General features: G+C 62.3%; 86 protein-coding genes and 1 pseudogene (1 of these 87 running past the window's edge). 37 read left to right on the plus strand and 50 right to left on the minus strand.

From position 1 onward, the window contains the following. The 10 genes from PW947_RS15585 to PW947_RS15630 form a co-directional block, all read left to right on the plus strand. A protein-coding gene (locus tag PW947_RS15585) for an ABC transporter ATP-binding protein (RefSeq protein ID WP_299633227.1) crosses the window boundary here: on the plus strand, positions 1–119 show its 3' portion. The gene continues 1525 nt to the left of window position 1, outside the view; 119 of the gene's 1644 nt are visible here — the last part of the coding sequence; its start codon lies off the left edge, out of view; its stop codon occupies positions 117–119. A gap of 155 nt (positions 120–274) precedes the next feature. Beyond that, on the plus strand, positions 275–2629 hold the full coding sequence (locus PW947_RS15590) for a TonB-dependent receptor (RefSeq protein ID WP_299633228.1): 2355 nt from the start codon (positions 275–277) through the stop codon (positions 2627–2629). A 132-nt stretch (positions 2630–2761) separates the two neighbouring features. Then, entirely contained in the window at positions 2762–3247 is a 486-nt protein-coding gene (locus tag PW947_RS15595; RefSeq protein WP_299633229.1) for a RidA family protein, read from the plus strand. After that, positions 3240–4430, plus strand: a complete 1191-nt coding sequence (locus PW947_RS15600; protein WP_299633230.1) for an aminotransferase class V-fold PLP-dependent enzyme — start codon at positions 3240–3242, stop codon at positions 4428–4430. Before PW947_RS15595 ends, PW947_RS15600 begins: the two co-directional genes overlap by 8 nt. After that, positions 4427–5848: a hypothetical protein gene (locus PW947_RS15605; RefSeq protein WP_299633231.1), complete on the plus strand. Its 1422-nt coding sequence runs from the start codon at positions 4427–4429 to the stop codon at positions 5846–5848. Before PW947_RS15600 ends, PW947_RS15605 begins: the two co-directional genes overlap by 4 nt. Then, positions 5845–7311 carry a hypothetical protein gene (locus PW947_RS15610; RefSeq protein ID WP_299633232.1) on the plus strand — a complete coding sequence of 489 codons (1467 nt, stop codon included), beginning with the start codon at positions 5845–5847 and terminating at the stop codon, positions 7309–7311. Before PW947_RS15605 ends, PW947_RS15610 begins: the two co-directional genes overlap by 4 nt. A gap of 23 nt (positions 7312–7334) precedes the next feature. Continuing rightward, on the plus strand, positions 7335–9032 hold the full coding sequence (locus PW947_RS15615; RefSeq protein WP_299633233.1) for a hypothetical protein: 1698 nt from the start codon (positions 7335–7337) through the stop codon (positions 9030–9032). Continuing rightward, entirely contained in the window at positions 9029–10636 is a 1608-nt protein-coding gene (locus PW947_RS15620) for a hypothetical protein (protein ID WP_299633234.1), read from the plus strand. The genes PW947_RS15615 and PW947_RS15620 overlap by 4 nt, the downstream gene beginning before the upstream one ends. Before the next feature lie 17 nt (positions 10637–10653). Continuing rightward, positions 10654–12072, plus strand: a complete 1419-nt coding sequence (locus PW947_RS15625) for a CapA family protein (RefSeq protein ID WP_299633235.1) — start codon at positions 10654–10656, stop codon at positions 12070–12072. Between the two features lie 55 nt (positions 12073–12127). After that, the gene (locus PW947_RS15630; RefSeq protein WP_299633236.1) at positions 12128–13234 is read left to right on the plus strand and encodes a membrane dipeptidase; all 1107 of its coding nucleotides are present in this window, start codon (positions 12128–12130) and stop codon (positions 13232–13234) included. A gap of 136 nt (positions 13235–13370) precedes the next feature. Here the strand turns inward: PW947_RS15630 and PW947_RS15635 are convergent, their stop codons facing one another. Together PW947_RS15635 and PW947_RS15640 are read right to left on the minus strand one after the other, a co-directional pair. Beyond that, the gene (locus PW947_RS15635) at positions 13371–14063 is read right to left on the minus strand and encodes a type 1 glutamine amidotransferase domain-containing protein (RefSeq protein ID WP_299633237.1); all 693 of its coding nucleotides are present in this window, start codon (positions 14061–14063) and stop codon (positions 13371–13373) included. Between the two features lie 132 nt (positions 14064–14195). Continuing rightward, the gene (locus tag PW947_RS15640) at positions 14196–14804 is read right to left on the minus strand and encodes a TetR/AcrR family transcriptional regulator (protein ID WP_299633238.1); all 609 of its coding nucleotides are present in this window, start codon (positions 14802–14804) and stop codon (positions 14196–14198) included. A 218-nt stretch (positions 14805–15022) separates the two neighbouring features. On the opposite strand from PW947_RS15640, the gene PW947_RS15645 reads away from it, so the two are divergent. Together PW947_RS15645 and PW947_RS15650 are read left to right on the plus strand one after the other, a co-directional pair. Further along, positions 15023–15829 (plus strand): helix-turn-helix transcriptional regulator, encoded by an 807-nt coding sequence (locus tag PW947_RS15645; RefSeq protein WP_299633239.1) that lies wholly within the window; start codon positions 15023–15025, stop codon positions 15827–15829. Between the two features lie 94 nt (positions 15830–15923). Then, positions 15924–17327 carry an NAD-dependent succinate-semialdehyde dehydrogenase gene (locus PW947_RS15650; RefSeq protein WP_299633240.1) on the plus strand — a complete coding sequence of 468 codons (1404 nt, stop codon included), beginning with the start codon at positions 15924–15926 and terminating at the stop codon, positions 17325–17327. Positions 17328–17463: 136 nt separating this feature from the next. Here PW947_RS15650 and PW947_RS15655 read toward each other — a convergent pair whose 3' ends face one another. The 14 genes from PW947_RS15655 to PW947_RS15720 form a co-directional block, all read right to left on the minus strand. Then, positions 17464–18906, minus strand: a complete 1443-nt coding sequence (locus PW947_RS15655; RefSeq protein WP_299633241.1) for a cytochrome c — start codon at positions 18904–18906, stop codon at positions 17464–17466. Positions 18907–18908: 2 nt separating this feature from the next. After that, positions 18909–20507: a GMC family oxidoreductase gene (locus PW947_RS15660; RefSeq protein ID WP_299633242.1), complete on the minus strand. Its 1599-nt coding sequence runs from the start codon at positions 20505–20507 to the stop codon at positions 18909–18911. Next, positions 20500–21117, minus strand: coding sequence for a sugar dehydrogenase complex small subunit (locus tag PW947_RS15665; RefSeq protein WP_299633243.1), 618 nt, complete (start codon positions 21115–21117; stop codon positions 20500–20502). Before PW947_RS15665 ends, PW947_RS15660 begins: the two co-directional genes overlap by 8 nt. Positions 21118–21164: 47 nt before the next feature. Continuing rightward, on the minus strand, positions 21165–22355 hold the full coding sequence (locus PW947_RS15670; RefSeq protein ID WP_299633329.1) for a porin: 1191 nt from the start codon (positions 22353–22355) through the stop codon (positions 21165–21167). Between the two features lie 240 nt (positions 22356–22595). Then, complete coding sequence (locus PW947_RS15675; RefSeq protein WP_299633244.1) at positions 22596–22835, minus strand: hypothetical protein; 240 nt, start codon at positions 22833–22835, stop codon at positions 22596–22598. A 181-nt stretch (positions 22836–23016) separates the two neighbouring features. Then, a complete protein-coding gene (locus tag PW947_RS15680) occupies positions 23017–23739 on the minus strand; it encodes a GntR family transcriptional regulator (protein ID WP_299633245.1) in 723 nt (240 codons plus the stop codon). Positions 23740–23842: 103 nt separating this feature from the next. After that, complete coding sequence (locus tag PW947_RS15685) at positions 23843–24616, minus strand: Asp/Glu racemase (RefSeq protein WP_299633246.1); 774 nt, start codon at positions 24614–24616, stop codon at positions 23843–23845. After that, positions 24613–25857: a D-amino acid dehydrogenase gene (locus PW947_RS15690; RefSeq protein WP_299633247.1), complete on the minus strand. Its 1245-nt coding sequence runs from the start codon at positions 25855–25857 to the stop codon at positions 24613–24615. The genes PW947_RS15685 and PW947_RS15690 overlap by 4 nt, the downstream gene beginning before the upstream one ends. A gap of 9 nt (positions 25858–25866) precedes the next feature. Continuing rightward, positions 25867–26214, minus strand: coding sequence for a RidA family protein (locus PW947_RS15695; RefSeq protein WP_299633248.1), 348 nt, complete (start codon positions 26212–26214; stop codon positions 25867–25869). A 52-nt stretch (positions 26215–26266) separates the two neighbouring features. Beyond that, on the minus strand, positions 26267–26986 hold the full coding sequence (locus PW947_RS15700) for an ABC transporter ATP-binding protein (protein WP_299633330.1): 720 nt from the start codon (positions 26984–26986) through the stop codon (positions 26267–26269). Then, on the minus strand, positions 26986–27768 hold the full coding sequence (locus PW947_RS15705; protein ID WP_299633249.1) for an ABC transporter ATP-binding protein: 783 nt from the start codon (positions 27766–27768) through the stop codon (positions 26986–26988). Before PW947_RS15705 ends, PW947_RS15700 begins: the two co-directional genes overlap by 1 nt. Continuing rightward, positions 27765–28652: a branched-chain amino acid ABC transporter permease gene (locus tag PW947_RS15710; RefSeq protein ID WP_299633250.1), complete on the minus strand. Its 888-nt coding sequence runs from the start codon at positions 28650–28652 to the stop codon at positions 27765–27767. The genes PW947_RS15705 and PW947_RS15710 overlap by 4 nt, the downstream gene beginning before the upstream one ends. Further along, positions 28645–29538, minus strand: a complete 894-nt coding sequence (locus PW947_RS15715; RefSeq protein ID WP_299633251.1) for a branched-chain amino acid ABC transporter permease — start codon at positions 29536–29538, stop codon at positions 28645–28647. Before PW947_RS15715 ends, PW947_RS15710 begins: the two co-directional genes overlap by 8 nt. A gap of 23 nt (positions 29539–29561) precedes the next feature. Continuing rightward, the gene (locus PW947_RS15720) at positions 29562–30656 is read right to left on the minus strand and encodes an ABC transporter substrate-binding protein (RefSeq protein ID WP_299633252.1); all 1095 of its coding nucleotides are present in this window, start codon (positions 30654–30656) and stop codon (positions 29562–29564) included. A gap of 284 nt (positions 30657–30940) precedes the next feature. Here PW947_RS15720 and PW947_RS15725 point away from each other — a divergent pair, with 284 nt between their 5' ends. After that, positions 30941–32326: an MFS transporter gene (locus PW947_RS15725; RefSeq protein ID WP_299633253.1), complete on the plus strand. Its 1386-nt coding sequence runs from the start codon at positions 30941–30943 to the stop codon at positions 32324–32326. A 153-nt stretch (positions 32327–32479) separates the two neighbouring features. Beyond that, positions 32480–35008 carry an ATP-binding protein gene (locus PW947_RS15730; protein WP_299633254.1) on the plus strand — a complete coding sequence of 843 codons (2529 nt, stop codon included), beginning with the start codon at positions 32480–32482 and terminating at the stop codon, positions 35006–35008. Between the two features lie 63 nt (positions 35009–35071). Here the strand turns inward: PW947_RS15730 and PW947_RS15735 are convergent, their stop codons facing one another. The 3 genes from PW947_RS15735 to PW947_RS15745 all read right to left on the minus strand — a co-directional run bounded on the left by PW947_RS15735 (position 35072) and on the right by PW947_RS15745 (position 39434). Continuing rightward, entirely contained in the window at positions 35072–36157 is a 1086-nt protein-coding gene (locus PW947_RS15735) for a porin (RefSeq protein WP_299633255.1), read from the minus strand. Positions 36158–36401: 244 nt separating this feature from the next. Continuing rightward, positions 36402–37967 carry a carboxylesterase family protein gene (locus tag PW947_RS15740; protein ID WP_299633256.1) on the minus strand — a complete coding sequence of 522 codons (1566 nt, stop codon included), beginning with the start codon at positions 37965–37967 and terminating at the stop codon, positions 36402–36404. A 174-nt stretch (positions 37968–38141) separates the two neighbouring features. Beyond that, on the minus strand, positions 38142–39434 hold the full coding sequence (locus PW947_RS15745) for an MFS transporter (protein ID WP_299633257.1): 1293 nt from the start codon (positions 39432–39434) through the stop codon (positions 38142–38144). Between PW947_RS15745 and PW947_RS15750 the strand changes: the two genes are divergently transcribed. Then, positions 39419–40465 carry a TetR/AcrR family transcriptional regulator gene (locus PW947_RS15750; RefSeq protein WP_299633258.1) on the plus strand — a complete coding sequence of 349 codons (1047 nt, stop codon included), beginning with the start codon at positions 39419–39421 and terminating at the stop codon, positions 40463–40465. The two genes, PW947_RS15745 and PW947_RS15750, sit on opposite strands and share 16 nt — an antisense overlap. Before the next feature lie 85 nt (positions 40466–40550). On the opposite strand, the gene PW947_RS15755 is transcribed toward PW947_RS15750, so the two are convergent. From PW947_RS15755 to PW947_RS15765, 3 genes are all read right to left on the minus strand, one after another. Next, the gene (locus tag PW947_RS15755; RefSeq protein ID WP_299633259.1) at positions 40551–41693 is read right to left on the minus strand and encodes a hypothetical protein; all 1143 of its coding nucleotides are present in this window, start codon (positions 41691–41693) and stop codon (positions 40551–40553) included. A gap of 316 nt (positions 41694–42009) precedes the next feature. Further along, a complete protein-coding gene (locus PW947_RS15760; RefSeq protein ID WP_299633260.1) occupies positions 42010–43437 on the minus strand; it encodes an aldehyde dehydrogenase family protein in 1428 nt (475 codons plus the stop codon). Positions 43438–43608: 171 nt separating this feature from the next. Beyond that, a complete protein-coding gene (locus PW947_RS15765) occupies positions 43609–44745 on the minus strand; it encodes an AraC family transcriptional regulator (protein ID WP_299633261.1) in 1137 nt (378 codons plus the stop codon). Positions 44746–45046: 301 nt separating this feature from the next. Here PW947_RS15765 and PW947_RS15770 point away from each other — a divergent pair, with 301 nt between their 5' ends. Beyond that, entirely contained in the window at positions 45047–46390 is a 1344-nt protein-coding gene (locus PW947_RS15770) for a UbiD family decarboxylase (protein WP_299633262.1), read from the plus strand. Then, positions 46387–47004 (plus strand): UbiX family flavin prenyltransferase, encoded by a 618-nt coding sequence (locus PW947_RS15775; protein ID WP_299633263.1) that lies wholly within the window; start codon positions 46387–46389, stop codon positions 47002–47004. The genes PW947_RS15770 and PW947_RS15775 overlap by 4 nt, the downstream gene beginning before the upstream one ends. A 147-nt stretch (positions 47005–47151) precedes the next feature. Here the strand turns inward: PW947_RS15775 and PW947_RS15780 are convergent, their stop codons facing one another. The 6 genes from PW947_RS15780 to PW947_RS15805 all read right to left on the minus strand — a co-directional run bounded on the left by PW947_RS15780 (position 47152) and on the right by PW947_RS15805 (position 54640). Next, complete coding sequence (locus PW947_RS15780) at positions 47152–48066, minus strand: ABC transporter permease (RefSeq protein ID WP_299633264.1); 915 nt, start codon at positions 48064–48066, stop codon at positions 47152–47154. Then, positions 48063–48845: an ATP-binding cassette domain-containing protein gene (locus PW947_RS15785; RefSeq protein ID WP_299633331.1), complete on the minus strand. Its 783-nt coding sequence runs from the start codon at positions 48843–48845 to the stop codon at positions 48063–48065. The genes PW947_RS15780 and PW947_RS15785 overlap by 4 nt, the downstream gene beginning before the upstream one ends. Positions 48846–48895: 50 nt before the next feature. Beyond that, positions 48896–49966, minus strand: a complete 1071-nt coding sequence (locus PW947_RS15790; protein ID WP_299633265.1) for an ABC transporter substrate-binding protein — start codon at positions 49964–49966, stop codon at positions 48896–48898. Between the two features lie 119 nt (positions 49967–50085). Further along, positions 50086–51567, minus strand: coding sequence for an NAD(P)/FAD-dependent oxidoreductase (locus PW947_RS15795; RefSeq protein WP_299633266.1), 1482 nt, complete (start codon positions 51565–51567; stop codon positions 50086–50088). A gap of 52 nt (positions 51568–51619) precedes the next feature. Further along, positions 51620–53311: a thiamine pyrophosphate-dependent enzyme gene (locus tag PW947_RS15800; protein ID WP_299633267.1), complete on the minus strand. Its 1692-nt coding sequence runs from the start codon at positions 53309–53311 to the stop codon at positions 51620–51622. A gap of 177 nt (positions 53312–53488) precedes the next feature. After that, the gene (locus PW947_RS15805; protein ID WP_299633268.1) at positions 53489–54640 is read right to left on the minus strand and encodes a porin; all 1152 of its coding nucleotides are present in this window, start codon (positions 54638–54640) and stop codon (positions 53489–53491) included. Between the two features lie 353 nt (positions 54641–54993). Between PW947_RS15805 and PW947_RS15810 the strand changes: the two genes are divergently transcribed. The 3 genes from PW947_RS15810 (at position 54994) to PW947_RS15820 (ending at position 57146) form a co-directional block, all read left to right on the plus strand. Continuing rightward, complete coding sequence (locus PW947_RS15810; RefSeq protein ID WP_299633269.1) at positions 54994–56019, plus strand: ABC transporter substrate-binding protein; 1026 nt, start codon at positions 54994–54996, stop codon at positions 56017–56019. Then, on the plus strand, positions 55998–56780 hold the full coding sequence (locus tag PW947_RS15815; protein WP_299633270.1) for an aspartate/glutamate racemase family protein: 783 nt from the start codon (positions 55998–56000) through the stop codon (positions 56778–56780). The genes PW947_RS15810 and PW947_RS15815 overlap by 22 nt, the downstream gene beginning before the upstream one ends. A gap of 225 nt (positions 56781–57005) precedes the next feature. Then, positions 57006–57146, plus strand: coding sequence for a hypothetical protein (locus PW947_RS15820; protein WP_299633271.1), 141 nt, complete (start codon positions 57006–57008; stop codon positions 57144–57146). Positions 57147–57286: 140 nt separating this feature from the next. Here the strand turns inward: PW947_RS15820 and PW947_RS15825 are convergent, their stop codons facing one another. The 5 genes from PW947_RS15825 to PW947_RS15845 all read right to left on the minus strand — a co-directional run bounded on the left by PW947_RS15825 (position 57287) and on the right by PW947_RS15845 (position 61946). Continuing rightward, positions 57287–58507 (minus strand): porin, encoded by a 1221-nt coding sequence (locus tag PW947_RS15825; protein ID WP_299633272.1) that lies wholly within the window; start codon positions 58505–58507, stop codon positions 57287–57289. Between the two features lie 151 nt (positions 58508–58658). Further along, on the minus strand, positions 58659–59195 hold the full coding sequence (locus PW947_RS15830; RefSeq protein WP_299633273.1) for a hypothetical protein: 537 nt from the start codon (positions 59193–59195) through the stop codon (positions 58659–58661). Positions 59196–59277: 82 nt separating this feature from the next. After that, on the minus strand, positions 59278–60621 hold the full coding sequence (locus PW947_RS15835) for an MFS transporter (protein WP_299633274.1): 1344 nt from the start codon (positions 60619–60621) through the stop codon (positions 59278–59280). A 123-nt stretch (positions 60622–60744) separates the two neighbouring features. Beyond that, a complete protein-coding gene (locus PW947_RS15840) occupies positions 60745–61104 on the minus strand; it encodes a protocatechuate 3,4-dioxygenase (protein ID WP_299633275.1) in 360 nt (119 codons plus the stop codon). Beyond that, entirely contained in the window at positions 61101–61946 is an 846-nt protein-coding gene (locus PW947_RS15845; protein WP_299633276.1) for a gallate dioxygenase, read from the minus strand. Before PW947_RS15845 ends, PW947_RS15840 begins: the two co-directional genes overlap by 4 nt. 401 nt (positions 61947–62347) lie before the next feature. On the opposite strand from PW947_RS15845, the gene PW947_RS15850 reads away from it, so the two are divergent. The 4 genes from PW947_RS15850 to PW947_RS15865 all read left to right on the plus strand — a co-directional run bounded on the left by PW947_RS15850 (position 62348) and on the right by PW947_RS15865 (position 66953). Further along, positions 62348–63049, plus strand: a complete 702-nt coding sequence (locus PW947_RS15850) for a GntR family transcriptional regulator (protein WP_299633277.1) — start codon at positions 62348–62350, stop codon at positions 63047–63049. A gap of 112 nt (positions 63050–63161) precedes the next feature. Beyond that, complete coding sequence (locus PW947_RS15855; RefSeq protein ID WP_299633278.1) at positions 63162–64409, plus strand: LysR family transcriptional regulator; 1248 nt, start codon at positions 63162–63164, stop codon at positions 64407–64409. Between the two features lie 67 nt (positions 64410–64476). Next, positions 64477–65145, plus strand: coding sequence for an O-methyltransferase (locus PW947_RS15860; protein WP_299633279.1), 669 nt, complete (start codon positions 64477–64479; stop codon positions 65143–65145). A 161-nt stretch (positions 65146–65306) separates the two neighbouring features. Next, the gene (locus PW947_RS15865) at positions 65307–66953 is read left to right on the plus strand and encodes a tannase/feruloyl esterase family alpha/beta hydrolase (RefSeq protein ID WP_299633280.1); all 1647 of its coding nucleotides are present in this window, start codon (positions 65307–65309) and stop codon (positions 66951–66953) included. Between the two features lie 43 nt (positions 66954–66996). On the opposite strand, the gene PW947_RS15870 is transcribed toward PW947_RS15865, so the two are convergent. The 11 genes from PW947_RS15870 to PW947_RS15920 form a co-directional block, all read right to left on the minus strand. Continuing rightward, a complete protein-coding gene (locus PW947_RS15870; protein WP_299633281.1) occupies positions 66997–67827 on the minus strand; it encodes a heme ABC transporter ATP-binding protein in 831 nt (276 codons plus the stop codon). Positions 67828–67874: 47 nt separating this feature from the next. After that, positions 67875–69011, minus strand: coding sequence for an iron ABC transporter permease (locus PW947_RS15875; RefSeq protein WP_299633282.1), 1137 nt, complete (start codon positions 69009–69011; stop codon positions 67875–67877). Positions 69012–69035: 24 nt separating this feature from the next. Beyond that, entirely contained in the window at positions 69036–69950 is a 915-nt protein-coding gene (locus tag PW947_RS15880; RefSeq protein ID WP_299633283.1) for an ABC transporter substrate-binding protein, read from the minus strand. Continuing rightward, the gene (locus tag PW947_RS15885; protein WP_299633284.1) at positions 69947–71029 is read right to left on the minus strand and encodes a ChuX/HutX family heme-like substrate-binding protein; all 1083 of its coding nucleotides are present in this window, start codon (positions 71027–71029) and stop codon (positions 69947–69949) included. Before PW947_RS15885 ends, PW947_RS15880 begins: the two co-directional genes overlap by 4 nt. A 119-nt stretch (positions 71030–71148) precedes the next feature. Further along, the gene (locus tag PW947_RS15890) at positions 71149–73515 is read right to left on the minus strand and encodes a TonB-dependent hemoglobin/transferrin/lactoferrin family receptor (protein WP_299633285.1); all 2367 of its coding nucleotides are present in this window, start codon (positions 73513–73515) and stop codon (positions 71149–71151) included. 386 nt (positions 73516–73901) lie between these two features. After that, positions 73902–76211, minus strand: coding sequence for an outer membrane protein assembly factor BamA (gene bamA, locus PW947_RS15895; protein WP_299633286.1), 2310 nt, complete (start codon positions 76209–76211; stop codon positions 73902–73904). Positions 76212–76265: 54 nt separating this feature from the next. Continuing rightward, positions 76266–76664 (minus strand): hypothetical protein, encoded by a 399-nt coding sequence (locus tag PW947_RS15900; protein ID WP_299633287.1) that lies wholly within the window; start codon positions 76662–76664, stop codon positions 76266–76268. A gap of 349 nt (positions 76665–77013) precedes the next feature. Continuing rightward, complete coding sequence (locus PW947_RS15905; protein ID WP_299633288.1) at positions 77014–77247, minus strand: hypothetical protein; 234 nt, start codon at positions 77245–77247, stop codon at positions 77014–77016. A 50-nt stretch (positions 77248–77297) separates the two neighbouring features. Beyond that, positions 77298–78824 carry a DHA2 family efflux MFS transporter permease subunit gene (locus tag PW947_RS15910; RefSeq protein WP_299633332.1) on the minus strand — a complete coding sequence of 509 codons (1527 nt, stop codon included), beginning with the start codon at positions 78822–78824 and terminating at the stop codon, positions 77298–77300. Between the two features lie 55 nt (positions 78825–78879). Continuing rightward, positions 78880–80061, minus strand: a complete 1182-nt coding sequence (locus PW947_RS15915; protein ID WP_299633289.1) for an HlyD family secretion protein — start codon at positions 80059–80061, stop codon at positions 78880–78882. 18 nt (positions 80062–80079) lie between these two features. Next, complete coding sequence (locus PW947_RS15920; RefSeq protein WP_299633333.1) at positions 80080–81561, minus strand: efflux transporter outer membrane subunit; 1482 nt, start codon at positions 81559–81561, stop codon at positions 80080–80082. Positions 81562–81853: 292 nt separating this feature from the next. Between PW947_RS15920 and PW947_RS15925 the strand changes: the two genes are divergently transcribed. Beyond that, a complete protein-coding gene (locus tag PW947_RS15925) occupies positions 81854–82471 on the plus strand; it encodes a TetR/AcrR family transcriptional regulator (protein ID WP_299633290.1) in 618 nt (205 codons plus the stop codon). A gap of 221 nt (positions 82472–82692) precedes the next feature. Beyond that, positions 82693–83547 (plus strand): phytanoyl-CoA dioxygenase family protein, encoded by an 855-nt coding sequence (locus PW947_RS15930; protein ID WP_299633291.1) that lies wholly within the window; start codon positions 82693–82695, stop codon positions 83545–83547. A 45-nt stretch (positions 83548–83592) separates the two neighbouring features. Here the strand turns inward: PW947_RS15930 and PW947_RS15935 are convergent. Beyond that, positions 83593–83838, minus strand: a pseudogene (locus tag PW947_RS15935) (TonB-dependent receptor); the annotation flags it as partial. A gap of 329 nt (positions 83839–84167) precedes the next feature. On the opposite strand from PW947_RS15935, the gene PW947_RS15940 reads away from it, so the two are divergent. Together PW947_RS15940 and PW947_RS15945 are read left to right on the plus strand one after the other, a co-directional pair. Then, positions 84168–84992: an NAD(P)-dependent oxidoreductase gene (locus tag PW947_RS15940; RefSeq protein ID WP_299633292.1), complete on the plus strand. Its 825-nt coding sequence runs from the start codon at positions 84168–84170 to the stop codon at positions 84990–84992. Positions 84993–85074: 82 nt separating this feature from the next. After that, entirely contained in the window at positions 85075–86367 is a 1293-nt protein-coding gene (locus PW947_RS15945; protein ID WP_299633293.1) for an MFS transporter, read from the plus strand. 131 nt (positions 86368–86498) lie between these two features. Here PW947_RS15945 and PW947_RS15950 read toward each other — a convergent pair whose 3' ends face one another. Beyond that, complete coding sequence (locus PW947_RS15950; RefSeq protein WP_299633294.1) at positions 86499–87386, minus strand: LysR family transcriptional regulator; 888 nt, start codon at positions 87384–87386, stop codon at positions 86499–86501. A 97-nt stretch (positions 87387–87483) separates the two neighbouring features. On the opposite strand from PW947_RS15950, the gene PW947_RS15955 reads away from it, so the two are divergent. Further along, on the plus strand, positions 87484–88416 hold the full coding sequence (locus PW947_RS15955; RefSeq protein ID WP_299633295.1) for a DMT family transporter: 933 nt from the start codon (positions 87484–87486) through the stop codon (positions 88414–88416). A gap of 98 nt (positions 88417–88514) precedes the next feature. On the opposite strand, the gene PW947_RS15960 is transcribed toward PW947_RS15955, so the two are convergent. Further along, positions 88515–89657, minus strand: coding sequence for a porin (locus PW947_RS15960; RefSeq protein ID WP_299633296.1), 1143 nt, complete (start codon positions 89655–89657; stop codon positions 88515–88517). Between the two features lie 318 nt (positions 89658–89975). Here PW947_RS15960 and betI point away from each other — a divergent pair, with 318 nt between their 5' ends. From betI to PW947_RS15980, 4 genes are all read left to right on the plus strand, one after another. Then, complete coding sequence (gene betI / locus PW947_RS15965; protein WP_299633297.1) at positions 89976–90566, plus strand: transcriptional regulator BetI; 591 nt, start codon at positions 89976–89978, stop codon at positions 90564–90566. A 69-nt stretch (positions 90567–90635) separates the two neighbouring features. Further along, a complete protein-coding gene (gene betB, locus PW947_RS15970; RefSeq protein ID WP_299633298.1) occupies positions 90636–92105 on the plus strand; it encodes a betaine-aldehyde dehydrogenase in 1470 nt (489 codons plus the stop codon). A gap of 10 nt (positions 92106–92115) precedes the next feature. Beyond that, complete coding sequence (betA, locus tag PW947_RS15975; protein WP_299633299.1) at positions 92116–93801, plus strand: choline dehydrogenase; 1686 nt, start codon at positions 92116–92118, stop codon at positions 93799–93801. A 111-nt stretch (positions 93802–93912) separates the two neighbouring features. Continuing rightward, positions 93913–94848, plus strand: coding sequence for a choline ABC transporter substrate-binding protein (locus PW947_RS15980; RefSeq protein WP_299633300.1), 936 nt, complete (start codon positions 93913–93915; stop codon positions 94846–94848). 66 nt (positions 94849–94914) lie between these two features. Here the strand turns inward: PW947_RS15980 and PW947_RS15985 are convergent, their stop codons facing one another. Continuing rightward, positions 94915–95847, minus strand: a complete 933-nt coding sequence (locus tag PW947_RS15985; protein ID WP_299633301.1) for a 2-hydroxyacid dehydrogenase — start codon at positions 95845–95847, stop codon at positions 94915–94917. A 268-nt stretch (positions 95848–96115) separates the two neighbouring features. On the opposite strand from PW947_RS15985, the gene PW947_RS15990 reads away from it, so the two are divergent. Together PW947_RS15990 and PW947_RS15995 are read left to right on the plus strand one after the other, a co-directional pair. Further along, entirely contained in the window at positions 96116–97624 is a 1509-nt protein-coding gene (locus PW947_RS15990; RefSeq protein ID WP_299633302.1) for a sensor domain-containing diguanylate cyclase, read from the plus strand. A 62-nt stretch (positions 97625–97686) separates the two neighbouring features. Further along, entirely contained in the window at positions 97687–98082 is a 396-nt protein-coding gene (locus PW947_RS15995; protein WP_299633303.1) for a VOC family protein, read from the plus strand. A gap of 52 nt (positions 98083–98134) precedes the next feature. Here PW947_RS15995 and PW947_RS16000 read toward each other — a convergent pair whose 3' ends face one another. Then, positions 98135–99055, minus strand: coding sequence for an AraC family transcriptional regulator (locus tag PW947_RS16000; RefSeq protein ID WP_299633334.1), 921 nt, complete (start codon positions 99053–99055; stop codon positions 98135–98137). Between the two features lie 473 nt (positions 99056–99528). Between PW947_RS16000 and PW947_RS16005 the strand changes: the two genes are divergently transcribed. Both PW947_RS16005 and PW947_RS16010 read left to right on the plus strand, forming a co-directional pair. Beyond that, positions 99529–100581, plus strand: coding sequence for an NAD(P)-dependent alcohol dehydrogenase (locus tag PW947_RS16005; protein ID WP_299633304.1), 1053 nt, complete (start codon positions 99529–99531; stop codon positions 100579–100581). Between the two features lie 224 nt (positions 100582–100805). Next, positions 100806–101831 (plus strand): LysR family transcriptional regulator, encoded by a 1026-nt coding sequence (locus tag PW947_RS16010; protein ID WP_299633305.1) that lies wholly within the window; start codon positions 100806–100808, stop codon positions 101829–101831. Positions 101832–101868: 37 nt separating this feature from the next. On the opposite strand, the gene PW947_RS16015 is transcribed toward PW947_RS16010, so the two are convergent. Continuing rightward, positions 101869–103428 (minus strand): S8 family serine peptidase, encoded by a 1560-nt coding sequence (locus PW947_RS16015; protein ID WP_299633306.1) that lies wholly within the window; start codon positions 103426–103428, stop codon positions 101869–101871. Positions 103429–103590: the final 162 nt, after the last annotated feature.

Genomic DNA, 103590 nt, shown 5'->3' on the forward strand with positions numbered 1-103590 from the left:
CGCACGCGTACACGCGTGAGTTGCTGGCGGCGTCTTCGCTCGTGCCTTTCGCGGTCCCGGAGACGCCGGTGTCGCGGCAGGGCGCACGCGTCGAACGGTACGACGTGATGCGGCAATAGCGGCCGAAGCAGCAGCGCGCCGCGCACGCTTTCTTCTTCTCGCGATCATCACGCAGACAGGGTTAAACGACCGCGTTTAACGCCTGAGGGGGAGCGTTTGCCTGTGAGTTTCAAGCAGTTCACATAAATAAACGCAGTACGCTCGGGATCAAAAAATGAATCGTTATCATCAGAAGCCGTTGTCGATCGCCATCGGGGATGCTTTGAAGGCGATCGGCCTTGCCCACACGCGCCAGCGCTCTCGCGCGTATTTGCTGTCGGGCGGCCTGGCGATGGGCCTCGCGCTGGGCACGGGGCTCGCCCATGCCGCCGACGCGTCCACGCCGGCCGGAGCCGCTGCACCCGATGCCGCTTCCGGCGCCACGGCGAAAAGCGCCAAGACCGCCGCCGCGGCAACGCCGGCCACGGCCGGGTCGAACGTGACGCAGCTCGACACCGTGACGGTGACGGCCGACAAGCGCGTGGAGCGCTCGATCGACGTGCCGATGTCGGTATCGTCGGTGAGCGGCAAAACGCTGGTCGAGCAGCACAAGACCAAGCTGCTCGACTATCTGCAAGGTACGCCCGGCGTTCAGGTGCTGAGTTCCGGCAATACCAACGAGATCAGCATGCGCGGTATCACGACGGGCGGCTCGGGTAACCCGGTGGTCGGCGTGACGATCGACGACGTACCGGCCTCGTCGTCCACGTCGTCGGCAAACGGGGGCGAACTGGTGCCCGACCTCGATCCGTCGGACATCAAGGACATCGAGGTGCTGCTCGGGCCGCAAGGCACGCTGTATGGCGCAGCCAGCCTGGGCGGTCTGCTGAAGTACACGATGGTCGATCCGGATACGACGAAACTGTCGGGGCAGGCGCAGGTGGACGGGTCGTCGGTCGCGCACGGCGGTTCGGGCAATACCGAACGCGTGTCGCTCAACGTGCCAGTGGTGAAAGACACGTTCGCGTTCCGCATCAGCGCGTTCAATCGCGAAGACCCGGGCTATATCCAGAACGCGTCGGACGATGACTCGAAAGGCTCGACCCACGCGCAGGGCGGACGTCTGTCGGCGATCTGGTTCGTCAACGACAGGATCACCGTGCGCAGCTCCGCGCAATTCCAGCAGTCGAACACCTTCGGCACGCAAACGGAAGACGTCGACGCTGCCGGTCAGCCGCTGTACGGCAACTACACGCAGAGCCGGATTCCGGGCGCCGAACATTCGTCGTTCAACTACAGCATTTTCACCACCTCGATCACCGACGATCTCGGCTGGTCGAACCTGGTGTCGACCACCGGCTTCTCGAATTCACGGTATTCGCGTAGCACCGACATGAGCCCGGCATTCGGCTGGCTCGCGTCGCTAGTGGGTCTGAACGGCTACGGCGCGGAACTCGCCGATCACACGCAGACCCGCAAGTTCACCCAGGAACTGCGTCTCGAATCGCCGCAGGATGGGCGCAAGCTCGACTGGCGCATCGGCGCGTTCTATACGAACGAACAGAGCTCGGTGGATCAGGTCATCAACTTCGCCGACAGCAAGACCGGCGCGTGGCTGCCCGACGGCGAGATCGAGTCCGCGCTGCTCGACTCGCGATATCGTGAATACGCGGGCTTCGGCTCGGTCACCTATCACTTCACGCCGCGCTTCGATGTGCAGGCCGGCGTGCGCTACAGCCGCAACGACCAGTCGTATGCGGAAAGCGGCGACGCCGCGTATCAGGGCACGTCGAGCGACAGTTCGTTTTCGTACATGATTTCGCCGCGCTATCACCTGACCAACGACTGGATGGTCTACGCACGCGTGGCCAACGGCTATCGTCCGGGCGGTCCGAACGAAGTGCCGTCGAGCGCGTCGGAAGTGCCGAAGACCTACGGCCCCGACAAGACGATCGATTTCGAACTCGGCACCAAGGGGGAATTCCTCGACAAGCGGCTGGCGCTCGATCTGTCCGTGTATCACATCAAGTGGAGCAACATCCAGCTCCAGGCGGTCGATTCGGCATCGGCGTACTCGTACTACGTGAATAGCGGCGGCGCGAAGAGCGACGGTTTCGAAGCTGCGCTGACGGCCAGGCCGTGGCCCGGCATGACCGTGCACGCGGGTGTCGCGTACACCCGCGCGGTGCTGACCGCCGACGCGCCGGACGCGATCTACGGCCGAACCGGCGACAGCCTGCCGAACTCCGCTAAATGGACCGCGAACCTGAGCGCACGCCAGGCGTATTCGCTGGGTGACGGCTTCAAGGGCTTCAGCAGCGCCACGCTGACGTACCTCGGCGCCCGTCAGTTCGACTTCTCGCCGGACGCCAGCATCCAGCGTCTGCACGCGGGCGCGTTCGCGACGGTCGATCTCGCGACCGGCGTGTCGCGCAACAAGTGGTCGGTGGTCGCGTATATCCGCAACATCGGCGACCGTCGCGGCGTGGTCCAGATGGTCAACCTCGACCAGGTGAACTACAGCGGCCCGTACGGCGCAACCCTGATCACGCCGCGCACCTTCGGCGTCACGCTGACGACGGCGTTCTAACCGTCAGCCAGCGTTCAGGCGCATTACGTCGTAACCCAGCAATCGAACTACCTGTCATGCGCCCGCCTTGTGCGGGCGTCGCAAAGGCCATGAAACATGCATAACAACATAGCGAATCTCCGGGGAGCGTCCATGAACGACATCGACACGCGACTGGCCAACCGTGGACTCGTCTTGCCCGCACCGATCGTTGCGCCACCGGGCGTGGTGTTGCCGTTCAAGGCGGCGCAACTGCTCGACGGTCGTGTGCTGGTGTCGGGACACGGCCCGCTGAATGCCGACGGCAGCATCGCCGGACCGCTCGGCAAGGTCGGCGCCGACGTCACGCTCGACCAGGCCTACGCCGCAGCGCGACTCACCGCGCTCGCGATCCTCGCGAGCCTCAAAGCGGAGATCGGCGATCTCGACCGCGTGCGCGCGTGGCGACGCGTGTTCGGGATGGTCAATTCCGCACCCGGCTTCAACCGTCAGCCGGAAGTGATCAATGGCTTTTCCGATCTGATCCTCGAACTGTATGGGCCGGAGCGCGGCGCGCATACGCGCAGCGCAGTGGGGATGGCCGAACTGCCGTTCAACATTCCAGTGGAAATCGAATGCGAGGTCGATCTGTATGACTGAGCACCGTTCCGGCGCGGCACCGACGTTCCGTCGCGATGGAACGTTTCTCGACGCCGCTTACATGCATCCGGTCAGCATCGAATCGGGCGATGCGATGCGTGACTATCTGCGCTTTCGCGAAGGCGACCGCGCCGCCGCCGAATTGCTGATGACGCAATCGCGCAGCACGGCGGTGGCAGCGTTCGCGCGGCTGATGCGCTGCGATCCGGCATCGCTGGGATGGATTCCCAGCACGATGGTCGGCGAAAACCTCGTGGTCAACGGACTGGGCATCGCGCCCGGACGCGGGCGTGTCGTGACCGACGCGTATCACTTCAACGGCTCGCTGTTCATGTACGACCAGATGCGTCAGGCGGGCGCGGATGTGCAGGTGGTGATGCCACGCGGGCAGCGTATCGAGCTCGCCGATTTCGATGCGGCCATCACGCCGGGCACGACGCTGGTGGCCGTCTCCCTGGTCTCGGCGACGACGGGTTTCGTCCACGACCTGAAAGCGTTGTGCGATCTCGCGCATGCGCGCGGCGCGCTGGTATACGCCGATCTGATCCAGGCAGCGGGCGCGATGCCCGTGGACCTCACGGCGAGCGGCGTCGATTTCTGTGCGAGTTCGACCTACAAATGGCTGATGGGCGACTTCGGCGTCGGCTTTTTCTATGCGCGGGCGGAGAGCCTCGCGCGTCTCGCGAGAACGCAGACCGGCTACCGGCAGATGGCCGCCTATCAGACGCATTTCTTGCCGCACGATGCGGCGGGCGCGTGTGCGGTGTCGTCCGAACGCGGGACCAGCGTGGCCGCGCATGTCGAAGTCGGCACGCTCGGTAACGCTGCGATTGCGGGCCTCGCGTGTTCGCTGACGATGCTGGAGGCGACCGATCTCGCCGCGCTGCAGACGCGCCGCCGGCCGATGTTCGAGCGTCTCGCGGAGCGTTTGCCCGCGCTCGGTTTCGCGCCGATGACCGCGCCCGATACGCCGGGCCCGATCGTCGCCTACGCGTGCGAAAACGCGGGGCGGTTCCGCGAGGCGCTCGCGCAACGCACCATCCGCATCGGCCTGTATCAGAACCGGATTCGGATTTCGCCGTCGTTCTACAACACGATGGACGACATCGACGCGCTGATCGACGCGCTCGGCGCTGCATCCGGCGACGCTGCGGGTCACACGGCCAGCAAGGCACACTCATGAACGAAATCAATCTTTTCGGCGACGACCGGCGCGTGACGCGCGACGGCGTTTTTAACGGCAGACCCGTTCGATATCACGGCGAGATCGCCGCAACGCCGGTGAGCATTGTTTCCGACGACGACGTCGCGTCCGGCAGCGTGGTATCGACCGCGTATCTGGCCGTGTCGATCGACGGTGTCGCGGTCGATGCCCGCCGGCGTCCGGTCGTGTTCGTTTTCAACGGCGGACCGATCACGTCGTCGATCTATCTGCACATGCTGGCGTTCGGACCGAAGCGGCTCCACGTTCCCGTCGATCTCGACGCCGACCCGGCCAGCTTCGAGGTCGTCGACAACCCGTACACCGTGCTCGATGTCGCGGATATCGTCTGTTACGACCCGATCGGCACGGGCTACAGCACGACCGGCGAGGCCACGCCGGCCGATCGCTGGTTTTCGGTCGAATCCGATGCGGCGCAGTTGCGCGAATTCGTGCGCGCGTGGCTGGTCCGTCACGATCGCCTCGATTCGCCGGTGTTCCTGTTCGGCGAGAGCTACGGAACGGTGCGCGCGGCGGTCGCGGCCCGTCAGCTGACCGAAGGCGACGCGTCGATCCGGCTCGACGGCGTGTTTCTGATGGGGCAGGCGCTCAATATCGTCGAGACCGTGCAGCGTCGCGAAAACGTGATCAGCTACGTCGTGTCGCTGCCGACGCTGGCGGCGCTCGGTCGCTATCACGGTGTAGCGAAACCGGACGACACGCCCTTGCCGGCGTTTCTCGAATCGGTGATGGCGTACGCCGAAACCACGTATCTGAATGCGCTGGTCAAAGGCCAGCAGATTCCGCAGGCGGAGTTGCAGCAGGTCGCGCAACGGCTGTCCGAACTGACGGGCCTGCCTGCGCCGGTGTTCGTCGAGAACCGTTTGCGGGTGGGCAAGGTGCCGTACCGTCAATGGCTGTTCAAGGACGCCGGGAAGGTGCTCGGCGGTAACGACGGCCGCTATCTCGGCGATGCCGCGCCGGACGGCACGCCGGTCGATCCGTCGTCCGTCATCACGCCGGCCGTCGAGGCCGCGCATCGCGCGTGTCTCGGCGCGTTGTTCGCGCTTCCCGCCGAAGCAGGGTACCGCACCCGTTCGCCAGTGACCTCGCTCGATGCGTGGCGCTGGGGCGCAACGTCGCCGTTCGGCGACTGGCGTTACGGCGCATCGATTGCCGACGCGATGCACGCGCGGCCCGCGCTGCGCCTCGTGGTCGGTGTCGGGTATCACGACACGCTGACCACCTGGGGCGCGACGCGCTACGCCATCAGACAAAGCGACTGGCCGCTGGATCGGGTGACCTTCCGCGGCTATTTCGGCGGCCATCTTGCTTACACGGTGGAGTCTTCGCTGGCGGCGATGATGCAGGACGTGCGCGAATGGATCTGCACGCGATGACGACTTCAGCCAGTTCATCGACGGTCGCGCCTGTCACCGCCGCCAGCGCCCGCTTGCCGTTGCGTTCGCAACAGGTGACCGGGCCGTCGCACGTTGCCGAGTTTCTGGTGTACGGGCTCGATGGCGCGGACGACGGCGCAGCCGGTGTGTGGCGCGACGAGATCGGTGGCGATGATGTATCGCTATCGATGAGCGTGTACCGCCGGGCTCCGGCGGACGCGTCGGACGCTTCGGCGCGACCGGTTATTTTCTTCTTCAACGGCGGGCCGGGCGCGTCGTCCACGCCGCTCCATCTGAACGGTTTCGGACCGATGCTGCATGTGTCGTCCGATGGCGCGACGCACGTATTCGCCGACAACCCCGATACGTTGCTCGACGTTGCGGATCTGGTGTTTATCGATCCGGTCGGCACTGGTTTCAACAGCCTTCCGGACGACCACGCGCCCGGCGCGCAATGGCTTGGCGTCGACGGCGACGCGCAGGCCGCCGCGTCGGCGATTCGCGCCTGGTTGCAACGGGACGGCGACGGGCGGCGGCGGGTGTTGCTGTGCGGCCAGAGCTACGGCGCGTTTCGGGTGGGCACGATCCTGCCGTATCTGGACGGCGTGGCGCTGGCCGGTGTCGTGCTGATCTCGCCGATGCTCGACGCGAGTGCGCGTACGCCCGCGGCTGGCAACGACCTTCCGTACATCGCGACACTGCCGACGATGGCGGTCGCCGCGCGTCATCATCGCAAGACGGTCGCGCATGCAGATGATGCGCACGACGCGATGACGTTCTATGCCGCCGTGTCCCGCTTCGCGCGCACCGATTACGCTGCCGCGCTGCAATGGGGCAATCAGCTCGGCCAGGTCGATCCGCTTCTTTCCGCGCGCGTTGCGGCGGAACTCGCGCGCCTGCTCGGTATCCCGCAAGACGAGATCGAACGGCAGGCGCTGCGGATCGATGCCGACGCGTTCATGAACACGCTGCTGGCGGATTGCGCGCGCCGGATCGGCTCGCTCGACACGCGCGAGACCGGCAGTCTCGCGCCCGCCACCGACAAGCCGACGAATGATCCGTCGCTGGTGGTCGGGCGCACGCCAGGTCGCACGGAAGATTATTTCCGGCGCTTTCTGGGCGTCGATACCGGACGGCTCTACGTGGGCTTGTCGTTCGACGTCAACCGGCGCTGGCGCTGGATGTCGGCCGCCGCGCCGTCGTTCTACACGAGCGTGGCCGACCGGATCGGCGCTTTCCTGCGCGCGCGGCCCGATGCGCGACTGGTCGCGGCGTGCGGCATCTACGACATGTCCACCCCGGCGCTGGCCACGCGTTACGCGCTCGAACATGTTCCCGTCGCGCCCGAACGGATGCAGATCCTCGACTTTCCGGCGGGGCACACGATCTACGACAACACCGACAACCGCGCCGCGCTCGCCGATGCGATCCGCGGCATGGTGCGGTCTTTCGAACCACAGTGACAGGATTCGCAAGGGATAAATTCATGACTATCGACAGTCAAGCAGAACAGCATGGATCGACCGGGCTCGCGACGTTGAACATCGTGCTGAAGCCGGTCGGCGATGGGCGCTCGCCGGACCGGATCGACGTCACGATCCGCTTCTCGTCGCTCACGACGCGTGCGGGCGAACCGGCGCTGGCGTTGCCGATCCGCATCGCCAGCGTGCCGGGCTGCGATATCGCCGCCGATGCGCTGAGTGCCGACGACGCGCGCGGCCCGCTCGTCGTCAGCGCCATCGACGACGCCACCGATCCCACCGGCTTCGGCCACTCGCGCCGCTATGCGTTCGATCGCGCGACCGACGGCGAGGTGCGGTTGCGCTATACGGCGCGCGCCACGTCCGCGGATGCACCGCGTCGCTCGGGGCCGCCGTTCGATCTGATCTGGCAGGACGGCGGGATCAGCGGCGTGGGCGCGACGTTTCTGATTCTGCCGCCCGACGATGCACCGTGGCGCGCGCGGCTCGAATGGGACCTTTCCGCGTTGCCGGCGGGCGCGACATCGGTGTCGAGTCTCGGCGACGGCGCGATCGGCTTCGACGGGCCTCCCGATCGCGTCAAATACTGCTTCTACATGGCGGGCGAGCTTGCGCATGCGGGCTCGCAGTCGGGCGGCAACGACGGGCTCGAAGCGCACTGGCTCGGCACGCCGCACTTCGACGCCGCGTCGGTCATGGACTGGCTCGCGGATGTCTATACGAGGCTCGCCGCGATCTTGCCGCGCGCGGGCACGCAACCGTTTCGCGTGATGGGACGGCTCGGCTCGTTGCCGGTATGCGGTGGCGCGGCGATGCCCGACAGCTTCATGATCGGCTACGGACGGGCGCCGCAAAGCGAGTCGTCGGTGAAGTTCCTGCTGGCGCACGAGCTGGCGCATCCGCTGGCCGGCTCGATGAAAAGCGAGGTGAACGAATGCGCGTGGTACGCCGAAGGACTCGCGGAGTTCTACAAGCTGATGGTGCCGTTGCGCGCTGGCCTCGTCACCGCCGATGAATTCTTGCAGGAATTGGCGGAGAGCACGCGCGGTTATTACATGAACCCGAAGATCAGTCTCGCGAACGCCGATATCGACGCGCAGTTCTGGTCGGACAGCCAGGTGCGCAAACTGCCGTATCAGCGCGGCTTGCTGTATTTCCTCGAACTCGACTGGCGTTTGCGCCGTGCGTCGGACGGCGCGCTCACGCTCGAAACGCTCGTCAACCGGATGAACGACAACCATCGCGCTGGTCACGCCAGCGATCTCGCTTTCTGGCGGGAACTGATCGACACGTCGTTGGGCGAGCCGGGCTTGCGGGCGATCGACGATCTGCTGACGGGCGCGCGGCTCGTGCCGCCGCCGGAGATTCTCGGTGACGGGTTCGAGCGACGCGCGTTGCCGATGCAGCAATACGTGCTCGGATTTTCGGAGAAGTCGTTCGGCGTGGCGCGTGTCGAAGGGTTGCTGCCGGATAGCGCGGCCAGCAACGCGGGTGTGCGTAACGGCGATGCGATCGTATCGCACGACTATTCGAATCGCGATCGCGAACTTCAGCCGGCGCCGATCACCTTGTGTATCGAACGCAACGGTCAGCAGCAGGTAATCACGTTCGTGCCGCGTGGCGAGACGGTCGAAGGTTTCGAATGGTTTAAGGCGGGTGATGCCGTCAGGATGTCGGCGGTGACCGGCGGGGAGAGCGCATGAAGCGCATCGTGATGAAGCCGTTCAGTCAGTCGTCAGGTCAGGCGGCGCGACATGCGCGTCCCCGCGCATGGTTGCCGCTGGTGCTGTGCGCTTCTCTGGTAGGACCGGGCATGTCGATCGCACACTCGCAAGAGCAGGAACACGCCGCGACCCAACGCGCGGCGCAGCAGGCGCCGTACCGGCACGTCACCCACGGGCGCGTCGAGATCGGCGGACATGCGATCAGCTATGACGCGGTGACCGAACAAAGCTTTCTGGTCGATGCGCAAGGCAGGCAAACCGCCAGCCTCGTGTCGACGACCTACGTGCGTACCGGACCGGGCACCCAGCCGGACCGGCCGGTGGTGTTCGTCTTCAACGGCGGGCCGGGCTCGGCGTCGTTATGGCTGCATCTCGGGCTGGTCGGGCCGCGTCGCGTCGATCTGGACGGCGCGACCGGCGACGGCGTGAACCCGCCGACCACGCCGCCGTTCCGGATCGTCGACAACCCGGACAGCATTCTCGATGTCGCGGATCTGGTGATCTACGATCCGGTCGGCACGGGTTTCAGCCGGATGCTGCCCGACGGCAAACCCGACGCCTTCTACGGCGTCGAACAGGATGCGCAGGCGCTCGCGGATTTCATCCGTGACTGGACGCGTCGTCATGGTCGCGTGAACTCGCCGCGCTATCTGCTCGGCGAGAGCTACGGGTCGGTGCGCGCAGCCGTCACCGCGCGCCTGCTGGCCGGTGGACCGACGGTCGGCGATCGCTTCGATGCGATGCCGCTCAACGGCGTCATCCTGTTTGGACAATGCCTGAACATGACGACGCAACCGGCGGATCAGACCTCGCTCGAGGTGCTGCCATCGCTCGCTGCCGCGGCCTGGTATCACACGCCCGCCGCGCAACGGACCGATACGCTCGAACAGCGGGTCGAGGCCGCGCGCCGGTTCGCCGCGGACGACTATCTGCACGCGCTCTACGCGGGCAACGCATTGACCTCGCAGATGCGCGAGCAGATCGCCGAACGGCTGTCCGCGTTGACGGGCATCGCCGCCGCCGATCTGCTGGCGCGCGATCTGCGCCTGACCGCCGCGACGTTGAACCAGACGCGCTTCGCGCAGGCGGGCCGGTCGATCGGCATTTACGACAGCCGCTATACGCTCGCGCGTCCGGTCGGCGCGCCCGATCCGGTCGCGGACGATCCTGCAATGGGCCAGTACGCGCCCGGCTTTATCGCGGGCAACGAGACCTATCTGCGCAACGAACTCGGCGTGACGCTGCCACTCGATTACCGGGCGATCGTGTTTCGCAGCATCAACGCGCGCTGGGATTACGGGCTCGGGCCGGGTGTACAGAATCCGACCGATTACTCGCCCGATCTCGCCGCCGCGATGCGACGCAATCCGGCGATGCGGCTGTTCGTCGGAATCGGTTATTTCGATCTCGCGACGCCGCTCGGCAGCGCCGAGTACACGCTCCGTCATGCCGGGATCGATCCTTCGCGAGTGGGCTACCACTACTACACGTCCGGGCATATGACCTATCTGGGCCGCGACAACCGTCGCAAATCCGCCGACGATCTGCGCGCGTTTATCCGCGCAGCCGCGCCTGCTTCCTGACCGACCTGTTCGCTACCATGCCGAATCATTCCAATGACCCAGCGGTGTTCGATCCGCGCGATCCGCGCCGGCAGATTCCCGCCGTGCCGCTGCCTGCAACCGTGGCCGATGGCTTCACCTTTGCGGTGGCCGGCGATCTGATCGGGCCGGTCAGACCTGAAACGCCGCTGGGCGATCCGGGGCTTGCCGAAGCCACACGCGTGTTGCACGCGGCCGATGTCGCTTTCGCGAACCAGGAAGGGTCGATTTTCGATATCGATACGTTTCGCGGGTATCGCGCCGCCGAGCATGGCGGCGGCTATCCCGTCAGCGACGAGGCGATGGCGGCCGAAATACGCGCGCTGGGCATCGACGTGGTGTCGAAGGCCAACAATCACGCGACCGACTGGGGCACCGAAGGATTGCTCGAAACGCGTCGCGTGCTCGATGCAGCCGGCGTGCTGCACGCCGGTAGCGGTCCAGGAAAAGCCGCAGCACGCGCGCCCGCGATGCTCGAAATGCGCAAGGGACGTGTGGCGGTCATCGCTGCGGCTTCGACGTTTACGCCGATGTCGGAGGCGGGCAACGCCGATACGGAAATCGGGCCGCGCCCGGGCATCAGCGTCGTCAAGGTGACGCCCGTCACCCGCCTGAACGAAGCCGACATGACCGTCATCCGGCGCATCGCGGCGACGCAGGGCTGCGGCACCTCGATCGAAAGCCGGGCCTCGGGCAGGCACGAGCGAATTCGCCTGGGTAGCGAGGTATTCGCGCTGGCGGACCCGGGCGCGGCATCGACCGATGCGGGCGAGCCAACCCTGACGCACGACATCGATGGGTTCGACCACGTGGAAATTTTGCGCTCGGTGCGCGGTGCGAAACAGGTGTCGGATTTCGTCGCGTTTTCGCTGCATGCGCATGAAAACCGGTCGGGCGATGGTGTCGATCGGCGGCCCGCCGATTTCGTCACGCGGCTCGCGCACGATGCGATCGACGCCGGCGCCGATCTGTTCGTCACGACGGGTCCCCATCTGCTGCGCGGCATCGAAATCTATCGCGGCAAGCCGGTCTTTTACGGGATGGGCAGCCTGTACCTGCAATTCGACGGCGGCCGTGGCCCGACACTCGATGCGGCGCGCGCGATGAACATCGATCCGTTGCAGTTCACCAAGCCCGAATTCATGCGTGCGTGCTTCAGCTTGCCCGACGCCTGGTACGACGGCGCGATTGCAACCAGCACCTTCGTGAACGGCTGTGTCAGCGAAATTCGCATCACGCCGTTACGGCTGAACCGCAACGACAGCGGACGGATTCAGGGCTCGCCACGGGTCGCGCACGGCGACGACGCGCGACGCATTCTCGAACGCCTGCGTGCCGACTCGCTTGAATTCGGCACACAACTGGGCATCGACGGCGATCTCGGCATCGTGACGACGGCCGCTGTCCCGGCGAGTTGAGACGCGGCCTGGCCAACCCTTCTGCCTTGCAACCTAACTTTCTATGGAACCGGTCATGAACGCTGACACAGCCCGTGTGGACACCGAATTTTCGCTGGACGACAAGATCGTCATCAATGCGATGGGCGGTCTGAGCGACCCCAATCAACCGCCGAAACAGGAAGCGGACGGCGCGACCTCGGACGGCGGCCATCTCCCCGCCGATATTTCGCTGCGTGGCATCGCCGATGCGCGTCTCGGCGGCCTTACCACGACGCACATCACGGTCGGCCACGTGTTCGGCGGCACCGATCCGTATGGCACGACAGTCGCCGAAGTCGCGCAATGGACCGCGGAAATCGCCGCGCATCCCGACGCGTTGCTGCTGGTCCGGTCCGCTGCCGATATCCGTCGCGCGAAGGCCGAAAGCAAGATCGGCGTGATGCTCGGTTTTCAGAATCTGGAAATGCTCGGCGACGACGTGAGCCGCGTCGATCAGTTCGCCGAGGCGGGCGTCAGCGTGTTCCAGCTGACCTATAACGGTCCGAACGCGTTGGGCGGCGGTTCGTTGACGCCGGGTGATACCGGCTTGACGCGTTTCGGACGTGACGTGATCGAACGTCTGAACGCGCGCAAGGTGGTCGTGGATCTGTCGCATAGCGCCGAACAGACCTGCCTCGACGCGCTCGACGTCGCCACTGCGCCGATCGCGATCACGCACACCGGATGCCGTGCGTTGACCGATCTGCCGCGTAACAAGTCGGATGCCGAATTGCGACGCGTGGCCGAGCGCGGCGGCTTCGTCGGCATTTATTTCATGCCGTTTCTGGCGATTGGACGAAACGCGACCGGCGACGATATCGTCGCGCATATCGAACATGCGATCGACGTGTGCGGCGAAGATTGTGTGGGCATCGGCACGGATTCGTCGTTGACCGCGCTCGACGATATGGATGCGTTCAGGCGCAACTTCGCGCAGGAAATCGACGCGCGCCGCAAGGCGGGCATCTCCGCGGCCGGCGAGGAAGCCGACATCATGCCGTTCGCGATCGATATGACCGGCCCACGCCAATTGATCGATCTGGCCAACCGTCTCGCGCGGCGCGGACACTCCGAACGGCGTATCGACGGCATTCTGGGGCAGAACTTTTTGCGCTATGTAGGCGAAATCTGGGGGCGGTGATACGTAACCGCTCCTGCGCATGCGGGTTGCCGGGCGCCGTCGAACGCGCAAGCATATCGACGGCGACCCGGCAGCATGCGTCTAACGGCGGTCGCGCTGATAAGCGACGCCGGCACGACTTCCGCGATCAGGAATATCAGGAGTTCGCGGTCAGGGCAGGGTGCTTCAACAGCGCGGCGGCAGCCGGTCCCGACGAAGCGGGATTCTGGCCCGTGATGAGCAGACCGTCGGTGATCACGTACGGCGCCCAGTCGTCGGTCTTCGAGTAAATACCGCCCTTGGCCTTCAGTTCGTCTTCAACCAGGAAAGGCACGATTTGCGTCAGTCCGACGGCTTCTTCTTCGGTGTTGGTAAAGCCGGTGACTTGCTTGCCTTGAACCAGCGGCGTGCCGTCCGGCGTCACGACATGGCGAAGCACGCCCGGTGCATGGCAGACGAGCGCGACGGGTTTGCTCGCCGCGAGAAACGCCTGAATCAATTCGATCGAGTTGCGGTCTTCGGCGAGGTCCCATAGCGGACCGTGACCGCCCGGATAGAAGACCGTATCGAAGTCGGCCTGCGAGACGCTGTCGAGGCGCACGGTCGAAGCGAGTTGCGCGGTCGCTTGCGGATCGGCTTCGAAGCGACGCGTCAGATCGGTCTGGTTGGCGGGCTCGTTGCTCTTCGGATCGAGCGGCGGTTGACCGCCCTTCGGCGAGGCCAGCACGATTTCCGCACCGGCATCCTGAAACGCGTAATACGGTGCGGCCAGTTCTTCGAGCCAGAAGCCCGTCTTGCGGCCCGTGTTGCCGAGGGTGTCGTGCGAGGTCAGAACCATCAGTACTTTCATGGTGTTTCTCCGTCGATTGGTTAGGGTCATTCAGTGTAGGTCGGACATCCGCTCATAGTAGACCGGTCGTCTAGTATTTGAGCCTAAAAAATGGCACTTCGAAAGAAGTGCCGTCACCGCGCTGCTGTCACATCAAATCTCAAGCTGAAGCAGGTGTCGCGTCGTTGTCATGGCGGCCTCGAACGGCTGGCGGTTTCGCACGATCTTGACCATCAGGCTAGCGCCGAGCCAAAGCTGATAAAGACTTTCCGCCATGTCGCGAGCGTCGCCCTGGATTGCCAGCGAACCATCGGCCACACCGGCTTCGACAGCGCCGGCCAGCCGCTCGATAATGCCGGCCGTACCGCGATTGAGCGAAGCACGCATCACTTCCGACATGTCTGCGACTTCTGCGCCCAGTTTGACTGCCAGGCACTTGCCCTGACAGTCGAAAAACGACTGCGTTTCCTGCCAGATTTCCCAGTACTTCATCAGCCGCTGCGCCGAATCGAGTCCCGGCGTGGCGAGCGTTTCGTCGAGGTCGGCAAGGTAGCCTTCGAAATAGCTGTCGAGGATCGCTTCGCCGAAGCCGTCTTTCGAACCGAAGTAGTGATAGAACGAGCCCTTCGGAACGCCTGCCGCCGACAACACCTCGTTCAATCCCACGGCGGAAAAACCTTTAGCCGCGAAGATTCGCTGACCGACCGCGATGATGTTTTCGCGGACGTCGATCGGTTCGGTGGTGGTGGTTGCAGTAGCCATGAACGAACTTTAACGAAAAGTAGACCGGTCGTCTACTACTAATTCACATGGGCAAATCACGGCTTCCCGGTCACGCATCCGCAGACGCCCCGAACGTCCGCTCCGCCATATAATCCGGACGATGCGCAGCAGGATTTGCCGGCGCGGGCCCGCTGCGAGAAACGGAGACCGTGCCCGGTGAGCGCATTGAAAACCGCTAACTATCCCGTCGAGAAACTATGTCGAGAAGACCCTCTGCTGAACAACGACGCGAGCTGGGGACCTTCCTCTCAAGCCGCCGGGGTCGTCTGCAGCCTGCCGAATTCGGTCTGCCGGAAGGGCCGCGCCGCACGCCCGGCCTGCGGCGCGAGGAGATTGCCGTGCTCGCGGGCGTCAGCGTCAGCTGGTACACGTGGCTTGAACAGGGACGCGACATCCAGCCGTCCGCCGACGCGCTACGCAGGATTTCGCGCGTGCTCAAGCTCGACGCCGTGGAGTCGAGTCATCTGTTCGCGCTGTCTTCCCGTGAGGTTCCCCAGGTCACGACCGGGAACGGCGTCACCGAAGGACTCGAACTGCTCGTGCGTTCGATCAACGTACCGGCCTACGTCCGCAATACACGGCTCGACATCCTCGCGTGGAACGACGCGGTCGCCGATCTGTTCGTCGACTATGGATCGCTGGAACCGCACGAGCGCAACACGCTTCGTCTGCTGTTCCTCTACAAGCCCTATCGCACGCTGATACTGGACTGGGAACAGATGACGCGCGGCATGATCTCGAACTTCCGGGCCGCGCGGGCGCAGGCACAGGACAAGGCGCCATTCGACAGCCTGATCGACGAGTTGACGACGCTGAGTCCCGAATTCAGCGCATGGTGGCAAGACACCGAGGTCAAAGGCTTCGACGAGGGCGACAAACGGCTCCGTCATCCGGACGGCGGCCATATCGAATTCACCTACGTGGCGCTCACGCCCGTGGGCAGACCGGACCTGTCGCTCGTGACTTACATCCCCAGAGTGTCTGCCAGTTACCCCGAGTCATAGGATCACAACACGCCTTCCTGGCCCAATCTGATTTGCCTACAGTGACTCCCAGTGCAGCAACTTTCCCACTGTTCTGACCGTCACGGAGGCAATTATGTCGAACCTCGCTACCCCTTTCGCCATCGGCGCGACTTCCCGCAATCCTGCGACCGGCGAGTTCATCGCCCACTATGCATTCCAGACTTCCGACGAGGTCGAACGCATGCTCGACGACAACGCCGCAGCGTATCGACTCTGGCGCGCCACGCCGATGGCTGTCCGCGTGGCCACTTATCGCCGCCTGTCCGCGACGTTGCGCGACCGCGCCGAAGCGCTGTCCGCGCTGATCACCGCCGAAATGGGCAAGACGCTCGGCGCGGCACGGGCGGAAGTCGAAAAGTGCGCCGCCGCGATCGACTGGATCGCCGAACACGGCCCGGCATTGCTCGCCGATGAACCGGCGCCGGTCGATGGCGAAGACCAGGTTCACGTGTCCTATCTTCCGGTCGGCTCCATCCTTGCGGTCATGCCGTGGAATTTCCCGCTGTGGCAGGTGATTCGCGCGTCGGGTCCGATCATGCTGTCGGGCAACGGATTTATCCTCAAGCACGCAGCCAACGTGATGGGATCGGCGCACGCGCTGCAAAGCGCGTACGAAGCAGCCGGATTCCCCGTCGGGCTGTTTGCGATCCTGAACGCCGATAACGACACCGTGGCTCGGGTCATCGACGACCCTCGCGTCGCGGCCGTCACGCTGACGGGCAGCATGCGGGCGGGATCGGCGGTGGCGTCGGCGGCGGGGAGGGCCCTCAAGAAGAGTCTGCTGGAACTCGGTGGCGCCGACGCATTCATCGTGCTGGCCGACGCGAACATCGATCTCGCCGTGAAAGCCGCAATCGAAGCGCGATTCCAGAATGCCGGGCAGGTCTGTCTGGCCGCGAAGCGCTTCATCCTGGAGCAGCCCATCGCCGACGCGTTCACCCGCAAGTTCGTCGCCGCCGCGCGTCTCGTCAAGGCGGGCAGTCCGCTCGATCCGGCCAGCACGATCGGGCCGATGGCGCGCGACGATCTGCGTGACGAACTGCACCGGCAGGTCGAACGCACGATCGAGGCGGGCGCGACGCTGTTGCTGGGTGGCAGGAAAGTCGAAGGCGCGGGCAACTTCTACGAGCCGACCGTGCTCGCGAATGTCGCGCCCGGCATGGCCGCATTCGACGAGGAAACGTTCGGCCCGGTCGCCGCCATCACCGTGGCGGAGAACGCCGAACACGCAATCGAACTGGCCAATACGAGCGACTATGGTCTCGGCGGAAGCCTGTGGACCAGCGATGTCGCCCGTGCACAGCGAATCGCGCGACGCCTCGAAACCGGCGGCGTTTTTATCAACGGATTCCCCGCGACCAATCCGCGCATTCCTGTCGGCGGTGTCAAGAAGAGCGGTTACGGACGCGAGCTGTCGCATTTCGGCCTGCGTGAATTCACCAACGCTCAGGCGGTATGGGCGAAGACGGTCGACTGATCAACGAACCAGGTTACGGTGGTTGAAGCGCCTGTCACACCCGTGAAAACGCGTGAAACGCAAAAAAAAGCCCGGCGATAAGCCGGGCTTTTTTTCGTTACGGACCGATTTTCAGCGCACTGTCACGCTTGCCGGCTCAACGCAGCGCCGACGTCCGGCGACGCGAACGGCGCGCGATCAGCAGGACCACAATGCCGAGCACGATCAACGCGGCAACGATCATCGCAATATGGGTGATCGCGATAAGCGGCGACGCTTCGCCACCGGCGCGCAAGCTCTTCACCTGCTCGACCGTCACCGATGCATCCGGATTGCCGTATTGCTTGAGCACGTAGTTGCCGAGCGTCGCAACCTGCTCGTCCGACAGCAGACGTCCAAACGCAGGCATCATCACATCCGGCGCGCTCGCTTGCCGATGCACGCCTTCGAGCATCACCATCACCAGGTTATTGGTGTTCGCGTGACCGAGCGCCGTGTTATGGAACAGCGATGGCAGACCCGGCCCGTCGATCCCTTGACCCGCGCCTTCGCCATGCGCCTGATGGCAGCTTGCGCAGTACGAATCGTAAAGCTGCGGACCACTCATCTGGTTCGCATCGGCGGGCAAAGGCTCGCCGCGCACTTCGTCGAAGCTCGCCTTCGGACTGCCCCATGCATACGGCGGCCGCTGGTCGGCGCTGTTGTGAACAGCAGGCGTCGACTTCAGGTAGACGGCCATCGCGTGAAGGTCGCTGTCGGTCAGATGCTGGAAGCTGTTATCGACTGCTTCGGCCATCGGACCGGCCGCCTGCGCGCGATCGATCACATGACCCGTGCGCAGATAACCCGCGATGTCCGCTTCACTCCATGCACCGATGCCGCTGGTCGGATCCGACGAGATGTTCGGTGCGTACCACGTGCCGACCACGCTGCCGCCCAAACTCTTCGACGTATCCTCGGCCATCAACGGATTGCGCGGCGTGTGGCAGGTGCTGCAATGCGCAAGGCCTTCGACGAGATACGCGCCACGGTTCCACTCCACGCTCTTCGACGGGTCTGGCGCGAACGGCTTGCGATCGAGGAACAGCAGGTTCCATGCAGCCATCGACAGACGCACGTTGAACGGGAAGGGCAACTGCGTTTGCGGCGGCGACGTGTCGACCGGCGTCACGCCGTGCATGAAGTACGCATAGAGTGCCTTCACGTCGTCATCGTCGACCTGGGCATACGACGTATAAGGCATCGCCGGGTAGAGATGCTGTCCGTCCGCGCGAACGCCTCGACGCAGCGCCGCATCGAACTGTTCGAGCGTGTAGTTGCCGATACCGTTGGTCTTCGACGGCGTGATGTTGCTCGATACGATCGCACCCAGCGGCGTGGACAGCGACAGCCCGCCCGCGAACGGCTTGCCTTGCGGCGCGCTGTGACAGGCGATGCAGTCGCCCGCTTTGGCGAGATACTCGCCGCGTTTGATGAGGTCGTTTTCGTCCGCATGCGCGGTCGCCACGAAGCCGAACGATGCAACGAGCGTTGCCGCGACGGAACCCACCAGCGCCGCGCCCAGCCGACGCCTGAATGTCATGAATAGGGAAGGAGTCATCGTCATGCGTTCGCGTGAATGTGGTCGGCCGAGCGAAGTGCGAGCGCGACGGCGGTGAGCGTCGAGTTGACCGTCGCGGCAGTCGGCATCACGCCGGTGCTCGCGATATACAGGTTCTCGTGTTCGTGGGTGCGTCCGAACGCATCGACCACCGAATCCTTCGGATCGTGGCCCATGCTCATGGTCCCGGTGATGTGCTGGTTGTTGCCGTAAATGCCGTCCGGGCTATAGCGCAGGTTCGTGCCGCCCATCAGGCTGGCGATCCGCGTGTAGTCGTCGCGCGCGGCGGCCATGCCCTTGTGCACGTAATCGCTCATCGCGTAATGCACTTCGGGCTTCGCGATCCCGAACGCATCCTTCTTGCTGCTCAGCACCACGCGGTTATTCGGGTCCGGCAGGATTTCCAGCACGTTTTTCAGGCTGCACTGGCGGGCTGCGTGATAGCGGATCTGCTGCTCCAGTTCCGCGCCGTAGACGCCCTTCGCGATCAGCGCCTGGGTGACGGAGAACACCTGCGACGAGTTCGAGATGTCGATCCGGTAGGCGGCATGCTCCGAGCGGAACGCACCGTCGCGCAACGTGTTGATCGAACTCGGGCTCATCGGGCCGCGACCCGGCCACAGTTCTTCGTCGGCGTCGAAGGTCAGGCTGTTGCTCGGGTGATCCATCAGATGACGGCCGACCATGTCGTTGCTGTTGGCCAGGCCGTTCTTGTACTTATCGCTCGCCGACAGCAGCAACAGCTTCGGACTTTCGATACCGTTCGCTGCCAGGATAAACGTCTTGCCCGTCACGCGATGCGAGACCTTGTCCGGATCGTAGTAATGCACGGCGACAATCCGGCCGCGCTCGTCGTGTTCGATCCGATACACGACCGCGTTGGCGATCAGCGTCGCGCCGGCCTGTTCGGCGGCGTCGGCGGCGAGGCCGCCGTGATATTGCGCGTCGATCGGGCAGATCGGCATGCAGTTATTGTTGCCGCAGCACGCGGGCCGGCCGTCGTAATTGCGGCTGTTGCGCGCTGTCGTGTTGGTGACGACCTGATAGCCGCCCGGCGCGAGGCGCTCGCGAAAGCGTTGCTCCAGAAACGACTCGGCCACCGGTTGCATCGGGAACGGCTTGTTGCGCGGCGAACCCGTGTTGGGTGCGCCGGACACGCCCATCTTGACTTCGGCTTCGTAGTAGAAGGGTTCGAGGTCTTCGTAAGCGACCGGCCAGTCGCGGCCCACGTCGTAGAGTGTTTTCAGGCGCAGGTCGTTCGGCAGTACGCGCCACGCTTGTGCTGCCCAGTGCCACGTCGTGCCGCCGACCATGCGGATGTACTCGGCCTTGTACGGATACGGGCCGGCCTGGACCAGATAGTCGTTATCGACCGGCTGGTAGACCGGATGAGGCGCCCACGCCGAAGGCGGGTAGGGCGACATGAAGTCGTTCTTGCGCGGCGAGTTGCGGAAGTTCGACACGATATGGCCGCGATCGACGCGCGGGCCCGCTTCGAGAATGAGTACCGATGCGCCTTGCGACACGAGACGATGCGCGGCGAGCGAGCCGACGATCCCCGAGCCGATCACGACGATGTCGGCAGATAGCTGGTCAGACATGCTGGGTCCTTGAGGTGGTCGAAGGCGCTTGCGCGGCCGAGGTTGTCGCGGCAACCGGTGTCGCCGATGTCATGGCGACCAGCGGATTGCGGCCCCAGCTGCCGTACGGTCCGTACGCGTAGCTGGGCGGCTTCAGACGGTCGGCGACGACCACGTTCATCAGACTGGTTTCATAGGTCACGCAATGCGCGGCGACGCCCGAGCCGGCCACGCCGACATACCAGGCAATCGCGATCACACCCGGCAGCTTCGCGAACGGCGCTTTGGCGGCATCGAGCGAGGCCTGCAGCTGCTGCGCGGTCGAGCCATTGCTGGCGACAAACGCAGCCAGCGCGCTCAATTGCTCTGAAAATCCCGGCACGGCGGTCACGAGCGCCGCGTACAGGCGGTTGGCTTGCGATGCGTCGAGCGTGGCGCGGCCGGTGATCAGACGCGACACCTGCACGAACGCGTCGGGCGCGACGGCGGGTGCGGCGGCGCCGGTCTGCGCGTTTGCGCTCGACCAGGGAATGAACGAACTCGCGTAGCTCGCCAGAATGGCGCTGAGCACGAGGCGGCGACCTGGATCGGGCGCACGGTGGCCCTGATCGGGCTCGGGGGACGGGGTCATTTTTATGATCCTGATTATTTTTAATGCGGGTAAATAGCGTGACCGGCTCAGAACTGGTGGTTGATCCCCACCGTCATGCCGAACTGGTTGCGCGACGAAGCGGCGGACTGTTCGCCGATACTCGGCGTCGCGCTGACGATCTTGCCGTTGTCCAGCGTGTCGCCGTTCGCGCGCTGATACGCTTCGAGCACATACAGCTTGGTGCGCTTCGACAGGTTGTAGAGCTCGGTCAGATTGATCTGGTGATAGCTCGCAGTATCGGTGATGCCGTTGGCGCGCGTCGCCCGGGTGTACGAATAGCCCGCCGCCAGATCCCAGTTCAGGGCCGGGCGGTAGTGCAGCACTGCGCCGCCGGTATTGAAGATCGCGGTCGAGAAACCGGATGCCGAGCCGCCGATGTATTGCACGTTGGAGTAGGTCGCCGAGACGTCCCACGCCTGATTGAACTGGTAACCTGCCGCGACGGCGAGCCGCTGTTGCGCGGAGGCGTTCTGGTAGCCGTTGGTGATGCTCGATTCGCCCTGAACGCCCGTGCCGGAGTAGGCCGTCGAACTGGCGCTCCATGCGCCGCCGCCGCTGGTCGCGTTGTTGAAGCGCTCGAAGCCCACCGCGATACCGGCCGGTCCTGCGATATATTGCCCGGCGACACTCCATGACGATCCGGCGTTGAATGCGCCCGCCACGCCGCCCATTGCGTACATCGCGCCTGCGGTAAAGCCGGCGATGGTCGGCGATTTATAGACGACGGCGTTGTTCACGCGATAGTCGGTGTCGAGATTGTCGAGGTCGCCCGGATGCGCGCCGAATGCGCCGGTCAGCCAGTTGGTCGGGCTGTAGGGCGCGAGCATCGTGTAATACGGCGTGTACTGGCGGCCGAGCGTGACCGTGCCGTACGTCTTGTCGGCGAGGCCGACCCACGAAGCGCGGTTGAACATCAGCCCTGACTTCGACATCGCGCCGGTGTCGACGTTGAAGCCTTCTTCGAGCTGAAAGATCGCGCGGGTGCCGCCGCCGAGATCCTCGCTGCCTCTGAGGCCGAAGCGTTCGCCGCCCCATACGCCCTCGACCAGCTTGACGACCGAATGGCCGCCCGATGTCGCGCCGGTGGACGGCGCCTGGCTGCTCAGATAGCCGATTCCCGTATCGACGATCCCGTAGAGGGAGACGCTGCTTTGCGCATGGGCATCGAATACGACGAGGCTGAGTCCGACCGTCAGAGCCGCTTTATATGTCACGATTGAAGTTCTCCGCTTCGTGTTGTGCTTGTTCGTACCGGCGCGCGCCGTGTCGGCCGGTTTTGTCCGGCGTCGTCCGGATGACCGTTTTGATGCAGGTTATTGCGTAATCGTCTGATACGTTGTCATACAACATATCGATTACCAAAACTGGATAAACTCAAATAATGAGATTACAAGGTGATTACAACGTTGATTGATCTCATTACCTAGGTAATAACCCGCATCATATCTTGCGTGACGTCAGACGACTACGGGTTCCAATAAAAAGACTATTGCGCAGAACGGAGAAGTGACTTGCACGCGGACGGGTGACTGCGCAGCGCAAATTGGGGTATTGCGGGGCGGGCAGGTTTTGAAGTCGGGCCGTCGGTTGACGATGATGTCGCCGAGTTGTTTCAACGGCTGATTACGATTGATGCGTTGTCTACGCTGTGCTGAAACGGGTTTGGCCGACGCATCGACCGGCTTGAGTTCGTGCATGCTGATCGTGATGGAGCCTCGTCCGTTCAGGGTCTGGCTTCGGCCTAACTGAGATGCCGCCGCATGTCAGCGTTCAAAAAAACACGACATCTGAACTTTGGACTAACAAATAAAAAGTCGCTAATTTATGTTATGTTAAATAACGCATACGCCACCGCACGACACCTTCCCCCAGCCTCACTCACCGCGAAAACAACCTCACCACACCCGCCTCAACCACCTTCGTGATTTCTTCCATCCGCCACGTGATGTGCGTCTCCACCAGCGCCCGGCATCGCGCGACATCCCGTGATTCGATCGCGTCGAGTATCTCCAGATGCTCGGCGAACGCATCGTGGCCGCGCTCCTCGAGATCGATCCAGCGCACGAAGTGAATCCGCGCGTTGATGCTGTACATCGAGCGCACCATTTCGTTGTTGCCCGACAGCGCCACCAGTCGCACGTGAAACTCTTCGTCCTTCGCGACGAGGTCGTCGCTCGGCACTTTCACCTTGACCTTCAGCACGTCCTTCCAGAATTTGCGCAGCGCCTTGATGTCCTTGTCCGATGCGCGCTCGGTTGCCAGCACGACCGCTGCGGCCTCGATACTGCGGCGCAGTTCGTAAAGATCGAACACGTCCTGGCGGTCGAGTTCGCGCACGTAAAAGCCGCGGTTCGGCACGAAGCTCAACAGGTTTTCGGCGACGAGCCGGTTCAACGCCTCACGCAACGGCGTGCGGCTCACGTTCAACTGTTCCGATAGCTCCAGTTCGTTCACGCGCTCGCCGGGACGAATCGTGTAAAGCACCGCCATCTGCTTCAATTGCTCGTAAAGATCGTTGACGGTCAGTCCCGCGCGTTTCGGCGCGACCGTCTCGCGCACGCGCGGACGGTCGTCGCGAATCAGGGAAGAATAACGGGCCATGTCTCCGGATACCTCTGTTTTAATAGAAACAGACCGCTATGTTACCGCGCGGCCAAGCATGCGCCGACCTGCTCAAAATAGCGTGCATCGCGGCAGCGCTGCATCACACCGTGAACAGACGCCCGAGATCCGGTAACACATCGTCAATGCCCGCGAGCCGCAACGCGTGCCACGCCATCGCGTGATTGCTCGACGTGACCGGCTTGCCGAGCGTGGACTCGATTTGCGCGACCGCTTCGGCGATCCGCAAGCTGGTGCACGACACGAACACCGCTTCGACGTCCGGTTGATTGCCGACCGCCTCGACCGCATGCCGCAACGAGTCCTCGTCGATGCGCGCCACTTCGTTATCGTTCGCATGTTCGAACGAGCCCATCGCGACCACGTCGATACCGCGTGCGCCCAGATACGCTGCCATCGATTCGTTGATCTCGCGCACGTACGGCGTCAGCAATCCGATCCGCGTCACGCCCAGCGCGTTGAACGCGACGCGCGCGGCGGTGATCGGTGTCGTGCACGCCGCCCGTGGCCGCACTTCGCGAATCCGCTCGAACACGCGCTCCTCGCCGATCACCATCGACGCCGACGTGCAACCGAACGCCACCACGTCGATCCGCTCGCCCGGCCGGATCAACGCGACGCCATCGGCAATCCGCCCTTCCATTTCCGCGAGCGTTTCCGGCGAAATATCCGCCGAGTTGAATACGCGACTCTCGAAGAACGCCACGCCGTCGAGTGCGAGCAGCTTGCGCCATTCGTGCTCGATCGTGTGATCCGTCGCGAGCACGACGAGACCGATCGCGGCACGCGCGGCCACGCCCTGATCGAGTGAAAACGGCAGTTTCACGTAGCGGGCAGTCTGAACAGGTGTATTCATGAGAGCGTCAATCCTGTGATGTCGAGCTCGGGTTTGCGTTGCTGGATGATGTCGGTGACCACGCGTGCCGTGCCGCATGACATCGTCCAGCCCATGTGACCGTGTCCCGTGTTCAGAAAGAAATTCCGGTGCCGCGTCGCGCCGATGATCGGCGTGCCTTCCGGGGTCATCGGACGCAAGCCCGCCCAATACGAAGGACGCGTGTAGTCCGCGCCATTCGGAAACAGGTCGCGCGCGGCCTGCAACATGTGCGTGAAATCGGCGGGCGTGTGGTGCGTATCGAAGCCGGCGAACTCCGCTGTCGCGGTGAATCGCAGCCGGTTGCCAAAGCGCGCCCATGCCGTCAGATTGTTTTCGTCGACGCCGCCGAGATCGGGCGGCGTATGTCCCGCCTCGACCGGCAGCGTCACCGAATAGCCTTTCACCGGATACACGGGCAAGCGGTATCCCAGGCTCTTCGCGACGAACGGCGAGAACGAACCCAATGCGAGCACGTAGCGATCCGCGCTTAGTCGTCCGCGTGAAGTCTCGACGTAATCGACCCGATCGGCGCTCGCCGACAGATGCAGGATGTCGGTCTGAAACTGGAACTTGACACCCAGCGCAACGCATCGTGCGTAGAGTGCTTTCGTGAAAAGATGCGCGTCGCCGCTCTCGTCGCTCGGACAAAAAATCGAACCCGCGATCTTGTCGCCGGACGCCGCCAACGCCCCTTCCCGCTCGATCGTCGCCGCACGGTCCAGGGTTTCGAGCGGCAAACCGTTTTCGGCGAGTATCGACATGTTCGCGACGCCGCGCTCGAACGATGCGTCATCTCGATACACATACAACAGCCCTTTGCTGATGCGGTCGTATTCGAGGCGCTCGGCTGCGGTCACGGCTTGCAGTTGCGCTTGTGCGTAACGGCAGAGCCGTACCTTGCGCGATGTATTGAGCCGCGATTTTTCTGCCGTGCAATTTTGCAGGAACTGCCAGCACCACGCCCACATCCGCCAGTCGGGATGCAGCTTCAGCCGCAATGCCTGACCTTCGGTATAAAGCGACCTGAGCATGATTTTCGGTGCGCGCGGCGACGCCCACGTGTATGAATGCCCCGGCGCCACGAGACCGGCATTCGCGAAACTGGTTTCAAGCGCGACGCCGGGCTGCCGATCGATCACCGTGACGTCTTCCCCCGCTTTCGCCAGAAAATACGCCGTCGTCACACCGACGATGCCGCCGCCCAATACGATCGTCTTCATCGACGCCTCCTAGATCGCGGCAATCACGGCGATTTCCACGGTGTATTGGGGAAACGCGAGCTTCGATTCGACGCAGGCGCGCGCGGGCGCATGTTCTTTCGGCACCCATGCATCCCATACCTCGTTCATGTCGGCAAAACTCGCGGCGTCCGCGAGCCAGATGTTCGCCGACAGAATCTTCGTCTTGTCCGAACCGGCTTCTGCCAGCAATGCATCGATCTTCGCGAGAATTTGTGCCGTCTGCCCTTTGACGTCGAGCGACGTATCGCTTGCAACCTGCCCCGCCATAAAACCGAAATTGCCGAACACTACCAGTTGACTCATCCGCGGGCCGGGTTGGAATCGTTGAATCTGCATGGACTTCTCGCTCCTGTTTCAAAGGTTGAATAACGCTGCAACGGAATTACACTCAGGCGGCACGGCCGCCGAGATAGAGATTTCGCATGTCGTCGCTGGCGAGCAGTTCGCTGGATTGGCCTTCGAGCGCGACCTCGCCCATCGCGAGTACGTAGGCGCGATCGGCGATACGGAGTGCTTCGACCGCGTTCTGCTCGACCATCACCACGGCGATATGCGCGGTGTCTCGCGTGCGAAGGATGGCGTCGAATACATCGCCGACCATCTTCGGCGACAGCCCCGCCGACGGCTCGTCGAGCAGCAGAAGACGCGGACGCGGCATCAACGCGCGCGCCAGCGACAACAGTTGCCGTTCGCCGCCGGACAAACCGCCCGCGGCCGACGTGTGGCGTTTCGCCAGCACCGGATAGCTTTCGCAGAGTTCGTCGATACGCGCGTCGCGTTCGCGCACGCTCAGAAACTGCCCGCCGAGCAGCAGGTTCTCGCGGACCGTCAGCGATGTGAACACGTTGTCCGTTTGCGGCACGAAACCCACGCCGGATTCGCGGATTTTCCGGTAGACAGGTACGCGCGAAACGTCATGACCGGCCAGCACGATGCGCCCTTCCCGCGGCGTCAGAAAACCAGCCATCGTTTTGAGCAACGTAGATTTTCCGCACCCGTTCGGGCCGAGAATCGTGACGATTTCAGTCGGACCGACCTGCATCGAGATGCCGCGCAGAATATCGACGTCTTTCGTATAACCGGCTGTCACATGGTCGAGCTCGAGCATCATGCCCCCGCAAAACGTTGCGCCTGACGCGATCCGCCCAGATACGCTTCGAGTACGCGCTCGCTCTGCGCGAGTTCGTCCGGTGCGCAGTTCGCGATCATGTTGCCGCGATCCAGCACCACGCAGCGGCTGCATAGATCGCGGATGAAATGCATGTCGTGTTCGACGACGATCAGCGTGACGCCCTGCGCATGGATCCGCTTCAATTGCGCGACCAGATCGTTGCGAAGGTTCGGATGAACACCGGCCGTCGGCTCGTCGAGAAGCAGCAGGCGCGGCTCGCTCATCATCGCGCATGCAATGCTCAGCAACTTCTTTTGACCGCCCGATATCGACGCGGCAGGCAAGTGCGCCACCCGCGTCAGCAGCAGCTCGTCGAGCAGGCGCTCCGCGCGTTCGCGCGTCTGCATTTCGAGCCGCCGCACGGACGCAGGACGGATCAGCGAATCGAGCGGTCCATGACGTGCGATCGATGCTGCCATCGCGACGTCGCGCACGGTCATCCGTGACGGCATCGCCGGAAGCTGGAACGTGCGACACACGCCCATCCGCGAAATCGCATACGCGTCGCGAGTGTGGATGGGCACGCCATCGAACAGGATTTCGCCGTCGTCGGACGGCGTAAAGCCGCTGATGACATTGAGCAACGTGCTCTTGCCCGACCCGTTCGGACCGAGCAGGCCGACGATCTCGCCCGCGTTCACATGCAGGTCGAGATCGTGCAGCACGGTGTTGCCGCCGAATGCCTTCGCGATCTGCCTGACTTCGAGAAGCGCGTTCATTGCGCACCTCCGATACGTTCGGGCAAGAGACCGTGCGGCCGCCAGATCAGACACGCGAGCAGCAGCAGACCGACCGCGCCGAGCCGCACCGCGCCCGCCATATCGCTGCCGATGCCGAGCGCATCTTTCAGGAACGGCACGGACGAATAGACGATCTGCACGACCAGCGCACCGCAGATCACGCCAAGACCGTTACCGATGCCGCCGATCATCACGATGGTCCAGATCAGAAAGGTTTCCGACGACAGCATCGAATCCGGTCCCACGAAACTGATGTAATACGTCAGCAACGCGCCGGCCAACGCGGCCGGCACTGCCGCCGCAATCGACGCCTGTGTCTTCAGCGCGATCAGTTCGTAACCGAAGCAGGTCGCAAGCAACGGTTGCTCGCGCATCAATTTCAGCGCCCGTCCAAAGCGGCCGTCCGCGAGTCGCCGGCTGGCGACGTAACAGAGCGCGACGGCAACCGCGACCACGCCGAGAAAGGCCAGGTCCGACGCGATTCCGTCGAGGTGCGGAAACAGCGCGCCGATGCCGCCGATGCCCTGTGCGCCGCCCGTCAACCAGCCTTCGTTCAACGCGACCGTGCGCAGGATTTCCGCGAGCGCAAGCGTGGCGATGCCCCAGTAATCGGACGCGAGATTGCGGCCGAGCCGCGCCATCACGAAGCCGAGCAACGACGCGCAGACAATCGCCAGAACGACGCCGAGCATCACCGGCAAGCCGGCGTTCGCGGCAATCGCAGCGGCGTAGGCGCCCACGCCGACATACGCGACGAAACCGAAATTGACGAGTCCGGCATAGCCCGCCTGCAGATTCAGCCCGAGTCCCATCAACGCGTAGATGCCCGCGATCGTCACCAGATGAATCACGAAACTAGACACGACGCACCTCCCGGTCGAACAGCCCGTACGGGCGGACCAGCAACGCCAGCAACAGGATCGCGAACGACGCCGCGCCGATATACGTGACCGGCAAAAACACCAGCTGACGCCCGAACAGAAAGCCGAAGTCGATATTCGTCACGAAGGTCTCCGCGAGCGCGATCAGCAACGCACCCGCTGCCGCGCCGAGCGGATTGCCGAGACCGCCGAGAATCGCCGCCGCGAATACGGGCAGCAGCAGTCCGTTGCCAAGGTTCAGATGGACGTCTTCGCTCAGGCCGAGCATCGTGCCGCCGAGCGCCGCGAGCGCGCCGCTGGCGAACGTGATGATCGCGGTGACGCGGGTTGCGTCGATGCCGGTTGCGAGCGCCAGCGGACGGTTCGACGACAGCGCGCGCATCGAGCGGCCGAGGTTGGTGCGGAACAGCAAGGTGCCGAACAGCAGCAAGGTCGCGGCGCCGCAGCCGATCGACGCGAGTTGTCCGGTCGACACCGGCATACCCGCGATCATCCACGGCGGTGCGACCTCGAACGCGTAGTGCTGCGGCCGCGAACCCTCGACGGCAAGCACGAACGCGATCAGGATCATCGATACCGCCAGCGATCCGATCATCGCGTTCGCGCTTCCGCGCAACAGCAGCCGCGAAAACACCAGCGCGTTGAGCAGTACCGCCATGACGCCGAGCAGCACGCACGACACGGCAAGCGCGAGCCCGAACGGCATGCCTGCGCGCTGGCACCACAAGGTCACGAACGCGCCGAGCATCGCGTACTGCACATGCGCGATATTCGGAAAGCGTACGAGCGAATACAACGTCGATACGCCCACCGACACCAACAGCAGATCGGCGGTGCGTATCAGCACGTCGAGCAGGAATTGAAGCATCGCGGTCACCGTTATCGTTGTCGTTAGCGCGCGGTGACGGTCTTGTCGAACTTCACTTTTTCGTACGGCTGCTGTTCGCGCTGGCCGTCGGCATCGAACGCGATCACGCCGGTGGCGCCGTCGTAGGATTTGCCGACTTGCGACATCGCCGAGCGGACCTTTTGAGGATCGGCGGATTGCGCCTTGTCGATCGCCGCGGCCGACAGCATCACCGCGTCGTACGCATAACTGCCGAACGACGATTTGACCGGCTGTTTATAGGCCTTTTGATACGCGTCTTCGTAGAACTTGCCATTGCTGCCCACCGACGCCACTTCGATTCCCAACTGGCCTTGCGCGATTTGCGGCGGCGTATCGCTGGTGCACATCGTCAGATAGATGCCGTACCAGGGCGTCTTGTTCAAACCGAGTTCGTACGCTTCACGATTGATCGTCGCCGCTTCCTGTCCGTACGCGCTGTAGACGAAGCCGTCGGGCGCGGCACGGCTCATCTGCTGCAACTCGCGGCGATACGTGGATTGGCCTTCCGTGTACAGCACCTGCGAGACGACCGTGCCGCCCAGCGCGACGAACTGCTTGCTGAATTCCGCCGCGATGCCCTGCCCGTACGAATTGTTCGGCACGATGATCGCGACCTTGCGCATCTTCAGATTGAACATGTCTTGCGCGGCGAAGCGCGCGGACAGATCGTCCAGTCCGATCACGCTGTACGAGCCCGAACCCACGTTGCGCACCGCCGGACTCGACGATCCGATATTGACGTGGACGTCCCCCTGTTTGACGACGTATTGCGCCATCGGAATCGTAATGCCCGACGAGAATTCACCGAGCACCACCGGCACCTTGCCGACGCTGACGAGCTTGCGGGCCGCGTCGAGCGCGGTGTTCGCGGTGCCGCCCGAATCTTCGATTTCCGCGTTCAGCTTCTGCCCCATCACGCCGCCTTTCGCGTTGATCTGCGCGACCGCGAGCTCGATGCCGCGGCGTTGATCCTCGCCGATCGACGCGCTTGATCCGGTCAACGGCAACACCGCGCCGATATTGATTTCCGCCTTGACGACGCTCGCGGATGCAAGCGCCAGCACAGCAACGACGAACTGCCAACGATCAATCTTCATGTCGACCCCGAACGGAACGGTTGAGAGAAATTTCACTGCTTCATGCCCACACAAGTGTCGACACTAATGCGTAAAAAAATAAGTTGCAACGCAAAATTATTGCGTACCGATTTTGCGAATGTCCCTTTATTAACGGGCTTTTCGGCGTGTTTTTGCCAATGCGCCAAGCTGGTGCGACGCACCATTTCTCATTTTTTTCGCTCGCTTCGCTGCGATTTTTAGGCTAATTTCTGCGCTGTAAACGGCGTTGCCCTGCGTCCCGACTCTTATCCGGCCACCTCGAAATGGACACTTCCACGGACACCCCGCGCGACACCCATCACAGTCGCGCAAGCCCGCATCGGCTGGTCACGCTGGTCGCAGTGGCGGTCGGATTCATCATGGCGATGCTCGACGTCACCATCGTCAACGTCGCGCTGAAGACGATGCAAACCAGCCTGTCGATGTCGCTCACCGCACTGGTCTGGGTCGTCGATGCGTACACGCTGAGCTTCGCCGCGCTGCTGCTGTTCGGCGGTGCCTGCGCGAACCGCGTTGGTGCAAAGCGCATCTATCTATGCGGACTGGCGATTTTCGTGGTCGCATCTTTGCTGTGCGGCGTGTCGCTGAACGCGGCGATGCTGTTGTTCGCGCGGCTGCTGCAAGGCGTCGGCGCTGCGCTGTTCATGCCGAGTTCGCTGAGCTTGCTGACCGAGGCGTTTCCCGTTGGGCCGACGCGCACGAAAATGATCGGCATCTGGGGCGCGCTGGTGTCGGCCGCGATGGCGCTCGGTCCGCTATGCGGCGGCGTGCTGATCGCGAGCTTCGGCTGGCGCAGCATCTTCCTCGTCAATCTGCCGATCGGCGTGGCCGGACTGTGGCTGGCCAGACGCTGTATCGCGGAGTCGCCGCGCGTGCCGCGCCGGTTGAACGCGATGGGTCACGTGTTTGGCGTGATCGGACTCGGCGCACTCAGCTACGCGTTGATCGAAGGACCGGCGACGGGCTGGACCGCGCCGGTGATCGTCGCGTGCATCGGCGTGGCGCTGCTGTCCGCGTGTGCGTTTATCGTGCGGGAACGTCACGCACAGGAACGGATCTTTCCTTTGTCGCTGATCGCCGAACGGCAGTTTTCCGGCGGCACGCTGGTCGGTCTGTTGATCAACTTCGCGGTGTTCGCGGAAATTTTCCAGCTCAGCCTGTTCCTTCAGCACGTCAGGAATGCATCGCCGTTGCAGGTCGGATTGCAGCTTTCGCCGCTGATGGCTTTGTTCGCCGTCGGCAATCTGTCGTCGGCGCGTGTGAGCGCGCGGTTCGGTGCGCGCCGCGCATTGCTCGGCGGCCTGTCGGTCGCCACGCTCGCGTCGCTGTCGCTCTTTTATCTTCCCGCGATGCCGTTCGCGATGATCGCGTGTCTCGTCGGCGTCGCCAATCTCGGCGCGGGCGAGGCCATTCCCGCGATGAATCTCGCGGTGATGCAGGCCGCCGGCGCGCAGCATTCGAATATCGCGGCGGCCACCCTCAATGCGAGCCGGCAGATCGGCTCCTTACTCGGCGTGGCGGTCATGTCGATCATTCTTCAGGCGACGGTCAGCATGGTGCGTGCGGCATCGGTCAGCTTCATCGTGATCGCGCTGGCGTTTCTGCTCAGCGCGCTGGTCGTGTTGCGCACGTTCCGCCCGCTTCCGTAGACAAGTAGACAACTCGCCGCGCACGTGTCCGCCGAAACCCACGGTTCTGCGACCGCGACCGCGCCGTATGTTATGTTTGACGCGCGCCGCGTCCATCGTATGGCGGCCAGCCACGTGTGGCGTCAAAATGAGCAACGAAGAAGAATTTGCCGGATGAACAACCCCCTGAATGTCGAAAGTCGCCGCATCGCCGCACTCGCGCGGTATGACGTGCTGGACACACCACGCGAACAAGCCTTTGACGAAATCGCAAGCCTCGCCGCGGCACTCTGCGGCGCGCCGATCGCGGTGGTGAATTTCATCGGGGATGGCCGTCAGTTTTTCAAGGCGGAAGTCGGACTCGGCGTGCGCGAAACGCCGCTCGAAACATCGTTCTGCACGAAGGCGTTGCTCGAAGAAGAATTTCTGCTGGTTCCCGATGCCACCGCCGATCCCCGCTTTAACTGCAACCCGCTCGTCACCGGCGAGCCGCATCTGCGCTTTTATGCCGGCGCGCTGCTGAAAACCGACGAAGGATTGCCGATCGGCACGCTCTGCGTGCTCGACTACGAACCGAGAAGCCTCAACCCACTTCAGGAACAGGCGTTACGCGTGCTCGCACGTCAAACCATGGCCGCGCTGGAACTGCGTCACGCGGCAAAGTCCGCCGAGGATGAACGGACGCGCTACCACGCACTGTTCAACGCGATCGACGACGGCTTCTGCATCATCGAATTCTTCGACGGTCCGCACGGACCGCTTAGCGACTACGTTCACGTGGAAGCGAATCCGGGCTACGAACGGCACACCGGTATTTCCGGCGTGGTAGGACAGACCCTGCGGGAGATCGACCCGACCGAAGCGGACCGTTGGATCGAGCTGTACGGCAGCGTGTTGCGCACCGGCGTACCGGCCCGCTTCGAGCGGTATTTCCTGACCGCCGGACGTCATATCGAAGTCTCGGCCGCGCGCGTCGAACCGCAAAGCTTGCGACGGGTCTCGGTGCTGTTTCGCGATATCTCCGCACGCAAGAAAGCGGACGCGGCACTGCGTTCGAGCGAAGCGCTCGCCCGCGAAAATAGCGAGCGTGTGCAGTTGGCGCTCGCGGCGGGCGCGATTATCGGCACATGGTTCTGGGACCTGCCCAACGACCGTTTCACCGTCGACGAAGCGTTCGCGCATGTGTTCGGCCTCGACCCCGCGCAAGGCCGCGAGGGCCTCAGCCTCGAACAGGTGATCGCGAACGTTCACCCCGACGACCGCACCGGCCTCACCACCGCCATCAGCGAAGTGATTGCGCGTGGCGGGCACTATGCGCATCAATATCGCGTGCGTCGTGCGGACGGACGATATTACTGGATCGAAGCGAACGGTCGCGTCGATCACGGACCGGACGGCACGCCGCTGAGCTTTCCAGGCGTGCTGCTGGATGTCGAAAAGCGTCGTGCCGTCGAAGAAGAACGGGATCGCGCGGCGTCATCGCTAAGGGCGCTCAACGAAACGCTCGAACAACGCGTGACCGAGCGCAGCGCAGAACTGATGCGGGCCGAAGAGCAACTGCGGCAGTCACAGAAAATGGAAGCAGTCGGCCAACTCACCGGCGGTCTCGCTCATGATTTCAATAACCTGCTGGCCGGCGTATCGGGCTCGCTGCAATTGCTCAGCATCCGGATGAGCCAGGGCCGCCTCGCCGACGTCGACAAATACGTGGTGGCCGCGCAAGGCGCAGTCCGTCGTGCGGCAGCGCTGACGCATCGGTTGCTGGCTTTCTCGCGTCGTCAAACGCTCGACCCGCGACCCACCGACGTCAATGCACTCGTCAACGGCATGACCGATCTGGTGCAGCGCACCGTCGGACCCGGCATCAAGGTCGAGGCAGTCGGCGCGGCCAGTCTCTGGCCCGCGCTGGTCGATCCAGGCCAGCTTGAAAACGCGCTTCTGAATCTGTGCATCAACGCGCGCGATGCGATGCCCAACGGCGGCCGTATCACGATCGAGACCGCCAACAAGTGGATCGATCGCAGCGCGGCCCATAGCCACGATATGCCCGAAGGCCAGTATCTGTCGTTATGCGTCACGGATACCGGAACCGGCATGACGCCCGACGTGATCGCAAAAGCATTCGACCCGTTCTTTACCACCAAGCCGATCGGCATGGGTACGGGGCTCGGTCTGTCGATGATCTACGGCTTCGCCAAACAGTCCGGCGGACAGGTGCGGATCTACTCGGAAGTTGCTCAGGGAACGACCGTCTGCATCTATTTGCCGCGCTTTTACGGCGGCATCGATGGCGACGACACCGATCACGTCGCCTCGCCGATCTCCGGCAGCGAAGCAGGCGAAACGGTTCTCGTCGTGGACGATGAACCGAGCGTGCGGATGCTGATCACCGACGTGCTCGAAGAGCTCGGTTACACGGTGATCGAAGCGGCGGACAGCGTGGCGGGTCTGAAGCTGTTGCAGTCGAATGTCCGGATCGACCTTCTCGTCAGCGACGTCGGTCTTCCCGGCGGGATGAACGGCCGTCAGATGGCGGATGCGGCGAGACAGACGCGGCCCGACCTGAAAGTGCTGTTCATCACCGGCTATGCGGAGAATTCCGTGATCGGCAACGGTCACCTCGAACCCGGCATGCAAGTGATGACCAAGCCCTTCGCGCTGGAAACGTTCGCCGATCGCGTCCGGCAAATGGTGGACGGCTGATTGCGCACCGTGCATCGTGCATGCGATGCGTGCCGGGAATGCACGCATTCCCGGCACGCATGATTAGAAGTTATGGATCAGACCCACGCGTGCCAGCGCCTGTTTATCCGTGCTCGAACGACCGATCTGCGATATCGATGCAACCGTTCCGGCGCCCGTGGCCTTCTGATAGCCGACATCGAAATAGACCCGCGTTCTTTTGGAAAACAGATACGACACGCTTGCGTACGACGAATACCAGCGTGACTGGTCGAGCCGGTCAACCGCTTCCATAAACGCAAACAGCAAGTCCGGCCGGGCGAGATACGTCACCCCGGCTCGCAATACCTGATCGGTCGAGCTTTGCGCGTCGAGCGTGAAACGGGTGTTCGTATACATTGCCATCGCAGTCAACGCGCCGAACTTATACGAAGCGCCCGCCGCATAGATTCTTCGCTGATCCACATACACGGTGGGACCGCTATTGGTGTTCACGCCCATAAAAACAGGCACGCCAATCGACGACGTGGACACCGGCGATCCATTGATATTGGTGGTGATGACCGCAGCGCTGAGTGGACCGCTTTCGTACTGAAGCATCAAACTGTACGACCGCCCGAGGTTGGTCGAGCCGGTTGCGTTTTGTCCGAAGCCATACATCGCGCCGAACGTCAGGCCCGCGTAGTTGCGGCTCTTGTACTGGACGGTATTGCTCAGATGATCGCCTGCCGCGCGATCGAGATCCGCGTTTTCGACCACATAGATTCCGCACTCCAGACACGCCAGATAGCGAACCATATTCGCGCCGAAGTCGTACTGGCGTCCGAACGTAAGCTGTCCGAGCTTGCTGTCTCGAATCCCCACATAGGTATCGGTAAAGAACGCGCTTCCGGCGATTGCGCCCGTGTTGAGCGCAAAGTAGTTTTCGAGCCGGAAGATCGCTTGTCTGCCGCCGCCTAGATCTTCAGCGCCTTGAATGCCGAAGAAATTGTTTCGTTGAATGCCGTCAGTCGCGGCAATTTTCGAGTGCCCCCCGCGATCGCTCACATAGGTTAGCCCTGAATCGATGATGCCGAACATCTGAACCGATGACTGGGCTCGCGCGACATTGGCCGAAAGCCCGGCGCCCGTTGCGGCCACCAACACCAGTAGCCATTTCCATCTAGACATAAGATTTCTCCAAACCGTGTGGATATTTGATTTACTTATTAGGATGACTACTAACCTGGTACGAAGAACCGGACCGATTTATTCTGGTTTCCACGCTTTGCTATCCGGTTGTCCGACACGCTTACTACGGTGATGCAGCGTTGTGTTCACGCTCACGGAATCCACATGACGTGATGCAGATTCCGTGAGGCTTCATGCTTCAAGATCCAAAGCAACGCAGACAAGGTCGATGGGCCACGCGACGTTATAGAAAGTCGCCGATCAAGCCGCTTTCCACGAGAAAGCGAATTGCATCGAGTCGTGGAATCGCGCCCATGTAAGGGACTTCGTCGAGATGCATCGTCTGTTCATCGTTGCCGGAGAAACGCGACCATGACGTGAGTCCGGGTCCGTTCGGCGTCCCCGTTTTTGCGAAATGAATCCAGTACTGCTGCATCAACGCCACCAGACGATGGTCGCCTTCCGTCCACGGACGCGTGAGCGCGTGCAGCGTGCCGAACACATACGGGTACTCGGCGCTATGGAATACACCGAGCTTTTCCGCCGGTGCAGCTTCCGCATACGCCTGGTCGTCGGAGAACGGTTGAGGATGTTCGAAGTGATAGAGATAGACCGGCGCGTCGGTCCGGGTCGCATGCGCGCACGCGGCTTTCCAGACGCCTGCGGCCGCCAGCGCGTCGCCATTGATCCGTCGGCCGGAATCGCTTGCCTGGTCGTCGGTGTCGGCAGGATAGTGGCTCAATGCCCGTGCTGCCGATCCACCGAATCGCTTCGCCAGCGCGGCCTTGAATGTCGCCGCATCCGGATAGCAGGGAAATACCGAGCCTTCGTCGCGTGTCCATCCGGCCAGCATCGGCACAGGCATCTGGCGTCCAGCGGCGAACACGGTATCGACGGATTCGGGCATCACCCAGCCATCCACCGACGGCCACATCATCGGACGCGTACCCTTCGACACGTTGACGATATCGGCGGCCGGCAGCGCGCGCAGTTCCGCAAGCGTCGCGACGCCGGCGCGCGCCATGAAGTCGATCCCCTGCTGCTCCGCTTCGGCGCGCGGCATCATCGGCATAAACGCAACGCTCTGGACGATCGCACGATCGAACAGCCCTGTTGCGAGCGGCGACGCCATCAAATTGGCGATACTCGCTCCACCCGCCGATTGTCCGAACACGGTCACCGATTGCGGATCGCCGCCGAATACCGCGATATTTCGCCGGACCCACTTGAGTGCCGCGATCTGGTCCATCAATCCATAGTTGCCCGACGCCGCGTGTTCCGACTCGTCGGTCAAAGCCGGATGCGTAAGAAAGCCAAATGCATTCACCCGATAATTCAGCGTGACCAGAATCACGCCGCGCGTGTGCAAATCGCCTTGCACGAACGTCGCATTCGTCCCCGATCCGACCTGAAACGCACCGCCGTGAATCCAGACCATCACCGGCAGCTTCGCGAGATTCACCGCTGCGTCGGCGTGAGCATCGAGTGGCGCGAAGACGTTCAGATACAGACAGTCTTCGCTGGTCGCTTGCTGGCCTGCATACTCAAGGAAGATCGAGCCGTCAGGCCGCGCCGGTTGCGCGCACATCGGTGCGAAGGTATCGGCGATACGCACACCGTCCCACGCCACGACAGGTTGCGGCGGACGCCAGCGCAATGCACCGAGCGGCGACGCCGCATACGGAATGCCACGAAACGCGATGCACGATGCCGCTTCATCGACGATGCCCGCGATCGATCCGCCGTCCACTTGCACGCTTCGATCGGCAAGCGCTGTCTGGGTCACGGAGCGGGTTGAATGAATGGTCAATTTGAATGTCCTCGAGTCGAACGTGAGAACCGCGCGTTTTGCGGCACATCACGTCGGATAAAGCGGAAAAACTGCGTGCAACGGACGTGCGTCGTCCTGCACGTGCCCGAGATGCAGCACGCGTCGTGAACCATGCAATCCAGTGATAGAAGAAGTGTTCCGGCTAGTCCGTCGTCAGGTTGGACACGACCGGGTGCGGGCAGCACACGCGCTACCGAGCTGATCTAAGGGCACGTTGTGCGTTTCCCGCGCGGTGAGGGCCGCGAGGGTGGCGACGATCGCCGCCGCGCTGACGAGTTCCGCAACCGGCACCCAGCCGTTCGGCCCACTCTTGAGTAAGGCCGCGCCGAGCGTCGGCGCAAAACCGCCGAGCGTTATGCCGATCTGCGAGCCGATCGCGACACCCGACAACCGCACACGTGTCGCAAACATCTCGCCCGAAAACGACGGCCATACGGCGTTGGACGCACTGTAGAAAACGCTCATCACGACGAACCCGAACACGCACGCCAGCAGGACATCGCCGTGTGAAATCGCCCAGAACGTCGGCCACAGAAACGCCGCGCTGCCCAGTGTGCCGACCGCGAAGACGGGCCTGCGTCCGATGCGGTCCGAAACCATTCCCCACAGCGGCACGACGGCGAGACTCACGACATTCATCGCGACGAACAGCAACAGCATTCGCGTCCTCGGTATGTGCATGTCGTTGACCGCGTACGAGAGCAGGAACACGCTGAAGATGCTCGACACCACCGAATACAGCGCGCCGAAGACAACCCGGAACACATCCGGCGTTTGTGTCCGGAATAGTTCGGCAACAGGCGCATCGGGCGACGCATGGCGACTGACTTCCGCCTCGAATACCGGTGTTTCGGGAAGCCGGCGGCGAACCCACAAGCCCGCGCTGATCACTACCGCGCTCAGCAGGAACGGGATGCGCCATCCCCAGGACAGCAACGCCTGATCCGGCAGCGCGGAGAGCGGCAGAAACGCCAGCGTCGCAAGAACGAAACCCATCGACGTCCCGCTCAGCGAGAAGCTGCTGACGAAGCCGCGCCGGTTGTCCGGCGCGTGTTCGAGTGCCAGCGATGTCGCGCCGGCCTGCTCGCCGGACGCCGACAAGCCTTGCAGCAGACGAAGACACACGAGAAGAATCGGCGACGCGATGCCGATCTGGCTATACGTCGGCAACAGGCCGATCAGGAACGTCGAGAGACCCATCAGCAATAGCGTCGACGTCAGAATCCGCTTGCGACCGAACTTGTCGCCGATATGCCCCATGAAAAAAGCGCCGAGCGGACGCGCGACGTAGCCGACACCAAAGGTCGCAAACGCCGCGACGGTGCTCAACTTCGGATCGCCGGCCGGAAAGAACACCTTCCCGAACACCAGTGCGGCCGCCATCGCATAGATAAAAAAGTCGTAGTACTCGAGCGCACTACCGATCCAGCTTGAAAAAGCCGCCATTCGAGGCGCGCGAGCGCTTCCGGTTACGACGTTGGAACAAGGATCCACGTGCTATCTCCATGAGGTCTGTCTGTGTAGTATGCGGCAAATGTACTATCCAGTACGTTTCTTTTCGAATCCGTGTAAACACCAATGCGGATCGAATGCAGCACCCTTTCGACGACGACGCCGGGACGTACAATGGTGAGAAGAAAGAGAGGGACGAGAACGGCCGACGCGCGATCACGCGCAATGTTTTAGACTTTTTTATACTGCCGTCGCGTGGTCGCGTGGTCGCGTTCGTATCGCGCTGCCCTTGCGTGGGCGTCAAGCGCGATCCAGTCACATTCAGCACACGAAAACCAAACGTAATGAAACAGCGCACATCGCCATCGCGTTCGTCGTCTGGGGAGACGAGCACCACCGGGGCAACACGCCCTTACGACTCCGCGCAATCGCTCGCGGATATCCTCGAAGTCGCCACTAAAGAGTTCGCGGACAAAGGCCTCAGCGGTGCGCGCGTCGACGAGATCGCCGCACTGACGCGCGCTAGCAAGCGCATGATCTACTACCACTTCGGCAGCAAGGAAGCGCTTTATCTTGCGGTTCTGGAGCGGGCATTTCAGGCGCAGGCCACCAGTGAAGATGCGCTCCTTCTGGACGATCTGACGCCTGACGAAGCGCTCAGAAAACTGGTTGGATTCAGCTACGACTATCACCAGGAACACGTATCGTTCGTCCGGCTGGTGATGAGTGAGAACGAACGACGGGGCGAGTTATTCGCGCAGGGCGACTTTATCGGCCGGTTGAATCTGTCCGTGAAAGACAGGTTGCGTAGCGTGTACGAAGCAGGTGTGGCCGCAGGCACGTTCAGGTCCGGTATCAATCCGGTCGATCTGCGCATGTCGATCGCGGCGCTGTGTTTTTATCCGGTGTCGAACCGCCACACGTTCTCGCTGCTGTTCAACCACGACATGCAATCGCCCGCGGCAGTGCAGGCGCGTCGCGACAGCGTGATCGACATGGTGATGCGTTTCGTACTCGCGCTTTGATCGACTTGCCGCCATCGCGGCGGATTGCCGTGACCGGGCGGCGGGAATGCCCGGTTTGAACAGCGCTGCGTCGAGCGCGCACGCGCTAGTGAATCATCTTCCTCACGAGCGCGCTGAATCCGCGTAGAAACCCGGTCGCACGCCATGACGTGCTGCTATAAACGCGGCCCAACTCCGACCGCAACGATTCGATTCGCTCTTCGAGACGGGCGGAGATAATCGCCATCTCAGCCGTGGCGAACGATAATTCAGCCGGACTGACATTCAGGTCGGCCGCGTTTTGGCTGTCATGCGAATTCACGGCCCAGTTATCCAGCGCGCCGGGTTCCATGAATTCCAGTTCGAGCGCGCGGTTATCGTCGTTGAACAGTTCGCTGATCCGGATCATATCGTCGTGCGACAGGATTTCCGAAATCCTCGGGCCTTCCAGCCCGGATATTTCCGCCAGCTTGCCGCGCGCACGACAATACAGTTGCCATTCGACGCTGCTGCTGCATTCCTCGAAGACGGGAATGTGCTGATTGGCCTGCCGGATCAATTCGATATGCTTGGCATTCAGGCTTTCATTCTTGTTGCTTTCGAAACTGAAGCCATACTGATGATCGATACCGATAATGGTCAGAAAGTCCTTCCTGATATCCCGCTGGATCAGCGAGTTGAAGTTTCTGACGATTATCTTGCCCGGCTCGAAAACGCCGGACCACAGTTTGACCAGCGCATAGTGATTGAAATACGGGTCTGCGCGCACGTCCTCGCTGTAGAAAAAGGGATCCCTGCGCCCGCACTGCACGCCGGTGTTGTACGACGAGGTCAGCATCTCGTATTGCGGCCGGACATACACCACCACATGCGTGTCGTAGGCCGACAGCGCCTCTTTCAGATAACGGATGTCGTTCGCGGATCGGAGCCGCGACGAAAAGTGCTCGGCGGAGAGAACCACATGGCCCGCTGTTCGCTCGATATCGGCCAGCAGGTCGTCGAATAGCGCATCACGCGGTTTGAAGTGCGTCTCCGGCAGATATTCCGGACAGGTTTTGGAGAAACACGCGGCAACTGGAAAGTGACCGGCCATCCGGCCGTCCGGACTGCGGAAGAAATAGCCTTTGTCCTGATCGCACAGAAAGGAAAACTGATGACGAACCAGGTTGGCCTCATTTGATTCGAGGAAGTGCTGCAGGGTCGTGGAACCTGTCTTTTCCGTTCCAATATGAATAAAAACCTTCTTCATTTCACTCCCTGATTCAAATCACTCGCCTCGCTTGCCCTCTCCGTATTTCTTGCAGATTTTTTCTACAGGATGTAATAATTTCCGTTTCAATCGGGAAGCCTGACTTACGCGTTCTTTTCAGTAGAGCGCATAGAGGCTTCGATAGAATCCGTTTGTATGATTTTATACATATTCAAAAAGAATAAGCAGCCCGGTTATCTTGCGAGAGATTACGAGAAATATAGTGTCGCTATCTCGCATCCAAATCCACAAAAAAGCCCGCTAAAAGCGGGCTTCCAGTCGTTTTATTCTTACCTGGCGTGGTGCGACCGGAATCTCAACCCGAGATCTCCGCCAACTTGTCCAGCGACGGCACCGCGCCTTCATTGGCCAGCAATGCCCGCTTTCTGACATAGCGCATGATGCTGGTCGCGCCGTAACGCGAACCACCCATCCCCGATTTCTTGAACGCGGTCTTTTCACCGGCAAACATCATCACGCGCGGCAATTCCGTGTCGTTGATGCTGACGCCGCCCGCTTCCATCTTCGTCGCGAAATCGCCGGCGGTATGCGTGTCCGGACCGAATACCGCGCCACTAAGACCGAACATCGAATCGTTCATCAGGAATTCCGCCTGCGCGTCGTCGCTGAAGCGCATGACCGGAACAACCGGGCCGAAGGTCTCTTCCGTCATCAGCGTCATCGTGTGATCGACTTCCGTGACGATGGTCGGATCGACCCACACCGCACCGTTGACGCGCTCGCTGTTGCCGCCCATCACGATTTGCGCACCCTTGCCGACGGCGTCCTGCAACTGCGCGTCGATCGTCGCGGCCTGCCGGTCGAAGATCATCGGGCCGTAGTGACCGCCGTCGCCGGCGACATGACTGCGACGCATGCCCGACGCCTGGCGGCACAACTCGGCAACCAGTGCGTCGTACAGCGACGCGTGCGCATACACGCGCTCGATCGCGTAGCAGACCTGCCCCGAGTTATAGAGCGCGCTGCGCAAAATGCTGGTCGCGGCGCGCTCGATATCGGAACCGGCCAGCACCACGGCCGCATCCTTGCCGCCCAGTTCGAGGAAGGCCGGAATGAATGCCTGCGCGGCCGCAGACGCGATCTTCTGACCGGTTGGCACGCTGCCCGTGAACACCACCGCATCGGATTGCGCGACCAGCGCGGCACCGGTCTCGGCACCGCCGGTCACCAGCGTGATGATGCCCTTCAGCGCGGGCACGGCCTCGATCGAACGACGCAACGGTTCGACGAAGCGCGGCGTGACTTCGCTCGGCTTGATGACCACGGCTGCACCCGCAACCAGCGCAGGAATCGCGTCGATGAACGACAGCACCAGCGGGAAATTCCACGGGCTGATCACGCCGACCACCGGATACGGCGCATACGTGACCTTGAACACCACATCGGGATGCGCGTCGAGCTTGCGAAACGGCGTGGCGAGTACTTCCGGCGCGGCGTCGCAGAAACCATGAATGAAGTGGATCACCGCGCCCAGTTCCTCGGCGGAAATGCGATGGCGAGCGGTATCGACGGACAGCGCGGCGACGATTTCGTCGCCGCACGATTCGAGTTGTTCGGCCCATGCCAGCAGCGCGGCGCTTCGGTGTTCCAGGCCGCCCGCCGACCACGCACGCTGGGCGACGCGTGCGTCGGCGATCACTGCGCCGATCTGTGCGGCGTCGGCGGATTCGATCGTGTAATCGGTCTCGCCCGTGCGAGGATTACGTACTGCGATGGACGTCATCGTGTTTCCTTTTCCGTGTAAGTCGCCCGTGCGATGACGGGCCGTATCATGCATCGCGAGCCATTTCATGCGCATGCATGCACGCATGCACAGGGCTCATACGACGATGCATCGATGCTAACAACGGAAAATCACGAAGGACACGCACCCGGAAACGATGCTGCCGATTTCCTATATCAAAGTGCGTCGTTCCAATCCATCGCGCGGTGCAATCGCAATCGCGGGATCGGCAGGCCCACGCGCGACACCTTCGGCACTGGCAGCCGGCACATGCGTGACCGGACTCGCAAGACGCCGCGCATCTTTCGGCGCAAAACCGAAATACTCCCTGAATGCAGCGGTAAAACTGGTTTGATGCTGATAACCGGCGGCGAGCGCGACCTGTCCGACCGGCAGCCGTTCGTCGACGAGCAGCCGCAGCGCATGATTCATCCGGCACCGATGTCCATATTCGAAAATCGTCATGCCGTACAGAAACTTGAAGCCGCGCTTGAGCTTCGATGCATTGGTCCCCACCGCGCGCGCCAGTTCCGGAATGGTCGGCGCAAGACGCAAATCGGCGACGATCATTTCGCGTGCGGCTTCGATCAGACGCAAGTCGCGCGCGGATAGCGTTTCATTCGGCTTGTCGACGTTCAGATGCGCCAGCCACATCTCGATGCATGCGCACAGAATCTCGGTGCACTTGCCTTCCAGATACAGCATTTGCCGCGCGCCACGATACGGCGACGCCAGCAACTGCTCGGCGATCTGCAATGCTTCGACGCTGAACGGCATCTGCCGGTTGTAGATCTGATCGTGTTCGATCGCCGCGAGCTCCGCGCGAATCCGGTCGGCTTCACCGCCCAGCGAACGCACCAGCCGGTCGAAATAACGTTGCGTCACGTACATGCTGACCGATTGCCACGGACCGGGCCCACAGGTCACCTGATAGCGCACGTCGCTGCCCTGACTGCATACCAGCAGATTCGGCGCATTCACATGCAGATGACCGGTATCGGAGAAATCGACGCTGGCCGGTCCCGACAACGAAAAGTGAAATTCGACGAACGACTCCGGCAACACGCTTTCCGAGCGGCTATGCGCATAGTTGCAATCGGACACCACGAGAAAGATCTCGTCGCGAATGCTCGCCATTTTCCAGAAGCCCTCTTCCGCTTCGCCCGGCACCGCGACGACCGCGCCGTACAGGCCGAATTCGGGCAGGCTCACACAATCGGGACGGGTGCGAAGCTGGTCGAATGCTTCGGTCAGACGGGCTTGCGGCCCGGCAAGCGAGGTGCGGAAAAGGCCAGGCGGACAGCTCATGTTCGGACGCTCCATGTTGATCGGCGTGGCGTCATGCCGGAGATAGTGGCTACCGGTCAGGCGGACTGCCTCGATGCATCCATCGACGCCATGCGCAGCACCGATTATCGGCCAGTCAAAAACCGGCCCCGTCGCTTATTTGACACGCTTCGCGTATCGCCGCACAAAAACCGTTTTGCCTAGAACGGTGTGCCGAAAGCCGAAACTCCTGCGTGAATCGGCCGGTTATAAGTACCGTGGACGCGACGCGTCCGGAATGCGTTGCATGCATGAGGCATGCATCATTGAGAGACCTTGCACGATGAGACATTACCTTTCCCGGCTGCGCGCACGCGGCGAACTGCTGACCGTCACGCGCGAAGTCGATCCGCGCTACGAAGCCGCTGCGGTCGCGCGCCGGTTGCAGCAGGAAACCAGCAAACCCGTGCTGTTCGAAAACGTTCGAGGCAGCACGTTGCCGGTGCTGCTCAACCTGTACAGCGATCATCAGCGCCTGCGCGAAATCATCCGGTGCAGCGCGGACGAAACCTTCTGCGCGCGCCTCGACCGAGAGATCACGCTGGCCGCGACGCTCGACAATCCCACCGAACACGTACCGCTTCCCGACGACTGGATCACGGGCAAACTGTCCGACCTGCCGATCCTCACGTATCACGCACGCGATGGCGCGCCGTACATCACCGCCGGCGTGTTTCTCGCGAAAGATCCGGATACCGGCCGCAACAACCTGTCGTTTCACCGTTCGATGGTGGTATCGGACGACGAGTTGCGAATCCGGCTCGGCAGCAGTCACGATCTCGCGCAATTCCAGATGCGTGCGGAAGCACGCGGCGAAGCGCTCGAAGCGGTGATCCTGCTCGGTGCGGCACCGGAAATTTTCATGAGCGCATGCGTGTCGTTGCCGCCCGACGGCGATGAAATGTCGCTCGCGTCCGCGATGCGCGGCGGCCCGATTGCGATGCGCCGCGCGTTGACGGTCGATCTCGACGTGCCGGTATCGGCGGAGATCGTGATCGAAGGCCGCATCCTGCCGAACGAGCGTCGTCCCGAAGGACCGTTCGGCGAATTCATGGGCTATTACGTCGAGGTCGGCGACAACCACGTGTTCGAAGTCACGCATGTCGGCTGGCGCGAAGGTGCCGTGTTTCAAGGCCTGATTTGCGGCTCGAACGAAGATCTGCGACCGCTCGAAGCCGCGACCGCTGCGCGCATCTACAAGACCTTGTCGAGCCAGGTGCGCGGCGTGCTCGACGTCAGTTGTCAGCCGACGGTGATGAACACCATCATCAAGATCGACAAGCAGTATGACGGTCACGCGCAACACGCGCTGCTCGCCGCACTCGGCTCGCACCTCGATTACAACAAGCTGGTGATGGTGGTCGACAAGGATGTCGATATCTACAACCTCGATGAAGTGATCTGGGCGTTTCTGACGCGCGGCCGCGCCGATACCCGCACGATGGTACTGCACGACGTGCCCGGTTTTTATCGCGATCCGCACAAGGATCACTGGGGCCGCCTCGCGATCGACGCCACCAAGCCATGGGGCCGCGAAGCCGAATTCGAACGCAAGTCGATTCCCGGCGTCGAGAATATCGTGCTCGGCGACTATCTGCCGCATTTCGACAAGCGCACCGCGGCATGACGCGCGACCCGCATCCGAACCTGCATCCGAACCCGAACCCGCCGAAGATCGTCGTCGCGATCACCGGCGCGACCGGCGCGATTTACGGCGTGCGCCTGCTGGCCGCGCTGCGCGCGGTCGGCGCGCAGACGCATCTGATCGTGTCGCGCGCGGGATGGCTCACGTTGCACGACGAGATGGGACTCGACCGTGCAACGTTGCGCGATGCCGCGACCGTGTATCACGATCCCAACGAAGTCGGTGCGAGCATCGCGAGCGGGTCGTTCCGGCACGACGGCATGGTGATCGCGCCATGCTCGATGAAGACCCTCGCGGCCGTCGCGCACGGTCTCGACGACAACCTTATTTCGCGAGCCGCCGACGTCACGCTGAAAGAACGCCGCAAGCTCGTGATGCTCGCGCGCGAAACACCGTTGACGCTCGCGCATTTGCGCAACATGACGCTGGTGACGGAAATGGGCGCAGTCGTGATGCCGCCGCTGCCCGCGTTCTACGCCAAGCCCGACAGCATCGAAGCGATGGTCGATTACACTGTTCAACGCGTGCTCGATCAACTCGGTCTGAATGCGGAATCGGCGTATCGGCGGTGGGCGGGAATCGGCGCATCCGTCTGAGTCTCGTTCGTTTTATCCGCACCGTCCGCGTAGCCATCTGCACTACGCGGACTTTTTTTAATCGTTGAAACAGGCGATGACATCCGAAAAGCAAAAAGCTCCGGACTCTTCAGTCCGGAGCTTTTTCAAGCTGGCGTCATGTCCGCACTAGCTCGTTGCCATGCTCACTTTTTTGCGGCCGCCCGCACCGCGCTTCTTGCGCGTAGCCATCGACAGCAAGGTCAGCAACACGAACAGCGCCGTCACCAGTTTGAGATCCGAAGGCTGGAAGCCGATCGCCAGCACTGCGGAAATCAGCTGGAAATAGATGATCGAACCGAGCACGGGCGCAATCACCTGACGCGTCATCGAGCGATTGCCGATCACCGCTTCACCGAGCAACAACGCGGCAAGCCCGTTGACCAGCACGCCGAAGCCCATGTTGACGTCGGCGAAACCCTGGTTTTGCGCCAGCATCGCGCCACCGAGCGCCGCGAACATGTTCGCAAGACCCAGGCCGACCAGCGTGTACACCTTGACGTTGATGCCTTGCGCTTTCGCCATCGACGGGCTCGAACCGATCGCGCGCATCGCGAGACCGTGCTGCGTGCCGAGGAACCACAGCACCATCGCGCCGATTGCGATATCGATCGCGCCCAGCATCAGGATGCGCGGCAAATAACCGCCGCCGTCTTCCGGCAACCACGAGAAAATACTCGGGAAAGCGAACAGCGCCGAATTCGGTTGACCCATCACGCGAATATTCACCGAGTACAGCATCGACAGCACGAGAATCCCGCACAGCAACGTGTTGATTTTCGCTTTCTCGTGGATATACCCCGTCACCAGACCCGCGACGAAACCGGCCAGCGCACCGCCAAGTAATGCCATCACCGGGTTTAATCCGACCATCAACAGCTTCGCGCACACGCATGCGCCGAACGGGAACGCGCCCTCGCCCGTCATGTCCGAGAAGTTCAGAATCCGGAACGGAATCATGATTGCAATCGCAATCAATGCATAGGTCAGGCCCTGCATCATGCCGACCGGCACGAGGCCGATAAAACCGCTCAAAGTATTCATGCGTTCACCGTCTTTGCCATTGCGGGCTCTTCGTTGAAAGTCGCCATCAGCTTTTCCATCGTCATCGTGCGCTTCGCTTCGCCGCTCAGATCGCCGACGATACGACCGTCGCGCATCATCACCAGACGGTTGCCGTAGTCGAGCGCGTGCTGCATGTTGTGCGTGACCATCAGCGTGGTCAGATTCGCTTCGCGCACGACCTGCTCGGTCACGCGCATCACGATGGCGGCGGTGCGCGGATCGAGCGCGGCGGTATGCTCGTCGAGCAACAGCAATTGCGGACGCTGCAACACCGCCATCAGCAACGACAACGCCTGCCGCTGACCGCCCGACAACAACGACGCCTTCGCTTTGAGGCGCTTTTCCAGACCGAGATCGAACGATGCGAGCCGGTCATGAAATTCCTTCGATTGCGCGCGTGTCAGACCGAGCCCGAAGCTGCGTTTGAGCCCGCGCAGATTCGCCACGGCGAGGTTTTCCTCCAGACTCAACGCCGCCGCCGTCCCGATCGACGGGTCCTGAAACACGCGCGCGATATGCTTTGCGCGCCGGTGCGTCGGGAGTGACGTGATATCGCTGCCGTCGATGGCGATCACGCCGGTATCCGGAATGACTTCGCCCGCGAGCATGTTCAGAAACGTCGATTTGCCCGCGCCGTTGCCGCCCACCACCACGGCGAAATCGCCTGCGGCCAGTTTCAGCGACACGTCGGTCAGCGCGACGCGCTCGTCCACCGTGCCCGCATGGAAGGTCTTGCCGACCTGCTCGACCGACAGCATCGGAATGTGTTTTTCACGCATCGTCGTGACCCTGGCCGGATTCCGGCCGCTCAATTGATGAAGCATTTGCAGTCCTCGAAACTTTTGGGAATCGTCAGTCCCAGTTTCGCAAACTGGGTTTTGCTCAGCGACGTCACGTAATCCGTCGGCGCAGGTTTCAATACCGGCAACGTGGCAGTCGATTCGCCCTTCAGCACGCGCACTGCCTGTTTTGCCGCATTCGCGCCGACCGACTCCAGCGACACCGCATACGACGCGGTCGCCATGCCCTTCTTGATCGCTTCGGTTTCCGAGCTGAGCACCGGCACTTTCATTCGCAACATGCTCGCGGCCACAGCGGGAATCGCGGATTGCACGAGGTTCGAACCGGTGATGTAGACGAAGCCCACGCCCTTCAGCATTTGCGCGCGCTGTTCGATATCGTTGACGCTGTCGACGCTGACCGGCTTGAATTCGAGCCCGGCGCGTTTGGCAGCGTCGGCCAGCGCATGGGTCGTGACGACGTCGTTCGCTTCGCCGGGGTTGTACAGCGTGCCGAACGATTTCACGCCCGGAAACGCCCGCTTCGCGAAGTCGAGTACCGCGTCGAAGTTCTGCAGGTCGGACGAACCGGTAAACCGGTCGCTGCCGTGCTGCCAGTCCGGCACGAGACCGGCGGCGACGGGGTCGGTGACTTCAGTGAAAATCAGCGGCAACTTGTGATCCGTGACAGCCGCGCGCGCCACTTGCGAAACGGATGTGGTCACGGTCAGGATCATCGCCGGATGCTTCGACAGGATCTGCGAGAACATTTGCGGCATCAGCGCCTGCGTGAAATTCGCGTCGCTGTACGTGTAATCGACGTTCTTGCCATCCACGTAGCCTTCCTTCGTCATCTCGTCCTTGAAGCCCTGAATCGTTTTCGCCAGCGACGGATGCGGACCGAGACTGGCGATGCCGATGGTCGTCACGGCCGGCGTTTTCGCCGATGCCGGCAACCCGCCGAGACTGAACGCGAGCGCCGCGCCGACAGTCAGCGCGCCACGCATCGCCGACACGAAACGCGCCTTGATGCGCGTCTGGATGTCCGGTTGTGCATCAGGTTGAACCCCTGTTTGTACAAGGCCAAGAAATAACGTCATTGCAGAATGTCCTGTTGAGCGGATTGGCATGACGACTTTGTAGCATCGATGCCAGCGCTGAATTTATTCGACGGCGAGCTACTGCCGTTTCGCTAAAAGATCCGACGCTTTGCCTAGTTTTATGCGCGCTGCACCATGCGTTTCGACGCGCGTTCGAGCACGATCCGCGCGGCGCGTTCGCCGCTCGCGCATGCGCCCGTCAACAGCGCCTGGGCGGTCCAGTCGCCGCAATACACCACCGGACGATCGACCACGCGCGCCGGGCCTTCCTGCCACTGCCAGAACGCCTGCAAACGGGCGCCGTAGCCCGGCGAGAACACCGGCAGCTTGTGCGGAATCCACTGATTGACGACGCTCAGCACCTGCGCGTCGAAATCCGGAATGCGGGCGCGCAACTCGTCGCGCAACAGCGCGTCGAGGTTGTCGGTGAGGCCGCGCTCACGGGCTTCGTCGGCGGCTTCGGGCGTGAGCTGGCAGTAGATCTGCGTCAGCGGACGTCCTTGCGACGGTGCGGCCGGCAACTGCTGGTACGTCGCGATCCGGCTGGGCGTGTCGCGCGTCGCGAAGTTCATCATCGGCGGCAGCGGGCCGGCGAAGCCGTAATGGACCACGCCGAGCGCGTTGTAGTGCACGCTGTCGAGCATCGCGCGCTCGGGTTCGAGCGGACGCTTGACCAGTTGCCTCGCAAGCGAGCCTTCGACTGCGCAGACGATATGATCGAAGTGCAGCACTTCGCCGTGATCCAGAGTCAGCGTCATGTCCGGTTGCGTCCACGGCGAGTGCGGCGTCTGCGTGTCGTTCGCGGTACCGGATGCACCGTGACGCTCGATCGACGCGACCCGCACGCCCGTTCGCACTGTCAGTTGCGCCGCCAGCGCATGACACACGCGGCCCATTCCGCCCTTCAGCGTATAGACCGTGTCCTCGCCGATCAGATGCGGCACCGTGGTCAGATAAAACAGCGCCGACAGCGTCTCCGGATTAAAACTGCGCGTGGCCCGAAACACCGGTTCGACGATATTCTTCAGCACGTTCGGGCCCACGCGATCACGCGTGTACGCGGCCAGCGTCATCTGATCGAAGGTGGCATCGACGCCGAGCGCCGAGATCGCCCAATCGGGATCGACGCGGCTTTTGAGCGCGCGCATCTGTACGGCGTGGCGAATCATCGCGAGGCGCTCGGTGAGTCGCAAACCGGGCGTCGCCAGCGAACGCGCGGACGGCATCAGTTCGATCGTGTGACGGCTTCCGGATGGCGCGACGCATTGCGCGGTGAGGTTTTTCAGCGGCACGAGGATGTCGTCGAGCGACAGATCCGCGATCAGCCGGTTGAACGACTTGCCGAACGGATACACGAGCCGCGCGCCGCTGTTGAATGCGATATCGCCGACTTTCCGGTCGCCCATCCGTCCGCCGACCACAGGCTGCGCCTCGAACACGGTGACGTCCATGCCCGCCTGTTTGAGCCGGTATGCAGCGGTCAGACCGGCAATGCCCGCGCCGACCACGGCGACCCGTTGCGGCATCGACGACACCGGTTGCCACTGGTTGGGAATGCCGTCCTGCGAGCCAATTGCGTGATGATCTTTCGAAGAGTTCATTGCGTAATGACGAGTGTCATCGATGTCATGTGAGAGTCATGTAAGAGACGCGTCACGACAGCGGCTTGCCGACCGACGACGGCACGCGCAGTTCGATCAGCTTGACGCCGGGCGCGTCGAGCGCGCGTTGCAACGCGGGCGCGAAGCCGGCCGTGTCGGTGACGGTGACGCCATCGGCGCCGAACGAGCGGGCGAACGCGGCGAAGTCGATTGCGCCGAGCGCTGTGCCCGTCGCGCGTCCGAACATGCGGCGTTGCGCACCGTCGATCGCGCCGTACGAGCAGTTGTTGACGACGATCAGCAGCAGCGAGATGCGCAGCCGCACGGCCGTTTCGAGCTCTTCCGCGTGCATCATCAGACAGCCGTCGCCCGCGATCGCCACCACTTGACGGTCAGGGCCGAGCGTCAGCGCAGCGCCGATCGCCGCCGACAGTCCATAGCCCATCGCGCCGCTTTTCGGGCCGAGCTGGGTGCCGTACCGGCGATGCTTCAGATAGCGCTGCGGCCAGACTGCGTACGATCCCGCGCCCGACGTCACAACCGCGTCGGGTTGCAACGCGGCATCGAGCGTCGCGTAAATTGCCCGCAGATCGACTGGGCCTTCGCAGCGGCCGCTTTCGATAAACCGCAGGCGGTCACGGCGCGCATCGTCGCGCCATTGCGTGCGCGCATCGCGCACCGCAGGCGCGATCCATGCGCTATCGTCGGATGTCGACGTGGCGTCGAGCCACGATGCGACGAAACCGTTCGGTTCGACCTGCACGGCAAGATCGGCGCGATACACGGTGTTGATTTCGTTTGCGTCCGCATGCAAATGCACGAGATGCATCGCGTCGCCGCCCGTTTCGCGCGCCGGATCGAGCAACGTGAAGCCCTTGAACGAGCCCGCGCCGACCGTGTTCAGTTCGCCCAGACGGCCGTTGAGAACGATCAGCAGATCGGCATCGGCGATGCGCTTTGCCAGCGCTGGATCGACGCCCAGGCCGATCTCGCCGATAAAGCCCGCGTCGTCGTGATCGATCAGGTCGCGGCGGCGATATGTGGTGGCAACGGGGATCACGTGGCGCGCGGCCAGCGCAGTCAGCGAACGCAGCGACGCGTCGGTCCATCCGGTGCCGCCGGCCACCAGCACAGGCTGCTTCGCATGCGTCACGCGCTCGCGAAACGTCGCCATGTCCGCAGTCGATATCGCGGGTTGCGGCAACTTCGGCAACAGCGGATCGCGCACCACGACGCGTTGCTGCGCGACGTTTTCCGGCATCACCAGCACCACCGGTCCGCGTCGTCCCGACAGCGCGACGTGCCATGCGCGCGACAGCATCTCGCCGATCCGCGCAGGCGAATCGATCACGCCGACCCACTTCGTCAACGGCCCGAACACGCGCTGGAAGTCGTCGGCGTTCAGCATCGCTTCGCGACCCGACACGTCCATGCTCGCCTGGCCGATCACCATGATCATCGGCGCGCTGTCGGTGTATGCGGTGTGGATCGCCAGCGTCGTGTTCAGCGCGCCGGGCGCGCGCGCGGCGAGACAGATGCCCGGCACGCCGCTCAGTTGACCGGCGGCTTGCGCCGCGTACGCCATCCCCGCTTCGTGCCGGAAACTCGCCAGCCGGATCGACGGCGCGCGCACGGCGAGCGCATCGACCAGTTCCAGAATGCCTTCGCCCGGAATCAGGCTGACCATCGGTACGCCGAAGCCACGTAATGCATCCGCGAGAATTTCGGCGCCGCTGCGAGGCATCGGATCGCCCCGTTCCACCGCGCCGCTATCCGCGTTTAAAACGACATTCGCACTCACACTCACTCCAGATTCATTACGGGGACGCGCGCAGTGAAGCGCGCGTCCCGAACACCGCATCGCGCAACCCATGTCGATTGCGCGATGTGACGCGCCATCGAACGGCGTCGTCAGGCTCCATTAGAACCGGTGAAAAATACCCGCAGTAATTGCGACCTGACGTTTGCTTGCCGACGCACCGCCACTGCCGCTTGCGTATTCAATATTGGCGTGTTGCGCGTCGCCTGCCGCAAGCTGGAAAATGCCGGTCAGATACAACGCGGTCCGCTTCGACAGGAAGTAGTTGTTGATCAGCGAGAACTGGTGATACTTCGGCGAGAAATCGGTCGGCTCGACCTTGCCGAGCGTGTACACGTAATCGAACGCGGACTGGAATGCGGGCGTGAAGAAGTGGCTCGCATTCGCCTCGATGTTGGTGTAGCTGGCGCGACCGTGCGTCAGGCCGAGTTGCGCGACGCCGAGATCGTCGAAGCGGCTATGCGTGACGACCATCGCGACCGACGTGGTCTTGGTGATCGCATACGAACCGCCTGCGCCGTACAACTCCATGCTCGACGGCGCGATCGCGTACGACAAGGTCGGCGAATTCGCGGAGATCGAGGCGAACTGCGAGGTCGTCCACAAGCCTTCGCTCGCAGCCGACGCCGGATGATTCATCCGCATATACGCCGCCGACAGTTTCAACGGACCTTGCGCATAGTTCAGACCGAAGCCGAGTGCGCTCTGATTGCCGAAGCTGCCCGCCACACCGCCGAAGCTGTACAGCATCCCCGCCTGCAAACCGCGATACGACGGCGACACGTACTTCACTGCGTTGTTGGTGCGGAACTGATAGTTGAAGTTGTTGTTGTCGCCGACGGTTGCCGTGTAGCCGTTCCACATCAGCGGCGACGAATACTGCGCGAGCCAGTCCTGCGTCAAATCGTACTGACGGCCGAAGGTCAGCGTACCGAAGGTCTCGTTCTGCAAGCCCACGTACGCCTGACGACCGAATTCACGGCTGCCTTGCGCGGCCGTGCCCGTATTCGGATTGAAACCGCCTTCGAGCACGAACAGCGTGCGCGTACCGCCGCCGAGGTCTTCGACACCGCGCACACCCCAACGGCTCGGGCCGTTCGCGGTCCCGATCGACGGGCCTTTAAGCGAGTTGTTCGAGTAGATCAACCCTTCCATCAACACGCCGTACAGCGTGACGCTGGAACCGGAGGCGCTTTGCGCCTGGGCGGCCGCCGCCACCGAAAGAAGCAATACTGCGGAACAAATTCGTTTCATTTAAAAAGGTCCGGTTGATACGCCAGATGACAGGCCCGACAGCAGCCTGGGTCACGAGATCAGTAGCGCGCCGATGCTTGAATGCAACGCCAGGACGAAGACTAAAAAGCGCGGGACATCGTGACAATCGGCTCAAAATAGTTAGAACCGAATTCCTCTATCTGAGAATCGCTTGACTAGAGCGGGTACATTTGACCTTTCCAACGGGCCGGGAATGGCGCTTCGTTGGGTCGCGGCAGCGACACGTCCGATTTGATAGGGGATCGGAACTGTTTATTTTGTCGGGATGGGCGCGCCCGTCGCGCTTGAAGACAATCGGGACTTCTTCAACCGTTCATTTCAGGCAGCCCGATATGACTTTCCATCCTCCGATTGCCCTGCATGTCCGCCGTATCGGCGCGGCATTGGCGGCGCTGGCCGCCGTCGCTGCCGCATGCGGCGCCAGCAACGCGGCGCTGGCCGCCGACGCGCCCGCGCCTATCGTCGTCGGAATCGCGAACTTCGGGCCGCATCCGGCGCTTTCGCGGACGATCGCCGGTTTCAAACAGCAGATGGAAAAGGACGGTTACGTGGAAGGCAAAACCGTGCGCTACGCTTACAGCGACGCGAATTTCACGCCGAGCCTGATTCCGCAATCGCTTGCGCAAATCCTGTCGCAGCATCCGGCGCTGATCCTGACGATCACCACGCCGGTCGCGCAAGCGGCCGTGCGGAACGTGAACGACACGAGCATTCCGCTGGTGTTTTCGCAGATCACCGATCCGGTCAAGGCGGGCATCGTGCCGGACTGGCAGCATGGTTCGTCGCACATCACCGGCACGTCGAGCGCGACCAATTACGACGCCGTGCTGAGCTTTGCGAAACAGGTGTTTCCGAAGGCCACGCGTTTCGGCGTGCTCTACAACGCCGGCGAAGTGAACGACGTCGCGGCCGTGGCAAGCCTGAAAGCCGCCGCCGACAAGGCCGGCATGACGATGGTCGCGAACTCGGTCGATTCGACCGTTGACGTGCCGCAGCGCGCGGGCACGATGCAAGGCGTGGACTTCTTCTATGCGATCGGCTCGAATCTCGTGCAATCGGCACTGCCGGCGGTGGCGTCTGTCACGGACCGGATGCATATCCCGATCCTCAGCGCGGAGCACGAACTGATTCGCAAGGGCGATATCATCGCGGTCGCGTATGCACCTTCATACGAATCGCAAGGCGCGCACGCGGCGGACCTCGCGGTGCAGATGCTGCATGGCGCAAAGCCCGCCACACTGCCGACGTATCGCGCGGTACCCGGCGATTACGTCGCGCTGATCAATCGCCGCAAGCTGAAAGAGCTGGGCTTGCCGCTGCCCGCCACGCTCGATCAATGCAACTGTTTCGTCAACTGACCATGACCCGTTCCGCTTCACCCGACTTTCACGACACGCCCGAACGCCGCCGCACGATTCACGGCGTGAGCATCGGCATTCTGATGCTCGATACCGGTTTTCAGCGCTTGCCCGGCGATATCGGCCACGGCGCGACATGGCGTTTCCCGGTGCAATACGGGCTGCTGAAAGGGGTCAGCGGACCGGACGTGATGGCGGCGACCGGTGGCGATCCGGTTGCGGCCGCGCCGCTGCTCGACCGCTTCGTCGATGCGGCGAAAGAGCTGGCGACGCTTGGTGTCGATGGCATTACGACCAGTTGCGGCTTTCTCGTGTCGTTCCAGCAGGCGCTCGCGGAGCGGTGTCCGGTGCCGGTCGCGACGTCGAGCCTGTTGCAGATTCCGTCGGTGGCGAGCCTGTTGCCTGCGCGGCAAAAGGTCGGCGTGCTGACCGCGCGCGAGGCGTCGTTGACGTCTGCGCATCTGCTGGCCGCGCGTGCGCCCGCCGATTTGCCCGTCGCCGGCTTGTCCGACGACAGCCGCTTTCTGCAGAACAACCTGGGTAATGCATTGAAAGTCAGTTTCGACGAACAGGCGAACGATGTACTTGCGTGCGCGTCACGTTTGCTGTCGCGTCATCCGGAGGTCGGCGCGATCGTCAGCGAGTGCAGTAATTTCGCGCCCTATTCCGCTTTGATTGCAGAACGTTTCAACGTACCCGTGTTCGATATCGTTTCGATGGTCGAATGGTTTCGCGCGGGATTGCGTCCGCGGCCCTACTGACGCTACGCGCTGCTATTTCGTCGCAATCGCGACTCTATCTCCGCTTATCGTCAACTCTTTTCGCCGGGAAATATCGTGTAAGCAGATCGCCGTTTCGCTAGTTGATCGCCGCTTGGCGACGCCCTTCGCGTGGCTAGAATTCCGTCACTGTAGGGGTCTGGCTGGTCAATCAACGAAGGGGCGCGAAACATGAAGGATCACAGTAATCGGAGAGTCGGCGTTCGCATGTCTCTGATTGCCATTGCAATGGTAGCGGCGTGCAGTCTGGGCGGATGCGCGACAACGCTGGAAACGTTTGGATTGGGCGTGGGTGTCGGCGTGGTGGGTGCGATTTCCACCGTCGTGTGCGCGATCGGCTGTCACTAGGCCGGCACATCGTTGTTCGCCGCAGCGACAGAATATCAGCGGCGAAACGTCAGACGGCGGGCGCCGCCTGACGTGAGCTTGAAACGCGAACGGATCGTCTGCGACCGTTCGCGCCGGGCAAATCTGAAACCGGCCCGGTATCAGAAGCGGTGAATAATCCCCACACCGACAGCCACCTGGCTGCTCGACGACGACGGCGTCGAGTTGTAGCCGTCGCCGAGCGTCGCGGTTGCATCGATGATCGATCCCGCACCGTTGGTGCCGAGCGTCTTGCCGCTCGCGTGCTGATACGCTTCAAGCGCGTACAGACCGGTGCGCTTGGACAGCGAGTAGTACTGGGACAGGTTGAACTGCTGGTATTCCGCGCTGTCCTGGATACCGTTGGCCTTGGTCGCACGCGTGTAGCTGTAGCCTGCGCCGAAATCCCATGCAACCGCCGGCTTCCAGTGCAGCACGGCGCCTGCCGTGTTGAAGATCGCCGTGTCGTGGAACTTCGATTGCGTGCCCGGAATGTACTGCACGTTCGTGTAGGTCGCCGTCACGTCCCACGCGCTGTTGAACTTGTAGCCGCCGCCGACTGCGAAACGCTGCTGCGCCTGCGCCGTCTGATAGCCGTTCGTCAGCGCCGATACGCCGATTTCCGAGCCGCCGTTGCTGGTGGTCGAATCCGAGCCCCATGCGCCGCCGCCGACCGCCGAGTTGTTGATGCGCGAGAACGCCACCGCGAAACCGATCGGACCCACCGCGTATTGCAGGCCGGTCGCCCACGTCGAACCGCGATTCACGCTGCCCGCCACACCGCCCATCGAATACGAGCCGCTGAACGTGAGGCCGTAGATTTTCGCCGACGTGTATTCGAGGGTGTTGTTCATCCGATAGATCGTGTCGAGACCGTCGATATCGCCCGGATGCGCGCCGTAGTAGCCGGTGACCCACGTGGTCGGGCTGTACGCCGACATCATCTGGTAATACGACGCGTACTGGCGACCTGCCGTCAACGTACCGTACGTGGAATTGGTCACACCGACCCAAGCCTGACGGCCGAACATCGCATTCGTGTATTGCTGCGCGCCGGTCGCGGAATTAAAGCCGGATTCCAGTTGGAAAATTGCCTTGGTGTCGCCACCGAGATCTTCCGAGCCTTTCAGGCCGAAGCGGCTACCCGCCCACACGCCCTGCGCCATCTTCACGACGGATTTCCCACCGGAGTTCGCGCCGAGCGATCCCACGTTATTCGTATAGGAAAAGCCGTTATCGACGATCCCGTACAAGGTCACGCTGCTTTGCGCGAATGCCGGTGCGGACGCGACCAGTGCTGCACCCAGCAATGCGGTCTCAACGCGTTTTGTGGTTCTTTTCATACTCCAAGCCTCCATCGTTCTAGTGTGGTGAAAATCAGGCAACAGCAGTCCGGCGGCATCATTGCGTGCCGGTCTGCGGGTGTTCGTACAGGGGTGACATACCGGCGCAGCAGGTCGCTGCGCGGACGTCGTCGAAGCTGGCGGCGCGGCTTTACCGTGGGGTCGTCGCCAGCATCCGTCTGACCGTCAAGGCCAGCGGAACCGTGAAGAAGAAGTGAGACATGAAGCCGCCGATGATCACAGCCGGATCGTAGTAATTCGGATGGTTGGTCGACGCGATCATGATCGCCACATGCATGACGATCCATGCGATCACCGCATAAAACAGCGCGACGAACGTGGCTTCGTAACCGCGTCGGCGCAACGACGGCCAGACCGCCGCGAACAGCACGCCCCAACCGATGGCGAACGCGAAGTGAATGCAGGTCCCGAGCACGTAGGCCCAGATCCCGATCGACTCCTGAAACGCCTTGCCGAACACCAGTCCGGTCGCGTTGCGTGGAATCCCCGCGAGCGGCATCAAATGCTGCGCGCCGACCCACACCACCGCTTCGTAAATCCAGATCGCGACCGCGCCGAGCAGCCCGCCTGCGACGCCTGCTCGCAGAACCGCCACAAGACCCGGCGAATCCGGAAAGTTGGCCGCAAGGCCGCTACGATTGCCGCTCACGCTGAAATTGCCGCTCATGTCCGCTCTCCTCGATACGTTGGATCGGGCGGACGGCGCGCGGGATGCGCGTCGTCCGTGATGCAAGACTGCGAAAACCGTATCAGGCGTCGGCCACCGGGCTGGTAATGAAGCGCAGCGCGAGACGGTTCATCAGGATCGCGACGGCGGCGATCAGGGCCGGCACGGCGAGCACCGAGAACACCGTGGCGAAGCTGAAGCCCATCGACAGCAACGCGCCACCGACCAGCGATCCGAGAATGCCGCCGAGTCGTCCGAAGCCGAGCATCCAGCTCACGCCGGTGGCACGGGCGCGGGTCGGGTAGCAGCTCGGCGCGAGTGCGTTCAGGCCGGTTTGTGCGCCGCTCATGAAGAAGCCCGCACAGGTCACCAGAACCGGCAACAGGGTCGACTGCAGCGTGCCCATGCCCAAGGCGAAGATAAAGACGCCGCCAAGCAGATACGCGATGCCGATCACGGCATTGCGGTCGAGGCGGTCCATCGCGAAGCCCACCGCGATTGCGCCTACCGTGCCGCCCAACTGGAACAGACCGGTAATCGCCGCGGCGCGCTCGACGGGCAAGCCAGCGTCCTTGATCAGCGTCGGCAGCCAGCCGGTCAGCAGATAGATGATCAGCAGGCCCATGAAGTACGTCACCCACAGCATCAGCGTGCTGGCGGCGTAGCCGTCGGCGAACAGCATCCGGACCGGCGCCTTGGCCACGATCACCGGTTCCGGCGACGTGAAGCGCACGTCGTTGGCAAAACGGTGTCCACAGACACGGCCGAGCGTCGCGGCGATGCGTTCGACCGGCATCTTGCGAACCAGCATCAGACGCGCGGATTCGGGCAGCAGCCACAGCAGCAACGGAATGCTGACGATCGGCAGGATGCCGCCGAACATGAACACTGCGCGCCAGCCGAAGTGCGGAATCAGCGAAGCCGCGATGAAACCGCCCGCGCCCGAACCGAAGTTGAAGCCGGTGAACATGATCGTCAGCAGCAGCGAGCGGCTGCGCGACGGCACGTATTCGGACAGCAAGGTGGTGGAATTAGGCATGGCCGCGCCGAGACCGAGGCCGGTCAGGAAGCGCAGGATCACGAGTTGCAGCGGCGTTTCGGCGAATGCGCACAGCAAGCTGAACAGGCCGAAGCAAAACACCGACGCCATCAGCACTTTCTTGCGGCCGATGCGATCGGAGATCGGGCCCGCAGTCAGCGCGCCGATCGCGAGGCCGACCATCGCGGCGCTCATCACCGGGCCGAATGCGGCGCGGCTCACGTTCCAGTCGTGCATGATGACCGGGGCGACGAAGCCCATCACCGCCGTGTCGAGACCATCCATCATCACGATCACGAAGCACAGAAGCAGCACCAGCCATTGATATGCCGACACCTTGCGAGCGTCGATAAACGCCTTGATATCGACCGATTCCGCCAGTTGCATACGTGTCTCCAGAGAAAACAGTGTCCCGCCCGGGGTCTCTGTCGGACCCAGGTTCATTGGTATGAAAAGAAGAAGCCGCTAGAGAAACGGCGTAGCGACACGCCGTTCTTCACGCGTTAGCGCTTAAACCGCATCAGGTACCTTGCGCGTCTTCAGAAACGCTTCAAGCGTTTCACCGCGCATGCTGGCGTACATTCCGAGGTTGGTGATCTTCACCACGCGCGCGAATTTTTCCAGCACGAAGAAGCACACGCCGTACTGCACGAGACCGAGCCAGTCGGTGTTATCGACCAGCGTGCGCTCTTCCTCGGTCAGTTTGGCGAGGTCGTATGCAGCTTGACGTTCTTCGAGCCAGCGCGTGCGCGCAGGCGCTTCACGCATCATCCAGAAGAAGCGGTTCAGGCGCATCGCCTTCATGCTCTGACGGATATCGAACGGGTACGTGCCCGTCAATTCCTCGACGCCGATCAGTTGCGGATTCATGCCGACACCTCGTCTTCGTAGATCGTCACAGCCATCGCAGTGCTGGTTGCGAGGTAGTAGCTGCGGTGCAGTTCGCGAATCTTCGAACCAAGCGCGCCGCGCATTGCGAGCCACATGATCGTTTCGACGCTTTCCGCGCCACCGAGACGCACGTAATCGACGTGCTTCATCGCCGCGAGACGTTGCGGATCGTTCACGATCAGATCGAGAAACTCCATGTCCCAGTCGGTGTTGTTGAAGCCGCTGCGTTCGCCATGTACCTGATGCGACAGACCGCCGGTGCCCACCACCACCACGTCCAGATCCTGATCGAACGATTCGATCGCGCGGCGCATCGCCTGACCCAGCCGGTAGCAGCGGTTCGCGGTCGGCAGCGGATACTGCAACACGTTGACTTCCATCGGCACCAGCGCCATCGGCCAGCCGCCCTGATGCGGCAGCATCAGCGACAGCGGCGAATTACAGCCGTGATCGAGCGGACGGTCCTGGAACACGGTCAGGTCGAACTCGTCGTTGACCAGTTGTTCGGCGATATGAATCGCCAGATCCGGATGACCGGCGATGTCCGGCAGCGGACGCTTGCCCGCGCCTTCGTCGGCGAATTCGTGGTTGCCGGACACGCCGAGCGCGAACGTCGGATAGCAATCGAAAAAGAAGCTGTTGGCGTGATCGTTGTAGAACATCACCATCACATCGGGCTTACGCTCCGCCAGCCATTTGGCCACCGGTTCATATCCGGCAAACAGCGGCGCCCATGCGGGTTCGTTCTGTTTGCCCTTGTCGTATGCCATGCCAATCGTCGGTACATGCGACGTACCGATGCCGCCAATAATTCTTGCCATTTCGATCTCTTCCGTCACTTCATGCAGCGCGCACCTTGCGCACCGTTCGGATGGGTGGCTGCCAACTACGACACAGCGATCCCAACCTTCTTGGGATACAAAGATATAAAGTGCGAACCGTTCCAGACAGTGCGGGAAAACCCCATGGAAACGTATAAATATTGCCGGTAAAGCCCTGTAAGGTGCATTTCCGGACCGTCTTGCAACGCTGAAAGCCGCATGGCATCTGGCGCGTTTGGTATCCCGAGCGAGCAAAGTGCCCGAATATCGCAGCGTCGATGTAGAACTTGCCGATAAATAAAACAGATGCCACTGAAAACAAGTCGCAAGCCCGTGGAAACCGCGTGGTGCAAGCGTTGACGCGTCGCTATACTGGCAGCCATCGACCGATGCGGATAACCATGAACGAGACGACCCAGCAAGCGATTGTTCAGACGTTGCGGGAAAAGATTCTTTCCGGTGAACTCTCGCCCGGCCAGCGGCTCGTGGAAGCGCAACTCTCGCAGTGGCTCGGCGTGTCGCGCACGCCGCTGCGTTACGCGTTGAGTGTGCTGTCGTCGGAGGGGCTGCTCGATCGTTCCGGCGCGCGCGGTTACGTGGTGCGGCGTTTCAGCGTGCGCGACGTACTGAACGCGATCGACGTGCGCGGCGTGCTCGAAGGTCTCGCGGCGCGCTCGGTTGCGGAAGATGGCGTCGGTGTCGAACTGGCTGCCGCGCTGCAGTCCTGTCTGCGCGAAGGCGACGAAATTTTCGGCAACGGTCATCTGAAAGAAGGCGACGACGTCCGCTACGCGGACATGAATGGCCGCTTCCATGCGCTGATCGTCGATGCGGCGCGCAACGCGGCCATCAGTGCGGCATTAAGCCTGAACGACAAGATTCCGTTCGTATCGCCATTTACGATCGCCTTCGACGAAGCTGCGCGCGAGCGCCAGTTTCTGATGCTGTCGTACGCGCACCGGCAACATCACGCGATCGCCGATGCATTGCTCAAAGGCGAAGGCGCGCGCGTCGAAGCATTGATGAAAGAGCACACGCATATTTCGAAGGAAAGTCTGAATCTGTCGCTGCCGGCGCTGCATCTGATCGCGGGCGCGGCGTGAACGGACATGTGCGTGTGCGTGTGTTCATACGCTTATTCATGCATTTCCGCATGCATACGTTGATGCCATTTTTCGCCTCTATTTCGCTTCGTCAAACCTGGCCGTCCCATCCGTGAGTAGCAAAGAACTTCTGAATCTGGCGCAATTACGCGCGTTTCGTCTGGTCGCCGATACCGGCAGCGCCACGCGCGCGGCAGCCGCGCTATTTCGCGCGCAATCGGCGGTGACGCGTTCGGTGCAGGAACTCGAATCGGCGCTGGGCGAACCGCTGTTCGATCGCAAACCGTCGGGGATGTTGCCCACGCCCGTCGGTCGCGCGGTGTTGCAACGTTGCGACCGGATCTTTGCGGAACTCGAAGAACTCGCGCAGTGGTGTTCGGCGCGGCAAACGCGACGACGCCCGGCCGTGGAAGGCGCATTACCTGCGTATCTGCTCAATACCCGCCGGCTGCAACTATTCATCGCACTGGCGCGACACCGGCATATGCCGAGTGCGGCCAAGACCTTCGGCATCAGCCAGCCTGCGGTGAGTACCGCGATTCGCGTGCTCGAAAGCGGCTCCGGCCTAAGCCTGTTTCACCGCAGTCCGCGCGGCATTCTGCTGACCGCCGAAGGCGAGACGTTTCTGCTTCACGTGCGGCGTGCGCTCAACGAATTGCGCCACGTCCCCGACGATATCGCCGCATTGCACGGCAGCATTCAGGGCGCGGTCACGGTCGGCGCATTGCCGCTTGGCCGCACGCTGATCCTGCCGAAAGCCATCGCGCGAATGACGGCGCAAAACCCGGGCGTGCGCGTGGTGACGGACGAAAGCGCTTATGAAGCGCTGGTGGCGGGTTTGCGCGCGGGCGATATCGATTTTATTCTCGGTGCACTGCGCGACAACGATGCGACGAGCGGACTCAAGAACGAGCGCCTGATGTCGGAAGATATGGTCGTGCTGGTGCGCCACGATCATCCGCTGACGCGGGTTCGAGAGTTGAGCATCATGGATCTACGCGATGCACAATGGATCTTGCCGCGCAGCAATGCACCGGCACGCGGCCTGTTCGAAACGCAGTTCAAGCGGATCAAGGTCAAGCCGCCGCTGCCCACGGTCGAAACCGCCGATCTCGCGGTGATTCGCGGCCTGCTATTGAATACCGACATGGTCGCGGCACTGTCCGCACAGCAGTTGCACTACGAATGCCAGTCGGGCCAACTCGCGGTACTCGACGTGAAATTGCACAATACGCGGCGCGATATCGGCTTGACGGTGCGGGCGGCTGGCACGCCTTCGCCCGCGGCGCGCGCGTTGATCGATGCGATCCGTTTATCGGTTGTCGATGTAACGCGGACGGTGAGCACGGTCGAGAGTTGAATCTACGTTGCCTGCACAACTATCGCGGGCATGTCGCACTCAAACGCACCATCACAGAGGAAAGCCGATGAATCAGCCACAGTGGACCGACATAGACGCCTATCTGAACAGCAAGCTACTGGCCGACGACGCTACGCTCGATGCCGCATTGACCGACAGCGAAGCAGCCTGCCTGCCGTCGATCGGCGTTGCGCCGAATCAGGGAAAAATGCTGAACCTGATGGCGCAGATGAACGGCGCGCGCCGGATTCTCGAAGTGGGCACTTTGGGCGGATACAGCACGATCTGGCTCGCACGCGCGTTGCCTGAAGATGGCCGCCTGATTTCACTCGAACTCAATCCCGACTATGCGGCCGTCGCGCGGCGCAATCTCGAACGTGCGGACGTGTCGAATCGGGTGTCGGTGGTGGTCGGTCCGGCGAAACAGAGTCTCGAAACGCTGCTGGCCGACAAGGTCGAACCGTTCGATATGGTCTTTCTCGACGCCGACAAGAAAAGCTATCCGGACTATCTGCGGTTGTCGCTTGCGTTGTGCCGGCCAGGCAGCGTGATTATCAGCGACAACGTGATTCGCCGTGGCCGCATCGCCGATCGCTCCGGCACCGATCCTGACGTCGTCGGTCTTCACACGTTCTTCGACATGCTCGGCACGAATCCGCGCCTGCAATCGACCGCTGTACAAACGGTCGGCGCAAAAGGCTGGGACGGCTTTTCGATAACGCGGGTCTCGGCATAGGCGTGGCTTTGCGAGTGCGCGTTAAGCGGGTGCCTTTCAATCTGCCAAGACGCGGCAAGCGAACGTAACGCGCCGACACAGCGGCATCCGGCAAGTTCGTTATATTCGTGGATAGTTGGCACTCCCGCGATCACTTAGGGCAACGCGCTTCTCCACGAAAAATGCAGACACACTCTCTACGCACGCTGCTCGCAACCACGGCTATTTTCTGCGCGTGTCAAAGCGCCTTTGCGGGCCACGACAATAGCGCCGCAGCGAGCGCTTGCGCATCGCTCGACACGCTATCCGTTCCCGCCGAAGCAATCGGCCTGCCGACCGGCGGTGCATCGATAACATCGGCGCAATGGATGCGCGCCGACGCCAAATCGAATGACGACGGTGAATTTTGCAAGGTACTCGGCGCGATTCATCCGGTCGACCGGAGCGCACCCGATATCAACTTCGAAGTCAATCTGCCGACGAACTGGAATCACAAGGCATTGCAGCTTGGCGGCTTCGGACTGGACGGTATGATCGTCAGCGGCTTGCATGGCTACATGGGCGCGTCGCGCGACTTGCCGACACCGCTCACGCAAGGCTATGTCACCTACGGTAGCGATTCCGGCCATCAAAGCAAAGGGCCCGGACTCGGCGATGCATCGTGGGCCGCCAATAGCGAAGCATTTCACAACTTCGGCGGCGACCAGATCAAGAAGACGCATGACGTCGCGATTGCGCTGATGCAAAAGCGCTACGGCGCCAGGCCCGCGCACTCGTATTTCCTTGGCGGCTCGCAAGGCGGCCATGAAGGCTTCATCGCCGTTCAACGTTTTCCGCAAGACTACGACGGTGTCGTGTCGCAATTCCCCGCTTACGATCCGGCGATGATTCACCTCGGCGCAAATGCGTTGTCGAAAGCGATCTATGCGAATTCGGGCGCAGGATGGATCAGTCCCGCCAAAACGAAAACACTCGTCAATGCGGTCTATCAGGCATGCGATGCGCTGGACGGGGTGAAGGACGGCATCATCAGCAACGTGGCGGCCTGCGAAAAAGCCTTCACGATCGACACGCTCAAATCGACACTGCGTTGCCCCGGCGGCGTGGATACGGGTAATAGCTGCTTGTCCGATGCGCAGATTACGACAGTGCGCAAACTCAATTCGCCGTTCAAGCTGAACTTCGCATTGGCCGATGGACAGACGACGTATCCGCGCTGGCCGATCCTCGAAGGCGCTACCTTCGACTTCAATAATTTCGGCCGCAGTGCAACGCCTTCGCATCCGCCGCGCTTTGGCGACGCGTTCCAGTATCAGATTTCCGATACGACGGTGCGCTACATTTTCACGGGCGATCTTAAGCTCGATTCGATCGACACGTTCACGCCGGATGCGTATCAGTCGCAAATCGTTGCCGCTTCAACGGTATTGAATACGTCGAGTGCGGATATTTCGGCGTTCAAAGCGCGTGGCGGAAAACTGTTGATGATGCACGGCACGGTCGACGATTCGATCACGCCGTACAACACGATCAACTACTACGACCGGCTGGTCACGCAATTCGGACAGCACTCGCTCGATGAATTCGTGCGTTTCTATCTGGTGCCCGGCATGGGTCATGGTAGCGGTGTGTTCTCGCTGCAATGGGATCCGCTTGGCGCACTCGATGCATGGGTAACAGAAAGCAAAGCACCCGAAACGCTGATCGGCACAGACGGTAATCGCGGTGCGAACAGAAGCCGCCCGCTGTGCGTCTATCCCGCATGGCCGCGTTATAACGGCACGGGCGACGTCAATGCGGCATCGAGCTTTAACTGCACGAAGTCCTGATGCACGCAGCGTCATCCGTCCGATACGGATGACGCTGCGATTCTTAGTGTGAAGCCGGAATCAGATACGGCGTGCCGTCGACATCGTCACGGACCACGCGCACGGGAAGTCCGAAGCATTGCTCGATTACGGCTTCATTGACGACTTGATGCGGGGCGCCTTCCGCAATCAATCGTCCGTCGGACAGAAAAATCATTCGGTCCGCATAGCGCGCGGCAAGATTGCAGTCATGCGCGATCGCCAATGCGCCAATGCCCCATGTCCGCGTCAACGCCTTCACAGTCGAAAAGAGCTTGTGCTGATGCACGAGATCGAGCGCGGCCGTCGGTTCGTCGAGCAACAGAAAACGTCGCGCCTTGTCGAAGCTATCAGCGTCAGGCGGCAGCCAGAGTTGCGCCAGCGTTCTGGCGAACTGCGCGCGCGCCAGTTCGCCACCGGACAAAGTCGTCACGTCACGCGTTTTAAGGTGCGCCACACCGGCCAGACCCAGTACTTCGTCGATGACGATGTCAGGACCCGAGCGACGGCTGGCGCGTGACAGATGCGGATAGCGTCCTATCGAAACCAGTTCTTCGACGCGAATCGGAAAGGTATTCTGAAACGATTGCGACAGTACCGCGCGCGTGCGCGCGAGCCGGTCCGCCGGAATCGATGTAATGGGTTCGTCGTTTAGCAGCGTCGTGCCGCTATAGCCGGACAGTTTGCGGATCGACGGCATACTGAAATCGCCGGCCAGCGCTTTGAGCAAAGTACTTTTACCCGCACCGTTGCGTCCAAGCACGACAGTGAATTCGCCCGGCCGAACCGCTAGCGAAACGTGATCGATAACGGAACGATCGCCGTATCTCACGCAGACATCCTTGACTTCGAGCATTCGCGCCCTCTCGACTATTTTGCGTTGGTATGAGTCGTCACGCGTTCTTAGACACCGAGACGTTCGCGATTGCGAAGAATCAACGCGAGGAAGAACGGGCCGCCGATCAATGCCGTCAGAATGCCGAGCGGAATCTCCGCCGGTGCGGCAATGGTGCGCGCGGCGAGATCGGACAATACCGTCAGGGTGGCGCCGAACAGCATCGATCCAGGCAACACCCAACGTTGATCGGAACCGCACACGAGCCGCACGCAATGCGGCGCGACAAGTCCAATAAAGCCGATCTGCCCGGTGCATGAAACGATTGCGCCTACACTCAGTGCCGCCGCGATCAATACCGCGTGCTTCACGCGATGCACCGGCACGCCGAGGTGATGCGCCTCCATTTCACCGAGTTGCATCACGTTGAGCGCACGACTGCTTCTACCGATCAGCACGACGCCAACGGCGACGACCGGCAGCAGCAGAAGTATGGTGTGCCACTGCACGCCCGCGAGACTGCCCAGACTCCAGAACGTCAGCGAACGCAATTGCGAATCCGATGCGACGTAAGTCATCACGCCGATCATCGCCCCGGCCAGTGCGTTCAATGCAATGCCCGATAACAGCAGCACCGGCAGCACGAGTCGCCCGCGACTGGCTGAAAGCCGGTACACGAGCGCGGTAACCGCCAGTGCGCCCCCGAATGCCGCTACTGCGGTGACGCTGTCACCGGCCAGTCCGTAGTGCGACAACAGCCACGGACCGCAGACGATAGCTAGCGACGCGCCGAGTGCCGCACCGCTGGAAATGCCGATCAAGCCAGGGTCGGCCAGCGGGTTTCGCATCAGTGCCTGCAACGCACTCCCCGCTGCGCCGAAGCCACCGCCGACGATCAATGCCAGCACGACACGCGGTAGACGGATCGACAGCAACACGGCGCGAGCCTGTTCGAGTGCGTTGCTATCGACGCCGGGTACCGGCGTCGCCCACACGTTCAACGCCGCCATGAGTTGCGCAAGCGATATCCGGTATGCACCGAAGCACACCGCTGCGAGACTCGACGCGCAAAGCAGCGCGGCGAGTGCAATCATCACGACGACCGGATTACGCGCCCCGCCCGACTTCGGGATCGCGCGTGTGTCGCGCGATCTGGCGGTGGCTTGCGGCGCGGTTTCGGGAATCGATATCTTCTCGGTACTCATGGCTCTTTCCTTGCTCGCTCGCAGTTATGCCGCAACGAGTTGACGGTTCAACGCAGTCACCGCTGCGGGCAAACGCGGACCGAAGCCGAGCAACAGCAACGTGTCGAGCGAAACGAGGCGCGCATGCTTGCCCGCAGGCGTCGATGCGAAACCGGGCGCGCGCAGGATTGCCGCCGCACCGCCCGATACCGCAAGCGTGTCATCCGTGGTCATCACGACATCCGGTGCCGCCGTAATCAACGCTTCCGGCGACAAGGTGCGATACCCGCCAAAGCCCTGAATTGCATTGGTCGCGCCGGCATACGCGATCATCGCGTCGGCGGCGGTGTGTTGTCCTGCGACCATCGGCTGACTGCCCGACGGATTCAGCAGAAACAGCACGCGCAGCGGTTGCGCGCGACTGGCGAGCGACGATGCGGCGACGTCTTTCATCGCCTGTTGCCAGTCGGCATCGACCCGTTTGCGCAGGCTCGCGCCTGCATCGACCGCACCGAGTTCGCGCGCAATGCCGTCGATCTTTTGCCGCAACGAATCCACATCGTGCTTCTCGGAGAACGACACGACCTCGACACCGGTCTGCGCGATCTGCTGCATCACGCCGGGCGGCCCTGCTTCGGCGGAAGCGAGGATCAGGTCCGGTCGCATCGACAACACGCCTTCTGCCGACAGCGTGCGCTGATAGCCGACCTTCGGCAGCTTTTGCGCGGCGATCGGGTAAGTGCATGACGTGTCGGTTGCGACGAGCGTTGCGCTTTTGTCGAGCGCGAACACGATCTCGGCCAGCGCCCCGCCAATCGCGATCACGCGACGCGGCGCCCCGCCGTTGGTTGTCGTCAGCGCGTGTGCCGCGCGCGAATTGAGCCCGGCGACGCCCAGTGCAAGCGCTGCGCCGCCCGCAATCACTCTTCGCCGTCCAGCGTCGAAACCGCGCGTTTTCATGCTGTCACCTCGTTGGAATCCGCCGAAACCGGTGCGAGCGTCGCAACCACTTCGCGCCAGCCTTCGAGTTCCGGCGAACCCGGTTTGCGCGCGCCGAACAGCAACGCGATGCTTTCGCCCTTGCTGTCGAACAGTTCGAGCGAGGTGACGATGCCGTCGCTGGTCGGCTTGCGAACCACCCATGCGCTGTCGATCAGATCGGCACGCAAATGCAGGTTAAAAGCGGCGTCGAGCACGTTGAGCCATGGGCCCATCGTCTGGATATTCTTCACCGGGCCGGTATGAATCTGGATCATCCCCTGATTGCCGACGAACACCATGATCGACAATCCGCTTTGCGCGGCCTGCTCCAGCACCGATTGAATGGCGATGTTATCGACGCGCTGTGCATAGCGCGTTTCTGCAAGACGCAATGCCTGCGTCCGCGTTAGCTTGAACTTGCGCAACAGACCGAAGAACTGATGCGTGTCGGTCATTGCGTCCCACGCGGCACGGAACGCAGGCACGTCGATCTGCTCGTCGGGTGTGACCGGCGGCGCTTCGGCGGCGGGCGAGACGCTCAAGCCGGCGACCTGTTCAGGATGCGCCCAGCGTTTGACGAAAGCGTCGTACGCTTCGTGATTGCTGTGTTCGCGCAGATAGACTTTGTGCGTCGCGAGACCTTGTGCGTCGAAGAATTGCAGGCTCTTCAGCGTGCCGCGCGGCGTGTCGTCCTGAACGGCAAAACCGGACGCCCACTTGCTGTAGAAAATCCGCAGATCGATTGCACTGCCCAGTGCGATACCCGTCGGACCTTCATGACTCATCTTCTCGAACACCCCGTCTTTCTCGTGAACGGCCGCGTCGTTACGCGTCAGCGCCATCACGGAACCAAGCGTCGGCATTTCTTCGAACATCTCGGTAAAGCGCGTATCGAGTCGCACCACGTTTTCGCCGACGAAAGCCGCGATCGCTTCGCCTTCGCTGACGCCCAACGCGATTGCCGCTTCGCGATTGCGAAGTTTCTGGTCGGCCTTGATCTGTTTGAAATCGACGCGCAGTTGCGCGATCGAGTCAGGCTGGTTCGTATATGTGTTCATAACGGTTTTCATTGGTATCGGAGTCGTCAGTTCGAAATGGGGGATGTGCCAGGCACGCGCGACGCAACGCGCGGTTACGCGATGCGCCGATAGCGTGTCTGACACTTGAAACACGTCGTTTAGAAGTCGACCTTCATTCCGACGTTGAAGTTGCGGCCCGGTGCGGTCAGTGCAGAAATCTTCGCGTAACCGTCGCTGTCGGCGAGACCGCGAACGTCGTTCCACACCCAGTACTTGCGATCGAACAGGTTGTTGATGCCTGCGGTGACGCTGACGTGCTTGTTGATCTTGTAGCCTGCATGCAGGTCGAAGATCGTGTACGACGCGGTCGAGTAGTACGACGCGCTCGACATCTGGTCCTTGTCCTTACGCGAGTTGTACGTGACATCGACGCCTGCGAACCAGCGCTCGCCGCCCGTGTACTTGATACCCAGTACGACGGCAAGCGGCGGCACGGTATCGAGACCCGTCGTCGTGCCGTCGTTGCTTTCCGTGCCCTTGATATACGCAAAGCCGCCCTTCACTTCGATTGCGTCGTTGACGACCCAATCCGCCTTGCCTTCGAAGCCGTGAATCGACGCCTTCGCGTAGTTCACGTATTGCACGGTGTACGGATTCGACGCCGACGTCAGGCTGCCGCCCACGACTTTCGTGTCGATGAAGTTGTTATAACGTCCTGCAAATGCGGCGGCGCTATAGTTCAAGATACCGGCGCCGGTGCCCAGTTTGCCGCGCATACCGGCCTCAACCGAATTGCTGGTTTCCGGCTTGAGGTTCGGATTGCCGATCTGCTGGTAATACAGGCCGTAAGAGCCGACCGGGTTGTAGTAGCTGTTGACCTGATAGGCGCTCGGTGCACGGAAACCGTGCGCGTATTGCACATACGGCACCAGCGCCGGCGTGATTTCATACAACACGGCGAGGCGCGGCGACACGGCGCTGCCGTCGGATGCCGTGGTGGCCGAGGTCGAGCTTGCGCTGGCGGCCGAGTACGTCGCATCCGGATGCGGCGTCATCTTGTAGTAATCGAAGCGCACGCCCGGCACGATGCTCAGCTTGTTCCAGCGAATATCGTCTTGCAGGAAGGCGCCGAGGTTCGTTTGAGTCGTATCCGGGAACGCTTCCGGATAGCCGTCCGTCGCCGTCGACCATTCCGATCCCGCCGAACTGTTCGTGCTGTAGTGCGACACGCTCGCATCGAAACCGTAGGTCAGACGATGCGACAGAAAACCGGTCTTGAACGCGCTTTCCGCAACGACGCTGCCGCCGACAATGTTGTCGCCGTAGTGGTTGATACGGCTGCGGCTCGCCGTGGCGCCGGCCGTGTTGGTGCCGTCGATTTCAAGCGTCTGACGCGTAGCCGCATTGCGGTAGTACATCGACGCCTTCAACTGCTGCATGTACGGATTGGTTTCGTCGTGGTGATCGTATTCGAGCTTCACGCGATTGCTCGTCACCTGATTCACCGTCGTGTAGCCGTCAGCGGTGTAGCCGCTCCACGTGTAGGCGCCGTTCAGTTGCGACAGACCTTCGCTGGTGTTGGCGTTGTTCAGCGTTTCAGCCGTCAGCTTCAACTCGTCGTTGCGCGACAGCTTGAACACCAGCTTGCCCAATGCGCTGCGATTGTTGTACGTCAGCGGGTCCGGCGTCGAACGGTTTGCGCCGAGCACATTGCTGTCGCCCTTGTTGTCGGTCTCGTGACCGTGACGGCCGCTCAGCATCACCATGCCTTGAACGGCATCGTTGCCGAACGCGGCAGTGGCGGTCGAACCCCAGCTGCGATCGGTCGAGTCGTATCCGGATTTCAGCGAGAAATACGTGTTCTTGTGATAGATCGACAGAAGGTCCGACGGATCTTTCGTGACGAAGTTGACTGCGCCCGTCAGACCGTCGCTGCCGTATAGCGCCGAGGTCGGTCCGCGCAGAATTTCGATGCGCTCGTAAAGGTCCGTGTTCAGAAAGTCTGCACGACCGGCCGAGCCGGAGCCGAATGCGTACGACTGCGGCAACGGAATGCCATCTTCGAGCAGCAGCACCTGGTTGCCTTCGAGACCGCGAATGTTGATGCCTTCATTGCCCGCGCGACCCGATGCGCCGGTAATCCCCGCCGGTCGATATGCCTGGCGGCGCACTTCGACGCCGGGTTCGTATTTCAACGCATCCTTGACGTCTTTCGCGTTGTCGTCGTCGATGTCATCGCTGGTGATCACCGAGACCGTTGCGGCCGTGTGGCTCAAGTCGGTTTTGCCGACGCGGTTCGCGGTCACGCTGATCGCCTTCAACTCGCGGTCGGCCTGGGCGGCGCTCGGCGCGGTAACAGCGGGTGCGCTTGCGGCAACGGGCGCGTCGGCCTGAGCTTGCGCGAGCGTCTGGGCTTGGGCCTGAACCTGCACCTCTGCGGCATAGGCGCCGCCGTTTTGCGCGATACACATGTCAGCCAGCAGCGCAGGCACGACAAGCTTGAAAAAACATCTGTTGATGTACATTTATTCTTCCCCGATCCTGGTGTCATCCGCCCTTCGCACATCGCGGCAAGGCAAAACGGAACGGCATCGTACCACCGGAATGAGAATCGTTCCTATTCGCGTTTAATACGTTAGATTACAATTTGTTTCGTTTTGCTTTCGATTTGATTCGTAGAAATCGGTCAGATTGACTGCAAGATGACGCGTAAATGCACGCTTTTGCACCGATCGCGCTGCGATCCGTCCCCGAGACGATGCCGGCGCATGACGGCAAAAGCCGCTGGATCATCCGGTTATTTGCCGGTCTGAAACGCGGCCGCAAACGCGAAAAAGCGGCGCACGCGCCGCTTTTTGCGTCCAACTCGACCGACGCGGAACGGCACATTGCCGTCCGCGCGAAATGCCTTTTAGAACGACGTTCCAATCTGGAACTGGAACTTCTGATACTTGTCCGTGCTGTGTTTGACGACCGGGAAACCGAGTGACAACTTCAACGGCCCGATCGGCGAAATCCATTCGAGGCCCGCGCCATAGCTGTAGCGCAAGCCGTTCGCGCCGACGCTGTTGCCTTCATCGCCCCACACGTTGCCGCCGTCGAGGAACGTGAAGATGCGCAGCGTGCGATCCCATCCGCTACCCGGCAACGGGAACGTCATTTCGATGTTGCCCACGACCATCTTCGAGCCACCGATCGGATCGCCGGTGGTCGCATCGCGCGGTCCGAGCGAACTCGATTCATAGCCGCGCACCGAGCCGATACCGCCCGCATAGTAGTTCTTGAAGATCGGATATGCATCGCCGCCGATCCCATGTCCGTAGCCACCTTGCAGGTTAAAGCCAAGAATAAAGCCGCGCGCGAACGAGTAGTAATACTGCGCCTGCATGTCGCCTTTGTAGTACTCGGTATTGCCAGCGGGCGTGCCAATTTCCGCATTGGTCTGCAAGAAATACCCGCGACTCGGCACGAGCGCGCTGTCGCGATTGTCGCGCGACCATGCGGCGGTCAACGGCACGTTGTTCACGACGTTGCCGAATTCCTTTACGTAATCCTTGTAGCTTTGCGGCGTATCGGAGTCGGTGTGAATGCGGTTCTGTTCGATGCCGACACCGAAGTACACCATGTCCGACTCTGAAAACGGAATGCCGAATTTCATATCGGCGCCAACCGTGACGATCTTGAAGCTGGTGTCCGTGTAGTCGTAAAGCGGATACGTCGTGCGGTAATACGCATCGGTGATGCGCTTGATGCCGTCCACCGTGAAGTACGGATCGACCTGCGTGACCGTCAGCGTACGGTACGTCTTCGCCGTATTCACATTCACCGAGAGACTCGTGCCGGAGCCGAACACGTTGTCTTGCGACACGCCGGCTGAAAGCACGACCTTGTCGGTGGACGAAAAACCCGCGCCGAGCGTAATGGCGCCCGTCGGCTTTTCCGTGACCTTGACGTTGACATCGACCTGGTCGGGTGTGCCTTCTACGGCCGCTGTCGTGACATCGACATCGGTGAAGTAGCCAAGGCGATTGACGCGATCTTTAGACAGCGACAACCGGTTCGAATCGAACCACGCGCCTTCCAGCTGGCGCATTTCACGGCGCACCACTTCGTCGCGTGTGCGCGTATTGCCTTCGACATTGATACGCCGCACGTAGACGCGACGACCCGGATCGACCTGCAAGGCCAGATCGACCGTGTGATGTTCCTGATCGATCTTCGGCAATGCATTGACCGTTGCGAATGCATAACCATATTCGCCGAGCTTGTCGACGACTGCCTTGGTCGCCGCTTGCAGTTTCTCGGCGGAGAAACGATCGCCCGCCTTGATCTTGACGAGCTTGCTCAGTTCGGCTTCGCGGTCCAGCAGATTACCCGCCAGTTTCAGGCTCGAAATCGTGTACGGCAGACCTTCATGCACCGACAGCGTCAGGTACATGTCCTTCTTGTCCGGCGAAATCGACACTTGCGTCGATTCGATATTGAACTCGAGATAGCCGTGATTCAGGTAGTACGAGCGGACATTTTCGAGGTCGCCCGTCAGCTTGTCTTTCGCGTACAGATCGTTCTTCGTGTACCACGAGAACCAGTTCGGCGTGGACAACTGCATCTCATCGCGCAACGTGTCGGTGCTGTACACCTTGTTGCCGATAAAGTTGATCTGGCGAATCTTCGCGCTCGGACCTTCGGCCACGGAAAACAGTACCGACACGCGGTTGCGGTCGATAGGCGTAATCGTCGTCGTGACTTCAGCGGCGTAGTAACCCCGCGTCAGATATTGACGCTTGAGTTCCTGCTCGGCCTTATCGACGAGTGCCTTGTCGTAATAGCGGCCTTGCGACAGTCCAACCGCGCGCAGTGCTTTAGTAAGATTTTCTTTATCGAACTCGTGAATACCGGCGAAGTCGATGCCGCCAATAGCAGGACGTTCGAGTATCTTGACGATGACGACACTGCCTTCCGTCGCCATCTGCACATCGTTGAAGAAGCCCGTTGCATACAGCGTGCGAATCGCGTCCGAAGCCTTGTCGTCGCTAAAGGTATCGCCCTTCTTCAACGGCAGATACGCGAACAGCGTGCCTGCTTCGACACGCTGCAATCCTTCCGCGCGAATGTCCGTGATGACGAATGGCTCGGTAGCGTACGCCGACCCGGCGAATAGCGTGATCCCGGTAACTGCAAGCGTGCCGGTGAGGCAATGACGTAACGTTCTATGGTTCATACCGGATCAGTAGACAAGGCCCGCCAGGCGCGCGGGCTCAAAAGGAATCAGACCTTAGTGCAGACAGGGATTCGCAGCGATCCCGCGCTTGGCGAGATCGGCGGCATTGATGAGAAGCGACCCCATCTCGCGGGCTTGCGCCTCGCTAAGCCGGAACGACAACTCGGCGCCGCCGGGAATGCGAAAGCTAAGAACCGTTTGCGACGCGTCTTGCGCCTGAATGCCGAGTTCCCATCCTTCACATGGCATTGCGACCTTGCCGTGCGTGTCTCTTTGACGAATGCGCTCCGAGCGACCGATTGCGTGCGCAATCGCCGCAAGCAATCCCTGCATCACCGAGCAATGCAGTGCGATCTGCTTGCTATGGTTGCTGTTGACCAGCAGATACTGACCATCCGGTGTCAGTTCGAAATCACGTAGCGAATGAACGACAACGCCTCGTTGCAATGCCATATCCGGATCGCTCGAAAAAGAAAGAGGCTGGAGTATAGGCAGCAGTCGCGCGACCCGGCGTTACGCGATGATTTCTGATCCTTAGCGACGCGAGATTACGAAAAATAAGGCGGTAACCGCGAGGAAATATAACCGCTTAAGAATCGGTAAAGGAGTGGTAACGCACGGGTTACAAGTCGGCTAAAGCCGCGTCGGCAAGGCACGCAACAGATTTTCGACCACGCTCACAAGCGTCCGTCTCAAGGGAGATTTGGTAAGCGCAAACGAAAACGCGACTCAAACGTGTGCGCCATGCACCCGCTTGAGTCGCGTGATTTGCTAAGAGTCGGAAAGATCGTCCGGCTGGTCGCTAAGGGTTTCGATCCCGCCATCCATCGCGCACGGTCCGAAACATCGCGTTGACCAGGTCCTCGACATAGTCGTCCACGGTCCGCTCGAATTCGTCGGTGCCCGCTTCGCAATCGGACGGGTTCAGCTTGCCCTGCGCCTTGCGGATCGCGGCCACGCTGTGTTGCAGCGCGATCGCTTCGTCCCGCATTGCGCGGCGGCTTCGTTCGTCGTCATCGCCAGTCATGGTTGCCATCTGTCAGCCTAGCCGTTGCCTTGGTCCTTCATCACACCGCGCGACAAGCGTCAGTGCGCCTGCGACGTATCCGCAACCCGCGTGGGTTTTGGCGCGAACCACACAGCCAGCGCGGCGAACACGAAACAGCATCCCGCTATCGTGAACAACTGATTGGTCGCCAGCATGACAGCCTGCGATTGAACGATCGTGCTGATCTGCCCTTGCGCCTGCGCCGCACTAAGCCCCGAATGCGTCAAGGTGTTCGCGTAGTGCCCGGCCTGATCGACCAGACCCGCCAGTTCCGCGCGGTCGTACTTGGTCTTGTCTTCCCACGACGTATTGACGAGCGAGGTTGCAATCGCCCCGCCAAAGGTCCGGCAAAAGCTCATCAGACCCGCCGCCGACGCCGTTTCCGCCTCATCGACGCTGGCGAGCGCGAGGCCCGTCAGCGGCACGAAGAAGAACGGCAGCCCAAGACCTTGCAACAGCAACGGAAACGCGACTTGCCAGAACGTCATGTCGGTATTCGCGTGAGTGCGCAGCAACGTGATCGCGCCGAGCCACATCACGCCCGCGAACACCAGCCAGCGGCCATCGAATTTCGACGCCATTTTCGCCGCGAGCGGCGCGACCATCACCGCGAGGATGCCGGTCATCGCGGTCGCGCAGCCGGCCCAGGTCGCGGTGTAGTCCATGTAGTTCTGCAACCACAACGGCGTCAGCACGGTTGCACCGAAAAACGCGCCGAACGCCAGCGTGATCGTCACGACGCTCGCGCTGAAACCGCGATGCCGGAACACGCGCAGATCCACGACCGGATGACGGTCGGTCAATTCCCAGATCAGGAACGACGCGAAACCGATCGCCGCAATCACGGCCAGCACCCAGATCATCGGCGACGCGAACCAGTCCTGGTCCTTGCCTTCGTCGAGCAGAATCTGCAACGCCGCCACCCACACGACCAGCAACGCGAGTCCGACCGTATCGATCGGCACCCGCATCAGCTTCGTTTCGTAGCGCTTGAGCAAACGCCAGCCGAGGTATCCGCAGATCAGTGCAACCGGCACGTTGATATAGAAGATGTACGCCCAATGCATCCGGTCGCAGATCACGCCGCCGAGAATCGGACCCATCACCGGCGCGATCAGCGTGGTCATACTCCACATGCCGATCGCGGCGGCCGCCTTCTCTTTTGGAAAAATTCGCAGCAGCAGCGTTTGCGACAGCGGCATCAGCGGACCACCCGCCAGCCCTTGAAACACACGGAACAGCACCAGCATGCCGAGCGAACTCGCCATCCCGCATAGCGCCGAACACAGGCCGAACAGGATCAGCGACGTGATGAACACGCGCACCGTGCCGAACCGGCTGGCCAGCCAACCGGTCAGCGGCACGGTGATCGCTTCGGCCACCGCGTACGACGTGATCACGTACGTGCCCTGACTCGACGATGCGCCGAGCGCCCCGGCGATGGTCGGCACCGACACGTTCGCGATGGTCGTATCGAGCACCGCGACGAAATTGGCGGCAGCCAGCAAAAGCGCCGCGCCGACCAGCATGCCGCCGCTCAACGGCGGCAACGGAATATCGGGCATCCGGCCGGCTTGCGCCGGTCGCACCGCTTGACTCGATGACATGATCGGCGCGGCCTCAGTGTGCGGATGCGGCGTCGTCGCCACGGGTGTCGATGGTCGCTTCCATCGACAGCCCGACGCCGATCGGATGCGCGCGCAAGTCGGCCGGATCGATCGCGACGCGCACCGGCAGACGTTGCACGACCTTGATCCAGTTGCCCGTCGCGTTTTGCGCGGGAATCATCGCGAACGCCGAACCTGCACCGCCCGCGAGCCCTTCCACCTTACCGCGATACACGACCTTGCTGCCGTAAAGATCGGAGGTCAGTTCGACCGCTTGACCGACCCGCACGTTGTCGAGTTGCACTTCCTTGAAGTTCGCATCGACGTGCACCGAATCGACCGGCACCACCGACAGCAACGACGCGCCCGGTTCGACGCGCTGTCCGACCTGCACCTGGCGCTTCGCCACCACGCCGTCCACCGGCGCGCGCAACACCGTGCGTTGCAGATCGACGCGCGCCTGATCCCGCTTCGCCCGTGCAAGCAGCACTTCGGGATTGGTATCGACCGTCGTGTCGGCGATCAGCACCTTGTTCGCATCGAGCGAGCCAATTGCGGCCGCACGGCTCGCTTTCGCCTGCAATGCCGACGCGCGCGCCGCTTCGAGCGCAGCCTTCGCGCTCGCGAACGTGGTCTGCGCGTTGCTCACTTCTTCGCCCGACACCGAACCGGAATGCGCGAGTGCCTCGCGGCGTTTCAGATCGATCGACGCACGATCGAAGTCGGCTTGTGCGGATGCAATCTGCGCGGCCATCCGCATTTCGTCGGCGGCACGCGCATCGACCTGCGCGCTGAGTCCAGCGTCGTTCGCCAGATAGCCGCGCACCTTGCGCTCGGCGCTGCCGACTTCCGCTTCCGCCTGTGCAAGCGCGAGTTTCGCGTCGGTGTCGTCGATCACGACCAGCACGTCGCCTTTGCGGACATGCTGCGTATCGACCGCTTCGACCTTCTGCACGATGCCGCTGACCGACGGCGTGATCGACGCGATTTCGGCTGCGGTGTAAGCGTTATCGGTCGATACATAGCGCGACCCGATGAAATGCCAGTAGCTCGCATACGCCAGCCCTGCGATCACGACGACGCCGCCCAGCAGCGCGAACAGTTTCTTGCGTTTCGACGACGGCGCGGCGTCGCTATCGACCGGATGCGCGGGAGCGATCGATCCATCGACCGTGGTGGATTGAAGTTGAGACATGAGGTTCGGTCCTTGAGATCAGCTTTGCGTGTTCTGGGTCGTGTTGCGGGTCGTGTTCCGGCTATCGCCTGCGGCGGATGCGCGAGGCTGAACGTCCGACAGATAACCGCCGCCGAGCGCGCGCACCAGCGACACGTCGAGCGAGAACGTGCGCGCCTGGATATCCGCGAGTTGACGTTGCGCGGCGATCAGCGTGTCGGCGGCGCTCAATACGTCGAGATAGCCGGACAAGCCGCCCTGATAGCGCTGGACGGCGACCTGATGCGCCTGCGCGGCGGCGTCGTACGACGCTTGCGTGGCTTGCAGACGGTCGGTCAGCGCGCGTTTGCTGACGGCGACATCGGCGACGTCGTGCAGCGCCTTGGTCAGCGTTTCGTCGTAATTCGCGACCGCTTCGTCGTAGTTGGCGCGTGCACCGCGCAACTCGCCGCGCAACCGTCCGCCATTGAAAATCGGCAGCGTCACGGCCGGACCGAAGTTGCCGACCAGCGAACCCGACTTCGTCAGCATGTTCAAACCGAGCGACTGAAAGCCGATCATCGCGCCGAGGTTCACGTTCGGGTAGAAACCCGCCTGCGCGACATCGATCCGCTTGGCCGCGGCTTCGGCGCGCAAACGCGCAATCACCACGTCCGGACGACGTCCGAGCAGACCGAGCGCCAGATGGGCGGGCATCGCCGCCGGCTGCGCCAGATCGACGACCGGACGAGCGATCTGCAAGCCGCGATCCGGGCCTGCGCCCATCAGCGCGGCGATCCGGTTACGCGCGAGTCCGATCGATTCGTCGATCGCGTACAGGTCGGCTTGCGCGCTTTGCTGCTTCGACTCGGCCTGCTTGACGCCGGCCTGCGTTTCCAGCCCGTTCGCGAAACGCTCGGCAAACAGATGCGCCGATTGCGTGCGCACTTTCACGGCAGCATCGGCGCTGTCGCGTTCGGCATACAGACGTGCGAGGTCGGCGTACGCATCGGCAATCGACGCGGCCAGCACCATGCGCGCCTGCGCAGCGTCGGCGCGTGCCGCGTCGAGCTCCGACGTCGCCGCAGCCAGCGCCGCACGATTCTTGCCCCAAAAATCGATTTCGTAGCTGAAATTCAACTCAGCCGTGCCGTAGGGACGCCAGCCATGCGGCACGTAAGCCGCCGGAAAACCGTTGTTGTAACTTTGCTTTTCCTTCTCGACCTGCCCTTGCGCGCTGATTTCCGGCAACAACGCCGCGCCCGCCTGCTGCGCGGAAGCCTCCGCGTTATTCAGACGCGCCTGCGCGGCCGCGAGTGTCGGCTCGCCGTTCAACGCTTCTGCGATCAGCCCGTTCAACTGCGGATCGTTGTAGCGCAGCCACCATTGTTCGGTCGGCCATGCGACGTCGCCGGCCGTTTGCCCTGTGCTCCTGGCCGCGCCCGACGCATCGAAACTCTGCCCCGTCTGATAGCTGCCGATCGCTTTCGGCACCGGCTTTTGCGGCATGTCCGGCAATTGTGCGCATGCGCTTGCCAGCATCGCTACGACGATTCCGGCAGCCAGCGCGCCCCGTCCTGCAACAGGCGCGCGCACGCTGCCCGTCTCACGCACCCCGATTCCTGCGGTCTGTTCCACGTTGTCGTTCTCGTTTATAACCATACCGTACAGTTTAGTTAATCGGGCAAAATGCTGTCAACGAAAATTGAACCGACGAGTTCAGTTTTGATAAAATCGGACGATCCGTCGAGGATTGAGCAATCGACGGCAAGTTCGGCGCCGCGCCCGTGGCAGCGCGCCCGGCCCGTCTCGCAGAACCGTAGAAAGGCCCGCGATGAGAAAGAAAACGGAAGAAAAACGCCAGGCAATCGTGGATGCCGCGTTCGAGGTATTCAGTGAAGTCGGTTTCGAACAGGCTTCGATGTCCGAGATCGCGGCACGCGTCGGCGGATCGAAAGCCACGCTGTACGGCTATTTCGAATCGAAGGAAGAGATGTTCTTCGAGGTGATGATCGAATCCGCCGCCGACGAAGTGAAGGCCGCGTTCGCGTTGCTCAAGATCTCGGTGCCCGCGCGCGACACGCTGACTGCCTTCGGCAAGCACTATCTGATGGCGATCCTGAAGCCGCAACTGCTGTCGGTGCGGCGTCTGGCGAACCATGAAGGCGGACGCTCGCCGCTCGGCGCGCTGTTCTACGAACGCGGTCCGAAAGTCGGCTGGCTGATGGTCGCTGAATACGTGCAGCAAGCGATCGCCGCCGGTCAACTGCGCGAATGCAACGTGACGGTCGCGACCGCGCATCTGCGCGCGTTGTACGAAGCGGAATTGCTGGAACTGTGTCTGCTCGGCGTGAGCGTCGATACGTCCACACGCAATATCTCCAAGGTGGTCCAGCGCGCGGTGGATGTGTTCATGGCCGCCTACGGCGTCGCGCCTGCCGCAGACGCTTAGGTCCTACGACACTCAGGCACACACACGCGGGAGGCGGCGCTGAAAAATGATGGGTTTCCGTCAGATGCGCCCACCGTCCGGATTCGATGCCAGGTTCCATATGGAATGAAAATTCCATATTTATCAATCGTGCAATTTACATTGCAAGCAATCCGAACGTCTCTTATATTGGGAACAACGCCGCCTGCTTCGATAACGCGGCGATCGTTCAGGAGACGAACGTGAACAGCATCGATGCAGTTTCCGCTACGCCGCAGACCATCGTCGCGGCACTCACCGACGGTCCCGGCGCGATCCGGATTCGCGGCGCGTTCAGCGCAGATCAGATTGCCGACGCACGGCGCGTCGTGATGGCGCATTCGGAAGACCGCGCGCAAACCGTCACGCATTTTCAGGGGCAAGCGGCGGAAGATCAGCGCTTGCATCTGCAACGACGCGTGTGGAATCTGCTCGCGAAAGGCGCGGTATTTTCAGCGATGAGCGAGCATCCGCTGATCGTCGATGCGATGCGGCTTTTTCTCGGCGCGGATTTCATCATGGGCTCGATCGCGGCGAATCGCATCCTGCCGGGCGGCCCTGGACAGGAACCGCATATCGACTACCCGTACTGGGATCTGCACGCGCCCGACACCTTTCCGCTCGGCATCAATTCGAGCTTTCCGCTCAACGCGCAAGTGACGATACCGCTCGATCCGTTTACGCCCGAAACCGGCGCCACGGCTTTCGTGCCGCATACGCAGCATGCGCTGCGCTATCCGGGCGAAGCGGACGCGTTCTATGAACGGTGCGAACGAATGGAAGCCGAACCGGGCGACGTGGTGATTTTCTTCGGCGCGACGTGGCATTGCGCGATGCCGAATCGCAGCGACCGCGACCGCAGCGCGGTGCTGATCCAGTATTTGCCGAAATTCGTGAAGCCGATGGAAGATTTGCGCGCGATGGTCGGCGAAGGCTTCGTGCAACGCGCCAGTCCGACCATGCGTCAGTTGCTCGGAATGAATTTTCCGTATCCGCAGAATCTGGACGCGATCGAGAGCGCGCGTAACGCGGAAGGACGCAAAGGCGCAATGCGGTGAGGCGCGCTTGATGCGATAGCGCGCCTCACTCGACAATGTTGCCTGGAACCGCGTTCGCATGCCGACCATCACGCTGCGCCCGCCTTCCGGCGCGATGTCACGCACCACCGAACTGGCGTAGCGAATCTCCTCATTGGTCAGATTGCCGCCGCGCACGTACGCCATCCAGTCGGTCGATCCAACGTGGAATTTGCACGTGAGAATCAAACCGGGCGACGTGTACCCCGCCGTCGGCAAGTCGTCATCAGGCACGCGGTGCTGGCTCCATGCGTGCACCACCCGCGCGCGCGCCGAATCGGCCATCGCCGTCTTCCAACAAAAACCGCTGCCTTGCAGCCTGCGACGCCTCCTTCCCTACCCAAACTCTCGCGCAATGTTGTACGACGTCCTATCAATAAAGTCGTCAAAACTGGAGCGCAACGCGTAGAGATTCGCGATTGTTACCCGTTTATCTACGGGTAAATGCCTAATTGAAATTAAGCTCGGCATCGAAGATAGTACGTCATCATACGACTTGCTCAAGTCGCGGCCTCTGCCGTTCAGCATGGAGACATCCGGTTTGCGCCGCTTGCACACGTGCCCCACGCGCACCCAAGGCCGCAATGCTGTAAAGGAAACCGATGAAAAAGATTGCCCTCAGTGGCGCCGGCGGCCAGCTCGGCACCGTGGTTCGAAGCGCGATGCTCAAGCGCGGCGTTGCATTGCGCTCGGCGGGCGGCATGAAGCCGCTCGTGCCGCTCGTCGATGGTGAAGATGTGATGAATGGCGATCTGTCCGATCCGGCCGTGGTCGATCGCCTGCTCGACGGCGTCGATGTGCTGATCCACTTCGCCGGCACCAGCGTCGAGCGTCCGTTGCCGGAGATCATCGACAACAACCTGCGCGCGCTAGTCGAAGTATATGAAGGCGCGCGTCGTCACGGCGTGCGCCGGATCGTGTTCGCGAGCTCGAATCACGCGATCGGCATGTATCCGGTCACCGAGAAACTCTCGCTCGATTGCGAACTGCGCCCCGACGGCTTTTACGGCCTGAGCAAGGCGTGGGGCGAATCGCTGGCGCGCATGTATTGGGACAAACACGGTATCGAAAGCATTTGCGTGCGGATCGGCAGCTGCGTCGAACGCCCGACCGAGCCGCGCCATTTGAGCACCTGGTTCGGTCATCAGGATCTGATGCATTTCCTCGACCGCTGCGTCGTCGCGGAAAACATCGGCTTTATGGCGATCTGGGGCGTGTCGGCGAACACGCGCAGCTGGTGGGACAACAGCGGCGCCGAACGGCTCGGCTATCAGCCGACGCAAGACGCCGAAGCTTGGGCGACGGAGATCCTCGCCGGCCCGAACCCGCTCGACGCGCTCGGCCAGCGCTTCCAGGGCGGCAGCTTCGTCGGACTGAGCTACACGCGCGACGACCGCGACGCCCCCGCCTCGCTTCAAGCCAGCTGACCGGCCGCAGCGCCACACATCACACGCATCACACACGATCGAACATCACAGCATCAAGAGTAAACGACGAGGAGACGACGTCATGAAGATCAAAGGAATCCGTTGGTGGATGGTGAGCCTGGTCGCGGCCGGGCTGATCATCAACTACCTTGCGCGCAACACGCTGTCGGTCGCGGCACCGACGCTGATGAAGGACCTCAACATCACGACCGCGCAGTACGCGCACGTCGTGGTCGCGTGGCAGTTGTGCTACGCGTTCATGCAGCCGGTCGCCGGCTTCCTGCTCGACACGGTCGGCACCAAGATCGGCTTCGCGGCGTTCGCGCTGGCATGGTCGCTGGCTTGCGCGGCGGCCGCATGGTCGACCGGCTGGCAAAGCCTGGCGTTCTTCCGCGGCATTCTGGGGATCGCCGAAGCGGCCGGCATTCCGGCCGGCGTCAAGGCCACCACCGAATGGTTTCCGGCGAAAGAACGCTCGGTGGCGATCGGCTGGTTCAACATCGGATCGTCGGTCGGCGCGCTGCTCGCACCGCCGCTGGTCGTCTGGGCATTGCTGCACGGCGAATGGCAACTGTCGTTCGTGCTGGTCGGCGTGTTCGGCGTGATCTGGACCGCGGTGTGGATGCTGCTCTACAAGCACCCTCGCGATCAGAAACTGCTCGGCGATAGCGAACGCGATCACATCCTGAGCGGCCAGGAAGCCAAATACGCGGACTCCGCCACCACCAAGCGCAGCTGGATGGACATGCTCGGCAGCCGTAATTTCTGGGCGATCGGCATTCCGCGGATCCTGTCGGAACCGGCATGGCAAACCTTCAACGCATGGATTCCGCTGTACATGATGACCGAGCGTCACATGAACCTGAAGGAAGTCGCGCTGTTCGCATGGATGCCGTTCCTGGCCGCCGATATCGGCTGCGTGCTCGGCGGTTATCTGAGCCCGCTGTTCCACAAGTACGCGAAAGTATCGTTGTTCACGTCGCGCAAGCTGGTGTTCGTAGTCGGCGCGCTGTGCATGGTCGGACCGGCATGCGTCGGTCTCGTGGCCAGCCCGTATGCAGCGATCGCGCTGCTGTGCGTCGGCGGCTTTGCGCACCAGACCTTGTCGGGCGCACTGTATGCGATCACGTCCGACATGTTCGGCAAGAACGAAGTCGCTACCGCGACCGGCATGGGCGGCATGGCCGGATACCTCGGCGCGGCAGCGTTCACGGCGATCTTCGGCGTGCTGGTCACGCAGATCGGATATAGCCCGCTGTTCGTCGTGCTGGCCGTGTTCGACATCATCGCCGCCGTGGTCGTGTGCCTGCTGGCACGCAGCAGCGACCGCGCACCGGAACAACGCTGGATGGCGGCTGGCGCCACGGCGAAGTAACACCCGAATCGCGGCGCGCTGTTAAAGCGAACCGCCGACACTCGCCGCAATGGCCGGGAAATTTCCCGGCCATTGCGCGTTTACGCTGCCGGATTCGTTGACTGACGCGTCGTCCGCTTTACGTCACGTGCTCACGTCGCCCGTCGGTTCGCGCCCTGCCCCGGACTTTGTCCCAGATCCTGCACCATTTGCGCGGCCAGAAAATCGCAGGTCGGTCGATTCGACTGCGCGCTGCGCGCAACCACGATCTCCAGCGGCGCAATCTCGGGCAAACCGTGCGCCTCGCCCAGCACCGCGAAACGCGACGGTACGCTGCACCGCGCCAGCGCCACCACCGCCAGCCCCGCATCCACCGTCGCGATCAGCCCCATCAGACTCGCGCTCGTATACGCCGCCCGATAGCGCACCCCGGCGGCGTCGAGCGCCGCCAGCGTATTCACCCGACACGCACAGTCCGGCTCGTACAGCCCGACCGGCAACGGCGACTCGGCCAGCACCGGCGTATCCGTCGATTCCCCGACCCACACGATCGGCTCGGCCCGCACGAATTCGCCGCGCAGTTTGCGGTCACGCGTGACGAACGCCAGATCGATCCGGTTGTCCGCGAGCATCGGCGCGAGCGCAGTGCTTTGCGCGCACACGATCTCGATTTCCACGTGCGGAAAAAGCCGGGAAAACCGCCGCAACACCGGCGACAGCAGCGAGCCGACGTAATCGTCCGGCGCGCCCAGCACCACGCGCCCCGCCACGTCCGGCCGCACGATCGCCGACCACGCTTCCTCATGAAGCGCGATCATCCGCCGCGCGTATTCGAGCAAGGTCGCGCCCGTGCGCGTCAGCGCGAGATTACGGGTGTTGCGTGCGAACAGCGTGGTGTCGAGCATGGTTTCCAGCCGCTTCACCTGCATGCTGACCGCCGCCTGCGACCGATGCACGGTCGCCGACGCCTTGGTGAAACTGCCCGTATCCACGACCGCCACGAACGTGCGCAGCAGATCGACGTCGAATTCCGGATGCATGATTTATTAGCCGCGCTGATGGAATTGCTCAATTTAATTCGTTTGTGCGTAGGCCGCAACTCGCGAATACTGGGCCGCTCAACGAAGGAGACGCCCGATGCCGATGACCCCAAGCCGACAAGGCGCCCTCAGCCTCGCGAGCGGCGGCTTGCTGATGGGCACGCTCGGCGTGTTCGTCGAACAGGCGCGGCTGGACGCGATGACGCTGGTGTTTTTCCGCTGCCTGTTCGGATTCGCGTCGCTGGCCATCTACTGCACGTGGAAAGGCTTCTTCACGCGCCGCGCCTTCACGCGACGCACCGTCGGCTGGGCGCTGTTCAGCGGCGTGTTGATGGTCGTCCAGTGGATCTGGTTTTTCGATGCGATTCACCGCACCAGCATCGGCGTCTCGACGGTCGTGGCGCATGTGCAGCCGTTTTGGGTCGTGCTGATCAGCGCGGCGCTGTTCCACGAACGTCTCGGCGCGGACCGCCTCGGCTGGATCGCGACCGCGTTCGTCGGCCTGACGCTGGCCTCCGGCGTGATCGCCGACGACACCTGGCGCGGTCACCCTGATTATCTGACCGGAATCGGCGAGGCGCTGGCCGGCTCGGTGCTGTACGCCTGCACGACGCTGATCGCGCGTCATCTCACCGAATTGCGGCCGCATTTGCTGACGCTGATGCAATGCGCGGTCGGGATTGTCGTCCTGCCGTTTTTCGCGCCGCTGACCCGCGTCCATATCGACGCGTCGCAATGGTTCTGGCTGATCGGCATGGGCGTGTTCCACACCGGCCTCGCCTATGCGCTGATCTACGGCGCGCTGCCGAAGCTGACCACGCCGGTGATCGCGGTGCTGATGTTCGTGTATCCGCTGACGGCGATCGTGGTCGATGCCGTGGTCTACGGGCGCGCATTGTCGCTGCCGCAGCTTGGCGGGATGGCGTTGATCGTGGTCGCGAGTCTGGGTGTGAATCTGGGGTGGCCGCTGCTGTCGGCGCTCACGCGCGCCGGTTCGCGGACGAGGTGTTCGGCCGGTGAAAAGGGCTAGCGCCACGCACAAGCGCAAAGAGCACCTGAAGCAACATTCGCATAAAGCAAAAAGGCGATGCCCGTGCATCGCCTTCTTTATTGCACGCGCAAAAGCGCTTAGAACTTCTGCAACAGCGCGACCCGATACACCATCTGGTTGCCCGACGACGACAGATCGTTCGAGCCGACGATATGCGCGACATCGAGTTGCGTGCCCGTCGTGCCGTTCGTGTGCTGCCATGCACCTTCGACATACACCGACGTGCGCTTGCTCAGCGAATAGTTCAGCATCATCGACACCTGATGCCAGTTCGGGCTATCGCTGCCCGCGCCGCGATTCAGCTGGCCGTGGGTGAACGTGTAAGCGCCAATGACCGACAGGTCGGGCCGGATGAAATACTGGCCGTTGATTTCGATGTTATCGAATTTCCACGACGCCCAAGGCTGCGTGCCGATATCCGACACGTACACGGACGAAGTCGGATCGTCGACCAGCGTATGCGAATACGCCAGCGCAACGCTCGCGTTGTTCGCGAAGGTCCATTTCACGCCCGCGCCGAGATTCTGCTGCGACGAACCGGTAAACACGCCGTCGGTGCCGACTGCGCCGCCGACGGTCGAACCGCCGTTGCTCTGCCGCGTGTACGCGACCGCCGCCGACAACGGGCCGTCCGCGTAGCTCGCGCCCACGCTGTACGCGCGATTCGCCGCGAAATTGGTCGCATTGCTGAACCCGTACACGGCTTCGGCCTGGAAGCCGTGCAGAATCGGCGTGACGTATTTCACCGTGTTGTTCAGCCGGTAATCGTAGTCGGCGTTGTCGTTGTCGAACGGATGCGCGGCGAGATCGCCGATATAGTTACCCGCCGCCGTGAACGGACTCCACATATCGACCATCGCGTCGTATTGCCGTCCGAACGTCACCGTCCCCAAGCTTTGCGATGCAAGCCCCACGAACGCCTGACGGCCGAACAGCCGGCCGCCTTCGTTCAACGCGCCGCTATTCAGGTTGACGCCGTTCTCCAGCGTGAAGATCGCGCTCAGACCGCCGCCCAGATCCTCGACGCCTTTCAGGCCAAAACTGGTCTCCGCCGTGTCGCCGCTCACCATTGAAAATGCATGATGTCCGGCCGCATTCGTCGTGAAGTTCAATCCGTCATCGAGCACACCGTACAGCGTGACGCTGCTTTGCGCGCGGGCGTCGTTTGCGAGCATCGTGACAGCGAGTGCGAGAGTGGACATCAGCAGGTTTTTCTTCATTATTGCCCTCGTTCTTTAGATTGATTTCACGTTGGGATGCGTGTTGCGGGTCGCCGTCCACACACAGAAAAGCCCTTTAAAAAAGGGCTTTTCCGAATGACGCACCAGCGTTCCGCGCTCGCGGACCCGTCATCGCCCAATCAGGTTCTCCGGCCAGAATTGGTACGGTCCGTTCATTTACGACGTCCAGTTGTCCTTATGCGACTTTCTTCGCATTCCGGCCTGTTTTTCAGACCGATCGACGCGTTTTTATTGATTGACCGTTCAATATAAAAAACCTACCATCGGCTCCAGATCACTGAAATAAAGCTCGATGCCATGCCCAAGCTAGGAATGCGTGAAATCCGGCGCGCCCAACTGATCGACGCCACCTTGCTCACCATCGACGAAGCCGGTCTTGCCGGCACCACGCTCGCCACGGTGGCGCAACGCGCATCGATCTCGACCGGCATCGTCAGCCACTATTTCGGCGACAAGGACGGCCTGCTGGAAGCCACCATGCGGCATGTGCTGCGCGAGTTGTGGCAAGCCACGTCGAAGCGTCGCCGTGCAGCGCGCTCCGGTCCGCGCGGAAGATTGCGCGCAGTCGTCGCGGCGAACTTCGATGCGGTTCAGGTCAGCGCGCCGGTCATGAAAACCTGGCTCGCGTTCTGGTCGGAAAGCATGCACAAACCCGCATTGCGGCGGCTGCAATACGTGAATACGCGCCGTCTGTTTTCGAATCTGTGCGTGGACTTTGCAGCGGTGTTGCCGCGCGCGGCGGCACGTCGTGCGGCCACCGGGCTGGCTGCTTTGATCGACGGCTTGTGGCTGCGCGGCGCGTTGTCGGGCGAACCGCTCGACACCAAAGCGGCGCTGCGTCTCGCAAACGACTACATCGATCTGATGCTCGACGCCCACAACCCGTAAGCGCGCAAGCGGTGACACCGAAATTCGTCACCGGTCACGCAGCGACACCACTCATCCGAAGGAAGCGTCATGTCCGTATTCGATACGCAAGCTCTTTACATCGGCGGTGCTTACGTCGATGCAAGTTCCGGCGAGACCTTCACCACGATCAACCCCGCCACTGGCGAGGTCCTCGCGCACATCGGCCAGGCGAGCGCCGCCGATATCGACCGCGCGGTGCAATCCGCCGCCGACGGTCAGCGCGAATGGTCCGCGATGACCGCGATGCAGCGCTCGCGCATCTTGCGTCGCGCGGTAGACCTGCTGCGCGAACGCAACGACGAACTCGCCGCGCTCGAAACCGCCGACACCGGCAAACCAATCGCCGAAACGCGCGCGGTCGATATCGTCACGGGCGCGGACGTGATCGAGTACTACGCGGGCCTCGCCACCGCCATCGAAGGCCAGCAGATTCCGTTGCGCGCATCGTCGTTCGTCTACACGCGGCGCGAACCGCTCGGCGTCTGCGCGGGCATCGGCGCATGGAACTACCCGATCCAGATTGCGTGCTGGAAGTCCGCGCCCGCGCTCGCGGCCGGCAACGCAATGATCTTCAAGCCAAGCGAAGTCACACCGCTGAGCGCGCTCAAGCTCGCGGAAATCTATAGCGAAGCGGGTGTGCCCGCAGGCGTATTCAATGTCGTGCAAGGCGATGGGCGCGTCGGCGCATGGCTGGCCGCGCATCCGCGCATCGCGAAGATTTCGTTTACCGGCAGCGTCGAAACCGGCAAAAAAGTGATGTCGCTCGCGGGTCAATCGTCGTTGAAGGACGTGACGATGGAACTCGGCGGCAAGTCGCCGCTGATCGTATTCGACGACGCCAATTTAACCCGCGCCGCCGACATCGCGATGACCGCGAATTTCTTCAGCGCCGGTCAGGTCTGCACCAACGGCACGCGCGTCTTCGTGCAGCGCAGCGTGATGCCCGCGTTCGAAGCGCTGATACGCGAACGCGTTGGACGGATTCGCATCGGCGCACCGGATCACGCCGACACCAACTTCGGCCCGCTCGTCAGCGCGGCGCAACTGGACAAGGTGCTCGACTACATCGCAAGCGGCAAGGACGACGGCGCGCGTCTCGTCGCCGGTGGCGAGCGGCTCACCGACGGCGCGTTCGCCGCGGGTCTGTACGTCGCGCCGACCGTGTTCGCCGATTGCCGCGACGACATGCGCATCGTGCGTGAAGAGATTTTCGGGCCGGTGATGAGCCTGCTTACCTTCGACACCGAAGACGAAGCGATCGAACGCGCCAACGCCACCGAATACGGCCTCGCCGCAGGCGTCGTCACGGAAAACCTGTCGCGCGCGCACCGTGTGATTCACCGGCTCGAAGCCGGCATTTGCTGGATCAACACATGGGGCGAGTCGCCGGCGGAAATGCCGGTAGGCGGATACAAACAGTCGGGCGTGGGCCGCGAAAACGGCATCACGACACTCGAACACTACACGAGCATCAAATCGGTTCAGGTCGAACTGGGCCCGTATACGCCGGTGTTTTGAGGAGCGTGACATGAGCCCGAACGAATACGACTACATCATCGTCGGCGCGGGGTCGGCGGGAAACGTGCTGGCGTCGCGCCTGACCGAAGACGCGGACGTCACGGTCTTGCTGCTCGAAGCGGGCGGCCCCGACTATCGCTTCGATTTCCGCACGCAGATGCCCGCGGCGCTCGCGTTTCCGCTGCAAGGCCGCCGCTATAACTGGGCATACGAAACCGAGCCGGAACCGCATATGAACCATCGCAGGATGGAGTGTGGACGTGGCAAGGGTCTGGGCGGTTCGTCGCTGATCAACGGCATGTGCTACATCCGCGGCAATGCGCTCGATTACGACGGCTGGAGCCGGAACCCCGGCCTCGAAGACTGGCGCTATGCCGACTGTCTGCCGTATTTCCGCAAGGCCGAGACGCGCGATGCCGGTCCCAACGCATATCACGGCGGCGACGGTCCGGTTCACGTGACGACCAGCAAGCCGGACAACAATCCACTGTTTGCCGCGATGGTCGAAGCCGGTGTGCAGGCGGGCTATCCGCGCACCGACGATCTCAACGGTTACCAGCAGGAAGGTTTCGGGCCGATGGACCGGACCGTGACCGCGAACGGCCGTCGCGCGAGCACGGCACGCGGCTATCTGGACATCGCGAAGCAGCGCGACAATCTGCGCATCGTCACGCATGCGGTCACGGATCGCGTGCTGTTCTCGGGCAAGCGCGCGATCGGCGTCGCGTATCTGCACGATGACGCACGTCACACCGCGCATGCGCGCCGCGAGGTGCTGGTGTGCAGCGGCGCGATCGCGTCACCGCAACTGCTTCAGCGCTCGGGCGTCGGACGCGCCACATGGCTTCGCGAGCTCGATATTCCGCTGGTGCTCGACTTGCCGGGCGTCGGCGAGAACCTCCAGGACCATCTGGAGATGTACATGCAGTACGCATGCAAGGAACCCGTTTCGCTGTATCCCGCGTTGCAATGGTGGAACCAGCCGCAAATCGGGCTCGAATGGCTGGTGAAAGGCAGCGGGATCGGCGCGAGCAACCAGTTCGAAGCGGGCGGTTTTATCCGCACTCGCGACGACGATGCATGGCCGAATATCCAGTATCACTTTCTGCCGGTCGCGATCAATTACAACGGCTCGAACCCGGTCAGGATGCACGGCTTTCAGGCGCACGTCGGTTCGATGCGTTCGCCGAGCCGGGGCCGCGTCAAACTCAAATCGCGCGACCCGAATGCGCATCCGGGCATTCTCTTCAACTACATGTCCGACCCGCTCGACTGGCGCGAATTCCGCGACGCGATCCGCATCACGCGCGAGATCATCCGGCAACCGGCGCTAGACCGGTATCGCGGCCGCGAACTGAGTCCGGGCGCCGAACTCGTCACCGACACGCAGATCGATACGTTCGTGCGGCAGCGCGCCGAAACCGCTTACCACCCGTCGTGTTCCTGCAAGATGGGTTACGACGACATGGCCGTGGTGGATACGGAAGGACGTGTGCACGGTCTGGACGCGCTGCGCGTGGTCGATGCGTCGATCATGCCGCAGATCACCACCGGCAACCTGAATGCGCCGACCATCATGCTCGCCGAGAAAATCGCCGACCGGATCCGTCGACGCACTGCATTACCGGCCGACTCAACGCCCTATTACGTCGCGAACGGCGCAGCCGCGCGACGCCCCGAAACCGCACCCGCCTGACCCGGCACGCACGCTTCCTGGTCGCAACCGGGAAGGCATCGATTCGTTTCGCTCGCGAATATCTCCCGTACTACGTCATCCAGTCAGTCGTTCAACTCTAACGGAAAACCCATGAAACGTACCTTGTTTGCGTCGCTGTGCGTGCTGTTCGTGTCGAGTGCTTTTGCCGGTGAAGCAGCCACCTGCCGCGACGTCCGCTTCGCGGATGTCGGCTGGACGGATATCGCCGCGACCACGGGTCTGGCATCGACGGTACTGTCCGGACTCGGCTACAAGCCGACCAAAACCCTGGCCTCGGTGCCGATCACGTTTGCGGGCGTGAAGAGCAAACAGATCGACGTGTTTCTCGGCTACTGGTCGCCGACGATGGACCCGATCATCGATCCGTTCCGCAAAGCCAACCAGCTCACCGTATTGCCGACGCCGAACCTGACCGGCGCGAAGTACACGCTGGCCGTGCCGGACTACGCGTACAACACGGGCATCAAGACCTTCAGCGACATCGCGAAGCATTACGACGAGCTCGACGGCAAGATCTACGGCATCGAACCGGGTAACGACGGCAATGCGTTGATCAAGAAGATGATCGACAGCAACCAGTTCGGGCTCGGCAAGTTCAAGCTGGTCGAATCGAGCGAAGCGGGCATGCTGGTGGAAGTGAATCGTGCCGTTCGCGCGAAAAAGCCGATCGTGTTCCTGGGCTGGGAACCGCATCCGATGAACGTGCAGATGAAAATCGACTATCTGTCCGGCGGCGACGATGTGTTCGGGCCGAACTACGGCGAAGCGAAAGTGTTGACGGTGACGCCGACCGACTACGCGGCGCGTTGCCCGAATGTCGCGAAACTGATCGCGAATCTGCACTTCACGACCGACATCGAAAATCACGTGATGCTGCCGATCATGAACAAGACCGATCCGAACCAGGCCGCGCGCGACTGGCTGAAGGCGAATCCGGCCGTGCTCGACAAATGGCTGGCCGGCGTGAAGACCTTCGACGGACATGACGGTTTGAGCGCGGTGAAAGCGTACGTCGCGGCGAAGTAAGCGGAACCCACGGGCGGGAACGGCGGCGCTGCCGCGTCAACCGTTTCCGCCCGGTTCCGGATCAGCTCAAAGCGGCGTCAGCAACGCCTCGCCGGCAAAATGCCGCTGGGCATTGGCGATGAAATTCTGCACCGAGCCCGCGATCGCTTCCGGCGAGCGTCCGCCGACATGCGGCGTCAACACGACGTTGCGCATCGGCATCAACGCTTGCGGCGGAAGCGGCTCGCTCTCGTACACGTCGAGCCCGGCACCGGCAATCTTGCCTGCGTCGAGCGCCGCCGCCAGTGCCGCCGTATCGACCACGCTGCCGCGCGACACGTTGACGACGAAACCCTGCGGCCCGAGTGCGTCGAGCACCGCGCCGTCGATCAGATGCTGGGTGCTCGCCCCGCCCGGCGTCGCGACGATCAGGAAATCGCACCACGCCGCCAGCCCGACGATACTGTCGAAATAGCGCAGCGGCGAGCCGTCCTTCGGCTTACGGTTGTGATAGCCGACCTCCATGTCGAAGCCCGCGCCGCGTCGCGCGACCTTCTCGCCGATATTGCCCAGACCCGCGATCCCGAGCCGCTTGCCCGACACGCCCGGCAACAACGGCAAGCCGTCGCGCCAGACGCCTTCGCGCGTCATCCGGTCGAGTTGCGGTATGTTGCGGACCACTGCGAGCAGCAACGCGAATGCGTGATCGGCGACGCAATGGTCGTTGGTGCCCGCGCCGTTCGCGAGCCCGATACCGCGTTCGCGGGCGCGGTCGATCGCGAGATTTTCGTAGCCCGCGCCTAGCGCACTGACGAATTCGAGTTGCGGCATCCGGTCGATGTCGTCGGCGCTGAGGCCGGTCGTGCCGTTGGTCAGCACCACGCGGATCGTCGCGCCATGCGCGTCGATCGCGGCCGCGCGCTGCGCGGAATCGGGTGCGTAGAGGATCTCGAAGTGGGCTGCGATGCTGGCGAGGCTGTCGTCGTCGAGCACAATCAGGATCAGCAGGGAAGGCTTCATGAAAGGACGCGTAAGTTGAAATGCAGCATGGATATCAGCGTGAAAGCAACGCACGAACCGTCCGGTCGCACCGCGATTTATCATCCCCGAACGGCGAGTCGCCAGTGTAGCCCGTGGGCTCGGCGCGTGCGCGCGATGGATGCATCGCGCGCACGATCTGCCTAAAGAAGCGGCACGGAATCGCGTCGGCGTATCGTCCGAAGCAAGCTTCTTTTTACCGAGCCCAAACGCACCGTAAAATAGCCGCACTCTCGACTCTGGATTCGTCATGCTGGACACTCTTCGTAAGCAGGACGGGACGCACGGGCCCTCGGCGGCACGCGACGACTCGGAAATGTTCGATCTCGCACCGGTCTCGTTGTGGCTCGAAGACTTCAGCGGCGTGCGCGCGCTGTTCGACGGCTGGCGTGCCGAAGGCGTCACCGATCTGCGCGCCCATTTCGGCGAGCATCCGGAACGCGTCGCCCAATGCGCCAAAGCCATTCGCCTGATCAAGGTGAATCGCAAGACCCTGACGCAGTTCGAAGCCGCGGATTTCGCCGCGCTGACCGACAATCTCAGCGCCGTGTTCCGCGACGACATGCTGAAGACGCATCTCGAAGAGCTATGCCAGCTGTGGGCCGGCCAGTTGCACTTCACCAGTCAGACGGTCAATTACACGCTCGGCGGACGCCGGCTCGACGTGCTGCTGAAAGGCGCGGTGCTGCCCGGCCACGAAGACGCGTGGGATCGCGTGCTGGTGTCGGTCGAGGACATCACCGAACTCGAAGGCGCCCGGCATCGTGTCGGCCTGGCCGAAACCTACTCGCGCGGTCTGTTCGAGCATTCGCCGGTCTCGCTGTGGGTCGAAGATTTCAGCGCGGTCAAACGCCTGCTCGACGACGCGCGCGCCGCCGGTATCTCCGATTTCCGCACGTTCACCGACGTCCATCCGGAGTTCGTCGAACGCTGCATGGCCGAAATCCATGTGCTCGACATCAACCGCCACACGCTGGAGATGTTCGCCGCGCCGGACAAGAAAACCCTGCTCGCGCGCTTGCCCGACGTGTTCCGCGACGATATGCGTCCGCATTTTCGCGAGCAGCTGATCGACCTGTGGGACAAGAAACTGTTCCAGCAGCGCGAGGTGCTGAACTACTCGCTCGACGGCAATGAGGTGCATGTGCATCTGCAATTCTCGGTGCTGCCGGGTCATGAAAGCCGCTGGGATCTGGTGCTGGTCGCGCTAACGGACATCACGGCGCGCAAGAAGGCCGAAGCGTATCTGGAGTTCCTCGGCAAGCACGACGTGCTGACCAAGCTGCGCAACCGCTCGTTCTATGTGGACGAACTGAACCGGCTCGAACGGAAGGGGCCGTTCCCGGTCACGGTGATCATGGCCGACCTGAACGGCCTGAAACGCATCAACGATCAGCTTGGTCATGCGGCCGGCGACGGCCTGTTGCGGCGCGCCGGCGAAGTGCTCGCGAAGGCGCTGGAGTCGCCGTTCCACGCGGCGCGGATCGGCGGCGACGAGTTCGCCATCCTGATGCCCGGCACCGACGAACGCGGCGGCGCCGCGATGATCGAGACGATCCGTCAACTGGTCGATCTGAATAACCAGTTCTATCCGGGCACGCCGTTGAGCTTTTCGATGGGCGCGGCCACCTGCCCGCGCGAAGAACGCCTCGAAGCGGCCGTGCAGCGCGCCGATCTGCTGATGTACGAAGAAAAGCGCCAGCACTACGCGACCGAATCGAACGGCCGCCGCGTCGACGATCCCGCTTCGCGCGATTGACGGACCCGCGCGTCATTCAGCGCGCCATTCATAGTGTTGCCTGACACGAACAGGAACCGCCGATGCTGTCGCACACCTGCCTGGGCGTCACCGATTTCGAACGCGCGTTCGGCTTCTATGCCGCGTTGCTGCGCGAACTCGATCTGCACCTGAAGTTTCGTGACGACGCCGCGCCGATGGCGGCCTGGATGGCGGCGGACGCGCCGCGTCCGCTGTTCGTGATCGCTGCGCCGTTCGACGGCGCAGCGCACGAGCCCGGCAACGGCCAGATGCTCGCGCTGCTTGCGAACAGTCGTGCAACGGTAGATCGCGCGCATGCTGTGGCGCTGGCGCAAGGTGGGAGCTGCGAAGGACCGCCGGGTCTGCGGCCGCACTATCACCCGGATTACTACGGCGCGTATTTCCGCGACCCGGACGGCAACAAGCTCTGCGTGTGCTGCCACGAACCGGACGCGTAAGCGAAGAACACGACGCCGCGCCGGCCACCGAGCAACTCAGCAACCCAGCAGCTCAGCCCGCCGTCACGTAGCGCGCAGGCCGGACCGCCACACGCGGCGGCGGCGGTGCATCGAACACGGTGCGCATCCGTTTGACTTCATCGACCGGGCTCAGACCGAACAGCCGCTTGAACTCGCGGCTGAACTGCGACGCGCTTTCATAACCGACACGCGCCGCCGCCGCCCCCGCATTCAGACCGTCCTGCACCATCAATAACCGCGCGTGATGCAGACGCGTGGTCTTCACGTATTGCATCGGCGACGTGGACGTCACCTGTTTGAACTGCGCATGGAACACGGCGAGGCTCATGCCGGCTTCCCGCGCGAGCGTATCGACGTCGAGTTCGCCGTGATAGTCGGCATGGATGCGTCGCAGCGCTTTGGCGATCCGTCCGAAGTGATGCTGATGGGTCAACGCCGCGCGAATCGCGTCGCCCTGTTCGCCGGTCAACACGCGATAGCAGATCTCGCGGACGATCGCGGGCGCGAGGATCCGCGCGTCGAGCGGCGATGCCAGCGCTTCGAGCAGACGCTGCACGGCGTCGCTGAGCGTCGGATCGAGCGGTGTCGAATAGAAGCCGCGCGCTTCGTCGTGCGACGCGCCGTGCGTATCGTTCAGCGCCATCAGCAGTTCGGCGATCAACGACATATCGAGCCGCAACGACAGGCCGAGAAACGGCTGGTCGGCGCTTGCATGCGTTTCGCATTCGAACGGCAACGGCACCGACATCACCAGATACTGCTGCGCGTCGTATTGAAAGACCTGCTCGCCGATATACCCGACCTTGCGCCCCTGACACACGATCACGATGCACGGTTCGTACAGCACCGGCATGCGCGGCATCGACCGGTCGGCGCGCAACAGCCGCACGCAATCGTGGCTGGTGTGGGTGTGGCCCTGACCGGGCGCAAGTGTTGCGAACAGCTCGACCATGCGCGCCTGCGCAGCCGATGCATACGCGTGGTTAGCGGATGCGTCGGCGTCGGCTGCGGCGCCGATGGAGGTTGCGGAAATCGCTTCGAGCGGGTTGGATGATGTCGCTTGCATGACAGAAGCCTGTTCAAACTGGGAGAATCAGGCTCGAAATTTAGCACCGATTGACTCGCTGTGCGCGCGGTCCAGAGAAATAGGCAAACCTTCGAGATATTCAGGTATTCCCTACGTGTTACCCGATGCTTACTATGGGAACCCTGCCGGATCACCCATTTCACACACCGCGTCGCGATCGACACCAGGGTATCGAACCCGCCGTCGTGCCGACCCATCGGCTCAGCCGCGGTTGCCTGAATCTGCCGTGTGATCCCGCTTAGAGGCACGCGCACCGCTTGCGATGCACGATATTCCCCGCATCAAGCGATCTATTGCCGGTGTGCGTTTTGCCGATCTTCCCCACCTCTGGAGCCACGATGACCACTACTTACGCCTACGCTGCGACCGACGCCCAAGCGAAGCTCGCCCCGTTCGAATTTCAGCGTCGCGCTCTCCGTGAGCACGATGTCCAGATGGAAGTCCTGTTTTGCGGCGTCTGCCATTCCGACCTGCACACCGCGCGCAACGAGTGGAAGAACACTATTTATCCGGTTGTGCCGGGCCATGAAATCGTCGGTCGCGTAACGGCTGTCGGCGCGGGTGTCACCCAGTTCAAAACCGGCCAGCTGGTCGGCGTCGGCTGTATGGTGGACTCGTGCCGCACGTGCCCGAGCTGCGCCGAAGGCCTCGAACAATATTGCGAAAACGGCTTTGTCGGTACGTACAACGGCAACGATCGCGAAACCGGCGATCTGACTTACGGCGGCTACTCGACGCAACTCGTCGTCGATGAAGCGTTCACGCTGCGCGTGCCGGAAAACCTCGATCCGGCCGGTGTCGCGCCGCTGCTGTGCGCCGGCATCACCACGTATTCGCCGCTGCGCGAGTGGGGTGCGGGTCCGGGCAAGAAGGTCGGCATCGTCGGTCTGGGCGGCCTGGGTCATATGGGCGTGAAGCTCGCGCGTGCAATGGGCGCGCACGTGGTGCTGTTCACCACGTCGCCGTCGAAGATCGAAGACGCGAAGCGCCTCGGCGCGCATGAAGTGGTGATCTCGAAGAACGCAGACGAAATGGCCGCGCATGCGAACAGCTTCGACTTCATTCTGAATACGGTCGCCGCGCAACACGATCTGAACCCGTTCCTGAACCTGCTGCGTCGTGACGGCACGATGACGCTGGTCGGCGCACCGGAACACGATCACCCGTCGCCGCAAGTGTTCAACCTGATTTTCAAACGCCGCCGCCTGGCGGGTTCGCTGATCGGCGGGATCGCGGAAACCCAGGAAATGCTCGATTTCTGCGGCGAGCACGGCATTACGTCGGACATCGAGATGATCAAGATGCAGGACATCAACGAAGCGTACGAACGGATGCTGAAGAGCGACGTGAAATACCGCTTCGTGATCGATATCGATTCGATGCGGCAGTAACGGCAGCGGCAGTCCCTACCCTGTGAAGTTCAGGTAGTCCCTTCCGCTGTCACGGCCGGCCGCACATCCGCGGCGGCCGGCCGTGACGCAAGACGCCGCATTCGTGCGGCGGCACGTCCCGTTCCCGCCTCGTCGTACCTCAACGCTTCAGCCAAGCCGTACCGACACGCCTGATTCCATCAGCGCGTGCGTCCGCTGTTTGCTTCCAGTTCAGGAGATTGCCCGTGATTGACCGTATTCACGCAATGCGCACCTTCGTGCGAATCGTCGATACCCAGAGTTTCACGCGCGCCGCCGAATCGCTCGACATGCCCCGTGCGACCGCCACCACGCTGATGCAGAGCCTTGAAGCGTTGCTCGGCACGGCCTTGATGATCCGCACGACACGCCGTCTGAGCCTGACCGAAGAAGGCGCGTCCTATTACGAACGGTGCGTGCAGATTCTCGCCGATATCGACGAGATGGAAGCGAGCCTGCGCCAGAATTCCGACACGCTCGGCGGACGGCTGCGCGTCGAAATGCCGGGCGCGCTGGCGACGTCGCTGGTGCTGCCCGCGCTCGACGATTTTCACACGCGCTATCCGAACATCGACCTGGCGATCGGTGTCAGTAACCGCACCGTCGATCTGGTCGCCGAGGCGATCGACATCAGCATCCAGACCGGCGAGCTGCCCGATTCGGGGCTGATCGCGCGACGTCTCGGCACGCTCGAACACGTGACCTGCGCGAGCCCGGCGTATCTCGAACGACACGGCACGCCGACCGGTCTCGCCGATCTGAGCGGCCACGTTGCAGTGAACTGCATGTCGCCGCACAACGGTCGCGCGGTGGATTTCGATTTCGACGTAGGCGGCGAAACGTTGAACGTGAAAGTGGAAGGCTTCGTGAAAGTCAGCGACGAACTCGCGTATCTGACCTGCGGTCTGCAAGGGCTCGGATTGATCCAGCCGTCGCGGATCGCGGCGCAACCGTATCTGGACTCGGGTGCGTTGCGCGAAGTGTTGCCGCAGTGGAAGCCGGTGCCGATGCCGGTGTCGGTGGCGTATGTGAAGAACCGGCGTGTGTCGCCGCGTGTCCGGGTGTTCGTGGACTGGCTCGCGCAATTGTGCGAACAGGCCGCGCATATCGATCAGGACCTGTCGCGCGTGCGTCAGTTGATGCGCGGCCAGCGACCGGCGCAGACGACCGGCACGGCATCCACCGCGCAAACCGGCCAGCGCGGACGGCCGCGCGCGACGCCGGCGCTCTAGTCTGCCGCGCGTCGTTCATCGGAGAGATGCCGGTGGGTCAGTTGGCGCGCGTGCCAAGCACGAGGATTTGCCACGACCTCAGCGCCGACGACGTGGCCGACGAAGGATCGACGGCATCGACAACCTGCAGCTTCCAGGTGCCCTTCGACCGTTCGTCGAGAAACGCGTTACTGGCAGTCAGTCCGATGTCGAATTCGTCGCCGAGCAAGCTGCTAGCGCTCAACGCCGGCGCGATGATGCTGCGCGTGCCCGACGGCCACACCAGCATGATTCTTACATTGCCTGGCGTGCGGTGTGTTGTCTTGACGCGCAACTGGACCGTTTCGATCGTGAGGTCGTCTTCGACGGTGATGGCTGCGAAGCCCGCATCGTCGCTGCGATAGGGAATCGCGACGGGCGGGCCGTCGTAATTGTGCCAACGCGGCTGCACCAGCGCGGGCAACGGCTTGAAACGGCGCGCGAGATCGACGGCGGCACTCGCATCGACGAGGCCAAAACCGTAGCGGTTACTGAATGCGCGGCCGGCCGCGTTCGTCACCCAACCACCGTCGACAGTGAAGTCGTTCCATCGGATACCCGCTTCCAATGGCTGGATTTTTCGCGCCGTTGTCGCGAGGATGTATTTGATCTCCCGCCACCCCAGCGATGGGTTCACCTGCAGCATCATCGCAATGACGCCACTGACCATCGGCGCAGCCGCCGACGTGCCGGTCATCACAGCCATGTAGTTGCAGCTTTTGTCGACCGGCGAGCGCGAGCCGAAGTCCAGCGCGTTCACCGCTACACCGTCTTTATTCACACCCTTGTCGCAACCCATCACATCTGTCGACGTGACCGCGGGGGCGAAGAACGCCTCCGGAAGCCGCGCTGCCTTCTCAGGCAACGCCCCGGCTTTCAGCGCATACGCACGCTGGTGGCCCGACTCGCCGCCTGGCGCCGCGACCCACAATACCGATCCCGTGGACGCATACGACGCGTTCCTTCCCGCTGCGTTGACCGCACCGACCACCAGCACGCCAGGTAACGCGTTAAACGCTTCCGCATTGGCCGGCATGCATCCGGCGCCGCTGGCGCGGGTGGCCGCCGTGCATTCGGCGATAGATCGGCCGCCGTTTTCGATATAACCGTTGCCCGCCGCCTTGATGATCAGCGGCAAGGTCGGCTTCGTCAACATGTCGAAGTCGGCATCCGCGCCGTCCATAGCGAACGGCATGTAGCCGGCGGTAGGCATTCCCTCGCTGTTGTTAATTACGCGCGGCACGGGTTGCGTGTGTACACCCGGCGCCTGCATGTCGAGCAATTTCGCCCCCGGGGCGACGCCGCGGCCGCCTTTGCCGTTAAGCGCGACAGCTGCGATGATGCCCGCCACCGCCGTCGTGTGGGCGTCCGCCTGCGATTGAGGCGCCGCACCGCCGCCGTCTTTCAGCACCAGGTTGGCCATCAGGTCTTCCTGCAGCGGATCGATCGAACCGGGTTCCATCACGCCCACTACGACGCCCTTCCCGGTGACGCCCTGCTCGAACAGCACACCCATATTCAGATCGACGCCGGCAACCGGGCGGATATCGGCGAACACCTGTTGACCTGTATTTCGCAAATGCCACTGATATTGATAAAGCGGATCGCCAGCCCCGAGATCGGTCTGCCCGTGACAGCAGGACAGCAACAACGTCACGCCCATTCCTGCGCACTACTTGCAGCCGATCCAAAACCTTTTAAAAACATTTATCAATTTTCTAATCCTAACTATTTTTCACAG

It is taken from the genome of Paraburkholderia sp. (assembly GCF_028283785.1).
GTDB lineage: Bacteria > Pseudomonadota > Gammaproteobacteria > Burkholderiales > Burkholderiaceae > Paraburkholderia.

Coding starts and splice junctions, on each gene's coding strand:
- betI (WP_299633297.1), top strand. CDS start 89,976: ATGCCCAAGCTAGGAATGCGTGAAATCCGGCGCGCCCAACTGATCGAC.
- PW947_RS15690 (WP_299633247.1), bottom strand. CDS start 25,857: ATGAAGACGATCGTATTGGGCGGCGGCATCGTCGGTGTGACGACGGCG.
- PW947_RS15775 (WP_299633263.1), top strand. CDS start 46,387: ATGACGCGCGACCCGCATCCGAACCTGCATCCGAACCCGAACCCGCCG.
- PW947_RS15795 (WP_299633266.1), bottom strand. CDS start 51,567: ATGAACTCTTCGAAAGATCATCACGCAATTGGCTCGCAGGACGGCATT.
- PW947_RS15790 (WP_299633265.1), bottom strand. CDS start 49,966: ATGACGTTATTTCTTGGCCTTGTACAAACAGGGGTTCAACCTGATGCA.
- PW947_RS15870 (WP_299633281.1), bottom strand. CDS start 67,827: ATGCTCGAAGTCAAGGATGTCTGCGTGAGATACGGCGATCGTTCCGTT.
- PW947_RS16000 (WP_299633334.1), bottom strand. CDS start 99,055: ATGGTCGAGCTGTTCGCAACACTTGCGCCCGGTCAGGGCCACACCCAC.
- PW947_RS15800 (WP_299633267.1), bottom strand. CDS start 53,311: ATGCCTCGCAGCGGCGCCGAAATTCTCGCGGATGCATTACGTGGCTTC.
- PW947_RS15860 (WP_299633279.1), top strand. CDS start 64,477: ATGAATCAGCCACAGTGGACCGACATAGACGCCTATCTGAACAGCAAG.
- PW947_RS15805 (WP_299633268.1), bottom strand. CDS start 54,640: ATGAAACGAATTTGTTCCGCAGTATTGCTTCTTTCGGTGGCGGCGGCC.
- PW947_RS15995 (WP_299633303.1), top strand. CDS start 97,687: ATGCTGTCGCACACCTGCCTGGGCGTCACCGATTTCGAACGCGCGTTC.
- PW947_RS15980 (WP_299633300.1), top strand. CDS start 93,913: ATGAAACGTACCTTGTTTGCGTCGCTGTGCGTGCTGTTCGTGTCGAGT.
- PW947_RS15905 (WP_299633288.1), bottom strand. CDS start 77,247: ATGGCAACCATGACTGGCGATGACGACGAACGAAGCCGCCGCGCAATG.
- PW947_RS15885 (WP_299633284.1), bottom strand. CDS start 71,029: ATGAACACATATACGAACCAGCCTGACTCGATCGCGCAACTGCGCGTC.
- PW947_RS15900 (WP_299633287.1), bottom strand. CDS start 76,664: ATGGCATTGCAACGAGGCGTTGTCGTTCATTCGCTACGTGATTTCGAA.
- PW947_RS15590 (WP_299633228.1), top strand. CDS start 275: ATGAATCGTTATCATCAGAAGCCGTTGTCGATCGCCATCGGGGATGCT.
- PW947_RS15955 (WP_299633295.1), top strand. CDS start 87,484: ATGCCGATGACCCCAAGCCGACAAGGCGCCCTCAGCCTCGCGAGCGGC.
- PW947_RS15910 (WP_299633332.1), bottom strand. CDS start 78,824: ATGCCCGATATTCCGTTGCCGCCGTTGAGCGGCGGCATGCTGGTCGGC.
- PW947_RS16005 (WP_299633304.1), top strand. CDS start 99,529: ATGACCACTACTTACGCCTACGCTGCGACCGACGCCCAAGCGAAGCTC.
- PW947_RS15835 (WP_299633274.1), bottom strand. CDS start 60,621: ATGCAACTGGCGGAATCGGTCGATATCAAGGCGTTTATCGACGCTCGC.
- PW947_RS15780 (WP_299633264.1), bottom strand. CDS start 48,066: ATGAATACTTTGAGCGGTTTTATCGGCCTCGTGCCGGTCGGCATGATG.
- PW947_RS15620 (WP_299633234.1), top strand. CDS start 9,029: ATGAAGCGCATCGTGATGAAGCCGTTCAGTCAGTCGTCAGGTCAGGCG.
- PW947_RS15665 (WP_299633243.1), bottom strand. CDS start 21,117: ATGACCCCGTCCCCCGAGCCCGATCAGGGCCACCGTGCGCCCGATCCA.
- PW947_RS15825 (WP_299633272.1), bottom strand. CDS start 58,507: ATGAAAAGAACCACAAAACGCGTTGAGACCGCATTGCTGGGTGCAGCA.
- PW947_RS15875 (WP_299633282.1), bottom strand. CDS start 69,011: ATGAGTACCGAGAAGATATCGATTCCCGAAACCGCGCCGCAAGCCACC.
- PW947_RS15890 (WP_299633285.1), bottom strand. CDS start 73,515: ATGTACATCAACAGATGTTTTTTCAAGCTTGTCGTGCCTGCGCTGCTG.
- PW947_RS15915 (WP_299633289.1), bottom strand. CDS start 80,061: ATGTCTCAACTTCAATCCACCACGGTCGATGGATCGATCGCTCCCGCG.
- PW947_RS15745 (WP_299633257.1), bottom strand. CDS start 39,434: ATGGCGGCTTTTTCAAGCTGGATCGGTAGTGCGCTCGAGTACTACGAC.
- PW947_RS15600 (WP_299633230.1), top strand. CDS start 3,240: ATGACTGAGCACCGTTCCGGCGCGGCACCGACGTTCCGTCGCGATGGA.
- PW947_RS15735 (WP_299633255.1), bottom strand. CDS start 36,157: ATGTCTAGATGGAAATGGCTACTGGTGTTGGTGGCCGCAACGGGCGCC.
- bamA (WP_299633286.1), bottom strand. CDS start 76,211: ATGAACCATAGAACGTTACGTCATTGCCTCACCGGCACGCTTGCAGTT.
- PW947_RS15630 (WP_299633236.1), top strand. CDS start 12,128: ATGAACGCTGACACAGCCCGTGTGGACACCGAATTTTCGCTGGACGAC.
- PW947_RS15595 (WP_299633229.1), top strand. CDS start 2,762: ATGAACGACATCGACACGCGACTGGCCAACCGTGGACTCGTCTTGCCC.
- betB (WP_299633298.1), top strand. CDS start 90,636: ATGTCCGTATTCGATACGCAAGCTCTTTACATCGGCGGTGCTTACGTC.
- PW947_RS15845 (WP_299633276.1), bottom strand. CDS start 61,946: ATGGCAAGAATTATTGGCGGCATCGGTACGTCGCATGTACCGACGATT.
- PW947_RS15705 (WP_299633249.1), bottom strand. CDS start 27,768: ATGAACGCGCTTCTCGAAGTCAGGCAGATCGCGAAGGCATTCGGCGGC.
- PW947_RS15920 (WP_299633333.1), bottom strand. CDS start 81,561: ATGCTGGCAAGCGCATGCGCACAATTGCCGGACATGCCGCAAAAGCCG.
- PW947_RS15615 (WP_299633233.1), top strand. CDS start 7,335: ATGACTATCGACAGTCAAGCAGAACAGCATGGATCGACCGGGCTCGCG.
- PW947_RS15755 (WP_299633259.1), bottom strand. CDS start 41,693: ATGAAGAAGGTTTTTATTCATATTGGAACGGAAAAGACAGGTTCCACG.
- PW947_RS15730 (WP_299633254.1), top strand. CDS start 32,480: ATGAACAACCCCCTGAATGTCGAAAGTCGCCGCATCGCCGCACTCGCG.
- PW947_RS15650 (WP_299633240.1), top strand. CDS start 15,924: ATGTCGAACCTCGCTACCCCTTTCGCCATCGGCGCGACTTCCCGCAAT.
- PW947_RS15675 (WP_299633244.1), bottom strand. CDS start 22,835: ATGCACGAACTCAAGCCGGTCGATGCGTCGGCCAAACCCGTTTCAGCA.
- PW947_RS15880 (WP_299633283.1), bottom strand. CDS start 69,950: ATGAAAACGCGCGGTTTCGACGCTGGACGGCGAAGAGTGATTGCGGGC.
- PW947_RS15660 (WP_299633242.1), bottom strand. CDS start 20,507: ATGTCTGACCAGCTATCTGCCGACATCGTCGTGATCGGCTCGGGGATC.
- PW947_RS15830 (WP_299633273.1), bottom strand. CDS start 59,195: ATGAGCGGCAATTTCAGCGTGAGCGGCAATCGTAGCGGCCTTGCGGCC.
- PW947_RS15765 (WP_299633261.1), bottom strand. CDS start 44,745: ATGAGCTGTCCGCCTGGCCTTTTCCGCACCTCGCTTGCCGGGCCGCAA.
- PW947_RS15925 (WP_299633290.1), top strand. CDS start 81,854: ATGAGAAAGAAAACGGAAGAAAAACGCCAGGCAATCGTGGATGCCGCG.
- PW947_RS15940 (WP_299633292.1), top strand. CDS start 84,168: ATGAAAAAGATTGCCCTCAGTGGCGCCGGCGGCCAGCTCGGCACCGTG.
- PW947_RS15725 (WP_299633253.1), top strand. CDS start 30,941: ATGGACACTTCCACGGACACCCCGCGCGACACCCATCACAGTCGCGCA.
- PW947_RS15785 (WP_299633331.1), bottom strand. CDS start 48,845: ATGCTGTCGGTCGAGCAGGTCGGCAAGACCTTCCATGCGGGCACGGTG.
- PW947_RS15990 (WP_299633302.1), top strand. CDS start 96,116: ATGCTGGACACTCTTCGTAAGCAGGACGGGACGCACGGGCCCTCGGCG.
- PW947_RS15640 (WP_299633238.1), bottom strand. CDS start 14,804: ATGGCTACTGCAACCACCACCACCGAACCGATCGACGTCCGCGAAAAC.
- PW947_RS15760 (WP_299633260.1), bottom strand. CDS start 43,437: ATGACGTCCATCGCAGTACGTAATCCTCGCACGGGCGAGACCGATTAC.
- PW947_RS15960 (WP_299633296.1), bottom strand. CDS start 89,657: ATGAAGAAAAACCTGCTGATGTCCACTCTCGCACTCGCTGTCACGATG.
- PW947_RS15820 (WP_299633271.1), top strand. CDS start 57,006: ATGTCTCTGATTGCCATTGCAATGGTAGCGGCGTGCAGTCTGGGCGGA.
- PW947_RS15850 (WP_299633277.1), top strand. CDS start 62,348: ATGAACGAGACGACCCAGCAAGCGATTGTTCAGACGTTGCGGGAAAAG.
- PW947_RS15605 (WP_299633231.1), top strand. CDS start 4,427: ATGAACGAAATCAATCTTTTCGGCGACGACCGGCGCGTGACGCGCGAC.
- PW947_RS15635 (WP_299633237.1), bottom strand. CDS start 14,063: ATGAAAGTACTGATGGTTCTGACCTCGCACGACACCCTCGGCAACACG.
- PW947_RS15695 (WP_299633248.1), bottom strand. CDS start 26,214: ATGCAGATTCAACGATTCCAACCCGGCCCGCGGATGAGTCAACTGGTA.
- PW947_RS15810 (WP_299633269.1), top strand. CDS start 54,994: ATGACTTTCCATCCTCCGATTGCCCTGCATGTCCGCCGTATCGGCGCG.
- PW947_RS15865 (WP_299633280.1), top strand. CDS start 65,307: ATGCAGACACACTCTCTACGCACGCTGCTCGCAACCACGGCTATTTTC.
- PW947_RS15680 (WP_299633245.1), bottom strand. CDS start 23,739: ATGGCCCGTTATTCTTCCCTGATTCGCGACGACCGTCCGCGCGTGCGC.
- PW947_RS15685 (WP_299633246.1), bottom strand. CDS start 24,616: ATGAATACACCTGTTCAGACTGCCCGCTACGTGAAACTGCCGTTTTCA.
- PW947_RS15715 (WP_299633251.1), bottom strand. CDS start 29,538: ATGCTTCAATTCCTGCTCGACGTGCTGATACGCACCGCCGATCTGCTG.
- PW947_RS15945 (WP_299633293.1), top strand. CDS start 85,075: ATGAAGATCAAAGGAATCCGTTGGTGGATGGTGAGCCTGGTCGCGGCC.
- PW947_RS15770 (WP_299633262.1), top strand. CDS start 45,047: ATGAGACATTACCTTTCCCGGCTGCGCGCACGCGGCGAACTGCTGACC.
- PW947_RS15700 (WP_299633330.1), bottom strand. CDS start 26,986: ATGCTCGAGCTCGACCATGTGACAGCCGGTTATACGAAAGACGTCGAT.
- PW947_RS15720 (WP_299633252.1), bottom strand. CDS start 30,656: ATGAAGATTGATCGTTGGCAGTTCGTCGTTGCTGTGCTGGCGCTTGCA.
- betA (WP_299633299.1), top strand. CDS start 92,116: ATGAGCCCGAACGAATACGACTACATCATCGTCGGCGCGGGGTCGGCG.
- PW947_RS15950 (WP_299633294.1), bottom strand. CDS start 87,386: ATGCATCCGGAATTCGACGTCGATCTGCTGCGCACGTTCGTGGCGGTC.
- PW947_RS15840 (WP_299633275.1), bottom strand. CDS start 61,104: ATGAATCCGCAACTGATCGGCGTCGAGGAATTGACGGGCACGTACCCG.
- PW947_RS15645 (WP_299633239.1), top strand. CDS start 15,023: ATGTCGAGAAGACCCTCTGCTGAACAACGACGCGAGCTGGGGACCTTC.
- PW947_RS15625 (WP_299633235.1), top strand. CDS start 10,654: ATGCCGAATCATTCCAATGACCCAGCGGTGTTCGATCCGCGCGATCCG.
- PW947_RS15610 (WP_299633232.1), top strand. CDS start 5,845: ATGACGACTTCAGCCAGTTCATCGACGGTCGCGCCTGTCACCGCCGCC.
- PW947_RS15985 (WP_299633301.1), bottom strand. CDS start 95,847: ATGAAGCCTTCCCTGCTGATCCTGATTGTGCTCGACGACGACAGCCTC.
- PW947_RS15815 (WP_299633270.1), top strand. CDS start 55,998: ATGCAACTGTTTCGTCAACTGACCATGACCCGTTCCGCTTCACCCGAC.
- PW947_RS15655 (WP_299633241.1), bottom strand. CDS start 18,906: ATGACTCCTTCCCTATTCATGACATTCAGGCGTCGGCTGGGCGCGGCG.